Consider the following 115,343-nt stretch of genomic DNA (forward strand, 5'->3'; position numbering starts at 1 on the left):
TAACCGGGATGAATGTCTGCTAAATAGATAACCTTATTGACCTTTAACTTCACAGCCACTTTCTGCATAGCTTCCGGGCTGTATTTCTTTATTTTCTTGACATCAAAATAAAGAATATTAGATTGGTTCAGTTCTAATTTCATGTTATAGAATAGAGCAATCTTGCTTATAATACCGTCATTCAAAGGATAATCAAACTTTGAATAGGATTGTTTCAACTTATCAGCGTAACAATCCGACATCATTTGAAAGTTAAATTCATCCCAATGGTTATGAACAAGTATTTCCTTTATTGCAGTAGGTATATTCATATATAATTGTATCTAATGGTTCAGCAGGGAACGGCTTGCCGTTACCCTGCATTGTTAGTGATATTTTTACCATAATTCTTCTGCGGAGAAATCACCTAAGAAGAAATATAGCAGCATAATGATACTGAACAAAATATACATGCCTATCGAAAAGCATACTATCAATATTATTTTCTTTCCGATACTGCACTTTTTTTCCCTAAACAAGAATAACGAGAGTAAAATCGCTATGAGTATAATAGTTATTGCACATACAATCATATACCTATATTTTGAATTTGTAAATTATGCTGTTATCACTAATGGTTTGACAAGGAGTTGCGTTAGCAGCTAACTTGGCTCGTTAGTAATAATTCATTCCTCTTTCTGTTCATCCAAACATTCATTTACCCATTCTCTTAGTCCTTCATCAATATCTTTCTTCAATGTTTCTTCTAAAATCACTATACCTTCTGATTTTTCGGAAGTGTCAAGAGAGTTTAAGAATCTGTTAAGCATCCATATATTATATTCAGTAGGCACTCTACGAATAGAAGCATATAACAAAGGAGCATAAGTATTATTATCAAATTTTTCCAAATAATGGATTATACGCCCGGGATTGCCAAAGTTAAAATGTGGATACCTTTCAAGCAATCTAAATAAAGGCTCAATTAAAGCATCATCCATTTCAGTTAAAACAGATTCTACCTCTTGCAAATCTTCTTCGGATTGAAGATTCATTTTGTTGATTTTAGAAATAATCTCATTTACATTCATACTTCGTTTATGTTTATCAAGTTATTACTAATGGCTAAGCGGGGAACGCAGTTAGGCGTTATCACGCTTTGTTAGTCACATTATTATTCTTGCTTATAAATTCATAACAGTCATCCAAAGAATATTGGGCTAAAGCGCTTTCTATCCATTTTTCATAACTATCGGGAAGTTTTTCACATTCAGGATGTGTAAACCAATACGTTTCACCATATAGAGCAAGCATTGCCCAATGATAAATGTTTTCGTGAGAAAAGAAAACAATATCATCAGTAGTGTTTATAGGTTGTTGTAAAGGCTGAAAGTCTTTAACCACTTGTTGTGCATTCTCTATGGTAGTATTTCCATATATAGATATGCACTCTTTCAATAGTTCGCAAAACACTTTGAAATGAAAGATGATTTTAACATCTTCATCCTCTGCTACTATAATGTCTTTGTTCATACTGTTATCATTTATAAGTTATTGCAAGTTGTGACTAATGGGTTGTGAATAGCAGACCGTTAGGGCAGCTCATTCACTTGTTACCAACTTTTTATAAACATCCATCATTATAAGATTTCAAGAACTCATCAATCAATGATTTCGGATTACTTCTTGTAGTCCACATAATAGGTAAGTCGTAATATTCCAATTCGTGAACAATGACAGGGACTTCTTTACCTAATTGTTCTTTTATGACACCTCTTTTATGAAGTTCTTGAATAACAGAAATGATAATATCCATAAAGACCAACTGCATTTGGTCGTCTTGTTCATCCAACTTATTTTCTTCTCCATTTTTTTCGGCTCTCGAATACTCTTGTTGAGTATAGAATAAATTGGCTTCTTTAAAATACAAACGGAGATTCTTATCATTGCCGCCAATAGTACCCACTTCGTTTTGTAGCCAAAAAGCATAATTCCATTTGGCTTCCATTAAACTACTGGCATTCCTTTTTGCTACTTCCACTTGAGTTAAAGTGTTATAGCCTATTGTAATAACAGGACATCGGGGGTCGTCTTCAAGATTATCTTTCCAAAAGGAAATAGCATAGATATCTTTGATGTTTTGTTTCCCCATTTTCTTAATCGCTTTTTCTGCTTTTGTATAAAAGCTTTCAAATAATGTTTCTCTATTCATGATTTATATATTTTAGTTGGTAATGGGATGCAGCTTGCTGCCGTTAGGCGGCACAGGTGCTTGTTATCGTCATATTATACAGGTTTCATCATTATTTCAGGAATATTCCACATAGCTTTTGAATTATTCCAATCATGTTTGTATTCAATTATTTCGGGATAATTCTTTTGGCAGATTTCTGAAATAAATCGTTTGAGAATATCTTCACTGACAATAGGCTCAAATCGCCAAAACAACATAAAAGCTATACCTTTATCACATAATGGATGCCTTAAAATATGAAAGACTGTATCTATATTTCCAAGAATGGGAAGATTGCAAGCTATACCATATAAATCCATAGTTGATGAACAAGAATTTATCTGCTTATTCAGATATTCGCCAAACCAAGACTTCACGTCCTGTTCATCATAAATACTATATGGTTCTTCTCCTTTAACGTCTTTATACATAAAATTGGGAATAACAAAAATATCCTTTTTGTCGTTTGCCGGATTGTAATGTATATCTGTTTTAAGATAAAATCCATTAGTATAGTTGATGATGATAATCTTTATAAGGTGGAACACAGTGATGTCCTCTTTTATTTGGGTTTCATTCCACCTATAAACAGTAAAGTCTTGCGGTTGTGCCTGCCAAAAAATCATTAAAGCAGTGGCTTCGCTACATATAGCTTGCTTCACAATCCATTCTAATATTGGTATGTGAATATCCCAATTCACAACACTTGCGAGGTAGTGTAGTTCGTCAGGTTGTGTTAATACAGACAACTTGCTTAAGTTAATATTTGGATTTTCAACAATGTTGTTGTCTATATATTGTTGTATTTCATCTTTCATATTTTATGCATATTGACGATAATGGACAGAAAGGAGCATCGTCAGATGCTATCTTTCGTCGTTACCGGTATTTTTTCTTAATGTCTTACGAATAAAGTTATCTAATTCTTTGGACTTATAGAATTTCCATGATGAATATGCAATCATATTACCTTCTGAATTTTGAGATACACTCCAGTAATTCATACATTCTTTATCTACATAATTCTTAATTGTAATGATTTCTTCCGGCGATAAGCTGCTTAATTGAACAAAATATTCGCCGGAATAATCTTTGTTGATAACTGATGTACTATCAATAAACTTATTCATGTATGCAATACAAGCATAAAGGGCATATCCTTTTGCTTCTTCAAACCGTTCTCTATATGTAACCTTGTGCGTTGTACAACTTGCGGTTACATAAAGTATGCACACTATTGCTATTATCATTTGCATATGCTTCATGTCTATAACTTTATTCGTTGTCGGTAATGGCTTGACAAGGAGCTGCGTTCAGCAGCTATCTTGGCTTGTTAATAATAATTACAATGTTATTCGTATAAAAGATTCACATTTAGCAGAGGAATACTTTCTTTTAAGCACCCCTCGCTTCTATGAATTAGAAATGAAACTAATACTGTTTCAAATTCAGAATCTTCAAGGATATAAGGAGTTAAGTGTGCTATTTTTCCTTTGCCATTCAATGATATTTTAGTCCATTCTTTTTGTGTAAATTCCGGCCACTTCCTTAATTCGTAGCCCGGAATTAAACTCAACTCTCTTATGTCTTCCTTGATGTAAAAGCGACCCTCTTGCTTATACTCTCGCCCCAATAAAGGACGGATAGAATCAACATTTTCAGAACTGTAAATCGGATAAGAATAGGGCTGAATACCCCAAGTTATCATGATTATTTCTTGGCTGAACAGTTCATCGATTAGCTCTGTATTGGAAAATTCGTCTATTAAGTCCAACTTCCGATTGCCATATTTTCGAGTTATTATTTCTTCCATTTTTGCTAAGTCCACAAGAATGAAGCCGAGATAATCATAAGAATCAAAGTATTTGTCAGATATAGAGTAAACCAAATTTTCATTTAGTTTCATTTCTGAAAAATAGAAGTAAATAGTGATAATTTCAACAGGTATTGGAAGAACATCAATAGCGGGCAAGGTGTGAACAGGCTTGTCCTTAAAAATCTTAACACCTATATTAAATTCTCCTTGTAAGCTAAAATCTATTTTATGTTCAGACAAACCACTATTAGGAGAAAGCAATCGTATATCTGACTTGTCATTTATATAGACTTTCCCTAAATAAGTTTGATTTATTAGTTCGCCTAAAATGGAATCATTAAAGGTTAATTGGTCTTCAACCTTTTCAAACACACATCTAACATTATATTGACCTGATATACGATTCATGACATCAGGAATCGTATAACTAATCCGGTCAATACATAGCTGTAAATTGGCAATTAAATCGTTGCCACCTCTAAATGCTATTGTTTTTATTCTTTCCATTTTATGTGAATCTTTTTTACGAACTCATTTATTATTAATGGTTTGGTGAGCAACAGCGTTTAGCTGTTATCTCGACCTTGTTAACGATTTTATTTCACAATCATAAACTCATTCCCATATGGATAAAAGCCTTTATTTATCCATAGTTTGGAGTAGTCTGATAATTTGTAAATTTCAGGTTTATACAGATTCAACACCTTATCCAAAACTCTCTCTCGGAATATTATTCCATCTCCATATTCTATGCTATTCAAAACAAAGAAATTCTGTTTGATGGAATTGTCTTTCAGTTTCATATCAGGATATACTGTAAAACTAATTCCTAATTTTTTCTCTACATCATTTTGAAATGTTATGCCTTTTCCTAAATGGAAAGAATCATTGTCAAAATGATTTATACGTAAAGCATAGTATTTTTTATCCGTTAGAGATTCGTTTTTCTTGTTTACTACCTTGACGGTAGCAATATCATATTTATCAACGAACCCATTTTCTTGAAGTAAAGACAAAAACTCTTCCGATACGATTTTGAGTTTTATGCTGTATTTATCAAGAAAATCAAATTGCAGAATTCCCGGTTTTTTGTTGCATACGAGGTATAAGACAGGAGGTAAATTTTCTCTCCATCCATCCTTGTTTTTCCACATCCATTGCCCGTGGTCTTGGAATTTCTGCCTTTTACCTTCATCGTAAGTATCACAGACATCAGATTTGCCGTACTCCAATAATCCTTTAGGCAGTTTATCTTTCCCATATCGCCAAATATAAAGTTCTTCTATATTCATAATTATTATCGTTAATGGTTTGGTGAGGAACAGCGTTAAGCTGTTATCTCGACCTTGTTACAGACTATTTTATTAACTTAATTCCATTTCCAATATCGTATATACCTGACCTTTGGCATTGCGAATAAGTATGGAAATGAAATCAAAAGCATTACATTTTAGATACTCTTTGTTTACCCAGTCGCCATTGATTAGTTGCACTTGTTGGGTGGTTGGGTATTCATCATCAAAATCGGTATTACTGCATCCAAGAATGATAATTTCAAATTCAGTTTCAGCGTCTTTATCTACAAACTGAATTTCATGAGATAATGGTCGTTCTCTCTTATCCTCTATTAGTAATGCTTCATATCCATTATACCTTTCATCGAAAAGAGTAATCTTTTCTCCTGAATTTACTGAATACGCATATATTGCCAAAGGGAAATTTTGCTTGTTTGCCATGTAATTATCAGTTAATTCACCACAAAAATAAAGTCTGAATTTAGTTTCATGTTGTGGTGATATTAACCGACCTTTCCAATACACAGGATTATTAAACCATGAATCTTCTATCAACTCAGGAAAATAATCTTTGTGTATGATGAATGGTTTTAGATAATCCGGTATATATTCCATATATTTCTGTATTAAGTTGTCTGTAATGGTTTGGAAAGGAACTCCGTTCAGGGGTTATCTTTCCTTGTTAGTAGCGTCATTCCATTTTGTACATTTTTTTCTCCCAACCTTTTAATTCTTGAAGAACAGGTTTGGGATTTTGCAATATCTGATTAAGAAATTCTACAAAATTAGGTGCTAATACTTCCTTTTCAGGTGTTTCGTAATCAAAGAGTACAACTTCACCTTCTTTATTCTCATTGTCTGTCAATTTAAGAGCTATCACACCATAATCAGAATATCGACCTATCGCAAAATACCCTTTATCAAGAATTTCCTCTTGCAGTTCCTTGTTATTTTCAATCAGGATTTTATTCCATGAATGGATAGGCTTTGGATATAGACAAACATCTAAATCCCAAAATATTTCATAAAAGTGCTTGTATTTCAGATAAGTCTTATATGAAAGCGGAAGAATAATATTCAAAATACTCTCTAATTGAGAAATATCCTCGTCTGAAATTTGATTATCTATCGCTTTCCATACATGGTCTTTTTCTGTAATAATGTCCACCATATAATTTGTATGTTCCGGTTGGGTAACATATATCTTGACTGATTTTCCTTGAAGTATGGCATTATCCAGTGAATCCCGCATTTCAGACTCTATGGGTTCTTCATAAGAAGAAACATACATAAGGTATTCTCTATGCTCTTGCACAAAGCCCAAACATTCATCTACATATTTCTTTATTATTTCTTCCATATTCTTATTTTGTTTTCAGTTCGCTACTAATTTGTTTATATATACACCTGTAGGTATAGGATATTTCGATAACCGACACCTGGCAGGTGTGTTTCCTAATCTCTAATAGCCGCACCCTACGAATCATCCAGCGAATCAAGCGGATTTGGGATTTTAGCTTTGTGTGCATTCGATGTATGAAGATATATGGCTGTAGTCTTTATGTCGTTGTGTCCCAACAGTTCCTGTATCGTGTGCAAGTCTGTCCCTTGTTCCAAAAGGTGGGTGGCAAACGAGTGGCGGAGCATGTGTACATGCACTCGGTGCTTGATGCCCGCACGTTGTGCGGCTTCTTTCAGCACTTTCACCAATGCGCTTGCTGAGTATGGTTCTCCGGGCGTTTCGCCCTCAAACAGCCATTTCTTCGGTCGGTATTCACGGAAGTACCGCCGCAGCTCTTCCAGCAGCTTGGGCGAAAGCAGCGAGTAGCGGCATTTCTTGCCCTTGCCCATGATACGCACGGACATCATTTCGCTGTTGATGTCTTTTGGTGTGAGGTTCAGCAATTCACTACGCCGCAATCCGGCTGAATAAACCAAGGAAATCATGCAGTGATGCTTGATGTTAGACAGTTGGTCGAGGATGCGTTTTATCTCGTTCTTGCTCAATACTTCCGGGACGGTCTTGTATTCTTTGGCTCGTGTGATGCCGCCGTAATACTGCCGTTTCCCGCCTTTCACCTGCTCGTAGTAGAACTTGATGGCGTTGATGCGCATATTCTGCTGTGAAACAGAAATTTTCTTTTCGTTTACAAGATAAAGAATGTACCTGTTGATGTCCGCCACTTTCAGGCGGTCGATGTTGCGCCCTTTGTGGTACTCCACGAAGTCGCTGAAATAAGCCCGGTAGGTCTTTATGGTGGATGGGCTGTAGCGTTTCTGTTCCAGCAGTTCCAGATAGCCTTCCGGCAGCGTGTATTCCCTCTTGGGTCTGGGATGCCGCACATATACCTGGCTGTAATCAATGTAGGCATGGGGAGAATAGCGGTCGTAGAAATCCGACAGCTTGAAAACTGCAGCCGCCATGCAAGCGGAATCCTTGCCGGTCATTTCCACGCCTGTATCCTGGGCGAGCAGCAGGGGGATTGCCCCGTTTCCTGCATACTCTATCCGGACATAATCCACACCATCCTTTTCTTCCTTGTGAAGAACGATGCTTCCTCTTTGCCTCTGAGCCTTGTCCATGTCATCGAATTTTGCTTCATGCCCCCAAAGGTACGAAAAGAATCGAAGAAACAAACCAAACGGTTTGGAAAAGTAGCGAAAGAATTTTCGGGAGGGAGGAAAAGGATGCCGGAGGACATAAAAAAAGCCTGAACGGGTCAGGCTTTAATCAGCGAATAGATGAAACGGAGCTTGCGGGAGAGTTCCCCCGTGTCCAGCCCGGAGAGGAAAGCCTGCTCGAAAGACAAGCCGTAGAATACCTCGCGGAACATGGCGGCGGTTTCCTCCGTGTCCACCTCCGCGCGGATTTCGCCCGACGACTTCGCCCGCTCGATAATGTCGCGCCACAGCTTCCGGTCTTTCTCGAACAGGGCGGCGAACTTCGCCCCGGCATCGGGGTAATACTGCCGCACTTGCATCAGCAGGTGGAAGTAGTAGAAGTTGTAGCTGCATCCCTGCGGGTTGTTCCCGTCGTCGAGCAAGCCCACGATGCGGCGCATGGTCTTTTCCACGCTCTCCACGTGGTGGTCGATGAACTCCAGCAGCGTGCCGCCCTGAAAATTGAACTTGTTGGCAGGGTCTTGTGTGGCGAAGATGTATTTGTCCACCACCGCCACGAACAGGTCTTGCTTGAAGGAGTAGTAATAAATCAGCCCCCACTTGGACAGCCCGCAGGCTTTGGCGATAGTCACCAGACTTGCCTTCTCGTAGTTCATCTTGGCGAACACCCGCAAGGCATTCTCCAGCACTTCTTCCCGGTTTGTTATCATAAGCGTAAGGGGTTTATGTTTTTAGCCTACGAAGGTAGGGAAATATTGTGTTTATGGCAAGCATTATACCACTATTTCTATAAGCAACAGATAGAAAGTCGCGAACTGGACTATCAGAGAAACGACATAGATGCCGTAGTAGAGCAGATACTTTTTCTCCTTCTCGAACTTGGCGAAATACTTCCTGTACTTATCGTTCTTGAATACAAATAATTCATTTATATAGCATAGATAGAAAATCAAGAATATAAGCAATAATAAAAGAATGAACTTGTACTCAAAAATGGCAATTGGAACGCCTATGCCTAACATCTTTAAGACCTTACCGCCTACAATCAATACCATACAGAGCAACCAAAAACTGGTGCAACTTATGGCAAATATCGCCCTTGAATCAATGAGTATATTTACTCCTCCATGAATTTCACTAACTTCTTGTTTCTCTATTCTTGATACAATACATTTCATGTACTTGTTGTTCCATTTTGGGATGCTTATCCAATAGAAAGGATTCAAAAGTCTTTTGAATATAAAGAATAACAAATTATACTCGCAATAGTATAGTATATTGTAATATTTCTCCAATAACTTTAGCATGATTTTGATGGCTTAACTTAATACACTATAATCACAAGGTCTTTTTGCGCTTCGCTGGCTTCATCGAAAATGAAATTCAAGTCGTCCATTTCCTGCTCGTAGTCGTAATGGTTAGAAAGGAGCATCGTCAGATGCTATCTTTCGTTGTTACCGATATTTTTCCTTAATGTCTTACGGATAAAGTTATCCAAGTCTTTGGAGTTATAGAATTTCCATGATGAATATGCAATCATATTACCTTCCGGATTGTGTGATATGCTCCAATAATTCATACATTCTTTATCCACATATTCCTTAATTCCGATAATTTCTTCCAGCGATAAGCTGCTTAATTGAACAAAATATTCGCCGGAATAATCTTTGTTGATAACTGATGTACTATCAACAAACTTGTTCATGTGTGCGATGCAAGCATAAAGGGCATATCCTTTTGCTTCTTCAAACCTTTCTCTATATGCAACCTTTTGCGTTGTACAACTTGCCGTTAAACAAATCACACACATCATTGTTATCATTTGTATATGTTTCATGTCTATAACTTTAATCGTTGTTGATAATGTATTGACAATAAAACTTGTCGGGCATCGGACATTCCACCAACCCGCGCCATGCAGAGCGTATATCCTAACCTCCATGCCCCCAAAGGTACGAAAAGAATCGAAGAAACAAACCGAATGGTTTGGAAAAGTCGCGAAAGAGTTGGCGGAAGGGGAAGAAAGGCTGTAGGCATCCTGCCATTTCCCCTGCCAACCACCGGAGCCATCAGCCTTGAAACTGGCGAAAAAGGAAATGCCGCTTTCTCTTTTTCGCCGGGCACATACTTTGCTGCCGATGGAAACAGGTTTAAGCCAGTTTGGATGTATATACAAAAGGACGGACTAAACTTACGGGAATATGTGCTATCAGTTCCCATCCGCGAATAAAGCATCAGGAATCTTCTCTATATACTCATTAGTTTTGGGTACTTCCGCATCTTCATATTCAGAGGATAGCCCATGCGCAAAGCCTTGTGATAGAGTTTTTCCCTCAATGAATTTCAATACTTTGGAGTTCTTGATATTTATATCAGATTCGGGAACATGCTCAAGGTCTCCATATTGGGCATAATAGTAGTCCGGGCTCATGAGCCAATAAACCATTCTTGCGGTACGTATATCACAACATGGGTTGCTTAAACATTGCATAACAGTCCAGTTTCCATTATCATAGTTGTAACCATCCAATAGATAATGCAATTCTTCCGAATGTTGGATTGATGCTATTTGGCTTGATATTTCGTTGGCAAATTCTTCCAATCCTATTTTTCGTTGGCGGGAATATGCTTTGAAAAATTCTTCCTCCTCACAACCTTCCATATTCTTATCAAATCTGGATTGAGGCATTGAATAGTAATAAGTATCTCCGGCACATTCCGCCCATACTTTCAAAATATTCAACTCCTGCTTACGCTGCTCGCTTACATTTTCATACATAGCTCTATTATTTTTATTATTGATAATGTTTATTACCTGTAATCCCCCGCCAACTCACTTTTCCGAGTTGCCCAACTCGTTTCCGTGAGTTGCCCGACTCACCGAGCTGAGTTGCCCAACTCACGATTTCAAGTTGCCCGACTCACGGAAACGGGTCAGTCGTCCCGTCAGCTATCTGCATAGCCACTTCGTTTTCGTCCACCATCTTGGTGGTGTACTGAACGGGATACCATTTCTTAGGTTCGTCCGGTTCTGACGGGTTGATGCGTTGTACCGCTTTCAAAAAAAATGCTCATTGTCGTTTGTTTTTTAGGGGTTTATAATGGCTGGACAAGGAGCTGCATTTAGCAGCTAACTTGGCTCGTTATCAATATATTAAAACCACTTCCTATCTCTATCCTTCATTTCCTGCATCGTAGGATATGGATGTGTATCTCTAAATGTATATTCATCTACAAAATCCTTTAATTCAACCATTCTAAAGCCATTAAAACCGTTTCCATTGATTAGGTCGGCAACTGAATCTTCTGCGACCAATACATTTTTCATCCAAAAAATATGAGGATATGCCGTTTGTTCTCTAAGTCGGAAATCAAGATACAAATATGAAGTTATAACTTTATTCATTCTCTTAATCCTGTTCGAGTTCTCCAAATCGATGAATTGGTTATATGACAAATGCTTAAATCTTATAAAGTAATACTTTTTATCGCTTATAGGAGCCAACTTTCTGGAGACTGGCGTTACTTCGCATATATCATATTTATCATAACACTTAAATTGCTTCAGGAACTCGAAAAGACAGGAAGATAATATAACCCCTTTGGAATGTGAATAATAATCGGTTTCCAGCCTTTTCACATTCGAGCATATCCAATAAAAGTGGGTAGGCAATTTATAATTGTCCGTTAAGGGGACAGGCTTTCCGGCTCTCATAGGTGAATAGTTAAACCAATCGTTGCTATAAACAGGATTGTTATAAGGATTTTTAGATTTTATTTCCTCTGTAAAAGTAGAGTCAATATATGGCGGTGCTATTGGAGTACCATGCCAAGGGGTTAATAGCATTTTGAATTTTACCATATCTTCTGTCATTGTATTCTCTTTTAATTATTGATAATGGTTAGAAAGGAGCATCGTTAGATGCTATCTTTCGTTGTTACTAACTTTATTATTTATAAGACTAATCGAATTTTTCTGCCGATTTATCAAGCTATAAACAGTTTACGAAAAATTAAAATTCCTATGATTGCGATATAAATCGGAATGCAGAATATCATCCAATTAGAAATTAGCTTGTTTCTTGTGCAACCTTGATACTTCTTTTTTAATTCCAGAATTTTCTTTTTCCTGTATCGAATACAGCAATATATGATTAACAGGCATAAAGGAACGAGTAAGAAGCATAAGCTATAAAGTCCCTCTAAGAACCACGCATATTTATGTTGCATGTCATACCATTCCTTAATAGCGAAAAAGGCTATAATGAGTGATATGCCCAAGCTATAACATAAGTGGATGACAGCACTAAGGTATGGTGGGTCGCCATGCTTTTCATACATTCGATATAGTCTATAAAATATATAATCCATATTTGTTAGTAATGGTTAAGCAGGGAACGGCTTGTCCGTTATCCTGCTTCGTTAACATCATATTTAATTTCCATTCCAGTGTACCATATTAATACACCATAATCACAAGGTCCTTTTGTGCTTCAACGGCTTCATCGAAAATGAAGTTCAAATCGTCCATTTCCTGCTCATAGTCGTAATCGCCGATACCATTGCCTTCTTCCAGCGAATTGTATTCCATCCTCTTGCTCTCCAATTCAGAAACAGGTATGCTAATGATATAGGGAAAATCATCACTCAATGGAATAGGGATGAATGTGCTTTGGCTATCCAGTTGCCAAAGGTTTTCCGCACAATAGATTTGCGTTCCGAAATGATTGCAAATCTTTTCATATACATACCCGTACATGGAAGCGATTTCGGGATAACGGACTTCTCCGTTCACAATATCAGCCAATACAGCATAAGCATCCATATCCGTGTTCAGACTATCGCTGAAATAATCGTTCAAACTGTCAAGTCCCGGCTTCAGTGCAGCCTTTAATTGGTTAAGCAGCAGATTATCACGAGCTCCATAAACAGACTTTACCTTATCGGCTTCTGTCAAATATGCACAAACAGAGTAACTCATACTTATCTTTATTTTATGTTGTCGTTCCAGTGTACCATATCGTATGGATAATATGGCAACCCTTTCAGGCTGCTATCATCCAGCCCCAAAACCTTGACCAATGCACCGCTTTCAAAACACCAATAACCGTCATGGTTGATACCATATTTATGGTCGTTGTGCCAAGATAAATCAGAATGACCCCGATACCATTCTTTTTTGAGGTATTTTTCCAATCGTTTTACAGCTTCTGCCTTATCTTGTTCTGCCAACTCTGTAACAGTGATAGCAGCTTGATAGGGTGACGGATATAATACTTTGTTTGTAGTCCTTTTCCAATCTGGGAATCTGTATCTAATCAAGGTGTCATAAATATAGTCTTTTGCTTCTCTATCTTTTATCAGTTGCACCAAACTCTGTATTAGGTCATCTTCATAATCCAACATGATACCTATTGACAAAAGCCACAACATTTCAATATAAAATCCGTTATCCGTCCAAAATCTCGGCATCGTTTTGATGACTTCCACATAATTATTTTTCAGATTATCAATATCCTGTCCCATAGAATACTGTACCAATAAATAACGAAGCCTATAATTGAACAAAGAATCGTAACCTATATGTTTTCCTGAAAGATGCATTTGTTCATAATAACTAATATCTTCATCATACATTTTCAGTTGCTTCAAATACTGTTCTTCGGTAAAAAGTTTATCTCTTGTTTCCATTATGGTACACTGTTTTTGATGTTAATTTGTTTATAAATACACCTGTAGGTATAGGATATTTCGATAACCGACACCTGGCAGGTGTGTTTCCTAATCTCTAATAGCAACACCCGTCAGATGTCAGACATTCCGCTAACCCACGCCATGCGGGGCGTATATCCTGACCTCCATGCCCCAAAGGTACGAAAAGAATCCAAGAAACAAACCAAACGGTTTGGAAAAGTCGCAAAAGATTTTTCAGGAGGGAGAGAAAGGATGCCGGAGGGCATAAAAAAAGCCTGAACGGGTCAGGCTTTAATCAGCGAATAGATGAAACGGAGCTTGCGGGAGAGTTCCCCCGTGTCCAGACCGGAGAGGAAAGCCTGCTCGAAAGACAAGCCGTAGAATACCTCGCGGAACATGGCGACGGTTTCCTCCGTGTCCACCTCCGCGCGGATTTCGCCCGACGACTTCGCCCGCTCGATAATGTCGCGCCACAGCTTCCGGTCTTTCTCGAACAGGGCGGCGAACTTCGCCCCGGCATCGGGGTAATACTGCCGCACTTGCATCAACAGGTGGAAGTAGTAGAAGTTGTAGCTGCATCCCTGCGGGTTGTTCCCGTCGTCGAGCAAGCCTACGATGCGGCGCATGGTCTTTTCCACGCTTTCCACATGGTGGTCGATGAACTCCAGCAGCGTGCCGCCCCGGAAGCTGAACTTGTTGGCAGGGTCTTGCGTGGCGAAGATGTATTTGTCCACCACCGCCACGAACAGGTCTTGCTTGAAGGAGTAGTAATAAATCAGCCCCCACTTGGACAGCCCGCAGGCTTTGGCGATAGTCACCAGACTTGCCTTCTCGTAGTTCATCTTGGCGAACACCCGCAAGGCGTTCTCCAGCACTTCTTCCCGGTTTGTTATCATAAGCGTAAGGGGTTTATGTTTTTAATTCACGAAGGTAGGGAAAACTTGCGTTCGCGGCAAGCAAAAAAATGATTATATGAAATTCAGCCAATACTTGTACTTAATCATATAATAAAGCAATATGCCCCAAAGAGGATAAATCACCCAAGACATGATACAGGAGAACCTTTGACTGCCAAACAGCAATGGCTTTTCCCGCATTATTTCAATTCCCTTTTTCTTTTTGATGTAATACTTGCTCATAAAACGGTACATGATGTAATAGATTAAAATGAAAAAAATAAACGGCAAATCATAATCGAAGTTCTCTTTGACCAATGGATAAATAAACACTATTGCAGGTAAAAATAATAGTCCGCAAAATAGCATCACAGTTCTTTCATGCGGGTTTTCCAACCGAAATTTGTCCCGGTTGAATATGAAGAATTGATAATACATTGCATCGAAGAAGAATTTTATCAGTCTGATTGCTTTCATGCTTGCTTTACATTATGGAAAAAAAACGATATATTATCGTCTAACGCCCATATCGTCCTTACTATCTTTTGCCAATGAATCATTTGTCCCAATTTATAATATCCGGCAACTAATTGCTATTAGGGTGATTAAGCCGTTTGCTTCCGGCATATAGTTTTATATTCTGACAGCTAATTGAAAGAAACTCTTAAAGGAATATCATGCCATCTTTTATGGTCATGGAAATGCAGATAAATGGAATCCCCCTCAAAAAAGTTATCTATAATATATCCAAAGTTGCTGTTGAATTCTTTTAAGGGGACATGAATGGTGTCTTTATGTTCATCCATCATTTTCTTGTAATAGGCAGACATCCATTCTTTTATCGTGTCGTTCTTATCAATAATGTATAATGTATAACCATTAAACACTTTATAATAAGATGAAGTCAAAGAATTGTCTTCATCATCGGTCATTAAATAGCAGCCTGCTGTACCTGAACTAAGTCCTTCATTATGGAATAAATAAGAGTTCTCCGCATAATAAATGTCTCTATCATCATTTTTCTTTACCTTAAAAGATAAGGGATAGGATAAACTGAAAATAGAACTTTTATCTTTCTTCATTCTCAATACAACAGGGTTTGTACTCTCAATTTGTTTCACCAACAACACATTCCTGTTAGAAGCACATCCAACAAAACCACAAATTGCCAAAATCAAAATAATGCGCATCATATTTTTATCTATCATGGGGAGTAGAATTTTTAGCTATATCTCATTAATTAGTTGTTGATTCCCCAAAGGTACGAAAAGAATCGGATAAACAAACCGAATGGTTTGAAAAAGTAGCGAAAGAGTTGGCGGGAGGGGAAGAAAGGCTGTCGGCATCCTGCCATTTCCTCCGCCAATCATTAGGGTCATCTTAAAGTTCCAGTGAATTTTCCTTAAGCAAGAATTCGTAAATGCTGATGGTCGTAATCCCGGCTTCATCCCTTGTTATGGGGCTTTCCTCTCCGATAACGATAATCTTCTTGAAAGAATCGTCCACTCTCAACAGGGAAGCCCGTTCCTGCCTTATTTTCTCATCGGATTCCATCCGGTAGGCCGACTGTATGTAATACCGTCTGCTCCCCAGATTGCAAACAAAATCGACCTCAAGGCTGGAACGGTGCTGTTTCCCGTCCTCGCCTCTGCGGACGACAGGAACGACGCCTACATCCACATTGAAGCCACGTATCCGCAGTTCGTTATAAACCATGTTCTCCATCAGATGGCTTTTCTCCGACTGGCGGAAGTTAATCCGAGCGTTGCGCAGCCCCAAGTCCATGAAGTAATACTTATAGGGGGAATTGATGTAGCGTTTCCCCTTGATGTCGTAGCGGGTGGACTTCTCTATCAGGAACGAATCGCAGAGGTAGTCAATGTAATTCTTGACGGTATCGCTGGACAGGGGCGATTTCTTCTCGCTTTGGAACGTGTTTGCCAGCTTGTTCGGATTGGTCAGCGCGCCGATGCCCGATGCTATAATGTTGATGAGTTCCTCCAGGTCGTCGTCCTTGCGTATCTCGTAACGCTCTTTGATGTCCTTCAGGTAGGTCTCGTCGAACAGGGCTTTCAGGAAACGCACCTTCTGTTCTTCCGTTGGGTAGGACAGAATCTGCGGAAGCCCGCCATACAGCATGTATTCGTTAAGCCCGGCCTGCACCGTTCCGGGATAAGCGGACATGTATTCGCTGAAACTCAACGGGTACATTTTCACCTCGAAGCCACGCCCCCGAAATTCCGTAATGATGTCTTTGGACAGGAATTTCGCATTGCTACCCGTTACATAAATATCCGCATTGCGTATTCTAAGGAAGCCGTTCAGCACATCTTCAAACTGGTCGAGCATCTGTACCTCGTCCAATAGGATGTAATACATATCCCCGTCCGTGATGCGGCTTTCCACATAGGCATAAAGGTTGTCCGGATTTCTCATGGCACGGTTCCTGTAATCTTCCAAATCCACCTTTATGATATGGTCTGGGGCGATGCCGTTGCTTTCCAGATACGAGGTAAATATCTCAAAGAGCAAGTACGACTTGCCACACCTGCGCATCCCGGTTATAATCTTAATCATACCGTTGTTCCGCAAGGAAACGAGTTCATCCAAGTATTTTCTTCGTTCTATATGCTTCATGCTAATCGAAATTTATGTCACCAAGTGACAGAGTTTCCGATTACAAAGATAAGGTTTCTTTCTTCAAGTCTGGCAAGCCTACTCGAAAAAAGTGTCATTGATGACGGCTTTTCCGGGTAGAGCATCCGCCATTATCTCAATTCGACTCCAATATCCCAAAAGTTTATTGAACAGTATCATTGTAACCAAAGTGCGAAAATAATCAAAAAGACATACGGAAATAGCAAAAACAGGATAGCCCAAATGCTGGAATATTTCTCATACGATTTATCTTGCCGGATTTTCAAATACCGTCGTTTATAATGATAATAAGCGTACAGAATTATCCATACAACAGGATAGGCGAGCAGAGCAAGCAGAATAAACGGAGCCGGATTAGTGCTTGTAGTCGCCCAATAAATCGAGGCTATATCTACTCCATAAAGCAGAAATACAAGACTTAATACACTCGGAACATTCCATGAATACATACTTGTGTCCATCCATCGAGTTAAGCGTTCTGTCTTATACCATAAATATCCCAATACTCTGTGAACTATATTCATATATCGCCATTATTTATACGCTTCTTTTCCTTTCTTTGCTCATATATTCAATGGATTATGTTCTCCAGAATGCAAAATAAAACAGGATGATACCCAGTGCAATTCCACAAAAGACAAGACCTGTCAGGTAAAAGACCCAATCCGGATAATGGAAATCAATCTCCTTGTAAGGAATGGCAGTTTTCTTCACATACTTGTTCCATGCCCAAATAAGAACCCTTCCCAATCTTTTTGCTGTAATATAGCTCATAATTATTTTACTTTTCAATTTGAATTCCCTCATGCGCTGCTAAGCAACAGATAAATTTATCGAACTCGGCGAAATACTTCCTGTATTTATCCTTCTTGAATACAAATAATTCATTTATATAGCATAGATAGAAAATCAAGGATATAAGCAATAATAAAAGAATGAACTTGTACTCAAAAATGGCAATTGGAACGCCTATGCCTAACATCTTTAAGACTTTGCTGCCTACAATCAATGCCATACAAAGCAACCAAAAACTGGTGCAGCTTATGGCAAACATTGCCCGTGAAGAAATGATTACATTTGCTCCCCCATGAATTTCACTAACTTCTTGCTTTTCTATTCTTGATACAATACATTTCATGTACTTGTTGTTCCATTTTGGGAGGCTTAGCCAATAGAAAGGATTCAAAATCCTTTTCAAAATAAGGAACAACAAGTTATATTCGCAATAGTATAGAATATTGTAATATTTCTCTAATAACTTCATCATGCCTTTAATGGTTTGGTGAGGAACAGTGTTCAGCTGTTGGCTCGACTTGGTTATACACTCTATTCTTCATTTGAAATAGTTTGTTGTATGGTATTACAAATTCGTTTGTTTCATAAATAGGGGCAAACATTCGTATCATAAATACCTTGCAATAGATACTATCGCATATTATATCATCATTGGGGTGCTGTGTAATGAACAGTGCTTTATATAAAAACTTATCGTTTGTTTCTTTGACAAAATCTACATCATAAGAGGTTAGTATGGCAAAATTATCATCACCAATGCAATCATTCCAACTGAAATTACTGATATTGCTTCCTACCAAAACAAGCAGGCAATCATCGAGCTTCTTATCTGTTACAAATTCAATTACTCCATCCCATATAGGATGACTGCATGTTATATCGGTGTAGTCATTTGCAGATACGCCTCTTATTTGTACTTGCTCAACGAAAGGCATTCTTTTTAATCCCCATTGAACAGGCAACAATGTAAATAGCCATACATACATTCCAACAATGATGATAATCGGAAATGCAAACATCAAGGAGTGTCTTAAATCCTTTCGGACAAGGCATCCCAAGAAGGCTATAATTAGCATAAGAAGCAATACAATGACTACCATCCTATTTCAATTCTAATTGTTTATAATGTATTGACAACAACACCTATAAGTATTGGACATTCCACTAACCCGCGCCATGCGGGGCGTATATCCCAACCTCCATGCCCCAAAGGTACGAAAAGAATCGGAGAAACAAACCAAACGGTTTGAAAAAGTGCGCTAATCCATAAATCACAATAGACAATCCCATATAGACAAATGCCACCTTTTTTACAAAGCTACACGGTAAATCATTCTTGTTTCAGGAAATCAAGGTCGAAAAAGTAGTCCTTTTTATTTTGGGGATTGACATAAATGATTCCACTTTTATGCAAGGCAAGAAAAACGCCCAAACTGCACTTGTCCATCAGGATGGGTTCGCTGAAAAACTGCGTCCGTTTCCCCTTGTAATCCAAAGTTGCTTTTACGATGCAATAGCAGCGTTCATAAGAAAGCGGTTCATGCATCCGGTCTGGATTCATAAGTGCTTCGCTGGCATTCATTTCCTGACTGCGCCATGATTGGTAGGGCAAATCCGGTTCATCCAGTGAAGCAGGCGCATGTAAACGTGTTTTTAATGAATAAGCGGGAATGTCCATCCGGGTATAATGGACGGTTCGTTTGTTTTCGGAAATTTTGCAACTGTTCAAATCCACTTCCAGCGCAACGCCTTTGGAACGAAGCCATTCCTTGTGTTTCTTTTTGTTGTCCTCTTCCCGCCTTTGGCTTCTCCGCATATTCCAGTACATAATGGCAAACGGAATCACCGCAAGGCTTCCGGTCACCAACATATAGCCGTATTTCCCCATGTCCAAGAATATATAGGTTTGAATTATCAACAGAAACTCTATGGCTATTCCGATGTAGGAAAGGCATCCAAAAATATTGCTTTTAATGTTCATGGTCGTCTCTTGCTGTTAATGGTAAATTACCCTCCGGTATTCAGCAAACCGTCAGGCACATATCTAATCTCACTGCCCAAAGGTACGAAAAGAATCGGATAAACAAACCGGATGGTTTGGAAAAGTTCGCAAAAGAATTTTCGGGAGGGGCAGAATGACCGTCGGCATCCTGCCATTTCCTCCGCCAATCATTAGGGTCATCTTAAAGTTCCAGTGAATTTTCCTTAAGCAAGAATTCGTAAATGCTGATGGTCGTAATCCCTGCTTCATCCCTTGTTATGGGGCTTTCCTCTCCGATAACGATAATCTTCTTGAAAGAATCGTCCACTCTCAACAGGGAAGCCCGTTCCTGCCTTATTTTCTCATCGGATTCCATCCGATAGGCCGACTGTATGTAATACCGTCTGCTCCCCAGATTGCAAACAAAATCGACCTCAAGGCTGGAACGGTGCTGTTTCCCGTCCTCGCTTCTGCGGACGACAGGAACGACGCCTACATCCACATTGAAGCCACGTATCCGCAATTCGTTATAAACCATGTTCTCCATCAGATGGCTTTTCTCCGACTGGCGGAAGTTAATCCGAGCGTTGCGCAGCCCCAAGTCCAAGAAGTAATACTTATAGGGGGAATTGATGTAGCGTTTTCCCTTGATGTCGTAGCGGGTGGACTTCTCTATCAGGAACGAATCGCAGAGGTAATCAATGTAATTCTTGACGGTATCATTGGATATGGGCGATTTCTTCTCGCTTTGGAACGTATTTGCCAGTTTGTTCGGATTGGTCAGCGCACCGATGCCCGAAGCCATGATGTTGATGAGTTCCTCCAAATCATCATCCTTTCGTATCTCGTAACGATCTTTGATGTCCTTCAGGTAGGTTTCGTCGAACAGGGCTTTCAGGAAGCGCACCTTTTGTTCTTCCGTTTGATAGGACAGAATCTGCGGAAGCCCGCCATACAGCATGTATTCGTTAAATCCGGCCTGTACCGTTCCGGGATAGGCGGACATATACTCGCTGAAACTCAACGGGTACATTTTTACCTCGAAGCCACGCCCCCGAAATTCCGTAATGATGTCTTTGGACAGGAATTTCGCATTGCTACCCGTTACATAAATATCCGCATTGCGTATTCTAAGGAAGCCGTTCAGCACATCTTCGAACTGGTCGAGCATCTGTACCTCGTCCAATAGGATGTAATACATATCTCCGTCCGTGATGCGGCTCTCCACGTAGGCATAAAGGTTGTCCGGATTTCTCATGGCACGGTTCCTGTAATCTTCCAAATCCACCTTTATGATATGGTCTGGGGCGATGCCGTTGCTTTCCAGATACGAGGTAAATATCTCAAAGAGCAAGTACGACTTGCCACACCTGCGCATCCCGGTTATAATCTTAATCATACCGTTGTTCCGCAAGGAAACGAGTTCATCCAAGTATTTTCTTCGTTCTATATGCTTCATGCTAATCGAAATTTATGTCACCAAGTGACAGAGTTTCCGATTACAAAGATAAGGTTTCTTTCTTCAAGTCTGGCAAGCCTACTCGAAAAAAGTGCCATTGATGACGGCTTTTTCCGCATTATTTCAATCCCCTTTTTCTTTTTGATGTAATACCTGCTCATAAAACGGTACATGATGTAATAGATTAAAATGAAAAAAATAAACGGCAAATCATAATCGAAGTTCTCTTTGACCAATGGATAAATAAACACTATTGCAGGTAAAAATAATAGTCCGCAAAATAGCATCACAGTTCTTTCATGCGGGTTTTCCAATCGAAATTTATCCCGGTTGAATATGAAGAATTGATAATACATTGCATCGAAGAAGAATTTTATCAGTCTGATTGCTTTCATGCTTGCTTTACATTATGGCAAAAAAACGATATATTATCGTCTAACGCCCATATCGTCCTTGCTATCTTTTGCCAATGAATCATTCGTTCCAATTTATAATATCCGGCAACTAATCGCTATTGGGGTGATTAAGTCGTTTGCTACCGGCATACAGTTTCATAGCATAAGAAATAATCATTACCACCGCAAGATAAGTCATGATGATTGCACCAACAATCCAACAAAAGTAGAAGTTGTTTTCATCAGACGGTATCATATTCTCCGGCAGTACCCCTGTGCGTTCATATTCCGCCTCGTAGGTGCCAAGCGTCGGCAGTGTGCTAAACCATAATAAGCTCCAAAGGTTAAAAACAGCTTGCAGCAGAAGAGCGGACAACCGACACAACATATTGCGTATCGCTATATCATACGATATATAAATGGGGCAAATGCCAATCAGTGCCATCATGCTTGTCAAAGGTCTGCGGTCGTCATGGACAATCCATTCCCCCTCTTGCATTTCTATTGCATAATATTCAAAGTATAGAATGACAGCGAAAAGCAAGAAGTATATCGTGAACTTTATAGCATTGGCTTTTCTCATTGAATTGGTATTTCAAGTTGGCAATCCTAATCTCACCGCCTAAAGATACGGGAAAATAACGGAAAGGCAGACCGTTCTGCGAGATTTTTAATGAATTATCCTATAAAATAACTGGAAACTATTGTTAGAATCTACAACAAACGCATCAATTTTATTTTACTTGTATTGGATATGTATAAGTTACGAGTTCCTGACCACAATATACCCTAAATAAGATGCTGTCTCCACATAGAAGATTTTCTATTATACCGGGAGACTTTGCTTTAAGAATATCAACAGACTCAATGTGCAGAGAATCTTTATTCTCTCTCCTCATTTTCTTCAAATATGGCTCAAAAAAGTCGGATAATTCATCACCTTCGGCATATTGGGGACGATGAGAGGTATAGGCAACAAAAACTTTCTTGCGGAATTTTATATCCTGCAAATAGATGTTTGCTTTTAATGTATTATTTTCAACGTGAAAGGTCGTTATCCCAGCTCCCCAAGAGTTCCTCCTAAAATATTTATTATTGTACCAATAACCTTCATTGGCTAATTGGACCTTCTTTAATGACTCTTTTGATATTTCAAAAGCAAGAGGGATTTTGACCGCTGAAACCTTATCAGAGTCCCTTCCTTTTTTCAAAACTATCGGATATTCAGATGATATTTGGTTTATATTAACCTTATTGCCGGATGCACATCCATACAGACATACAATCAAGATCATGCTGAGTACAACTATTTGCTTTCCCATATAGTGATTAAAGTCTTAGAATTTAGATAATAACTTATAGCTATTAGTGTGTATCATATATTTTTCTCTTCTCTCTATAAAAAGAACCCAAATCATAAAAGGATTCTTCGATGCGGTTCATATACATATCGTCCATTCTGTCGTCATAATCCCCATTAATCCAAATTCTATAATATTTTTTCCCATTTATACCATCAAGATAGTATCTTGATTGGATTAAAATGTCTTTTGCATGGTTTCTAAAATCTTTAACATTATCCCAATTATCAAATATTGGGTTATATTCATCACCTTCTCTAAAATCCTTAGTCATATATTTCGTTTCCTTGTAGAATATACGTTCCAATGCCTTGTACTTCTTCAAGGTGTCAAGCGACCATGTTTCAAAGTTGTACTTTTCTACTACCTTGCGCAACTCGCCGGTATCGCAAGGAGCATTGCTTACCACAAAAGCTTCATATTTCACCCGTTTGGTCTGTCTTGAAAAAATCGGATAAAACTCCGTCGGTTTGTCGGGATTGTACCCACAAGCCAGCCATTTCCACATCAGCAACCCTGCTGCGAGGATGGTCAGGATAAGTATTGTTCGCTTTTTCATGGGCAACTTGGGTTTAGCATACATATCAACTTATTTATCAGTCTTTGATTGTAAGACATGCCGTAAGCCCCAACAGTATTCCGTCTTGCTGTGGCTCTGGTAGCAATTATCTTCATCTAAATAAATATCCAACTTCCAAAAGTCCAAATCCTCTTTGCGGATGACATCGCCGTAGTTATCTATGAAAACAGCCACCTCGTCCTCCTCTTTCCAACTCCAAAGGTAGGGCAACCTGTAGCGGACAGTATGATTTTCGATATACAGTTTCTCCAAATCCCCATCTGCCGTACAAACTATTTTTCCCAAATACTTGCTCTCTTGTGGAGTATGGAAGATAATGGTCGGATGAAGCTCACGATATAGCCACCCCGACAGCACAAGGGCAGCTATAACGGCTATTGTCTTTACCAATCCTTTATGTCGTTTCAATCGGACAGTCATATTCTCCATTTTTGTTGCCAATGATTCAGCAGGAAACAGTTCGCCCTTATCCTGCGTTATGGGTTATGATTCAGTCTGATACAAGCGTTATCTCGCCATCGCTTCATGCGCTACTTAGCAGCAGGTAGAAAGTCGCGAACTGTATAATCAGAGAAACGACATAGATGCTGTAATAGAGCAGATACTTTTTCTCCTTTTCGAACTCGGCGAAATACTTTCTGTACTTGTCATTCTTGAATAAGAATATACGATTGGCATAATACAAGAACAGCACGATGATTGCGAAACACAAAATACAGAGGAAGATGTTCCCAACAATCATATTCAAAACGCTCAATAATTCCACCCTAAAAATCTTGATGCAGGCAAGGCAGACAAGACAGAGCATCCAAAAGCTGATGATACATGGGGTGTTAGTCGCCCAAATTATGATAGAACTATTGATGCCTTTATACATTTCGGCTGCTTCTTGTTTCTGTGCCATCGAAATGCCCCGTTTTATATAGCGGTTGTTCCATTTCGAGAGACTTAGCCAATAGAAAGGATTTAGCAACCTCTCGAAAATGAAAAACAGCAGCTTATAAGTGCAGTAATAATTTATATTGTAATATTTCTCCAATAACTTTAGCATGATTTTGATGGCTAAGTGGGTTGGTGAAGAATAGCATTCAACTATTGTTAGTTAGTTACTTAATGACTTCAATGTCTTGAATAGGTATATAACCAAAAGGAGCATTGAAAATAGAATTTACTCTGCACCAACCATTTGTTAATGCACTTATGACAACAGACATTCCAAATCGGACTGCTACGCCATCTTCACCTTTGGTAGTTTTTTCTCCATTAGGTAAAGAATAAACGTGGGTGCTGCATAGTATGGCATTATCTCCAACTTGTGGCATAAAGTTTGTCCTTTTAGCATTTTGGGGACTCTGTAACATTATATCATATTGTGTTTCTATGCATTTAGTAGATGGGAATAAGTATGCTTCAAAACAATCCTTACATTCATTCTCTTTAGGAAAATGCTCGATATGAAAACCAGAAGCGTCAGCATACAATTTTCCGTGAGTTTCATCGCCTTTATTATATACTCCATATATTAATCGCCCATCGGAATTATAATATGCAATACTATGCAAGTCACCTCCGTCAGCCCATCGCTTAAATATTTTTCTTATTTTATTATCTCTATCGAAATACATAGTGAACAATATATTGGCATTCTTTATTTGACCATCATCTAAAATTTTATACGAATGAACTTGATTAAAATCCATATATTCATCACTTATCACTTCTCCCAGACTATCCAAAGGAACAAGGTATGCAATCCACAAAGGCATTTCGTTTATTGCATCAAGCTCTGTTTGAATAGTTACCTTATAGCTTTGTGCGAAAGTATAAGGTGAAAGCAAGAATAAAATGTATAGCATTATTATTTTCATATTGCAATTTATGTATTTATAAATGCACCTATCAAGTATCGGACATTCCGCTAACCCCCGCCATGCGGGGCGTATATCCTGACCTTCATGCCCCCAAAGGTACGAAAAGAATCGGATAAACAAACCGAATGGTTTGGAAAAGTCGCAAAAGAGTTGGCGGAAGGGGAAGAAAGGCTGTCGGCATCCTACCATTTCCTCCGCCAACCACCATAGCCACCAGCCTTGAAACTGGCGAAGAAGGAAATGCCGCTTTCTCTTTTTCGCCGGGCACATACTTCGCTGCCGATGGAAACAAGTTTAAGCCAGTTTGGATGTATATACAAAAGGACGGACTAAACTTACGGGAGAGGATAGCAAGCGGGATGTAATCCGGTGTTCCATATTTAATAATGGTTTGGCGGGAAACGGCGTTAAGCTATTGCCTTGACCTTGTTACAAGCGTTTCAATAATCAAAGAACATTCTTTTTTATTGAATATCCGAATAAAAATATCGTCCAAACATTCGCTTCTCATTTCTATGCCTATTTGTTGCCACAAGGAGATTTTCCCTAAAACGTACCATAATATTGAAAAATCCTGATAACCGACAGGTTTTGTAAAAGGTTCACGACTTCGTTGATATATACTTTGCATCCGATTGGCGTTTGTTAAATCCTGCTCAATTACCTCATATAAAATGGAATATTTCTTATCTTTTAACGCATAAAACTCCCTATCCGCCGCAAACCTTATATTAGAGCTTATGATAGCAGGGGAAGTGGTTTTACTAAAAATATCAAGTATAAGACGGAAGTATGTTACAGCAAACAGAGTAAGATTACATTCTGATTGATTGTCTACATTCCAATCGGATGCTTTTTGCAGCCAGCGGACAATGGACACATTATTATTGGCTAATGTCTGTTTAGTGCCAAACAGAAAGAAAAACGCTGTTAGGATATTCATCATATCCAGTCCATTCAATTTTTGCCTACGATTGTAGCTTTTGCATAAAGCAGACACATAATTATATGTATCTTTTTGTAACGCCACTAATGACTTACCTAAGCAGAAATCTATTTCCAATAGTTTCCGCTTTGTTTCTAACGCTGTATTTTCTTTATCTTTAACTATTCCTTCTTTGAATGAAGCCAGTACAGAGAAAGAAGAATAAAAGAAGCGAATATGTTCTTTATTATCTATCATGTAAATTGCTTATAATGTATCATCTGCCAAGCATCGGATATTCCACCAATCCCCCGCCAACTCACTTTTCCGAGTTGCCCAACTCGTTTCCGTGAGTTGCCCGACTCACCGAGCTGAGTTGCCCAACTCAGAACTTTGAGTTGCCCAACTCACGATTTCAAGTTGCCCGACTCACGGAAACGGGTCAGTCGTCTCGTCGGCTATCAGCATAGCCACTTCGCTCTCGTCCACCATCTTGGTGGTGTACTGAACGGGATACCATTTCTTCGGTTCGTCCGGTTCTGACGGGTTGATGCGTTGTACCGCTTTCAAAAAAATGCTCATTGTCGTTTGTTTTTAAGGGGTTTATAATGGTTTAGTAAGGAATATCACTCAGGGGTTATCTTTCCTTGTTAGATGTATTTTTATTTTTCCATTCCTGCATCATTAACAACAAGTCATTGGAATAGCTTACAGATATAATTTTGGGTGTTTTTTCTAATACCTCATTTTCTTCTGTACGTTCACATAAATGTAAAAAATAATCCTTTAATGAATCTGCAATCTTAATATGCGATTGTTCATTCTCAGAAAAATCATGTGAAATGAAATACACAGATTGTTCATTGATATTTAATGCGATGTAATCACCCGGAGTTGCTTCTGCAAATGGCAAAAAATCGTGTCCAAAAATGTCCTCATTATTTTCTAATATATCGAATAGATATAAAGGTGCTTTTGGGTATAAAGAAAGAAACTGACCAAAATCCAAAAATGTAGAATCACCTAAAATCGGAATTTGAACTGTTACATTATACCCTATATCCTTATTAAAACTATATCCATGATATTTTCTTAGAATATCTCTTAAAAGTTCGGGAATATCTTTTCCAAGATAATTTTCGATTAACCTGATTTCATTTTCGAGGTCAGGTAAACTTAGTGACATTTCATGATTTATATTACATAATCCACCAAGAGCCTTAAAATGCTTATTTATCGCTTTCATATATTACTAATTTATTGATAACAAAAGGCATCGGACATTCCACCAACCCACACCATGCGGGGCGTATATCCTGACCTCCATGCCCCCAAAGGTACGAAAAGAATCCAAGAAACAAACCGAATGGTTTGGAAAAGTCGCAAAAGATTTTTCGGGAGGGAGAGAAAGGATGCCGGAGGGCATAAAAAAAGCCTGAACGGGTCAGGCTTTAATCAGCGAATAGATGAAGCGGAGCTTACGGGAGAGTTCCCCCGTGTCCAGCCCGGAGAGGAAAGCCTGCTCGAAAGACAAGCCGTAGAACACCTCGCGGAACATGGCGACGGTTTCCTCCGTGTCCACCTCCGCGCGGATTTCGCCCGCCGACTTCGCCCGCTCGATGATGTCGCGCCACAACTTCCGGTCTTTCTCGAACAGGGCGGCGAACTTCGCCCCGGCATCGGGGTAATACTGCCGCACTTGCATCAGCAGGTGGAAGTAGTAGAAGTTGTAGCTGCATCCCTGCGGGTTGTTCCCGTCGTCCAATAAGCCCACGATGCGGCGCATGGTCTTTTCCACGCTCTCCACGTGGTGGTCGATGAACTCCAGCAGCGTGCCGCCCCGGAAGCTGAACTTGTTGGCAGGGTCTTGCGTGGCGAAGATGTACTTGTCCACCACCGCCACGAACAGGTCTTGCTTGAAGGAGTAGTAGTAAATCAGCCCCCACTTGGACAGCCCGCAGGCTTTGGCGATAGTCACCAGACTCGCCTTCTCGTAGTTCATCTTGGCGAACACCCGCAAGGCGTTCTCCAGCACTTCTTCCCGGTTTGTTATCATAAGCGTAAGGGGTTTATGTTTTTAGCCCACGAAGGTAGGGAAAACTTGCGTTCGCGGCAAGCATTATACCACTATTTCTATAAACAACAGATAGAAAGTCGCAAACTGGACTATCAGAGAAACGACATAGATTCCGTAGTAGAGCAGATACTTTTTCTCTTTGTCAAACTTGGCGAAATACTTCTCGTATTTGTCGTTCTTGAATAAGAATATTTCATTGATATAATATCCGCATATTCCGAAGACTATGAGCAATGGATAAAAAATGATGTCGTTTTCCAAAATAATACGCACTAATTGTACCCTTAGTATTTTGGTGCAGGCAAGGCAGACAAGACTGAATATCCAACAGATGATGATGAATGGGGTGATAAGTGCCCTACTGCTGTAAGGAAGATAGATGCCTTTATCCATTCCGGCTTCTTCTGTTTTCTTACCAATCGAAACTAACCATTTTATGTAGCGGTTGTCCCATTTCAAGAGGCTTAGCCAATACAAAGGGTTTAGCATCCTCCAACAAAGGATGAACAGCAGCTTATAAGTGCAGTAATAATTTATATTGTAATATTTCTCCAATAACTTCCTCATGCTTAATAAATAATGCTGCATCCTTTTTCCACCTTGTTTTTACGATTCCAAGCCAAATATCCAGTAACACGCCAACAGGTATAGCATGAGAAACACGATAAATCCTATCCTGAATTTGAGTTCTTTCCGGGTAGGATGAAACCATTTCTTGATGCGTTCGCCTGCTGTCTGCGGTCGTGGCATCAGTATGTCCGCCACTTCTTCAAAGGTCTTGCAGGCGAAAATCGCTTGCCGAAACTCGTCGGCACTTTCCCAACATTCTTCCTTGAACCACCGTGTCTTGGGGTATCGTTCCGCGATCAGTTCTTGCAGCTTTTGCAGCGGGAACGGTTCGGGGTTGTCCTCATACTCCCGTTCATAATTTATCATGCCTGTATGTCCGAAGGTAAATCCTCGGATGCCTTTCCAACGGGTCATGTATGACCGACGGATAACGAATTTTGTCCCGGTGGCATCCACTATGATGTCGCCTTTCCAACCTTTCTCCTTTTCCAGCTGCCGAATGGTCGTTATATTGCTTTCTTTCCAAAAGGTATATACCATGTTGCCTTTTGGGGAAAACTGGAATATCGGGTATTTTAATCGGGCTTTCATCGTAAAGCAATTAGTAATGAGTATTAGCTAATTACCATGAAAACAATTCAGCTAATGCTCATCCATATTTCTTTCCTTTTCTCTTATCCCTTCTATCTCCTTATAAGTATCGTCCACGAACTGTCGGGACACCCTGCTTGCCTCCTTCGCATGTTTCTGGACGATGGCGCCTATCTCATGATAAACCCAGAGGGCGGCTATCCCTACCGCGACTACCATCAGTATCTTCTTCATCGGTTTGTAGCGCAGCAGATAGCCCAGAAGGGCGAACAGGATATACACGATGTATATGCTGAGGGTATTGACGGTTCTGCCGGAATATTCTTCCTGATGGCGTTGCAGTGCGGAGGATGTTTCCCATGCGGTGATGGCGTGGCGGTATAGTTCCGTATGTGCGATGAACATCAGGCTGTCCTCGCCGACGGCGGGATGGGCGGCATATTGATAGGCTACTCCCATCGTTTCCAACTGGTAGCTGTCGTAGGCTGCCGATGCCAAGGTGTCCGGCAGCATGGAGAGCAACAGTCCGCACGTGTCCACATCGGCCTCAAAAGATGCCTTGAGGGAGTCTATCCGGGCGATAAGTTTCGCTTTGGGCATCACCATGGGCATATCGTACAGTATTTTTTCCGGGTCGATGCGGAACGTGTCTGCCAGCTCTTGGGGATAGGTCTGCTTTATCTCGACTGCTTTCACGGCGTATGCGGCCTTGGTTTCGGGGCGTACAAACCAGTCGTAGTAATAGGTCATGGCCGATAAGGGCAAGACAAGAACCAGTCCGATGGCCGTATTGCGGAAAAAGCCCGTCCATTTCTCGTCGCTCATTGCCCAGAAGCTCAGGAAAGCCGCGACGCTCAGACTGTATGGGATGAGGGCTGTACATGCCACCAGCTCCAGTTGCAGGCAAAGGGATAATGCCTCCGGAGTGGTCAAGTCATAAAATGTGCCCTTATCTGCTTCCTTGATGACAAGTCCTGTAAAGCCGCATACCAAAACGATGGCAAGAACGATAACAAAATATAGACTGAGTTTCTTCAAATGTTTTATATTCATTTTACTGATTAATGATTTGGTGGAAAACACCCGTTCAGGGGTTATCTTCCTTTGTTTCCAATGAATTTGCTTTTATATATGGCGTACTCTACAGTGTAAGTAGCCAGCTTCACACCTAAGAACATGCCTACAAGCAATATATATGCTACAAAACAAAAATGATTATACATGAGGTCTGTTAAGAAGACAGGTATCAATAGGGCTATGATTGTAGCGTTCTGAAACCATTTCTGTACTTTCAATAACAGGTCAATGTATAAGTGATTTTCTATGTAGCTGAAACCCCATCTATAATTATGACGTTTCAGATAAGACAACGAGAACCATAGTCCTACAAGTGAAGCGATAATAGCTACTTGCCACCATGCCCCCATGTATGGGAACATACTTTTTAAGAATGTCAGCAAAACAATGCCTACTATGCTGCATTCATATACAATTCTTACTTTTGTTGTATTATTCATATATGTACGTTATTTGTTTATTGACAACAACACCTGTCAGGCATCGGACATTCCGCTAACCCACGCCATGCGGGGCATATATCCTGACCTCCATGCCCCCAAAGGTACGAAAAGAATCGGATAAACAAACCAAACGGTTTGGAAAAGTCGCGAAAGAGTTGGCGGAAGGGGAAGAAAGGCTGTCGGCATCCCGCCATTTCCTCCGCCAACCACCATAGCCACCAGCCTTGAAACTGGCGAAAAAGGAAATGCCGCTTTCTCTTTGTCGCTGGCGCACATATTCTGAAATATCAATATATACCGCTGATACCTCTTGTCCTTAATTCTTTTGAAACCTGACGATAAGAGCTATCACCGCTACAATTAAAAATAGTCAGTCTTTTTAAGGATTTTAGCCTTAGCAGAAAATTCCAACTTCTAATATTTTTGCAAGTATTTATCCACAGTTCTTCAAGTTTAGGCAAATCTGTCAATTCATCTACATTAAACAAGTAGGGTAATGAGTTAAGATGTAAATTCTCTATTCCATTGATTTGAGAAATGCCGTTGATAGATTCTGTCTTACCGCTCAATATATCCAGCTTTCGAATAGATTTCATTAAGGATAGTTGCCCGCAGATATTCTCATTGACATTACAAAACATTATATTGTCCATTTCCTGATAGCTTAACAATGAACGCATAACAGAATCCGTGTACTTGCATATAATGCTTTTCAAACAGGGTAAGTTTTTATTGGTAAATTCTATTGTCCCTTTGTAGTTACATAAATGTACCAGATTAGGCAAATAAACATTTTCTTTTATCTTCAAATTTGCATTATCCGTTTCAAATACTTCTAAATGGTTTAACCTTGTCCAGTCGAATTGTCTTACTAAATGCGGCGGAAGTTGTAGATATTCAAGTCCTTTCAGTTCATAAACTATGGATGGAAATATTCTTTCGATTTTTAATTTATCAAAAACAACAAGAGAAATCACATTCCTCTTTTTTAAGTTTATATCATTCCAATAAAATACGTGTTTGTGACTTTGGAAAGTGGTTTCATAGTATTCATGTTTGGGAATCATTATGTACCCATCTTCAAATCTATAGTGTTTACCAATAGAATAATCATCTACTCTTATATTGTTATCCATAGCGTATAAATTTATTTAGTTTTCTTTCAAGTATCAGCCCCGCCAACTCACGATTTCAAGTTGCCCGACTCACGGAAACAGGTCAGTCGTCGGCTATCAGCATAGCCACTTCGCTCTCGTCCACCATTTTGGTGGTGTACTGAACGGGATACCATTTCTTCGGTTCGTCCGGTTCTGACGGGTTGATGCGTTGTACCGCTTTCAAAAAAATGCTCATTGGCGTTTGTTTTTTAGGGGTTTATAATGGTTTGACAAGGAGCTGCGTTCAGCAGCTATCTTGGCTCGTTAGTCACTATATTTTTATATTCCACCCATATTTTTTTGCTATCCAGCTGCAAGCTAAATCAGATTTTGCCTGAACAGAAATACGGATAGAAGGCTTTTGCTCTACACCATTCGTGACAAAACGCAATGGTTTTGTGTGCTTTTTAATAAAGTCTGTTAATTGCACAAATAATGGATATCCAGACGGCTCATGTAGTTGTATATCCTCATATGTAAAGTACTTATTATCTTCACTGGTTACGGCAATGCTTTTAGGATATGATATTTGCAAACAAAGATCTATAGTTTTTATTTTTCTATTAAATTCGCGGTTATAGATGTCATAATCAAAGGACACAAGTCTGAAACTTGAAACTGGCTTTATTTTATTCCCTGTTAAGAATGACATTGTGTATGCTGGAGCAACAATAGAATCATGGTCTGATATTTCAGTTGCCATAAGCGATTCATAAAACCGACAATATGCGTCATATACTTGTTCTATGGTATGCTTTGTTCGTTCGTAATTAGGTATTTCAAAGCAGATATTATGTTCTTTACAAAGTTCTAACCATTCTTTCATACTTTCAGGAGAAAGAAGAAATCTTAATTTCCAAAATCCACATCTTATAGTTCCCATATTTTTTTTATTTTATTGTGACTAATGGTTTAGAAAAGGAATACCACTCAGGGGTTATCTTTTCTTGTTATGAACTTCTTCCAAATATTCTTCTATGCTAAAAATGTGAGTATCATTATCACACCGCTCTAAATTCTCGTTGCTGTCGTTATCGACTTTTCGGAAAGCAAATAGATAGGCATAATTTTTATTGCAGTTTTCTCTGTCTGTTTCCGAGAAGGGGTGCTTTCGTTTTAACCCGTAAATGTCAAAGCGATAATTACCTTTGGGCATTTGTATTTCATCAGAATGGTAAAACGAATGTGGATTATCATTTATATCAAATACTTCTCCCATAAACACACATTGACTTTTAGCTATCAAATCACGGTGTTCTTCAAAAAACTCAAAGGAAGAAAAGCAAAGTTTATCATCTGTTCCGATTGTAAGAAACCAATCTTTATAAAGATAAACTTGTTCCCAATCCTCTGGAATATTCACATCTTTTTTTGTTGTGATATAGATTGAATATTGATACGTTGGTATTTGATAGATAGGCAATGCTATCCCTTTGGCAATCATTTCCAAAAACATATCCTTATGCTTATCGAGATACGATAGCATTTTCTTTGCCCGGCATTTCTTCTCTTTCATCCATTCATTGAATGTTCCGGGCGAATATATGAATAGCCCATAACCGAAAGCATAAATGCAATTTAGTTCTTTTATACTCATATTTGCGCTTTAATTGTTCATAATGGGTTGGTGCGGAACAGCGTTTAGCTGTTAGCTCAACCTTGTTAGCGATCTTTACTTTCTGAATCAGACAATCTTGTTAGCCTACAATACTGGCGGAAATCAGAAAGGTAGAACGAATATTGCGGATATTCGCGTAATACTGGCACGACCTTTTCTAAAAAGGCATTAACGTCATACAACAGAAAGTCCATATAGCAACAACAGGTTCCCATTGCACCTCCCAACAGAAGCCCCAGCCCTTCCGGATTCAGAATTTCCTTCGTAATCCTATCCTCCAATGCATACCGGAAGCCTAAAACTAATTTTCTTTGTTCAGCACTTGTATTGTCATATGGAAATGCAAGAAATACAGCTTGCGCTCCAAACCGATTGATTTTATCAAAGATAGTCGTGTCGTTTTCGTAATATTGGGAAATCAAGTGAGAAAAACAGGTAGTACCGATAGCCACATCATACCGTAACTCTTCATTTTCTTCCGGCTCCAATTGATAGGTGACAAAAACATCCTTTGGATTTTCAAACACTTCTTTGCCATGTTCTTTTAATGTTTGCGTGATATGCCTACGGAGTGCCGTAAGAGGAAACATATCGCCTTTCAATTCATCAGCACGTTCAACATCTGAAATATACCTAAAAGCAAGACCTTCGCCTAACATTATTTCCATCATAATACAAAAAGTGCCATATCCTTGTTCTTCAGGCAAAGAGCATAAACCCTTTTCATAAAACGAAACAGCAAAATCATTTTGCTTGTCATCATAATTGGCATATACATAGACTTCTTCCATATTCACTTTAATCCCATGCATTCGGAATTCGAAAGAAGTATCCATTCCTGGATTATAAGGGAAGAAATGCCATTTGTTTTCCAGCGATTCCGGCATTCGGGATATTAAATAAGGATAGAGATAAAATAGGTGCTCATTCCCTTCTATTGAAAAAGTAAATTCATAATTGCCACCTATATTGAAATGCACGTCTTTTGCTATCAAGTCAGTACCTTGCTCAATAAATCTAACAACCACATCACCATCATATTCGTTACGTTTTTCGACCATTCTCGAAAGTTCTGCTTCATTCTGCAAAAACCATGACCAAAAAGCGTCAACCCTACTCTTAAATGGTACTTCTATATTGCATTGACGAATAAAATCAATCGTGTCTTCATCTCCTGGTGTCAATTCATCGGCTTTTGTAAAATAAGACAATGCTTCCCTATTCCTGCCAAGATAATAGAGAGCATAGCCCATTCGATAATTCCAGTTGGTATCCGACTCACCAACTTCTCGAATTGATTCAAGCAAGACTAATGCCTTTTCATACTCACCATTATAATTGTAAGCTCGTGCCAATAATCCGATTTCTTCAAAATCCCTGTTTGCTGGAGAGATTCCTTCTAAGAAATCAATTACATTCTGGTGTTTATCGGCTTCTGTCCAACTATCAATTTGTCGTTTTAGTTCTATATTCATAATTATATCCTTTATTTGATTGTTAATGGGATGCAGCTTGCCGCCGTTATAGGCGGCACAGGTGCATGTTAGTCGCATATTTAGCTTTCCCAAGTAATATCTAATATTTTTCCTTTATTGTCTGTATGTACTACGACTATTTCATCGGAATTTTCACTATCAATCATGTAATCCCAAACAGCATAGTGATTATCGCCGGGATAAAAACTAATTCTCTCCACCCTCTGTAGCAACAAGGATAGAAACTGTTCTTCCCTTGTTTTTGTGGAATCAGCATTTGGCAATAAATCATCAACATTATCACCCCATTCGTCAAGATGCCAACGGACATATTCATTCGTTGTGCCACCATCTTCATAATCCTTTAATATGGATTTATCTATTTCTGTCTTGTATTTAAGAAGGTTGGAAAGATAGCCTTCCAGTTCTGCCGACCAATCCTTGGGGTTGCCTTCATAATTGCAGAAGTCCAAATCCAATTCGGCATCCTTGTTACAAATCATTACATGACCTTCAAAATAGTCCTCTTCCTTATTATCTACTTCACCGAAATAAGTAATATTCTTCTTGCTCATATTCTTTTGTTTTTAATTAATTGCGACTAATTTGTTTATAAATACACCTGTAGGTATAGGATATTTCGATAACCGACACCTGGCAGGTGTGTTTCCTAATCTCTAATAGCAACACCCGTCAGATGTCAGACATTCCGCTAACCCACGCCATGCGGGGCGTATATCCTGACCTCCATGCCCCAAAGATACGAAAAGAATCCAAGAAACAAACCAAACGGTTTGGAAAAGTCGCAAAAGATTTTTCAGGAGGGAGAGAAAGGATGCCGGAGGGCATAAAAAAAGCCTGAACGGGTCAGGCTTTAATCAGCGAATAGATGAAGCGGAGCTTGCGGGAGAGTTCCCCCGTGTCCAGCCCGGAGAGGAAAGCCTGCTCGAAAGACAAGCCGTAGAATACCTCGCGGAACATGGCGACGGTTTCCTCCGTGTCCACCTCCGCGCGGATTTCGCCCGACGACTTCGCTTGCTCAATGATGTCGCGCCACAACTTCCGGTCTTTCTCGAACAGGGCGGCGAACTTCGCCCCGGCATCGGGGTAATACTGCCGCACTTGCATCAGCAGGTGGAAGTAGTAGAAGTTGTAGCTGCATCCCTGCGGGTTGTTCCCGTCGTCCAATAAGCCCACGATGCGGCGCATGGTCTTTTCCACGCTCTCCACGTGGTGGTCGATGAACTCCAGCAGCGTGCCGCCCCGGAAGCTGAACTTGTTGGCGGGGTCTTGCGTGGCGAAGATGTACTTGTCCACCACCGCCACGAACAGGTCTTGCTTGAAGGAGTAGTAATAAATCAGCCCCGGCTTGGACAGCCCGCAGGCTTTGGCGATAGTCACCAGACTTGCCTTCTCGTAGTTCATCTTGGCGAACACCCGCAAGGCGTTCTCCAGCACTTCTTCCCGGTTTGTTATCATAAGCGTAAGGGGTTTATGTTTTTAATTCACGAAGGTAGGGAAATATTGTGTTTATGGCAAGCATTATACCACTATTTCCATAAGCAACAGATAGAAAGTCGCGAACAGGACAATCAGGGAAACGACATAGATGCCGTAATAGAGCAGATACTTTTTCTCTTTGTCAAACTTGGCGAAATACTTCTCGTATTTGTCGTTCTTGAATAAGAATATTTCATTGATATAATATCCGCATACCCCGATGACTATGAGTAATGGGAAGAAAATGATGTCGTTTTCCAAAATAATACGCACTAATTGTACCCTTAGTATCTTGGAGCAGACAAGACAGGCAAGACTGAATATCCAAAGGCTGATGATATATGGGGTGCTAAGTGCCCTACTGCTGTAAGGAAGATAGATGCCTTTATCCATTCCGGCTTCTTCTGTTTTCTTACCAATCGAAACTAACCATTTTATGTAGCGGTTGTCCCATTTCAAGAGGCTTAGCCAATACAAAGGGTTTAGCATCCTCCAACAAAGGATGAACAGCAGCTTGTAAGTGCAGTAATAATTGATATTGTAATATTTCTCCAATAATTTTATCATGCCGTTAATGGTTCAGCAGGGAACGGCTTGTCCGTTGTCCCAGTTTGTTAGAAACTTATTTTCTTCCTTTTTAGTATATCTGCCAACCAATTAGGAACAAACTCTTTCGCCCTTGGGCATATATTAAAATCATCCGCAAAATCATAGTCATCAAATGCTTTTTGTAGGACCTCCACCCTTACATCATAGTTGAACTCTTTCACAAAATCACCGTTTTTATTCACCGTCATTTTCAGTTCATAAAATCCCCCTTCTTCTTTTTTACTTTCGTACATTTCCTTTTTAATATCCCATATAAAGTTGTCAATATACATTAACACGGTAACACTCAGATTACAATCGTGTATTACACCATCTTTACAATACGAAACTTTATCATAGCTAACTTTAGAAACTCTATAAGCATCAAAAATAAAAACATCCCATTCTGCGTAGGATAATATTTTAGTGAAAATATTTTCCAACTGATTGAATAATGACATGACTTTATCATTATTCACATATTCATGTGTTTGCGTTCTTGGCTGTTCCAGAGTTTTGTATATAGGTCGCTCGATTTTATAGTCATTTGTCAGCATCTTGTCTTTATCAAATGCCGTTGATGAACATTCTGTAAGATACCAGTTCCAAAACTCTTTGTTACGCTCATTATCAATAGAATCTAAATCTACAATACCGCCATTATATACTAAACTTGCGAGGAAAGCGGTATCCCATTCGTCCGGGTCTTCTATTTCTTCTTCAGAATCATAATCACTGATAACCATATCTGCATCTGAGCCGGCATCATAAGCAGCATGAACAGCTACCTTAGCAGCAAACACGGCTGTAATATCATCTTCCATATAATTATCAGCAAACACGTCCAAATGTTCGGCATCTTCCAACAATTCCTTTTTACTCGTTTGTTCCAGCAAGTATTTCTCTGTTTTCTTTATCAGCCCGATTATTTCCGTATCATTCCTGAAAAAGTCATTCCATATCGGATATACTTTCAACGCACATAAGATACTTATTCTCCCAATAACACACGGTTTATTGATGGCTTGTAGTATCGCACGCCTTGTAGAAAGAGACAAATGCCCTTTGTCTGAATGATTGACTTCATCCAAACCTTTGCTTATCAAAGAGGTTATCGTTTCTGTATATTTCATCGCAATAATTGTTTCTAATGGTTTGACAAGGAGCTGCGTTTAACAGCTGACTTGGCTTGTTAGTAACTTCATTAATCCCACATAAATCCCCCTAAAAAAGTAAGACCGTTATAATTATCCAATTCTTCAATATAGTTTTTGGGTTTATTCCCGTTACGGAATAATTCTTTTTTGAAAATGAATATTTTTTGGTCTTTTTTCTTATCACGAAAGCCATTAGGGATATAGCAGAACGCACAATTTGCCATTCTAATTTTTTGCTTTTCCAAAGTAAAATCTACTGCATCATATAAAAATTCATCCTTAATAACGTTCCGTACTAATTCTTTGGCTTCAATTATGTTATCTGCAAATTCTATGTGCAAAAATTCTGGATAGTAAAAATTTATCCCTAAATCCTTACAAAACTGGCATCTTAACATTGGACTTGGACGTTTTTTTATTTCTCCATTATTGAATTTACGCAATTCTTCAAGATATTCATCTTGATTGAAGTATTGCATAAATTCATCTTTACTTTTATGCGTTATTCCAACCCAAGTTAAATTGCGCAACCCAGCTAAGGAAGTTGATACACCTTCTATTTCGTCTGCTTGAAAATCAAATGTTCCTAAGAAAAACATACTTTTAGCCTTTTTTGCCTGAGTACGTGTTATATCTTCTCCAGTATTATAACAGATAGCGGCATTTGCTTTTTGTATGTTTTGCTCTTTACAAAGTTGCATTACTTTTTCTGTTTTAGCTGGTATCATTTTAACCAATTCATCTATACCACATGCTGAAAATTTCGTTACCAAAAAATCTTCATCATAACTTGATATATTAAGTTCTTTGCAGAATTGACAACTTAACTCTAAATTATCTTCGTCATGTTCTGCCCACCATTGACGGAATTTTGATTGATCTATATAAGTTTCAAATTCAGCATTTGAATGAAACTGTCCAATCCAAATATAAACTTTACTCATATCTTTTATAATTTATTGGTCGTTCAATTGCTACTAATGGTTTAGCGGGAAACGCTGTTAAGCGTTATCCCGGTTTGTTAGTAAAATATTATACCCATTCTAATATTGGGTTAGGTCTATGAACAAGATACCATCTATTACCCGGAATTGAAAATATCATTCCTGAATGCAATTTCGTTCAAGTTCCTCTTTTTACAATCCACAACGCCTCCACCTGTCTGTCCGCATCTGTACTGCATCGATTTTCCATGCTTCCCCCACACGTTTCATCCAGAAACGATAGTCGAGATTGATTCTTTCATCCTGCGCATAGATGTAAAGTTTGTTGCGGGAAACCTGTTCGGCATCAACCAGGCGGAAGGCGGCATACGTTCCCTCTGGAGAAAGCGACAAAGCGAGCGGTCGATACCCCATCCGTGGCTTCTCGGATACATACTGCTGCCAGATCTGCTGCAACTTCGGTCGCACATCCGGCGCATCAAAACCTGCCTGGTCGGTATATTTTTCCCATTGAGTCATGGCGGCAAAGAAAGCATACAGCACCTGTTCCGTCTGATGAACCGCATCAGCGTCCACCTCCGGCTTCTTCTTTGCCTGGTTCCGTTGCAACGAGGCGAACAGCTCCATCTGCTCCTGGGTAAAGAGGTCGCCAGGACACAAGGAAAGGCGTTTATTGAAAGCAATGCCAAGCACCCCTTCATAGGTGATCTGAGTTTGTCGAACATGCAAATGATTCAGCTTCGGAAGCTGAGCAGCCCGATGCAACCCCTCATCGTCCAGCGACGTGGCGCTCAAGTCCAACAGAGCCACCTTACTTGCCTGCATTATGGACAACCCCTTTCCCGTAATTGCAGGATTTCCTGCCAAGAGCAGATACTCCAAAGCGGGCATGGTGGCAAATACCGCAAAGCATGCGTCGGTAAGCTCCGCATATTCGATCCCTACATTGACCATTTTCTTGGCACCAGCCAACGGTTGAACCTGTTCGTCTGTCAAAGGGTAATGCTTGACATGAAATCCCACCAAAGCAGGATAAGCGCCAATCTGTTGCATCACCTCCACAGACAGTTCGGGCATGAGCATCACCTTATCGCCATCAAAAATCAGTTTGCCGTCCTCCCAGCCTATGGTACGTGCTCGTTTGGGAAAAGAAGTAAGTTCTTTTATCATCGTTCTATCATTTTAAGGTAATCTTTGTTCATAGACTTTCTGTTTTTGCTAATGATTCAGCAGGGAACGGCTTGCCGTTATCCTGCGCTGTTAGCGAAATTATTTTATATACTCACAGAAACTAAGTCAAGTACAGCTTTCTACTTCCAACTATTTTCCTTAACCACTTAGGGGTATATTCTATACTTCGTGGAAATTTGGTGTAAAAGCTCAAAATCCAATCTAATTCCTGAAAATAACTTGGAATTTCATCCCAATTATCATAATTAAAATCCAAATTGTAAGAACTATTTGAGTTAATGACCATTTTTAGAGAGAACCAAGCTCCTTCCTTTGGATAATACATATACATTTCTTTTCGTTTCAATCTAAATTCCTTACATATATTAATGGTCGCCATCGTCCCTATTTTTATCTTATCTCCAGTAGAAGAATGTATATTTAACATACTGCTGGTGCATGATACAAATAAAACATCTATAAAACCCCATTTCATCCCAGAGGGTATTTGAAGTAAAATAGCATCTCTAATATCATCAAAAGATATTCTTTTATTTGTTTTTACTAAATCTAATTGACGACGGACAGGTATGTCAATTAAAGGAGTTGCACTTTTGCATACTGGCAATGACTGGTATTTGACATTTGGATTTTGAGAAACTTCCAATACCATTTTTACATACCACAACCAATATTCCTTACGTTTCTCTACATCCCCTGTTTCCACGAAAGGATTGCTGCCAGAGCAAGCTATCGAGCATATAAAATCCGCATTCCAGCTTTCGGGGTCGAAAGCGTCATCATCCTCGCCGTTATAATCCTCTATTGCCAATATGGAGACTGCATCGTAACGGATGGCATATCCCAAAGTAATAATAGCCCAGTTTACCATATCTTCGGGGTTTTCGATAGTTTGTTCCGCATAATTGCGCAACCGCTCTACTGAAGCTGATATATTCTCGACATCACCCTTATTTTTATACAGGTAACGGTCTATATCAAACAAAACACCATACAACAGGTTTTCCGCACCAAAATTCTCCGGGAAGCAAGAACAGGCTTTCTTGCAACACTCGCACAACACTTTTTGTACCGTCCGTGTGCTTCCTATTTGCTTCATCAAATCAACTCGATAGGGCAAAGGCAAATGCCCCATACTGTTTTGATTGATTATTTCTTTCAGTTTTTCTATTTGCTGTATCATATCGGTTTCTGTTTTCGCTAATGGTTAGCAGGGAACGGCTTGTCCGTTATCCTGCGTTGTTAGCTGTTTTTTTAGTCAAAAGTCATGTAACACAAACAGACTTTTAACAAAATAATTTTCTACTGTCCATACGGCATAATATCCACCTGCACCGTCACTGTTTTGTGTGCTGATGAACAGTGTATTTCCTTTACCCAATGCCACGCCAACATTATTCGGGCTTGGTTCATACAGATGCGCTATATATACTGTTGGAAATTTCAATATTCCGGCAGGATGCTTGACAGTAATAGACGCGTATTCTTCATGCGGCATATTATTTTCTATGCCTATCAAGTCAGAACAACCGTCAATGCTCCGAACAAAACCTGTTTCCAAATCGCAAACAATGGTGTGTCTTTGGGGATTAAAATCTTGGAAGCCTATTTCTACGGTTAATGTGTCGTTGGCATATACAAGATAATTATCCGTACTTTGCGGCTGTTTCTTCAATTGTGGTAAATCTGCCAAATAACGGATGCGGCTTTTATGAATTTCTCCTATATGGGTATTTCCATTCGGGCAAGTCTTGGTTATACCCGTTTCTGTTCCATATTCTACGCTATGCCATTCTTTATGGCTCTTTTGTGCATCCCAATCAACAAACACATGATTATCCAATAATTTGCCTATTACTGTTCCACTTGTGTCACGTACATTTGTATATCCGTCCACATCCTGAATGACACCAAAGAAACGCTGTTGTGCTTGTGTAGGCAGACAAAGCAGAAATGCCAATATATAGAAAATAATCTTTTTCATGCTTCTATTACAGCTAATGGTTTGGTGAGGAACAGCGTTTAGCTGTTATCTCGACCTTGTTATGAACTTTACTTATCACACATTATTCCAGATAATAATCAATTATAGATAGCCTCTTGTTTAACTGACAGTTAATAACATAATCAGGTAAAACATTTGGAGCCAAGAAAATGATTGTAATATATCCTTTGTCAACAATGATTTTATCAATAGACAAATCCCCACAAAGTAAGTTGGTTTGTTCCACAAGATCATGTTTGGAAACATTATCTGTTTGAGAAAACACATCTTTTGTTAGTTTCTTACTTAGTCGAATTTTCATTTTATCCAATTCTTCAGGTTTAAGAATAGATAGCCATTTATCTATTTCTGTCTGTGGACTATCTGGAGAGTATGCAAGTTCTACATTCAATTTTTTCCCTGACAAATCAACCTCAAAAACCTTATTGGAGGTTGATTTTTGCTCAGAAGATTCTTTTTTGCAATCAACAGATTGTAAGATATTATCTAACACTTCTGGGCTTGGCGCAACAAATGTTATTTTCTTATCTCCTTGTCGAATAAAAAAGGATGACAGACTTGTATTTATCCTTAATGTATATAAACAATATGTACCTCTAATCCAAATAGGGAAATAATCACGTATCTTCAAATAGTTAAATTTCCGTATTGAGTATGTATTTTTAGATTTTGTTGAAATCCATAAGGCTAATTCTATAAGTAGAAAATTAGAAGATTCTTCAAGAAAAAGATCCCCGTCATTATAGTAAACAGGAGGATCAAATAAATGTTTATCAGTATTCTTAATTAAATAAACATACTTATCATCGGCTCCAAATGAAAACATTATGCCATTCTCCCGGACAGACAAATCCATGAAACCTTCAAGCTGCAAATTATGAAGTATCATAATATTTTGCTCGCCATGCAACTTGTTAATATCCATTTGTGTGGAAATTGTTTGTAATAATGTGTGACAATGTTTTATAAAATCATTTGCTTCCATATCTTGTTTTTTAATTGTTCATAATGGTTAGAAAGGAGCATCGTCAGATGCTATCTTTCGTTGTTAGATACTAAATTTATGGTTTCAAGGACATTGCCCGATATAATATTTTGAACACCACTGAATATATCACTGCCATAATAATAAACAAGATTATCATAATCAGCCCACACTTGTTCTCGTTCATCTAACCATACAGTCAAATAACCGGGATGAATGTCTGCTAAATAGATAACCTTATTGACCTTTAACTTCACAGCCACTTTCTGCATAGCTTCCGGGCTGTATTTCTTTATTTTCTTGACATCAAAATAAAGAATATTAGATTGGTTCAGTTCTAATTTCATGTTATAGAATAGAGCAATCTTGCTTATAATACCGTCATTCAAAGGATAATCAAACTTTGAATAGGATTGTTTTAACTTATCAGCGTAACAATCCGACATCATTTGAAAGTTAAATTCATCCCAATGGTTATGAACAAGTATTTCCTTTATTGCAGTAGGTATATTCATATATAATTGTATCTAATGGGGTGGCGGGAAACGGCGTTTAGCTGTTTTCCTGATTTTGTTAGCTGTATTCTTATTGTTCCAATTTTCGTTTTACAATATCTATCAATTCCTCTTTAGTCATGAATTTATTTAGAAACTTTTCCAATGTGCCTTCGTTAGTTACTTCTGTGAAAAAAGTTTCATGGTCAGTGCCCCACACTATAGGATTTTCGGAATTAAGGTCTGATATACAGATGTAATGATAATTGGGATAACTCTCTGTACAAAGCAATCCCACAAAGTTTGGAGTGGCACAGTTTGAATGTTGGATGATTTCGTCCAAATCAGCATCATCCGAAAACCAATCATTCCAATCTTCAAAATCTTTCGTGCCTTTTTGCAACGGAGTGAAAGGCTTCGCCACCCAAAAGAATTGCCCACGAGGTTCTTTGTCCAATGTATAGTAGGTATCAACCATTTTCTTATAAAATGTTTCTCTGTCAGAACGGAACAACTCCATATTTTCATCTACCCAATCACCTAACCCCATAATTGGCTCTGTATCTTCGGCAGACAACCAAGGTGTATCTTCCGGCTTTTGGTATAAAGTGGTGTTGAAAGTTATGGAACACAAGTCTTCTTGTAAAGACACCCCTTTTACATTGGTAACATTACCACCTAACTGCTTTATTCGGTTTACGATTTCCTGTTTCATGACTTTTATTCATTTATAGCTAATGGTTTGCAGCTTGCCGCCGTTAGGTGGCACAGGTGCTTGTTAGCAACATACGTTCAAAAAATAAAGCTAAATGATTGGAGATCTTCTATCATCTTGCTTTGGATTTCATTTTCATTCCAAGGCATACCCTCAATCAAAGCTAATCTTTTAATAGCTTTAATTCCACGTTCTTTTAACTCAAATGAAATAGAGCCGGTTATTTTTATTTGCGCAAAAGCGGTAGCATAGGTAACCATATCACTTTGAATCATATCCATTTCCTTATCTGCTGCCATCTTTTTAACTTCGTCGGCATCGAGAGTAGTGATAGGAACATACTCCATATCCCAGTCTTGTTCTATCAACTTCTGTGGAAAGTTGGAAAAGTCAAGATTTGGATTTTTCCTAATGGCTTCAAATATGCAAATCAACGTATCATGTCCTTCATCACTTCCGAATGGAGTTTCTTCATCACCTTCTGAATAATATATTTCATCACTGAAATGTTCGGAAAACCTTGGATGTGATGTTTTGGGATTAAGCCCAAATTCATCGCTGTCAATATATAATCGCTTCATAAAATCAAAGTTCCCGTCTTCTATATAGCCTTTTTTCATTTTTGAGCGGATTAACTTTTCGGCTTCCTTTTGACAGTCTTCTTGTGTATCAAATTCCTTTACTTCAAATTTTCCTATGCTACCGTATTTGCCGTAATTTACAGCAAAACTACAATCACTATAATCTATCCACCAAAATTTGTGGGATTTCTCATCTTTATATACAAAGGCTCTTTTCATGCTGTTTCTATTTTTGATTGTTGCTAATGGTTTGGTGAGGAACAGCGCTCAGCTGTTGGCTCGACCTTGTTATGAACACATTTCATTGTATATTAAGTTACTATTTTTAGACAATTCGGAATTTCTAAAGAAGGTTCAATAATATATATTGCTGCCTGATATAATTGACTCCACTTCTTTGTTACTTCTGAATCAAAAACATTTTCATGATTATTTGTTTTAGAATGATAAGCAGAATAGTCTGAATTAAAAACACTTATGTATCCTTCCTTTGAAACAGATACTAATCTATTTTTTATCAGACTTATATATATGTATGTCTCTTCGCTTGAATAGATTTTTTTGCATGTATTTTGGATAATATCTATTTCTAATATATCTCCACCACTATATGGATAAAGTATCAAATGCTTATCAACAGGAAGAATATTTGCAAAAAATGAATTACCTAAAGGACTTCCAAATTCATCTTTTGGATAATCTTGATTCAGACACAATTCATTTTCATACCGGAGAGTAATATAGTCATGTATTTGGATGTTTAGCGGAGGATAACCTCCGGCTATTATCAATTTATCATATAGAACCGTTGCTGTACTTGCTTCAAAAAGTACCACTAAATCTATTATTTTGTTATCAGCCAGACTAAAGATGAGCATTTCTCCAGAATCTTCACTATCAACCCATAAAACACAAATACGTTGGTTTATTGGATCGTGGATTATTTGTTTGATATTTACGGCATCCATAAGAGGATAATCACATATTTTTTTATTTGATGTAATATCCCACACATCTATTTTAGAATGATACTTTTCGATGCAAGAAAAATAATTTGTGTCACCAAGTATCAGCTTATCTTTATTAACCGCTATTGCCGTATAATGCGTATCTTCCTCAAAAAAAACAGATTGAAAAGTTTTAGTGATAATATTAAACTGAATAATATAATTATTTCCACCAACAAAATAGATAGTTGAACCACATACACAGGCATCAGATATAAACGGAAATGATTCAATTTCAAACAGCTCATATTGTTTGTTATTTAACCCAAACAATGTAAAAGTGTTGCTTTCCTCAAAAAGAAGCAATATATATTCATCATTAACAGTATATGATTTATATATAGTTCCGTCAATTTGTTTTTTATATAGTAAATGTATCATTTTATCTATTCTATAGCACTGTTCATAATGGTTAGAAAGTAGCATCGTCAGATGCTATCTTTCGTTGTTAGATATTTATTGTCCTTTCCCACTTGGGAGCATGGAACAAAAGTTGCCTTTATAATTTGATTATTACAGTTAAATGGCACATAATCCACCTTGCTATCAATACTTAACGTATCACTTAGCTGCTTCAAATGGGAATGCTCATTTCGCAACAAGACTTCCAATTTTGAAAAGTCCACAGAACTGTATATCGGATAGAAACCGGAAAAGCAAGTAGGCGTTATGTAAGCAATTTGGCTTTCATAATCAAAGAATAAAAAACGATTCCCATCCGCTACATTATCATACACGGCAAAGCAAGCAAACTTTCCCACTCCATTGATTGTATAGCTTTGCATGAAGTCAATACTGCTATCATCTACCGCTTCTAACTCAAAAACAACACGCTTTTTACCTTGTTGATTAAAACACAGCCTATATAGAATTTCAAATTCTGTTTCTTCTGTTTCTATATAAAGGGTATCTTGTTCAGTCAAAGAACTATACTTGGCTGGATTTTGTTCCACATAGCCGTTTTTCGCTATAACACAGCAAAGTGGGAAAAGGAGCAAACTATATAATACAAATATTCTCATGTCTTTATATCTAATGGTTTAGCGGGGAACGCTGTAAGGCGTTATCACGCTTCGTTAACATCATATTTAATTTCATTCCAGTGTACCATATCGTATGGATAGTATGGTAACCCTTTCAGGCTGCTATCATCCAGCCCCAAAACCTTGACCAATGCACCGCTCTCAAAACACCAATATCCGTCATGTATTAGACCATATTTGTGGTCGTCGTGCCAAGCGCAATCGGAATGTCCACGATACCATTCCCTTTTGAGATACTTTTCCAATCGCTTTGTCGCCTGTGTCTTGTTTGTTTTAGCCAAATCCGACACTTCCAAGATTGCCCGATAAGGCACAGCGTCAAACACGCAATCCGCCATTTCCTTCCGTTCCGGGAAACGGTAATTCAGCAATACATCATAAACACGGTCTTTAACTTCTTTCATGTCTATAAGTACACGGAGTTTGTGAATGACATTATTATCATACTCCAACATGATACCTATTGAAAGCAGCCATAACATCTGAACATAATAGCCATACGGAGTCCAACATTTTTCTAAAACATTGATTGTCGAAATATAATTGGATTTTATAAATTCTAAATTCTCCCCCATAGAATACATAGTTACGATAGTATAAACTCTACAATCAAATAAACGTCCATACAAATCAGGACTAATCTCATCTCCATCTTTTTCTGATTGTTCTATCATACTATTAAGTTTTTCTATTCGACAATAATACTTAGCCAATTGCTTTATATACTGTTCTTCCGTAAAAAGTTTATCTCTTGTTTCCATTATGGTACACTGTTTTTGATGTTAATGGGTTGCAGCTAATCGCCGTTTAGGGCGATTAAGATGCATGTTATCCGCATACTTCAATTATACTTTTATCGTTGCAGACGATTGAGAGCATCTTCATACACAGAAACACTTTTAGGCACATTTACTATCTGTGAACGTTCTTTGAAATAATAATAAAGAAGCTCTTTCAATTCCTTGTTTTCAACTGTCTCAGGAAGTAATCCCAATAACATTTCATCATAGTTTTCGAAAGAAACACCTCCTTTTCTTCGGTTGTAAGCTTGCCAATGTACTTTTGGTTTTTTACTTTTAGCATCTTTGGCGAGCGCAAACAACCATCTCTCATCTATATCGACAAAAGTATCAACTGTAAATTGAGTATCATAAGCACCATATTTATAATTACCCCAGAAAACAAGAGCACGATAGCCTACAGGTTTCTCTCGTTTAAAGCTCCAATCCTCTGGATAATCATTATAATCAAGCCATCCAAACACATTAAGCAAATAAATTGCTGTAGATTCTTCTGACAGATACTTTACAAATCCATCATATACCTTTTCTTTAGGTTCTGTGAGGATTGCTTTCATAAACACAGGAATGAGCCAAGCCCCTCCATAAGTCGCATACAGTTCATCTGCAAGTGCCATTAGGCGTACATCTTGGCTTTTTATTAGTGAAGCCGTCATTACTAACGGAAAAACCTTTTCCTTTTCATAACGATTATCCTCACTTATACGAAGGGTATCAGAATTAAAATTCCAAGTTGTAGTTTCATCGTTAGAATTCTTTTTTGCTCGTTTTAGCGAAGTAAAGCGGGACAAATTTTCGGGCTTTGCCATAAAACGATATACCTCCAACATATTTTGAGATGCTTTTCCTAACATTATTGACAGGCAAAACCTCAGTTGTTCCATCTGATTGACATCAATAGGCTCATCTTTTTGTCGATTAAGTAGATTTGTCAAAAAGCACAGGATAACAGGTGCTATTTCTTCTGAAACACAATCAGAACAAGTGTTAGCAAAGATGTTCTCACCCATACATTTACCTTTGACAAGCTTCTTCCATAAAGGACGAGCTTCTTGACATTCTATACAAGCAAGTGCTTTCAGAGCCGCATTTTTGCATTTACCTTTTTCAGTGTTCACCAAAAACATTAATGTTTCTGCATTTTCAGGATTACGTCCAAGTTCTAATATTGCGGCTTCCCGTTTTAATCCCTTTTCGGGTAAGGAGTCTAAATTAATCATATCTTCTCTTTTTATATATTTATTATGCGAATAATGGTTTGGTGAGCAACAGCGTTTAGCTGTTGTCTCGACCTCGTTATAAACTCTATTTGCCATTTGAAATAGTTGGTATTGCAAACTCGTTCGTTTTATAAATAGGAGCAAACATTCGTATCATAAAAATCTTGCAATATATACTATCACATAGTATGTTATCATTGGGTTGATTCGAAATAAACAATGCTTTATAAAAAAACTTATCGTTCATTTCTTTGACAAAAACCACATCATAAGAGATTAATATGGCAAGACTATCATTAGTTATAAAATCATTGTAGCTTAAATTCCTTTTATAGCTGCCTCGTAAAATATTTTGACAACCATCAAGTTCTTTATCTGTTATAAATTCTATCACACCATCGTATTTGAGGTGCCTGTAATTTATGTTACTGTAATCACTTGCCGATATTTCTCTTATACATGCTTGTTCAACGAAAGGTAGTTTTTTTAATCCCCATTGAACTGGATATAATGTAAATAGCCATACATACATTCTAATAATGATGATAATCGGAAATGCAAATATCAAGGAATGTCTAAAATCCTTTCGAACGATGCATCCAAAGAAGGCTATAATTAGCATAAGAAGCAATACAATGACTACCATCCTATTTCAATTCTAATTGTTTATAATGGGATGCAGCTTGCCGCCGTTAGGCGGTATAGGTGCTTGTTAGCTACGTTCTTTATTGTTCCATTTTCCGTTTTACAATATCAACAAATTCATCTTTAGTCATGAACTTATTTAGGAAATCTTCCAATGTTCCTTCGTTAGTAACCTCTGTAAAAAACACTTCATGGTCTGTACTCCACACTATTGGATTGTCTGGATTAAGGTCTGATAAACAGATGTAATGATAATTGGGATAACTTTCTGTACAAAGCAATCCAACAAAGTCAGGAGTAGTACAGTTTGAATGTTGAATGATTTCGTCCAAATCTGTATCATCATCTGAAAACCAATCATTCCAATCTTCAAAATCTTTCGTGCCTTTTTGAAATGGAGTAAATGGTTTTGCTACCCAAAAAAATTGTCCACGAGGTTCTTCATTTAATGTATAGTAGGTATCTACCATTTTCTTATAAAATGCCTCTTTATCAGAATTGAACAATTCCATATTTTCATCTACCCAATTACCTAAACCCATTATAGGCTCTGTATCTTCGGCAGATAGCCAAGGTGTATCTTCCGGCTTTTGATACAAAGCAGTATTAAAAGTTATGGCACACAAGTCGTCTTGTAAAGACATTCCTTTTACATTGGCGATATTACCGCCTAATTGCTTTATTCGGTTTATGATTTCCTGTTTCATGACTCTTATTCATTTGTAGCTAATTTGTTTATAAATACACCTGTAGGTATAGGATATTTCGATAACCGACACCTGGCAGGTGTGTTTCCTGATCTCTATTAGTAACTTTAATCACCCGTAATTCTTATCTTAGATATATTGGTGGTATTTATACAATTTACTATGTGCTCAATCTCCTTACCATAAGGAGATTTTTTTCCAATTTCTTTTAACTCATTAATGAAAGATACTAATTCTGTTCCCGAAAGTTCTACATCAGTTAAATAATAGTCTTGTACACGGAATATAGTTCGAAATCGCCCTTTATCTAAATGTGCAAGATTAAACAGCCAATAATGTAAGTTTTCACTAATTTCAGACACATCCGTGCTTGTTCCGTCTTTATTATAAATTGAAATATCTAAGCCCATATAAGAATTATTAAATTGTTACTAATGTATTGATAACAACACCTGTCAGGCATCGGACATTCCGCTAACCCACACCATGCAGGGCGTATATCTGACCTCCATGCCCCCAAAGGTACGAAAAGAATCGAAGAAACAAACCGAATGGTTTGGAAAAGTCGCAAAATTTAATGAAGAAATTAAAAAGAAGTTGTTCGCATTTATTTGCCAAGTTTACATTCACGTAATTACAGAATAAGCTAAAATATAACACCGTTCATCAAACGGTGAAAAAACAAAGTAGAAACACACACCACATTACGTGCCGATACTTGTTAGGATTGAACTGATAGCTTCATAAAAGGAATTAAATAGGCTATCCGACTTGGGACATTCAAATAATTGCAGTTACCCCTTCCATCAAAGGTAAATCCCAATCCTGTTTGCCAGCCGCATTTATTTCTTTTTTCAGGAGAATTTTCTTTATGGCTGACGCCATGAAAATTCACCTGAAAAAAATGCGGCGGCAAACGGATTGGAATTAAGTGAAAGATTACAGGGATTAACTGCGACCGACGTGACGCATAGCCGTAAATTAATAAAGGCGGCTATCCTTTTATTTCATAATGTGGCCCATAGGTACTGCGAAAATCCACATTTCACACAGCTAAACATTGTTTGCTTAATCCAATCCCCAAATAAGACAGGGATTTCAACTCCCTCCGATCTGCATAGTTCCGTAGCCTCGTTATGCGTCACACTACATCTTTATCCGCTTCTTTTCTTCCCATTCTCTTAGAATTTCCTATTCCTTCGTCCCCTTCGGTCTGACATTTGATGACATCTGATGACATATAATGACACCTGATTGCAAATCAGCCATTTATCAAAATTATCGCTTTACATTTGGACTGTGAAACAAATCAAGTAGTCACCCAAAACAAAAGATTATGGCACAAGAAAACAGTCCAAACAAGGAAAAAAAGCAAGGCCGGACAAAGAAACCGGAAAAGCCTTATGTAGAACAAATCAACGAGCTTCTGTTGGTACACAACAAGAACGACCCCAAGGAAGGCTTGGGAGTGGTCAGCGAAGTGGATGAGAAAGGCAATTACCAGACGGTTGCACCGGAAGAGAAGAATGAAAACTCATTCCTGAAATTTGACAAGAATTCGAGCATCCTCGAAAACTTTATCAAGAACTTCTGGAGCCAACTGAAGGAACCTACCCATTTCAGGCTGCTCCGCATGACCTTCAATGATTACAAACAGAACAAACAGGCGCTTAAAGACCTGGCCGAAGGTAAGAAAACAGATGCGGTAAAGGAATTCCTGAAACGCTACGAAATCGTACCGAAGGCAAACAATCAGAAAAACAGTCAAACAAAAGAGGAAGAAATAACAATGGCAAAGGAACAGGAACAGACAACACAGGCGCAGCCTGAACAGGTATCACAGGTGGAAGCAGCCGCACAGGGACGTGAACAGCAGGAACCGCAACGCCAGCAGACACCCACGTACCGTTACAACGAGAATATGATCAACTGGGAAGAACTGGACAAATTCGGTATATCCAAGGAAATGCTGGAACAGTCCGGACAGCTTGATGGCATGTTGAAAGGATACAAGACTAATAAGACCATGCCACTGACACTCAACATACCCGGAGTGCTGACAGCCAAACTGGACGCACGTCTTTCATTTATATCCAACGGAGGCCAGGTCATGCTGGGTATTCATGGTATCAGAAAGGAGCCGGAGTTGGACCGTCCTTATTTCGGGCATATCTTCACGGATGAGGACAAAAAGAACCTGCGAGAGTGCGGAAACATGGGACGCGTGGCTGACCTTAACCTCCGCGGCGACATTACAGAACCGTGTCTGATTTCCATTGACAAGAATACCAATGAACTGGTAGCCGTCCGACAGGAACATGTCTATATCCCGAATGAAATCAAAGGTGTAACTCTGACTCCGGATGAAATCCAAAAACTGAAAAACGGTGAACAAGTATTCGTGGACGGTATGAAATCCAATCAAGGCAAGGAATTCAACGCAACTCTGCAATACAGCGCGGAAAGGAGAGGAATCGAATTTATTTTTCCCAAAAATCAGGAATTCAACCAACAGACTCTGGGTGGTGTCCCACTTTCGCCCATGCAGATTAAAGCCTTGAACGAAGGTCATACTATCCTTGTGGAGGATATGAAACGAAAGAATGGTGAACTGTTCTCATCTTTCGTTACTTTGGACAAGGTAACAAGCGGTCTTCAATATACGCGCCACAATCCGGAAACGGGAGAAATCTACATTCCGAAGGAAATATGTTCCGTACAGCTAACTCCGGAGGATAAGGAGGCGTTGCGTAAAGGCCAGCCAATCTATCTTAAGGATATGATCAACCGCAAAGGTGAGGAATTCTCGTCATTCGTAAGGCTGGACCTGGCAAGCGGAAGACCGCAATATTCAAGAACCCCGGACGGTTTCAACGAGCGACAGGCACCTACCATTCCGGCAGAAGTTTACGGACATCTGTTTTCGGCGCAGGAAAGGGCAAACCTACAAGACGGCAAGACCATTCTCGTAACGGGTATGAAAGGTCCCAACGGAAAGCAGTTCGACTCATATCTGAAAGTCAATGCCAATACCGGTCAATTGCAATATTTCCAGGAAAATCCGGATGTCCGCCGCAACACCTCACAGCGCGCTTCCCAGACAGACAATACCCAGCAGCAAGAGCAGAAGAAAGGAACAAAACAGGCTGTCTGACCTGAACAGAGTTCAAATCAATCATATATCAACTACTAAAAGAAAAGAACATGAACAAGAACAATCTTCATATCTACAAAGCTGAACAAATCAATTGGAAGAATTTGGAATCGGTAGGTATCAGCAAAACCCAAATAGAAAAGGACGGAAACCTGGACCTACTCCTCCAAGGGAAGGAAACCCGTGTCATGCCCATTAAGATCAAGACGCCCGTATTCTCACTGACCATGGATGCTACTCTCAGTCTGACAAAAGGCGAGAACGGAAATCCGATCATTTGCATAAACGGTATCAGTCCTTCAGGTGAATAAGAAGTCATAATGTATCATTTTCTCTTTCCATACGGTAAGCCTGTATGGGAAGAGATTAAAAAAACAGAATTTATCATGATTGCCATATTAACAGACAAACCAAGTGTAGGAAAAGAAATCGGACGAATCATCGGTGCGACCAAAGTTAAAAACGGATATGTGGAAGGAAACGGCTACATGGTAACATGGACTTTCGGAAACATGCTGTCACTGGCCATGCCGAAGGACTACGGAATCCAAAGGCTGGAACGGGATGACTTCCCGTTCATACCTTCGGAATTCGGACTGATGGTACGGCATATACGCACCAATAACGGATGGATACCGGACATTGATGCCGTACTTCAACTTAAAGTGATTGAAAAGGTATTCCAAAACTGCGACACCATCATTGCGGCTACAGATGCCAGCCGTGACGGGGAAATGACATTCCGCTATGTATATCAGTACCTGAACTGCACACAACCATGTTTCCGCCTTTGGATTTCCTCCCTGACAGACGAGTCTGTCCGCAAAGGCATGGAAGAACTGAAACCTGACAGTTTCTATGACAGTCTGTTCCTGGCTGCCGACAGCCGCAACAAGGCGGACTGGATTCTCGGAGTCAACGCCTGCTACGCCATGTGCAAAGCAACGGGACTTGGCAACAATTCTCTCGGACGGGTACAGACACCGGTACTGGCAGCCATCTGCCGACGTTACCGTGAAAGAGAGAACCATATTTCCTCTGACAGCTGGCCCATCTATATCAGTCTGCAAAAGGAGGGTATCCTCTTCAAGATGCGCCGTACGCAGGATATTTTGAACAAGGAATCTGCGGTAATGTTCTTTCAAGACTGCAAGCTGGCGCAGAAGGCGCAGATAACCAATGTCAGTCATAGTATCAGGGAAGTACTATCGCCGGAACTGCTTGACCTGACGCAACTGCAAAAGGAAGCCAGCATCCGTTACGGTCTTACCGCTCCTGAAGTGTACGACATTGCCCAGTCCCTTTATGAGAAGAAACTGATTTCCTATCCCAGGACTTCCAGCCGTTATCTGACAGAAGATGTATTCGACTCTCTTCCACCGATTATGACGCGTCTACTTTCATGGGAGCTGTTCCCTGTCTCTGAGAAAACTTCAAGTATTGACATTTATACGTTACCCCGCCATGTAATAAACGCAAAAAAAGTCAATGTGCATCATGCCATTATCATTACAGGTATCCACCCCGGGAATTTGTCCGAGAAGGAAATGCTGGTTTATAGACTTATAGCCGGAAGAATGCTCGAAGCATTCATGCCTCCATGTCGTATAGAAACGACAAGCGTAGAAGCCATATGCGCGGCACAGAAATTCAAGGCCGAACATACACGGGTCATCGAAGCCGGCTGGCATGACGTGTTCATGCGTTCCGATACAGTTTCACAATCGGGTTTCTCCGTCAATGAGCTTCCCTGGCTGGATAAAGGTGATACCCTGAAAGTATGCGGATGCAATCTGGTCCACAAAAAACAACTGCCGGTAAGTCCGTTCATGGATGCGGAACTGGTGGAATATATGGAACAAAACGGGTTAGGCACGGTATCTTCACGTACCAATATCATACGTACACTGATCAATCGCAAGTATATCCGCTATTCCGGAAAATATATTATACCGACGCCGAAGGGCATGTTCACCTATGAAACCATCCGTGGAAAGAAAATAGCAGACACTTCACTCACCACTGACTGGGAAAAGCAATTTGCTGAACTTGAAAACGGAATGACAACCGGACAGGAATTTCTGGATAGGATCAAAGTTCTCGCCAAGGAAATGACCGATGACATTTTCAACACTTATTCCCAAAGGAAAGAGTAACATTCATACTGAAACAACCAACAGAATGCAAGCCGGAAGGTCTGCATTTTTTGTATTTGTACAGGAAAGATCTGTTTTTCCGCTTTTAGGCGGCAAAGGTCTTGGATTGCCTGCCTTTTGCTGCAAGGCTGCCCTTTCGGGCTTGGCTGGCCAGGAAAAAATCATCCTCGCTTCGCTCCGGTATTTTTTCCTGCCAGGCCTTGCGCAAAAAGGCAATCCAAGAGGTCGGAGGCCTATAAAATCGGGAAAACATATCCCGATGGGATTATTCATTCATAAAATTAAAGATTATGAAATTACTGAACATTGAAAAAATTGGCAGATATGCAATGGCGATATTCCTGATTACGGGAACATGTCTGCTGACAAGCAAAGGGATTGGCCTCATGGGAATGATTATGCTGTTGTTGCTCACGGGAGAGTTCATCGGTTTCCTGTTCAAGACACTGGCTTCCATTATCAGGATGCTCCTCTTGTCCATTGTGATATTACTCGTCGCATAACCATCAAACAGAATAATATATGGAAACAGTTTTTTTCACTCCACAAGCACCAGTCATGCCGGTGGCATGGCCACAGAGCGAACGCATCAGACCGGTCAAAAGACGGTTGCCCAATACGGTTGATGAACCCAAAAACATCGGATATTATCTGGAACCGCTGCGTGGTATAGCTGGCAGACCGGACAGAGAGAATGTTCTGAAAGAATTCTTCAAGGAAACTTATGTATAACCATAAAACTTTTCAATTATGTTTTTTCAATCAATTTATCAGATGATTACAGCAGGTACGGATCTGAATATCAATATCCGTAAAGTGGACAACAGCCTGAGCGTGGCAGTCATGCCCCGGCGGAACAATCTGAAAGAGGACATACGGCAGAACATGGTACCGCTGGTAGTAAACGGAACGCCTGTAGAACTGGATACGGGATTTCTACAAGCCATCATACAACCGTTACAAAAAGTACAGGGATTGCTTGCCAATGTGGAAAATTTCGAGAAACAGGCAGAAAAGGCAACGGTACAAACCAAGCCATCCAAGGCTTCAACGGTTCCGTCCGAATCAAAGGAAGTCAGGGAGAGACGGGAGAAGATGGAAAAACTCCTCAAGAAGGCCGATGATGCCGTTACCGCCAAAAGATTCTCCGAAGCGATGACCTGGCTGAAACAAGCACGGATTTTGGCTTCCACTGAAAAGCAGAAGGAGATTGATACGAAAATGCAGGAGGTGCAGAAATTGGCCTGCGAAGGCAGCCTGTTCGGTATGACAGAAGAACCGGTACCAGCCATGCCTCAGCCACAAGGCAACATGAACGTACAACCACAACCTGTTACCCGCCCGGGCATATTCCCGGAACAACAAACCCATACTATGAATCCTGAACCTGTCATGCAGCCTGCTCCACAACATATTCCACAGGAAATGCCTCAACCGGTATATGGAACGAACGGAGCATATATCCAACCTGCTCCAAACCGCCCCGTGATGCAAGGAACAGGTATGCCGCAAGGAGCTACAATGCAGCCATATTCGCAGCAGTCGGCTTACCAGCCTGAGGCGGCTCCTTATCCACAACAACAGGTACGGCAGCCGACAAACGACCATATACCGAACGGAACAGCACAGGTACAGAACGGAAACGGACGGGAATACCAGACTGCACCGGCAGCCCATGATACATTCTGCTTCGATCCGGAAGACGAAAATGACAGGGAGCTTCTAAGAGAGGACCCGTATGCGGAATATCCGGATTTTCCGGCTGAGTACCGGATGAAGGACGAGGCACAGGTAGAAATGATATACTGCTGATATGCACAATAAACGATTTGTAAAACCAATAAACTATAAACAATATGGCACTGGAAATTAAAGGAATGAAAAGAGTATTCAAGATGAAGAAGAACAGTCAGGAAATCGTACTGGACGATCCGAACGTAAACATGTCTCCGGCTGAAGTAATGGATTTCTATTCAATGAACTATCCGGAACTGACCACCGCAACCGTACACGGACCGGAAATCGAAGACGACCGGGCAGTATATGAATTCAAGACAACCATCGGAGTGAAAGGGTAAGGACATGAAAAAAGGACAACGTAAAAATAAAAAAACATGTACACAACTTACGGAACGGGCTTTGGAAAATTTAGCCAGACTTATCATATCGGAACTCGAAAATACGGACATAAGCCGGGGCATCAGAAGCAGGAAGAAAAGAAAACTCCCTCCAGCAGAAAGCCTCATGGTTTTCTGAACACGAGAATACCTTCCATCGCTCCCGACCTGTATGTGGAGAATGACAGGGATGTAACGGTAAATGTCACCACTAAAGAGAATCTTGATTTCCTGTACCGTTCAGCCATGAAGTATGCGCAGCTCCTGGATGTGGAGCTGCCATACCATCCTACAGGAAGGACTTCCATAAGAGAAAAAATATGCCTGCTATATAATGCGCTGGATTCCATAGTATCTCATCATGTAAATCTGGAACTTGTCGGTGACAGGCTCCAGTTCTGTATCTATCATTTCCATGAATGGCCTGATTACACCCTGTTCCTGATACCGATAGATTTTACGGAAAGACTGAAAGGTGAAATCAAAAGGATCACACTGGAGTTCATCAGACGGTTCATCAAATATCACAGGATGATGGATATAACCGATACCCCATATTTTGAGATGTCGGAATCTTATATTGACTGTGTGGACTTTGAACAACTTGATAACGAAGAGAAAAAGGATTTGTATAGAAAGGAAAAGCTCTTCAGATCATACGAGAAAGGAAGAATCCACAGGAAACTGTGCCGAATGTACACCAAAGCATTTTGCAGGAATTTGGAAGAGCATATCCGAAACTGTAATCCTTCCAACGCCAAGGAAAGAAAACTACTGGAGCTGATTAATGAAGGAATGTCACTGATTTCAAATGACAGTCCGCATATCATGAATTATGACTATGATTTTGCAAGCGAAAGGGAAAAGGACTTTGAACCACCGCCGCTCAATTACCAGATACTGCTCGTATATTCCATCACGGATATGGTTACAAAAGATGTTGAAAGCTGCTTCAGTGCCGACTGTCAGGAGACATATAACCAGACTCCAGTGTCATTTATCTTCATCACACCGGAAACAGAGGAGCTTTTCAAGCCGAACAACTATCCGGAACGGTTTGAGAAATGGTTTGAGAAATGGTTTGAGAAATTTGTAGAACATGTTACCTATAATTTATAAACATAATGAATGAACTGACAAAAAACATACAGAAAATGATGGTGCCGAAGGCTGCTATCATAGCCTACAAGTATGAAGACAGAAGAAATTCTGACACCAGATACTTCATAGAATTGCGTCCCATCGGGAAAAGCGGACAGATGGGGGCAGGTATCCCCGTCACATACGAATTCATGAATACCCTGCTGGAATCCTACACGGAAGAAATGAGCGGAATACCGGCAGGCAGAGTCCCCGAAAACATGCTGGCCTGCAATCCGAGGAAAGGACAGGAAGAATATATCTGGTACAATCCGCCAGGAAAAAGACAAATGTTTTTTCACAAGGACCTCAATATACAGGATGGCATGTTCAATCTGCCGGGAATTGTCTACCATGTAAAAAACGGAAGCATGGACGTGTTCGCCTTCAAGGGGAAACGTCCGGTGGAAACGACTCCGCTGTTCCGTGCCCCGTTCTTCAACGTGACCGGATCAAGTGTCTGCCTTGGCAGCAGTTCTCTGGAAATGCCACAGAACCCGACTTTCCTTTCCCTGCTGGAATACTGGGAAAAACGGTTCTGGCTGACTGAATTCTCCCATCTGGGAGGAAATGTCAATCCTACCGTTTCAAATCTTGTCATCGTCACCGAAAACATAAGAAACAATCCGTTCGACATGAACGAACTCAAGCCCATGAATAAAAAACTTAAAGACATACTTCCATGAAAAAGATACATTTTACCGACCGCTACCTGCTCAATCCGCGTCATCCGGTAACAGTATTCGTCATCGGAGCCGGAGGTACCGGCTCACAAGTGATAACCAATCTGGCACGCATGAGCATGGCACTTCAGGCATTGGGCCATCCCGGACTACATGTCACCGTATTCGATCCCGACACAGTAAGCCAGACCAATATAGGACGCCAGCTTTTCAGTGAGACGGAACTTGGACTGAACAAGGCAGTATCACTTGTCACACGTATCAACCGTTTCTTCGGATACGCATGGACTGCCGAACCGCAATGCTTCCCCACTAGGAACTTTTCTGACAATAGCACAGCCAATATCATCATAACTTGTACGGACAATATACGTTCACGTCTTACGCTTTGGAAGTTCCTGAAGAAAGTCCGCAAAGAAAACTTCAGTGACCATTCGGTTCCCATATACTGGATGGATTTCGGGAACAGCCAGACAAAAGGACAGGTCATTATCGGGACGGTACGTGAGAAAGTTCTTCAACCTTCTTCACAGGAATATATTCCCATGCCTAAAATGAATGTCATCACTGAGGAAGTGGACTATGCGAAAATCAAGGAAAAAGAATCAGGACCAAGCTGTTCTCTGGCGGAAGCCCTGGAAAAACAGGATTTGTTCATTAACTCCACACTGGCACATATCGGATGTGACATATTATGGAGAATGTTCAAGGAAGGAAAGACACTGTATCGCGGTGCCTATGTCAATCTGGATACATTGAAAATGACCGCAATCCCGGTGTAATGACAGAAGTGACCGTATCATCTTTCCATCAGAATACGGTCACTTATTCTATTTGCTACTTATTATTTACTACGTTCTTACCACGCTGGAGCAGGAAACTCTGTATCTCTGAGGCGAGATAGAATGATTTCCCGTTCTTTTCCACCGAGTAATATTTAATCTTGCCCTCTTGCCTGTAACGTGCCAAAGTTCTTTGTGACACACCAAGGAGTTCTGCCAGATCCACATTATCAAGCAGTCTGTCTCCATTCATACATTCTTTCAGACGATTCATCTGATCCAGTTTCTTTTCAATGCGGGCAAATCCCTCTACCATGGTTCCTATCAGTCTTTCGAGTATCTCATTATCTATATATGACATAATTCCAATGTTATTAAGTGAATAAATCGATACTCTCTTCGTGCGCACTCTAAGAGTATGTACTTATAGTAGTGAAAATAGTATGCCTGAATCTAAGACAAAGATCAACAAGCTTATTAGGCGCTGATAATCAGGCGTATAATTTTTTCTACTTAATATTTAGTGTAAACCAAAAGTGTAAACTATGTAATACAGAATTGGGAACGGGTTAACACAGCCACCAACAATGACATCTGATGCTACCTGACGACACCTAATGACAACATTTTGTATCATATACATATTCAAAATACATTTGTACAAACTCAACTTTTTTGGATATGGAAATCATTGGAATTGAAACAGCTACATATGAAAAGACTTTAAAGGAAATTGAAAACTTCCTTGATACCATTGATAAATTGATAACAGCTTCTTCACAGAAAACAATAGGGGAATGGTTGGATAATCAAGAAGTTTGCCTGATTCTCAAAATTTCTCCCAGAACATTACAGAATCTTAGAGATACAGACCAAATCTCTTATTCTCAAATTGGAAAAAAGATTTATTATAAAAAAGAAGATATTCAGAAGTTCATTGAAAAACACAACAGAAAATTATGAGCAAAGTAATTACCCAAGATAATGAGCAAGTTATTCAGATATACAATAGGTTAAAAGATACGCTAACAAGACTCGAAGATATTCTGAAGAACAACAACCCAACATTTAATGGGCATAGATATATGAATGATGCAGAGTTGGCAAATTACCTTAAAGTATCAAGACGCACTTTACAAGAATATAGAAATAATGGAATCTTATCCTATTATCAGATTGGAGGTAAAATTTTATATCGGGAATCTGATATAGAAGAACTTCTTGAGAAAAATAGACAGGAAGCATTCCGTTAAATATTTCTTGGAATTTTCGTTGATTTTCAAAGCAAAAATCAGTATCTTTGCAATACTGACAAAGAGTTGTATATCAGTGCAGAACAAAGAAGTTCAATCGAGGTGAAATAGGTGGACTAAATGATAAACAGCAAGATAAGTAACTGATTATTAGCGATAAAAAATATAAGGTTCCGCCCCCAAGCGGATCACCAATATAAACTAAAAGCTACTGATTATCAGTAGCTTTTCTTTTTATATGCAACTTTGTTCCCCCATTTCACTCCCCCTAACTTTTATGCTCATTTAACGGGCTTGCCTTAATAATTGTAAACTCTCGCCTGTTTTCTTTCCGTCCCTATAATCCCCTGAAAGCCTTATTGATGAAGAAAAAGAAGCCGATAGCGCATTACCTTGAAGTAGAGCGCACGGTTTCAACTGGGAATAAAATTATATGCTGGGTTGAGCCTGAATTTCAGAAGATGGTCAGGAATCAATTCGAGGGCTGGAAAATCAGGAGTAGCCATAGCAGCTTTCGTCTCTATGGTTGAAACGGATGAAACAGTGAGGAGCTAAGTCAGAGCGAGGAATTCTGATGACGGCTCTTCTTTTTGTTTTCCCCTGTTTCTTTCAGAAACTGTTTTGAATTTATCGTGCGATGATTTGGGATGAGTTTTTGAGGCATTTTCGCTTCTGTGATGAGGAAGATAGCGGGCTATCTGACGAAGAACAGGAGCGGAAAGGACCAAAAAATCGCCCAAAGCACACACGAAAACGGATACATCAAGCCAAGAAAAACTTTTTGGAGAAATTCAAAACAGCTTCTTAAGATTCCTCTAATCATAGAAGCTTTTCATTCAAGCCATTTCCGGTTCTTGTATTATTTACAGATTCAGTACATTCTCTATCTTACATAATGTTTCAAGCGATAAGTTCTCCCTGCCACGAAGTACTTTGGAAACATATTCCTGGCTGTACCCCATACGCTCCGCAAGCATTTTCTAGGGCAGTACAAGTTCCTTCATCCTGTCCAGCACTTTGCTCCGTGAACTCTGTTCTCTCAAATAAATAAAACTCTGTGCCTTTGTGTTTCTGTGTTCCAATCCATTTTTCGCAAACCAATTCTGTTCTACTAGATAGATCATTCATTTATAAGCAAAGAAGAGTCTCCATAGCTCAGGAAGCGGAAATCATGAGACAGGGCATAATCGTAAATGCGTTTCCAGTCCCCTTTTACGAATGCCGAAACCAAGAGCAGCAGGGTGCTTTGGGGTTGGTGGAAGTTGGTTATCATGCGTTTCACCACCTTATATTCATATCCCGGCGCGATGATAATCTGCGTACTGGTATGCAGGGCGTCCAGCCGGTGGCGCTCCATGTAGTGCAGGATGTGTTTCAAGGCTTCCGTCGTGCTGAGGGTAGGGTGGGTTTCGTATGGTTGCCATTGCCTTACGTGCAGGTCCGCTTCTTGGGCGTCGGGATGTTGGCTCAGGGTAACACCTATATAATACAGGCTCTCTAAGGTGCGTACCGAAGTGGTCCCTACTGCCAATGCCTTTCCCTCGTGGGCAATCAGCTTTTCGATGCTTCCTTTCGATACCGAGATGTATTCGGTATGCATTTCGTGCCCTTCTATCTCCTCGCTCTTGACAGGCTTGAAAGTGCCGGCACCCACATGGAGGGTCACTTCTTCCAAGTCGGCTCCTTTGGCACGCAGGGCATCCAAGACCCGCTGGGTAAAATGAAGTCCGGCGGTAGGGGCGGCAACCGAGCCTTTTATTTTCGAATAAACCGTCTGATAGGTTTCCTTGTCGCTTTCCTGCGTTTCCCTATTCAGATAAGGAGGAATGGGCAGTTCGCCGAACATTTCCAGAATGTCGGCAAAAGTCACGCCGGGATTATCCCATGTAAAGTCTACCCAATGGCTGGTGCCTCGTGCTTCGCCTCGTGTAGCGGCCAGCGTAATATCCTGTCCCTTTACCGTCATCCGGCGGGTCAGCGTCCCCTCTTTCCATTTCTTCAGGTTGCCAATCATGCAGAGCCATGCCGCATGTTCGGTCTGCTGGAAGTTCAGGGCATAGTCGTTGGGCTGGATGGGCTCCAGGCAGAAGATTTCAATCAAGGCTCCGGTTTCCTTGCGGAAATGAAGCCGTGCCTGTATCACTTTGGTATTGTTGAATATCATGAGTGTGCCCGGCTCGACATAGTCGGGCAGGGAGGTGAAGCGTGTTTCGCTGATATCGCCGTTCCGGTAAACCAGCAGCTTCGATTGGTCGCGCACCGGAAGCGGAAACTTGGCGATACGTTCATCGGGCAGGTTGTAATTATAATCGCTTATATGGATATGTTTGGTATCTTCCATGTTGGATGCATGTTTAAAATGAACGGGCAAAGATACGGTTTTCCGGTCAGACAGCCAAACATTCGTTTGTCATATTAGGGAGTTTTGCCCTCTTTGTCCGGCTTATAAAATCTCCCTCCGGAAATGAATATATACTGCATCTGCCAAGTAAGATATCTTCATCGGCAGTTTCAGTGCACTGAAACTGCCGATGAAGTATATATTCGTTTCCGGTGGCATATAGTTGCGTAAAACGGCGGAAATATATTCATAGTCTTTTATATATAAATAAGGTGTATCTACCATTTGGCTGGACTTTCTTTGCAGGTTTCTGAACACATTATTTCATTTTTTTTGAAAAAAACTGATAAATACATTTGTTATTGTAAAATTTTATACCTATGTTTGCTGTGGATTACAGATGAAAAACACCGTGCAATCCGCTTCAGACATGCGTATGTATGAACTGGCTATTACAGTACAAAAATAAGGAATTTGAGGGAATCTTTTTTTCAGATTGAAATAAAATAAACGAAATACGCTATGAAACGTTTACTAACTATCCTTTTAGTGTTTATGGCACTTTCGGCTTCGGCACAGAAAGTGGCGGTGAAGACGAATGTGCTTTATGATGTGACCACGACCCTTAATTTAGGGGTTGAATTTCGTGTAGCTCCGAAATGGACGATTGATGTTTCGGGAAACTATAATCCATTTGAGTTCAGTGATGATAAGAAGATGAAGCACTGGCTGGTACAGCCGGAAGCACGCTATTGGCTTTGCGAAGCTTTCAACGGGCATTTCTTTGCGCTCCATGCGTTGGGCGGCCAGTTTAATGTGGGGAATATGGATTTAGGCTTGTTCCCTTCGTTTGAGGATGCACGCTATGAGGGAAACATGTACGGTGCGGGTATCGGCTATGGCTATCAGTTCGTGTTGGGCAAGCGGTGGAACTTAGGGTTGGAAATCGGTGCCGGATGGATTCATGCCGATTGGGACAAGTACGAATGTCCGCAGTGCGGCGAGTGGCAAGGGAAAGGCAAGAAAGACTACTTCGGACTGACGAAGGCTGCCATATCATTAATCTATATTATTAAGTAAGGAGGATTTGTCATGAAGAAACAGGTTTTATCGTTGGCTTTCTTGTTGGCATCCGCATGTGCCTATAGCCAGACTTCCTATTTAAGCGAATTGCTTATCAATAACCGTCAGGTGGAAAAGACGGCAGACCGCCAGGTGAAGGTCAGTTTTGATGCCGACTTGTCGGGACTGGACATGAAGCGCCAGCAGTCTTTGCGGGTCGTTCCGGTGATTGTATCGGCAGATGGAAGCCAGGAAGTGGAATTGCCGGCTTTTGTGATTAATGGTACGGTGCGCGATAAGGTAAATGCCCGCGAGGCGGCATTGGGGAATACAAGTGCCGAAGACGGTGCGTTGTTGACGGTACGGCGCAAGAACGGCACTTCGCAATCGGTTAACTACGAGGCTTCTGTTCCGTTCAAGCGTTGGATGATAGGCGGCAATCTCCAGTTGCGAGGTTATGCCACCGGGTGCGCCCAGTGCAACGAGGGGAACGAAACAAACTATACAGGCGATATTCTTCCGCCCCTGAATCCGCAATACGGCTCGCCTTTCGTACAGCCGAAGGAGGAAGAGGTGAAGCGCCGTTCCGAGACCCGCACGGCACGCTTGCAGTTCCGTCAGGGCAGTTCGGTGATTCAGAAGGACTATCAGCAGAATGCCAAAGAACTGGATGCCGTCCACCGTTCGATGCAACTGGTGAAAGACAATTCCGACCTTACGATTACAGGCATTTACGTAACGGGGTATGCATCGCCCGAAGGCGGTTTCGACTTCAACATGAAGCTTTCCGAACGCCGTGCGAAAGCGTTTGCCGAATACATGAAAGACGACCTTTCTTCTATCGACCCGAAGCTGTATCATGTGGACTGGAAAGGCGAGGACTGGGAAGGGCTGCGTGCCGAAATCGACCGCCAGCCGCAATTGCAGGAGCGTTCCATTATCCTGGACGTGCTGAACGGATGCGGTGACGATAAGGACGCTTGCGAGCAGAAGATACGCCAGACGGTATCGCCTGCGGCTTACAACCAGTTGCTTACAGAGGTCTATCCGCCTATCCGGCGCAACGAATACCGCATCGAATACAACGTGCGCCATTTTGAGGTAGAAGAAGGAAAGCAGATGATTAAGTCGCGCCCCGACCTGATGAGCGTGAACGAGATACAGCAGGTGGCAGACGCTTACGGCAAAGGCACTCCCCAATACATCGATTGCCTGCTCGCCGGAGCCAAGGCTTATCCGCAGGACATCACGGCGCAAAACAATGCGGCATTGGCTCTGATAGAGGCAGGACGCACCGAAGAAGCCGTTGCCTTGCTTCAGAAAGCACCGCAAGACGCAGCGTTGCAGAACATGTTGGGAGTAGCCTACCTGAAACAAGGCAATACCGAAGATGCCCGCAGCATGTTCCGCCGGGCGGCATCGGCAGGAAACGCACAGGCGCAAGCCAACTTGAAGATGCTGGAAGACTACATCGAATATTATGCGGAATAAATACGATTACAACAACTTTTTAAATTTATAACCTTATGAAAAAGTTTTATTATTTGGTTGCGGGTGTGCTGAGTATGGGTATGCTCGCATCATGCAGCAACGAAGATGAAATTGCTGCAGGGAATGAGAATGGACAGCAAGCCAATGCTTATCTGCAATTAACTCTTACGGGTGCGGATAATATGGGTTCGAGAACACAAGTTCCGGAACAGCCGGGAAGTGAAGGTGAAAGCCAAATTGTAAATGCACGAGTTTTGGCATATAATGCAGCTGGCACACAAGTAATCAATCAACTTGTTTCTAATTTGGAAAGTGCAGATAATGGTACATTGCAAACTCAACCGATTGAAATTGATCCGGGTACATATACTGTATATGTTATTGCTAATCCCGGTACTTATAATCCGGGGACAGATGCTATGGCTACATCTATTACCAATGCACAAATAATCGGTCTAACAGAAGCAGCAATGACAGAAGGAACGGGATATGCTACAGATACACACTTCATTATGTTTAATGCGTGTAACGGTACAGATGATACGGCAGGTGCGACAATAACCGTAACTGAAACAAATGATTATGATAATCCGGCAACTTCTGCGGCTCCTATTAAATTGGATCGTTTAGCTGCAAAGATTACTTATGCAGTAAGTCCTGATCTTGATATAGATGGTGCTACAGCTCAATTAGAGGGGTTGACTGCAGTTAATTTTGAAGGATTTAAATTATTGAATGCTAATACAGCTACTTATTTGCAACAACATTGGACTGAAAATGCTCCTGTAAGCCCAACAACAAGTACAAATATTGACAATATGTTGATTACTCCTTCTCCTGCTACATTCTATCATCAATGGAATGAATATAACACGATAACAAAAGATGGTAGTGAAGAATATACAGAGGTAACGGATGAAGTGCAAGGCGAAACCTTTACTCAAGATGCACTTTTCTGTATGGAAAACAATACAGGTGCAGGTACAGATGGTACAAGTACGAATTATTTACAGGGAAATACGACAGGAGTACTCTATAAAGCAAATGCTACAGTAACAAGTAGCGATGAATTAGCTGGTGAAAATTGTTTCTATGGCTATAATGGCGAATACTTTGCTACACTTGCAGCTATACAAACAAAATATCCGGGCGTATTTAATGCTGCTACAGGAGAAGATAAGCTGGCTGCAGCACAAGCTGAATTGCAAGCATGTGTAGCAGGAACAGATGGTGCATCTGTATCTGATTTCCGTGTTAAGTATTTGATTCGTGTATATCAGAATGGTGTAATGTATTATACTCATTACATTACAGATCAGAACTATATAAATAATGAAAGTGAGCATTATCATGCTGTAATGCGTAATACGATTTATGGTCTGACTGTACAGAGCGTGAAGAATATCGGTGACGATGTTCCGGGCGGATGGAATCCGGACGTAGATCCTGAAGATCCTATCGAAGTACCGACTTATTTGGCTGTAGAATGCGAAGTTAATCCGTGGGTACTGAGCAACTACAACGTTGATTTGCAATAAAATACTTTTTGATCTTACTAACAAACGAGTACAAACAAACCTCCTATATAAAGCCCCTCCTTCGGGAGGGGTTTGGGGAGGTTCCTCTTCTGCAAAAGAAGGAAACACCTGCATCCCCTGGATGCCACCGGAATAGAAAACAAAGAAGGAAAGGACGGAAACCCTCTGTGGTAAACCCTTTCCCACACCATATATCGGAAGAAAGAACAAACAAAAACATAAGGACCATGAAAAAGAGTCGAAAACTTGGTATGTATTGGGCGCTTCTTTGCACGTTTGCGACATTGGCTATGACCTCGTGCATCAAAGAAGACCGAGACGATTGTGTGACGGAGCAAGCCGGAGTGACGCTTCGCTTCCGCTATACGTACAATGTGACAGAAGGCGATGCGTTCGGCAGGGAAGCCGACCGCGTGCTGGTATGGATATTCGATGAAGGAGGAAGGCTGCTCTCCCAGTTGAACGAAGAAGGCGAGTATATCGACAACGGTTTCGAAATGGAGATACCCGACTTGGGTGTAGGGAAATACACCTTCGTGGCATGGGCGCAGGAAACCGACAGCAACGATGCCCTTGCCAACTTCACTTTCCCCGAACTGCAGGCAGGAACGTCTACACTGACCGACCTTCATGCACGCCTGAACCGGGAAGACGACGTTTGCCGTACTGAACTGAACGGTTTGCTTTGCGGGACAGTAGAGGGCGAAGTGACCGGTGGTGAAGACGTGTTTACGGTAGACATGATGAAATGCACCAACAAGCTGCGTATCATCCTGATGCCTTACCGTGCCGGACAGCAGTTGCAAGCCGAAGATTACCGTTTCGTAATTGACGGGCACAACGGCTGGCTGGACTATAAAGGAGATACTTACGAGGAAGACCCGTTGACATACGAGCCTTACTTGCAGGAACTTTCTACGGCAAGTGATGCGGAGGCTGCGGAAGGCGAAGTAAACCATGCCGTAGTGGCGGAATTGAACACCTCGCGAATGATGTACGAACAGAAACCCCGCCTGCGCATCTTGAATAACGATACGGGCGAAACCTTGCTCGACTTGAACTTGACATGGTTCCTCTCGTTGCAGGCTATCGGCGAACACCGGAGCGAATGGAGCGACCAGGAATACCTCGACCGCCAAGATGAGTTTGCGATGACATTCTTCGTAGACGGCGACACCTTCCTGATGAGCCGCATCATCGTAAACGACTGGGTATTGTCTTTGGAAAACGTTGACTTAGAAGGAGGAAAGGACGTATTATGAAACGGAACAGATTCATCAACTTAAAGGCTGCAGGCTGGATGCTGCTCTTGGTAGCGCTCCTTTCAGCTTGCCGGGAAGATGATGCAGGCACGCCTCAGACGAAGGTGCGTACCATCAGCCTGAACTTCCCAGCTATCCAGCCTTATACCGCCTCGCGTGCAGACGATGTAAATGCGGTAACGAATGAAAGTACTTTCCATACCGCCGACATCTGGGTATTCGATAGTAATACGGATGATAATGCCACTGCAGCCGCCTACAAGCATATCGAGGATGCCGAACGCTATACCACAGCTGGAGGAGAATTGCGCATCGAACTGACCATCCCCGAAGAGATAACTACGGTAGATATCTATGTGATAACGAATAGTTCGGCAACAGGTTTGGATGCCAATTCCACCCGAAGCGAATTGCAAGCCGCTACATTCAATAGCAAGCCTGACAATGAAACTTCGAGTGATTTGGAAAACAAAGGTTTGCTGATGAGCCGTATCATTACAGGCATTCCAGTGGAAGACCTTTCCGGCGGTTACGATGCAAACACGCAACTTCCCTTAGAAAGAGGTGTAGCCAAAATCGCCTGCTTCTTTGCCAAGGAAAGCGAAAGTACGCAAGCCGAAATCACCAACATCACCGTATCGGGTGCGACCAATATGGGAAGCGTATTCCCGGCGGCTGTAACGTATAATGCAAGGACTTCTCGGCCTGATGCAGCCAATGTGCCGACAGAAGCAGAAACAATGTCTGGCTTTTCTATATTGCCAACACCGCTCTCTGTTTCTGCCGTATTGGATGAAGGGGAAAGTTTGGCGCGTGGAGATGATGAAGATGCACAAGAGTATGTGGATAGATTAGAGAATACGATTCATGCAGACCATACGAATGATTACTATCTGTTTGAAGCAAAATCTGATGCAATAACTGTTACAATTAGTTATACTGTCAATGGAGAATATAGAGAGTCTATACCTGTTACTTTAAATCAAATAGATGTTATTCGTAATCATTATGTTGTAATAACAGGTTATATACCCGATCAATTGCAATCAATGGAAACTGATTTAAATATATTGGTTATTCCTTGGGGAATAAAAGGTAATGAAGAAGGTATTATTGAAGTTCCACCATTTATTTGATCAATTCAGTTATGAAAAAGATAAGATATATAATATTATTGGCATTATGTGCTATCAGTATGTCAGCCTGTCAAGACGATTTGGTTGAAAACGCATCGGTTGGTGGAGCAGACGTAAACAAGCCCGTTAAGGTGGATTTGAAAATTGGTATTCCCAAGTCAATGGAAGTGGAAGTGACAAGGGCGGATAATAGCTATTCAGGAATGTACGGTGTTCGCCTTTATGTATTTTCTGGAAATAATCTGTTAGGTGATCCGCAGCAAATACTAGAAGATAACAATTTGATAAAAGGTAGTATAAGTGATCAAGGGCAATATTATACAGCTACTGATATAACATTATATGAAGGTACTCAAACAGTTTATGCAATAGGAAATATTACCAGGACCGGATATTGGTCAACTAATACATTATCCGAGTTAGATCAAGCTGCATATGAAGGGAAGAATAAGCTAGATGAGTATTTGTATTCGCTATTAAGCGCAACTGTTACCGGTAAAACTTTTCCTTCTATTGCTACTGACTACATGCCATTATCTGGAGTTAGTGAGATAACTGTAGAAAATGGTCAAACTGACGATATTATAAGGTTAAAACGTTTGGTTGCTCAAATCAAGTTTAAAATAGATACAGAATATTCAGGAAATGACGCGATAGTGACGTTTACTCCGAGCAGTTATTCTTTTTACAACCTTGCAACAAAAGGTTATGTTTTAGGAGGTGAAAATAAAGCTATCTTAGCTGAAGATGTGTACAATACTAATCCTCAATTTAATTTTGAGATAACAGAAGATGAAACAGAAGGAACTACTCAAGCTGGTTTTTCTGTGTTTATTCCGGAAAATATACAGCGAGTGAAAGAGGTTGTTGGAAGTATCTGCGAAAGTTATGACGACCGTGAAAGTTTTAATGGACAAGGACAAAACAAAAATTGGATATTCGCACCAGATAAGGCTACTTATGTTGTATTGAAAGGCATTTGTAAAGAAACGGATCAGTCTACGGGAAGGTTACGCCGTTATGGGAATGTTGAATATACAATTCATTTAGGAGATTTTAGCGAAAATGGAAGTATGACCGATTTTTCTGTAGAACGTAACTATATCTATACTTATACCGTATCTATACAAGGTATGGAAAAAATTAAAGTAGAAGCGGAAAAAACTCCAAATGAAGATTATCAAAATGGTGCGGAAGGCAGTGTGATAGAATTAGGAGAAGCATCGAAAGTCTTTAGTTTAGACGCTCATTATGAACAAGTCTTTGTTGAATATAACTTGTCAAATATTCTGCGTGAAGTACAAACAACTAATCCAAATGCGGATTTAACCAATGAAGATGATGTTAATGCAGTAAAGGAAGATATCGCGGATCATTTCCAATTATCTATTCACACTCCAATGAATACAGTGGATACAAGTGATGAATTACGTCTTCCGTATAGTCCTTTGCGAAGTAGCGGAGATGAAAGTATAGATATGGCAGGGATTGATTATGATTGGATTGAATTTTATCCTCAAGAAGGAAACGATGTAATATCACTTTATCCAGGTGAAGAAAGTGAGAATCTTTATTCCCCCTATCAAATCTGTAGAATGATGGGAGAGGCAATTTACCAAATGTTTGAGCATTCGGATAATTTGTCTTTTACCCCTTCAGTTACTGGTCTGATAATTGAGCAAGAAGGGGAAGACTTTGTAGCGCGTTTTACCATATTTGTAAATGAATATTTCTATAAAACCAAATTGGATGGAACAACAGTAGCATGGGGAGATTTTACAGGTAAGGAACCAAGAACTATGTTGATAGCAAGTAATATGGCAATCAGCGATGATTTAAACAGTACATATTCTACGGCACAAACTTATATAACTCAGCGTGCTATAGAGACATTTTATAGACCAGAATCTGATTATAACACCAATGCTTTAGGATTGGAAACATATAATGAAAATGGAGTAATACAAGGTTTTGGTAACGCAGATAATAGTACGAATGATTGGTCTAATGGACGTACAAATATGTTGGTTAATGTCGGCATCTTAAGAAACTCAAACTCTACTAACTGGCAAACGGTTGAATGGTATGATTATGAAAGAAACAGTGGTTACATAGATTTTACACAAGTTGGGTATTTGGATGATAATTCATTGGCGAATCATCAGTGGGAGTATGAGTTGAATAGTAATAGTGCGTTTTATGCTTGTTTATCGCGTAACCGCGATTTAAATGGGAATGGTAATATAGATAGAGATGAAGTACGTTGGTATCTGCCAGCTTTATCACAATATTTACGTATGGGGATCGGTACCAAAGCATTATCTAATGAAACCCAATTATACACAGGTATCAAATCTCAAATGCAAGCAGATGGATATCCTGGTAGTTATTTAAAAGACGGTGCTTTATATTTTGTAAATACAAGCGACCCTAGAGACGGAGGAGATTTCACTTTATATTGGGCTGTAGAAGTCGGTTCTTATGGTTCCCCAGGCATGGGAGGTGGAGGTGCTATGATACGTTGCGTGCGTAATCTTCCTAATGAAAGTGTTGTACAAAATGCACATGATGACGAAACTTTAGTAAATGACAAGGCTTTGGCTGTTCCTGTTTACGGAACATTAAAAGCGATTAATTATGGTGATGATAAAAATGCAGTGTTTGATTTTGGAGACCGGTTGGTAGAATCAATTTTCCGAAATAGTGCTCAAGCACAATGGGGTCCTTATCTTCCTCATACAGAAGAAGATGATGATGAAATGATGTTGCCAGGGGCATTCGTTGTTGCAGCAACTGATACTAATGTGTCAAATGCGCAAATTGCATTTGGAATATATACAAATGGCAATTATGATTATGGTGACGATCCTTGTTCTACATATTCAGAAGCAAATGATAGAAGTGATAGAGGATATTGGCGTACGCCTAATCTTAATGAACTGATGGTTATGTCTACAGTAAATGATCAGATTCAAATGGCAACCAATTCATTTTCAAGGACTCGATTTTCAAATTCAAGAGTTCGACCTGGCTTCTATTTTAACACTTCAGGAATGATAACCGTTAATGGGTCAGGAGATGACCATACAGGTAACATCAATGGTGGTGGTTACGTTCGTTGTGTACGTGATGCTACAGTTGATGATTTGAATGAGGCTAGAGATTGGTAATATTTTTATATCTCTATCAATAAAGGGGGGAAGCGTCCCCCGCACATTTTACTTAAATTAGTAATCTATGTTTAGGGAATCGGCTCGCAGGGATGCGCGCCGATTTTATTTTTACCTCCTCATCCGCATAGTTGGTCATACCTGTGCAAGTTAAGGCGAAAGACACATTCTGTTATTGAATTCCGCAAACATTCCATGTAGGGGCGTATCGCATACGCCCGAATGCGTCAACTAATCCACATGGATGTTTTCAGGGCGTATGCGATACGCCCCTACATGGCAATTGGGTGGAAGGCGGATATTCAATTCCACTATTTCACGAACGGCCAATAATTTTCCGGTGTAATGACCTCGTAAGTTGAGTTTGGGTAAGAGTTGGCAAAAGCTTTGGGTAAACTGCTCTTGGCTTTCCCATTCCATTTAAATTCAAATGTATGTAGTATTCCGTCTTGTTCCTCTATTAAGTCAATCTCTTGCTGTTCGTGTGTACGCCAAAAGAACAATTGGGCATAATTGCAGTAATAAGCGTTCCGCTTTATCCGTTCGCTTACCATTAAGTTTTCCCACAAGGCACCGGCATCGTTTCTTAATGCCAATGGCGCAAAGTTTGACAGGACAGCGTTTCTTATCCCGTTGTCATAGAAATAAACCTTTTTCCCTTTCTTTATTTCATTCCGCAGATTGCGGCTAAACGAATCCAGCCTGAACACGACAAAACATTTCTCCAACAGATTGATATAGGTTTCTACCGTGCCTCTGTCTACACCCAACAGGCTGCTAAGCTCGTTGTATGAAACCTCGCTGCCCAATTGTAGAGCCAGTGCCCTTACCAACTTTTGAATCAGGTCTGGTTTCTTTATGCCTCTATAAGTGAACAGGTCTTTATACAGATAATTGTTCGTGAGCGAGATTAAGGTGCGTTTGGCATCGCCCGGCTCTGTTACCACTTCCGGATAAAGCCCATAAACCATTCTGTTTTCCAACAATCTGCCCTCCTCTCTCTCCGAACTGTTCATTGCCAGTTCAGCCAAAGAAAGCGGGAACAAGTTGTATTCAATCAGCCTTCCGGTGGCAGGTTCGTTTACTTCGCTGGCTATGTCAAGCGATGAAGAGCCTGTAACGACTACTTGGGTATCCAGCTTCAGGTCCCCAATCATTTTCAGTGTCAGTCCAATATTTTTCACCCGTTGGGCTTCGTCTATGAATACAAGATCGTAAGGCAGCAAGAGCTGTTTCAATTCGGTTGAGGTCTTACCTTCTAAAGCCAAGGTGTCATCTACATTGTCACAATTCAATAAAAGCACCTTTTCTTTTCCCTCGCGTAGCTCGGAAAGCAAAGTAGTCTTGCCGACTTGTCTTGCCCCCAACAGGACAATCACCTTTTTACGCTTGTAATCGGATAAAATAGAATTCTTTATTATACGGCTTATCATAGTTCTATTTTTTCTTACAAAGTTAAGAAAAAGGAGCGAAATCGCAAAATTAAGCCGAATTTGTAGAATAGAATCGCAAAATTAAGCCGAATTTATAGATTTGGCAGGGTCACAGACCCGCTTCTTATTCGAATGTACCAAAGAATTATGTGCGTATGGATTTGTGCATTTAATGGAACACAGAATACATCCGAAGAGGCTTCGTAAACGAACATAAGTGAAATAGCCGAGTCACTTATGTAAAGTGCCCGATCTACTTATGTTAAACGGTCAAGTTACTTATGTTCGTCAAAATGCATGCTTGACCGTTTTATCTACATAGACATAACCGTCTGTTATAAGAGCCTGTTTAAATTTTCCAATAAAGTAATATTCTATCAGGTTCTTTTGTGTTTGTTTCCGGTCTGTTTTCCCGATTTTATTCGTCAGATAGCCCGCTATCCTCCTCATAAAATCAGAAAAACATCCTCGAAAACAATTCGCAAAATTAACCTGAGCAAAATTTAAACAGGCTCTAATTTTGTCGAAACTCTGGATACCTATCGGATATTTCATCATGGCACGTGCATTTTTTTGAATACAATTACAAAGAAACGAATTAATTTCGGGAAAGACAAGGGGCTTCTTTATTCAAACGCAGTGACGCAGAAGCGCAGAGCTTATTTTTGAGAGAGCAAAGAGCACAGAGGGTATGTTTGGCTCCGTGTTCTTTGCTCTCTCTAAATTATTCTTCTGCGTCTTTGCGTCTCTGCGTTCCATATTCTGATTTCGCAGGCTTATTTCTTCTTTTTAAACAAGTTGAGCGCCTTGTCGATAACGGATTCTTTTTCCTCGGATTCACCTTCTTTCGAATCGTTACCAACGATGCCCTTTAGGGCTTGTTCGGCGGCGTTCTTGGCAAGGCTTGCCATGTCGATGCCTACTTGGGGCGAGGTGAATGTTCCTCCGATGGTCATGTCTACCGTGCCAAAAGCCGAGCCGATTCCTCCCGAAGGCAACGTGATTTTACCCGTATAGTCGATGGTTTGGTCCAGGCCGGTAGAGCCGGAAAGGTTCATGGTGTAATCGCCCAGCTTTAAGTCGAACGGTTCGGTATTTACCCGTCCGTCTTTTATCTCGAAACTGAGGTCAAGGTCCTTTACTGGAATGTCTTTCATCGAAGGTTTCTTTACGATGTCAGCCACTTGATTGATGAATTTCACATCGCTTAAGCTCAAGTCTTGGGTCGATAAGTTCCCGCTTCCTTGTACCTTTTGCATTACGGGGCTCATGTTTTCGTCGAGCGGAGCGTCTATCTGGAGCTTGCCTGAGAAGTTTCCTTTCAGCCCGCTGAAGATAGGAGCCAGTTGCTGTACCAGCCCTAACTCTTGGTAAGCTTGGGCGAAGCCGATGTCCTTCATGTCAAACCCTGCGTTCAGGCGTGGCTGGCTGGCTTTCGGAGCCGAATAAGCGCCGTTGGCGGTGATGCTTCCTCCCATGGTGTTGAAGGAAAGGTTGCGCATGTCTATGGTGCCGTTTTTGACCAATAGCGTACCGTTTACGTTCTCCAGCTTCATTTTGTCGAACAATACTTCTTTCAGGTTTGCCTGCATGTTGAAGTCGATGTTTTCGGGGATGCGGATGACTCCGGAAGAAGAACTTGCCGCGGTCGTGTCGGTTGGGGCTTGGGTTTGTACTGCCGTGGTGTCTGAACTGATGAAGTCGTTCAGGTTCAGGTGATTGCTGCTCACGTTGAGGTTCCCTTTCAGGGTGGAGCCTTTCAAGACGTAGCCTAAATAGTTCTCGAAACGGCTATCCAAGGTTACATCGTTATTGCCTATGTTGACCGTAGTTTCGCTCAGTTGCAGGTAACGGGGCGAGAACGTGAAGGTAGAACGTTGGATGTCTACGGCAGGTATGTCTTTCATATTCAGCTTCATGCCGTTCAGGCGGATGCTTCCTTCGGCTTTCATCTGCCCGTATTGTTCTTTCTCGATATACGATAACCTTCCGGCAAGGCTCATGTCTGCTTGGATGGTTCCGTTAAGCGACATGTCTTCCAGCGGATAGACATCTTTAATCTTGCCTAAGTCGAGTGTCCCTTTCGCCGTAGCCTGCAGGTCGGGGTCGCTGGTGGGAGTCTTTACAATGGCTTTCAGGCTGAACGGATTACCTGCCAAGGTGAAGTCGAAGGGGCTGATAGTCACTTCGGTCGCATCGATATTCCCGCCCGGATTCTTGACCGTAGCCGAGATATTGATGCCGTCTACGCCGGCGGGCAGAGACGGATAGCGGAACATGGCGTTCTCTACATTGAGCGCCACTTCAAACTGGGGCATCTGGTCTTGCGTCAACGTTCCTTTGGCAAATGCCGTAAGTGAAGCCTTTCCGTCAGTTTTCAGGTCTTGGAAGTCTTTCGCATAGATAGCGGGGATGAGCGAAAGCAGCTCCTTGAATCCTACTTCGTTCGTATTCAGCTTGATGTCCATTCCCATGCCGTCTTTTTGCATGGCTGCCCATCCGTCAATATTCAGCTTGATGGCATTCAGGCTGATGGAATTGTCCTGTAAGGTGAATTTCTTGTTTACAAGGTCGGCAGCCACGTTCATGTCGGCTTTCAATGCGGCATGATTTAAGAAGGGTACACCGCCTGTGCGGTACGTGAGCGAGGGAGTTTCCAGTTCCAAGTCGACAAGGGTCCGTTCGCTTCCGAAGTCTCCCGAGCAAGTTGCTTTCAGGTTTTCGATAGCGGCATACATGCCTGCCTGACGGTCATCGTAGCTTACCGACAAATCCTTGACAGACAGCTTTTTCAGTTTGATGCGGATAGGCGAGCTTTCGGCAGGGCTTTCCTGTACGGTATCGGTTTCGGCGGAAGCCTTCATGACATCCCAGTTGGGTTGTCCGTTTTCCAGTACAATCGCCTTTACCTTGGTGTCTTCGATGATAATCTTGGAAATGTCGTATCCGCTATCTCCGAAAAGCGAAAGAAGGTTGACCGCCGCGGTCAGTTCCCCGGCTTGGATGAGCGTATCGTTTTCGAATGCTCCCGCACCTTTCAGATAGAAGTCTTCCAGTGTGACCGAAGCGGACGGGAAGTTGCGCAACAAGCTGATGTTGAGCGCACCGAAATCAAACTGAGCATTGAGCATCTTGTTTCCTTCTTGCTTGACAAGCTGTTCTATTTTCCCTTGAAAAGCAAAAGGAAGAACCAAAAGCAGGATAAGAATCACGCCTACCGTGATGCCTGCGATTTTTAAAGCCTTTTTCATAATTTGCCTCCTATTATATATTAGTTAGAAGAAATCGCTGGCAAGTTATCAAGAAAATGCGGGATAAACAAGTAAAGAAAGTGTAAAAGTGAGGGTTGTAACACACGTTTTGTTAATTGAATGGATAATTTTTCTACCTTTGTCTTCCAATAGACCATATAATAAAAGGAGAACGAATATGAAAATAGGAGATAAAGTGCGCTTCCTGAGTGAAGTGGGAGGCGGAATCGTGAAAGGATTCCAAGGGAAAGACATTGCGCTGGTAGAGGGAGAAGACGGATTCGAGATACCGATGCTGGTGAAAGAATGCGTGGTTATCGAGACCGATGATTACAACATCCCGTTGAAATCAAACAAGAAAACGAATGTGCCGGAAACGGTGGACGAAGAGCCGGAAGAAGAAGAGGAGAAGCCCGTCACTTACCGTGCCCCGGAAATAAAAGGGAACGATGTGCTGAACGTGTATCTGGCATACGTGCCGCAAGACGTTAAGGCGATTTCTACAACGGCTTTCGATGCCTATTTGGTGAACGATAGCAATTATTTCATTGATTATCTGTATCTCTCGGCGGAAGGAAAGAACTGGACTTTGCGTAGCAGAGGGACGGTCGCTCCCAATATGAAGCAGCTTTTGGAGGAATTTGAGAAGAGCGAGTTAAGCAATATGGAACATGTTGCCGTGCAGTTGCTGGCATACAAAGACGACCGTACTTTCCTGATGAAACCGGTGGTCGGCACGGAATTGCGCATTGATACGGTGAAGTTTTATAAGCTCCATACGTTCCAGCAAACCGATTTCTTCGCAGAACCGGCATTGTTGTACGACATTGTGCGTGATGATGAGGAGGCGAAGCAAGTTTTTGTTTCGGCGGACGACATCAAGGAAGCGTTGTTGCAGAAGAGCGTATCGGACAAGCCTAAAATGCCGAAGAACCGCCAGCCGAAAGTGAAGAACGACATTGTGGAAATAGATTTGCACATTCACGAGCTGCTGGATGACACCGGCGGCATGAGCAATGCCGAAATGCTTCATTACCAGTTGGACGTATTCCGGAAAACGCTGGACGAATACAAGAACAAGAAAGGGCAACGGATTGTATTTATTCACGGGAAAGGCGACGGCGTATTGCGCCGGGCGATTCTGGACGAGTTGAAGCGTAAATACAAGAACTATTCCAGCCAGGACGCATCCTTCCGCGAGTATGGTTTCGGAGCGACGATGGTCACGATTCATTAGTATGTGTAAGTCTTTAAAAATGATTGCCATAAACGGAGAGACGGAGTTTCATGTTAGTTTATATAGGGTGAAACTTTAGTTTTGGCAAGGTGAAACTTGTTATGAAACCGGATAGCTTTTCCAGGCAAGGCTGCTTTGTTTCCCGGAGCAGCCTTTTTCTCTTCCCTTTTTTGTTTATTTTAATGGAAAAGATGCAGCGTTTCGGGAAATATTTCGTTTCTTTATAAAACCAAATTGAATGGATATGAAGACGAAACAACGATTGCCCTGGCTGATGATGATGTTCATCGGTCTGTTTCCTTTACTGGGGGTGGCACAGAGCTATGACCAGCTATGGAAAGAAGTGGAAATGTATCAGAAGAAAGACCTGCCTAAATCGGTCATCGCTACGACAGGGAAGATTTATGCAAAAGCGAAGGCAGAACGCAACCTGCCTCAGCTGATGAAAGCGCACTTGGTGCGGGCTTCCCAGCAGGTTTCGCTTACGCCCGATAGCGCAGAAGTGGAATATGCGGCGTTGAGGCAATGGGCGGAGGAGGAAAAAGATACCGTAGGGCGTGCCGTGTTGCATAGCATTGTGGGATCTTGGATGATGGCAAACGAACCGGACAGCATGGAGGCGGCTATCGCTTATTTCCGTGCTTCGGTGGCTCCCAAGGAGGTGCTGGGACGCACTTCAGCCAAAGAGTTCCGCCCGATGACCGAATCGGGCAAGCAAAGCGAGCGGTATTTCGGCGACAATATGCTGGACTTGCTCACCCGTACGGCTATCCAGCAGATGTCCACCCTGTATAGTCCGGCGCACTTGCCCAAGGCGAAAGCGTGCATGGAACTGTATGACGGGCTGATAGATTATTATAAGCAAGCACAGAACCGGGAGGCTGCCCTGCTCACTGAAGTGGCGAAACTCTGGTTCCAGAAACGGAGGATGGACAATTTTAAACCGTACCGCCTCACGGATGATGAGCTTATTGCCCGCCTGCACGGGTTGATTGACACGTATGCCGGTCAGCCTGCATGTGCGGATGCATACGTGAAGCTGGTGGTGGCTTACCGCGATGCCAACCGCTTGAAAGAAGCCGTGGAGATGGCTCGCGAAGGGCTGGCGAAGTACTCCAAGGGCGAATGGGCAAAGGACTTGCAGGGGCAGATAGACTACATCACCCGTCCGATGCTGAACGTGGATATCCCTTTCCTTTATCCGAACTACGAAACCGATGCGAACGTGACGTATGCCAATATCGAAGGCGTTACGCTCGAACTCTATCGCCTGAACCTTGCACCCACGGCGGCACAGCTCCAGTTCCGCGAAGAGACCGACCGCGATGCCTTGCTCAAGCAATACGGTACGAAGGTTTCCACCCGCTTCTATGCCCTCCGCGCCACGGAGGATTACCAGCGGCGCGATACCGTGTTGCGCTATACATTGCCCGGCGAGGGCATCTATATGCTGAAGCAAATCCCGAAGGGAGCGGAAAAGGGCATCGCTTCGGCGGTGATGTTTGTCTCGCCCTACCAAGCCATCGAGCTTCCAGTACAGGGCAGGCAACATGAGTTTATAGCCGTAGACCGCCTGACAGGGCGTCCTGTTCCGGGTGCGGAGATAGTGACCTACCAGCTGAATATCTACGATGCGAAGGCAGGCTATGCCTTGTGGAACGTGCACCGGACGGATGCGCAGGGACGGACGGCGTTTGAAGTACCGAAACGGACCGGCGCTTATTACAATGTGCGTACGCCCGGGCACGACTTTATGGCTATCACCCGGTTGAGTGCAATCGATAGTGTCGTGGGAGTGGCTTCGGAAGGGTGGAAGAAACAAGCCGACCTCTTTACCGACCGTTCGTTGTACCGTCCCGGACAGACGGTGCATGTATCGGGTGTGGTGTACGAGCAGGAGGGAGACTCCACCCGTGCGGCTTCGTATGCCAAGGATAAGCTGAGGCTTTACCGGGGCTCTCAAAATGTAGGCGAAGCCGATGTGTGGACCGATGAGTTCGGTGTCTTCTCGCACGAGTTTGCCTTGCCCGATAACCTGCTTCCGGGTCAGTATTACCTGTCAGGTTATGACCGGTCGGTGGTGATTCAGGTAGACGAGTACAAGCGTCCTACTTTCGAGGTGCGGTTCGACCCTTACAAGGAAGCCTATACGATGGGCGATTCGGTGCGGGTATCGGCTGAGGCAAAGACGTATGCCGGTGCTCCGGTGCGCAATGCCCGGGTGAAATACCGTATTGTCCGTACCGAAATGTCGTGGTTCCGCTGGCAAGGGGCAACGGAAGAATTGCTTTCGGGCGAAACGCAGACCGATGCCGATGGCAAGTTTTATATCTGTGCCAGGCTGACAGAACCCGATTACGAGGCGGAGCATACCTATTATATCTATAAGGTATCGGCGGATGTGACCGATGGTGCCGGAGAGACCCGTCAGGGCGAACTGGCTTTGCCTGCCGGCGAGCAGACCCTCGGCTTGCAACTGAAGGGATTGAACGCAAATGTGATGCGCGAAAAGCAGGAACGCATCCAGGTGCAGGCGATGAACCTGAACGGACAGCCCGTGCAGGTGGAAGTGGCATACAAGGTATATGCCTTGGATAAGGAGGGCAAGAAAGGTGCTTTGCGCTACGAGGGCAAGGCTGAGTCGATGCAATCGTTTGTGCCTTCGGGCGTGTGGGCATTGCCTTCGGGCAGGTACCGCATGGAAGTCTCGGCACAAGATGAAAAGGGCCGTCCTTGTACGGCAGAGCAGGATTTCGTGCTCTTCTCTAAGACAGACCGCACCTCGCCGGTAGAAGAAACCGCCTGGTTTTATCAAGACGGCGATAGCTTCGGAAGCCAGGAGCCGCCCACGTTCTATATCGGAACGAACGAGGAAGGGGTATGCCTTTTCATTGATGTATACGATGGACAACGGCGTATCGAATCCCGGCAAGTGACGCTGGATAAGGAACTCAAGGCGTTCAGCTTCCCTTATCGTGAGGCGTATGGCGATGCGGTGACCGTAGCATTCACCTTTATGCGCAAAGGAAACCTGTATACCAACCAGTCGCTCCTGACTCGTCCCGTGCCCGATAAGCGGTTGATGATGAAATGGGAAACATTCCGCGACCGCCTGCAACCGGGCGGACAAGAGACTTGGACGCTGCACATCGCCCGTCCTTCGGGGATGCCGGCGGAAGCCAACCTGATGGCTACGCTTTACGATGCTTCTTTGGACGTGTTGCGCAAGCACGACTGGCGTTTCGGGCTTTCGTTCCCACGCCGGGCGATGTACGTGCGTGCCGATTTCGCTTCGGCATTCCAGCGGGTACGGATGTACGGTGATTTCCCGATAACCTATCCCGGCGAGGGTTTCGACTTGCTTTATGGAGACTATAGCAGGCTATATACTACGTGGTTGGGAGGTTTCCGGAGAGGATTTACATTCTTGAGTCGTGCCAATGCGGTTCAGGAAGAAATGATGGAAGTAATGCCATTGAGTGCATTGGAAGGAGCGGATATAGCTGATTTGCGTGAAGTAAGATATGATGCTACGGCTGCACCGGCTCCCGCTTTCCAAATGAAGAAAGGGGATGTAGGTGGAGGTGAAATACAAATCAGCATCGCCGATGTGAAGAGTGGAAGCAGTGCGGGCGCGGAACAAGTGCCGATGCCTGCCTTGCGCGAGAATTTTGCCGAGACGGCTTTCTTCTATCCCAACCTGCGCACCGATTCGTTGGGCAATGTGAGCATCTCCTTTACCGTGCCCGATGCCCTGACCCAATGGCGTTTCTTGGGCTTTGCCCATACGCGGGCTATGGATTATGGCTTGTTGGTTGATACGGTTCAGACCTCGAAACCCTTTATGGTGCAGCCCAACTTGCCGCGCTTTATCCGTAGGGGAGACCGTGCGGTGATAGCGGCTTCGCTGGTTAACTTATCAATGGAAACCGTATCCGGAATCGCCCGCATTGAATGGTCGGATCCGGTTACAGGGAAGGTCGTGGCACACGATAAGCAATCGTTCTCGGTAAGTGAAGGCGAGACGGGAACGGTGCATTTCACTTTCGAAGTGCCCGAAACCTATGATGTGCTGGTTTGCAAAATCGTAGCGGAAGCCGGTGAATATAGCGACGGGGAACAACATTATTTGCCTATACTGACCGATAAGCAATGGATGACCGAAACCGTACCTGTACAACTGGACGGAACCGAAACAAAATCGGTAGCTGCCGAGGAATTGTTCAACAAGCGGAGCAAAACCGCTACAGAGAAACGCCTGACGGTAGAGATGACCGCCAATCCGGACTGGTATGCCGTACAGGCACTTCCGGTGATTGGAAATCCTTCGGAAGAAGACGCCTTGTCGTGGGCTTCGGCATATTATGCCAATGCATTGGCTGCGCACATCGTCCGTTCGAATCCGCGCATCGAAGAAGTGTTCCGTACGTGGAAAGCTGAAGGAGCAGGGAAGGAAACCTTGCTCAGCAACCTGGAACGTAACCAGGACCTGAAGAACCTTTTGCTTGCCGAGACACCGTGGGTTGCCGAGGCGACCGATGAAGCGGAACAGAAACGCCGTATTGCCTTGCTTTTCGACCTGAATACGATGTCAAACCGCCAGCAGACAGCTATCGGTAAACTGGAAGCCTTGCAACTGCCTGACGGTTCGTGGAGCTGGTACAAGGGAATGACAGGAAGCCGTTATATTACCACCCAAATCGTCGAGATGCTGGCACGCCTGCAAGCCATGCAGGTGAAGCTGGACCAAGGCGTGGGCAACATGTATGTGCGTGCTGTCGACTACTTGAAAAAAGAGGCGCAACAGGAATACGAACAGATGAAACGCCGGGAAGCGGAGAATGAGCTGACCGTATGGCCTGACGGGCAGATTGTACATTATCTGTATATATGTGCTATTGACAAGCTGGCGGCAAATCATGCCGACGGACAGGTGAATGATTATTTCATTGCGAAACTGGAAAACCGTTCGGCAGACTATTCCATCTGTGAGAAAGCAATGATTGCCCTGGTGATGCAGGGGGCAGGCAAGTCTGGTCAGGCATCCGAATTGGTACAGTCCATTAAGGAATATCTGGTAGGCACCGAAGAAATGGGCCTGTATTTCGATACGCCGAAAGCTGCCTATTCGTGGCGAAGCTATAAGATTCCGGCTCAGGTGGCGGCAATGGAAGCCATCTACCGCATTGCGCCGGACACCAGTATGCTGAACGGCATGAAGCAATGGCTCTTGAAGCAGAAGCAGGTACAGGCTTGGGAAAGCTCCGTATCGACCGCCGATGCCGTATATGCTTTCTTGTGTATGGGAAGCGATACGCTGGGCGAAGGCGGAAGCATGGAAGCTACGGTAGGCAAGACTACCTGGCAGACTCCGCAGGATGCTTTGGGCTATGCCCGGAAGACCTTTACCGGAACCGATGCCGAGGCAGATGACATCCGTATCAGCCGTACCGGTGAAGGACTGGGATGGGGAGCCGTTTACGCCCAATACCTGGAGGATATGGACAAGGTATTGCCTTCGAAAGGAACCGGTCTGCAAATCGAGCGCACGCTCTATCGTGACGGAAAAGCCCTTTCGCGCAATGCCGAGTTGCATGTAGGCGATAAGGTGACGGTGCGTCTGACTGTTTCGGCAGACCGCGATATGGACTTCGTGCAAGTGAAAGACGAGCGTGCCGCTTGTATGGAACCCGAACAGCAGCTTTCCGGATATAGCTGGAGCGGAGGTATCGGTTATTATTTGGTAAGCCGTGATGCTTCTACCTCGTTCTTTATCGACCGGATGCAGAAGGGAACCTACCAGTTGGAATATACCGTCTATATCGACCGTGCCGGAACGTATCAGGCAGGAAGTGCTACGGTGCAGTCGGCATACGCTCCCGAGTATAGCGGCTATACCGCAGGCGAGACCTTGACGGTGAAGTAAAAGGATGAGATAAAGGAAACGCAGAACAACGCGGATTTTCGCAGATTGATAAATTCAAAACAGTTTCTATAATTTGCGTGAATCCGCGTTAATCTGCGTTTCAAATTTATTTCGATGCTTGGTTTTTTGTCTGTCTTTGATTTTCTCTTTATCTTTGTTCTCTCGAAATTAGTACATGCAAAAGATGAAGAAACGGATTCTATTTTTATTCAGCATAATGCTTGGTGTGGCGCTTACGGCATACGCCCAGCCGAAAATTACATTCGACCGCGAGAAGCAAGACTTGGGGTATATACTTTGGCGCAATCCCACTACAGTTACTTACCAGTTTACCAATACCGGTGACAAACCGTTGGTCATTTCGAATGTAACCGCTTCGTGCGGATGTATTGAGGTGGATTGGACCAAACATCCCATACCTGCAGGCGGTAAGGGAACCGTTAGCGCAGTGTTCGATGCCGAAGCCATCGGACATTTCTATAAGGAAGTAGGCGTATATTGCAATGCCAGTGCTGTTCCCGTTTATTTGGAGTTCAACGGAGAGGTGACAGCCGATGCCAAGAACTATTCGTTTACGCATCCTTACGGATTCGGTTCGGTGCGCCTGAATCAGGAAGAAATCGAGTTTGAGAATGTCAACAAGGGGGAACGTCCGGAGTTTACGATTCTGGTGGCGAATACATCCAGTAAGACCTATACGCCGGTATTGATGCATTTGCCTCCTTATCTGTCGGCAAAAGCGACACCGGAAGTGTTGGGACGTGGCAAGAACGGAAAGATTGTGGTGACGCTGGACACCGATAAATTGCCGAAATTGGGCATTACACGCACTTCGGTCTATTTGTCGCGTTTCCCCGGTGACAAGGTTGGTTCAGATAATGAGATACCTGTATCAATCGCTTTGCTTCCCGATTTTTCCAAGATGACCGCACAGCAGAAGAACAACCCTCCGCAACTTTCGCTTTCGGCTACTCAATTGGAGTTTGCGGGCTTGAAGCCTACGCAAAAGAAATCGCAGCACATTGTCATTACCAATACCGGTAAATCGAATCTGGAGATTCAGGATATGCAGGTAAACAGCATTGCTCTTGCCGTAAGCCTGAAAAAAACGGTCTTGAAACCTGGTGAATCAACAAAGATGAAGATTACGGTCTTGGCAGAGAACTTGTCGCGGGTAAAAGGCACACCGCGTGTGTTGATGATAACGAACGACCCGGCAAAGTCTTCGGTCACTATTCGTGTGAAGGCGAAATTGCTATGATATAATCAGGAGTTAAGGAGTTAGAGAAGTTAAGGAGTTAAGCCGATACTTTTGCTGACATTTACGGCTCTATTGGCTTAACTCCTTTAACTTCTTAACTCCTTTAACTTCTTAACTCCTTTAACTTCTTAACTCCTTTAACTTCTTAACTTCTTAAATAAAAAAACTATGGAACACCCCGAAAACAATGAAGCATACAAAGGGTTGACGGTAAACAAGGGCATTGACCAGCCTGCTACGATAAACCCGTATCTGAAAGCAAGAAAACGTCCGAAACGCCGCCAGTTTACGGCAGGCGAGTATGTAGAAGGTATTCTCAAGGGAGACATTACGGTATTGAGCCAGGCGGTTACCCTGATAGAGAGTGTCAAGCACGAGCATCAGGCATTGGCGCAGGAAGTGGTAGAGAAATGCCTGCCATTTTCGGGCAACTCCGTACGGATAGGTATCAGCGGTGTGCCCGGTGCTGGCAAGAGTACTTCGATAGATGTTTTCGGATTGCATGTCCTGGAGAAAGGAGGCAAGCTTGCCGTGCTTGCCATCGACCCCAGCAGCGAGCGTTCGAAAGGAAGTATCTTGGGTGATAAGACCCGCATGGAGAAACTTTCGGTGCATCCCGATTCGTTTATCCGTCCCAGTCCTACGGCAGGTTCGTTGGGGGGTGTGGCACGCAAGACGCGCGAGACCATTATCCTTTGCGAAGCCGCAGGCTTCGATAAAATCTTTGTAGAAACTGTCGGAGTAGGGCAGAGCGAGACGGCAGTGCATTCGATGGTGGATTTCTTCTTGCTTATCCAGCTTGCCGGAACGGGAGATGAACTGCAGGGCATTAAGCGTGGAATCATGGAGATGGCAGATGCGATTGTCATCAATAAGGCAGACGGAAACAACATTGAAAAGGCGAAGTTGGCTGCAGCCCATTTCCGCAATGCCTTGCATCTGTTTCCGGCTCCCGAATCCGGCTGGATACCCAAAGTGCTGACTTATTCCGGTTTTTATGGCATTGGCATCAAGGAAATCTGGGACATGATATACGAATACTTTGCATTTGTGAAGGCGAACGGATATTTCGAACACCGTCGTAACGAGCAGGCAAAATACTGGATGTACGAATCCATCAACGAGCAGCTGCGCGATAGCTTCTACAATAATCCCGCCGTATCTTCGCTTTTGGCATACGAAGAAGAGCAGGTGCTTTCGGGCAAGACCTCCTCGTTTTCGGCTGCACGGCGTTTGCTGGATACTTATTTTGGGAAGTAAGTGTGATATTATCAGAAACACAGATTTTCGCAGATTAGCGCAGATTTTTTTGATTTACTATTTTTCGATTTACGAAGTACGATTTAATGCTCAAATAGCAGATAGTAAATTGTCAAATCGTAAATTAAAATAATCCGCGTTTCTGAACTGACACATTATATATACCATGTACGGTATGAATTTGTGCATTTCCTTGAACATTTCGCACCGTTTCTGTAGAGACGATGTGCACATCGTCTCTACTACATGGCATATACAAAATGCACAAATTAATGTTGCGAGAAGTATAAACTAATTCTCAACATCTACTAAAATAAATAGTTTGCAAGGTGTGGTGTGAATAAAAAATCGTATCTTTGCCTCCACATTTTATTAAAAGAAATAAGAAAGCCGTATGAACTGGATTATTCTGATTGTTGCCGGATTCTTCGAGTCCGGCTTTGCTTTTTGTTTGGGTAAGATGAAAGAAGCATCGGGCACCGACTGGTATCTTTGGGGCGCCGGTTTCTTGCTGAGTCTTACATTAAGTATGGTATTGTTGGCAAAGGCAGTGCAGACGTTGCCTATCGGTACCGCCTATCCGGTGTGGACAGGTATTGGTGCGGTAGGTACAGTGGTGCTTGGCATCGTGTTCTTTCACGAGCCGGTATCCTTTCTCCGTCTTTTCTTCATCTCTACTTTGATAGCCTCCATTATCGGATTGAAGCTGGTCTCACATTGATGAGTCGTTCTCTTTCAAGTTACCGTTCAATAAAAATTGAATACCGCAAACATCCCCTGTAGGGGCGTATCGCATACGCCCTGAAAACATCTTCGTGGATGAGTTGGCTCATTCGGGCGTATGCGATACGCCCCTACACAGGCTATTTTGCGGATTCGTTATCTTTTTTGTAGAACTCTGTGTCCGCTGCGGTGAAATGTTCCTAATCTATGATTTTAAAACGCACGAGCATGGAATAGTTTTTCTTGATGGTGCGGAAACTGTCGAATGATGCCGCATCGGAAGAAAGCACATTGCTTTGTGCAAATGGAAAAGCCGTGTTGCTGCTTTCTTCTACGATGCGTATGACATTGCCTAATTTCTTGCCCAATGCTTCTACCAGGTAAGCGGCTTTCTGTTGTGCAGCCTTTAACGCTTCGATTTTTCCTTTTTGGTGATATGCCGGCATGTCTTTGTTTTCCAACTCGCCTATGCGCATGGTGTGTATGCTTTTTGTATCTATTCGCCTGACTATTTCATTTATCTGATTGAAGTCGGTCAGCGTAATGTCAAAGCTCTTGGAAACTAAGAAGTCCTGTCCTTGCTGGCGCCAATAATCGCCGATTTCTTGTGTACGGACGGCGTTGGGCGAGATGCCAGCTTGGGTAAGTGCATCCCTCAATCCTTGTTCTATTTCCGATAAAGGCACTTTGGTACGGTATTCTTCGGGCTTCGATTTCCCGTCAAACTCTTCTTCGAAGTATTCGCGGATTTCGATGAGGTAATGGATTTTGTCGGGGACAATCTCGATTTCGGATGTACCTGTCACTTCGATGTAACGTTCGTTTGTCTGCGCTTGCAGCGAAAAGGTCGCCCACAGGCTGATAACTAATGCTAACACGTTTGTTTTCATAAAAAGACTATTTGATTTCAAATTCTGTATTCAACTCTATACTCTTTCCTGCCAAGCCGAAGGGTTTGCTTATCCGGTATTTCCCTTTGGACAGATGATAATATTTGCCAACAGGAAAACGGAAACAATGCAACAACATGCCTTTATGCATTACAAATTCGTCATCAGGCCATATTATGCAGGAAACTTTCATTTCCGGGGAAACCCATTTCTCTTCCTTCCAAACATCTATGTCCCAATACCTCCCGAATGATAGTTGTGCGTTCGTTGGATTTGATACAAATATATTGACGGCGTGCACATTCTCCCAATATACACTATGTTCCGCCCACATGGAAACAGGCTTATCCTTGTATTCATCCGGCAAGTCTTTGGCGTACCAAAGGCAGCATTCCGGTATGTCGTAGACAATGGTATTCTTGTCTGGCAATGTATCTTGACTGCTTATTTGAATGTTTGTAGCCGTATCGTTTCCACCGGTTATAGCCGGCTCTTTGTCCGGTGCCATTTGTTGTTGCTTATTCGCACAACTTAGACAGACTGCGCTTGATAATGCCGCAAATAGAATCCTTGTTTTCATTGTGTATGTTCATTTTTTTGTTTGGTAAATACAAAGTTACAAAATATTATTCAGAAACGGTTTTGAATTTATCGCCCGAAGCACACACGAAAACGAATGCATCAAGGCGGGAAAAACTTTTTGTAGAAATTCAAAACAGTTTCTTTATACTGCAAATCACAGAATTTCTGTAAATCTGGTACAATCATCTGTGATTTGGTTAGGCGGTATATCGGGGAAAGGGGGTATTTTTGTATCAAGTAATAATCATAAAAATCTTGACTCCTATGAAATCTATTCAACTGAACATCAGGAAATTCATCCTTTTGGGGATGCTTGTATCAACAACTAATATTCAAATGACTATGGCACAAGAAAAGATTACACAGACTGCCGGACGTGTGCAGTTGGGAGAATTTGCTCCCGAATTTGCAAAGGTGAACGATGACGTCCTTTTCGGCGAAGTATGGAACCGTCCCGGGCTGAGTCCGCACGACCGCAGCATGATTACAATTGCTACACTGGTAGGAAAAGGCATTATCGACTCTTCACTTACGCATCATTTGCAGTTTGCCAAGAGCAACGGCGTGACCCGTACCGAGATTTCCGAACTGTTGACCCACGTAGCTTTCTATGCCGGATGGCCCAATGCATGGGGAGCTTTCCGTCTGGCGAAAGACGTATGGGCGGAAGATGTGGCGGACGATAACGGAAAGGCAGCTTTCCAGCGCGAAATGATTTTCCCTATCGGCGAGCCCAATACGGCATACGCACAGTATTTTATCGGAAACAGTTATCTTGCCCGTGTATCGGGTGAACAAGTTCCTTTCTCGAATGTGACCTTCGAGCCGCGCTGCCGTAACAACTGGCACATTCATCATGCCACGAAGGGCGGTGGTCAGATGTTGGTTTGTGTAGCTGGACGCGGCTGGTATCAGGAAGAAGGAAAGCCTGCCGTACAGATGCTTCCGGGCGATGTGATACACATCCCGGCGAATGTAAAACACTGGCATGGAGCGGCAGCCGACAGTTGGTTTGCACACCTCGCTTTCGAAGTTTCCGGAGAAAACACTTCCAACGAATGGCTGGAACCTGTTACGGACGAGGAATACGATAAGCTGAAATAAAAAACGCCGTAGATTCTCATTTTTCACCACAGATTACGCAGATTAAGAAGCTGTTTTGAATTTCTCCAAAAAGTTTTTCTTGGCTTGATGTGTTCGTTTTCGTGTGTGCTTTGGGCGATTTTTTGGTCCTTTCCGCTTCTGTTCTTCGTCAGATAGCCCGCTATCTTCCTCATCACAGAAGCGAAAATGCCTCAAAAACTCATCCCAAATCATCGCACGATAAATTCAAAACAGCTTCTAAAAAAAATAATTATTCCATTATACGGAGGAAATGATTTTATCAATCTGTGTAATCTGTGGTGAAAATTCTTCATTACCTTGTTTCTATCACGCAATCGGCTGGAGCTTTGATGTTTTCATCCAGTGTGATGGAGCCGATACTGTCTGCTATGATGCGTCCTGACATCGGGTTCTTGATGTTGGTGATAGCCCCGCGGATGTCGGCGTTCAGGGTAGAATATTCGAAGGCACGGTCGCAGGACGGGTCGAAAGTACAGTTCTCCAGCACCAGGTCTTCGGCATAACACAAAGGCTGTTCGCCGGAGATGTGGCAATTAACCAGGCGCAGGTTCTTCGAGTGCCAGCCCAGATACTCACCGTTCAGTTCCGAATCGTAAATCGTTACGTTCTCCACTTCCCAGAAAGCGTCCTTCGTCGTAATCTTCGCGTTATGGATTTCCACGTTCTTCACGTATTGGAATACATACTTGCTGTCGCTTTCCAGCCCGTCCACATAAATATCGTTGCTGAACATGAACGGATAGGTACCGTCGTGCAGGCGGAGGTTCTTCACGCGGATGCGGTTGCACCGCCAGAACACTTCGTCGGCATCGTTCATCTGTACGTTTTCTATCTCGATGTCGTTCATTTCACGGAACATCTTCGGGGCGTCGATTACGGTATCTTTCATGATTAAATGGTCGGAATACCACAATGCCGAGCGTCCGCCTACGGCAAAGTAACAATTGTCAATGGTAAAACCGTGTACATGCCAGAACGGATAATTCCCCTCGAAACGGCAATTGGTTGCTACGATGTTGCTGCACTCTTTGATGCCCGATTCTCCTTCGCGGATGGTCACGTTATCCAAGTGAAGGTCGTGCGAGGCGAACAGCGGGCGTTCGCCCCCGAATTCTTTGTCTTTAATCAGTTGCATAGTATATTTCTTGTTTTAGCATTGTTTTCTACGGTGCAAAAATAAACAATTCTCCGCATACATATTGTAAATGAATTACAGATGATGCTACCTCGATTACAGATAGGTGCGTTTGTCGATGCAGCTATATTCGTTGCTCAAGTCAAATGATTGGCAATGGGTATGAGAAGCTGTTTTGAATTTCTCCAAAAGTTTTTCTTGGCTTGATGTATCCGTTTTCGTGTGTGCTTTGGGCGATAAATTCAAAACAGCTTCTGAATGTAGTTGCAGTTATGTCGAATGCCTATTGGAATGGCTGAGCCATGCCTTTTGCCCCTGCGTTTATAGAATTTGTCCTCTTGTTCGATAAAAATCTTCCATATCTCTTTTGCATTTTGCCGTCAGATAGTGATTTTATAATTTCGCTGGCATGATGAAAGATATGAAGATAAAAAAGGTACAGACAAGGCAAGAGATGAAGGATTTCATACGATTCCCTCATGACCTTTATGCAGGGTGTCCTTATTATGTTCCGGATTTGGATTCGGATATTCAGGATACCTTTGACAAGAAAAAGAACGCCGGACTTGACTTTTCAGACATCCAGCCTTTTATTGCATACGATGCGGAGGGGCGTGTCGTGGGCAGAATTGCCGGCATTATCAATCACCGTGCCAATGAGAAGTGGCATACGCGCAATGTCCGTTTTAGCTTTATTGAGTTTATAGATGACCGGGAAGTATCCGCGGCTTTGCTTCGTGCGGTAGAGCAGTGGGGGAAAGAACGGGGAATGGATACGATTCAAGGTCCGATGGGCATTTTCGATTTCGATAAAGAGGGGATGCTGGTGGAGGATTTTGACCAGACCAGTTCCATGATAACCATCTATAATTATCCGTATTATCCGCAACATCTGGAGGCATTGGGATATGAGAAGGCTGTAGACTGGGTGCAGATTCGGATTGATGTGCCGGCTGAAGTGCCGGCTAAGTATGCCCGTGTGGCGAAGTTATCGAAAGAAATGTTCGGGCTTCGGGTTCGGAAACTGACCGATGAAGATATCTCAAAACGCGGGTATGGCAGGAAGGTGTTCCAGCTATTGAATGCCGCTTATTCTCCCTTGTTCGGTTATACGGAGTTGTCGGACAGGCAGATTGATGATTACTTGAAGCGTTATTTGCCGTTGATAGACAAGAACCTGCTTCCGATAATAGAGAACGAGCAAGGTGAATTGATTGGTGTAGCGATTACGATGCCCAGTTTGTCGGAAGCTTTGTGCCAGACGCACGGGAAGCTATTTCCTTTGGGTTGGCTTCGCTTGCTTCGGGCGTTGAAATGGAAGCATGAGGAGAAGGTCGAGCTTTTCCTCATCGCTGTGCGTCCCGATTATCAGGGCTTGGGGGTGAATGCTTTGTTCTTTGATGATTTGATTCCGATTTATAATCAATACCATTTTACATGGGCGGAAACGGGTCCGCAATTGGAGACCAATGTGAGGGAGCTTTCTCAATGGAAGCCTTTGCATCCGTCGCTTGTGAAACGGCGTCGTTGTTATACGAAAAAAATAGAATAGTAAGAGGATTAATAAGAAATGGAAAAAAGAGTTGTAATTACCGGCATGGGCATTTGGTCATGCTTGGGAAATACGTTAGACGAAGTGCGCGATGCTTTGTACAAGGGAAAAAGCGGCATCGTTTTTAGCGAGGAACGTAAAGGACTGGGATTCCGTTCGGCACTGTGCGCTAAGCTCGAACACCCCGACTTGAAGCCTTTTGTGTCGCGCAATTTGCGTCAGTTCATGCCCGAAGAGGCTCAATATGCTTACATGGCTACACGTGCCGCATTGGCGGATGCGAAGTTGGAACAGGATTATATTGACCAGCATGAGGTGGGCATTATCTATGGGAATGATTCGGTAGCGGAAGCGACCATGCATGCCTTGGATAAGTTTCGTGAGTTTCATGATACGTCGGCATGCGGGAGCGGTGCCATATTCCAGTCGATGAATTCTACGGTGACCATGAACCTTGCCTGCCTGTTCCGTTTGAAAGGCATCAATCTGACGGCTTCGGCGGCTTGTGCCTCAGGCTCTCATGCGGTAGGTTTGGCTTATCTGCTGATACGGAACGGGCTTCAGGATTGCATTGTATGCGGAGGAGCGCAGGAAGCTAATTTGTATAGTGTGGCGGCTTTCGACGGCATCCAGTCGTTCTCGGTTCGTGAAGATATGCCGGAAAAGGCAAGCCGTCCGTTCGACCGTGACCGTGACGGATTAGTTCCGGGAGGCGGAGCGGCTACGGTGGTGGTAGAGAGTTATGAACATGCCGTAAAGCGTGGTGCGCCTATTCTTGCCGAAATAGTCAGCTGGGGATTCTCGGGAAACGGGAATCATATTTCCACTCCTAATATAGAAGGACCGGCACGTTCTTTGGAACTTTGCTTGAAGAATGGCAATGTGCAGCCTGAACAGATTGGCTATATCAATGCGCATGCCACTTCTACCCGTATTGGCGATGCGCGGGAAGCGCAGGCAATCGCACAAGTGTTCGGCGGGTTATCCGTTCCGGTGACATCTACCAAGAGCCAGACCGGGCATGAAATGTGGATGGCAGGAGCAAGCGAACTGATTTATTCCATTCTGATGATGAAAAATGATTTCATTGCAGGCAATATCAATTTTGAGAATCCCGATGAGGATACGGCTTGCATTCATGTATTGCCCGAAACCAAGGAAACACATTTCGATATGTTCTTGTCTAACTCGTTCGGGTTTGGCGGGACGAACTCTACTTTGATAGTGAAGAATTTATAATTTGAAGAACAATAAATAAAAACATTTAGTATGACACGTAATGAAATTATAGAAAAGGTCAACGCTTTGTTGGCAGAAGAATTTGAAGTAAATGCCGAAGCGTTTACTCCGGATGCAAATGTAAAGGATACGCTTTCATTGGATAGTTTGAGCTTGGTGGATTTGGTAGCGCTTATCCAGCAGAATTATAGAGTGAAGATACCGGTATCCGATTTGCGTCAGATACAGACGTTTTCTGATTTATACGATTATATCGAATCGCATCAGCCTGCCGCATGATACCTGTTGAAATCACAAGGCTGATTCCCCAAAGGGAACCGATATTGATGGTAGACCGTCTGGAAAGGGTGGAAGGCGATAGTGCCGGAACCCTTTTCCTGATACGGGATGATAATTTCTTCTTAGAGGGCAAACGGCTTGCCGAAGTAGGGATAGTGGAACATATTGCCCAGTCGGCTTCTGCTTTATTTGGTTATAAGGCACTTCAGGCAGGGGTATCGGAACCTGAAGTGAGGTATATCGGCGAGGTGAAAAAGTTCCGGTGTTACCGTTGCCCTGTCGTGGGGGAAACTTTGTCTACGACGATTAAGGTTGAAATGGAAGTGGAAGGCATTACTTTAGTGCGTGGAGAAGTCCGGATTGGAGACGAACTTATAGCGGAAACACAAATGAAACTATCTGATAAAACATAGTGCCATGCGGTTGAGAGATACATATTATAGAGTATGGAGTGCCCATTATGTCTCGGATACACCTTCGTTTCATGTCGAGTTGTTGCCGGGATGCGATGTGTACCGGGGGCATTTTCCCGGTCATCCGGTATGTCCCGGCGTATGCAATATCGGGATGTTGAAAGAATGCATGGAGGAAGCGGTTGGCGTAAAATTGGCTATTGAAACCATCAAGCAATGCCGGATGACGGCGGTGGCTTCTCCTGAGATTTGTTCCGAACTTGATATCCGTATGCATATTCAAAGCCTCGGAGAGGCGCGTTGGGCAGTGCAGGCTAAATTGTATGATGCCGAGCGTACTTATATGGAATATAAAGGAGAAATGAAGCGGGAGGATGGGGGCGCATCGGAGCCATGAAGTATGATGTAATTGTGATAGGAGGCGGGCTTGGCGGGCTGGAGTGCGGATATATCTTGGCTCGTGCGGGCAAGTCGGTGTTGGTATTGGAACAGGGAAGGCAAATTGGAGGATGCCTTCAGAGTTATCGGAGGAATGGATTAGAATTTGACACCGGATTCCATTATGTGGGAGGATTGGGCGAAGGGCAGCCTTTGCATCGTGTGTTCCGCTATTTGGGATTGGATTCGCTTCCTTGGTTCCGGATGGATGAGGAGTTCGACCGCATTACCGTGTCCGGATGCGAGTACGCTTTGGCGCAAGGTTATGATAATTTTGCTATCCGGTTGGCAGAGGACTTCCCGAAAGAAAAGAATGCTTTAAAACAATACGCCTCGTTGTTACATGAAACCGAATGCCGTCAATTGGACGGATTAAATCCGGAATGTCAGGAAGATGATTTTGCCTCGTCTTTATGTGAGGCCAACGCTTACCAATATTTATGCCAATCGTTTCGGGATACCGGTTTGATTGATGCCGTAAGCGGCGCTTCGCTTAAAATGGAGTTGCGGAAAGCCTCATTGCCCTTGTTTACTTTTTTGCATGGCAATAGCGGGTATATAGGGAGCAGTTGGCGGCTGAAAGGAAGCGGCTCAATGTTGCCCGATACGCTGGCGGAAGGCATTCGCAAGCAGGGAGGAGAGATAAAATGTCGTGCCGAGGCGGAAGAATTGATTGGAAAAGGAGGACGGATTGTCCGTGTCCGGTGCGCGGACGGCGATGAATATGAAGGAGATGTCTTTATCGGTGCGGTTCATCCTGCCTCTGTATGCCGGATGATAAGGCAAGAAGGAGGAATGAAGCCGTCTTACCGGAACCGTATCTTCAGGCAAATGAATACGTTCGGAGCATTCACCGTTTCTTTGGTGTTGAAACCCGGTAAAATCCCGTATTTTAATTACAACCGTTATGTGTATCGGAATGCGGATGTTTGGTCTTCAGTCTCTACGGGTGGAATAGACCGGGTCATGATTAGTTGTAAAGTGCCCGAAAGCGGCTCTTATGCACAGCAGATTGATTTGCTTGCCCCGTTTTTGTGGGAAGAATGCCTGCCTTGGGCACAAACGGAAGTAGGAAGACGAGGTGAGGATTATTTGCTTTGGAAAGAAAGAATTGCCGATGCATGTTTGGCATTGGCTGAAACGGTTATGCCGGGATTGAGAGATGCGGTGGTGCGGCGTTATATAAGCACGCCGCTTACGTATGCCGGTTACCTGCACGCTCCGGAAGGTTCGGCGTATGGCATTCGTAAGGATGCCGAAGCTACATTGGAAGTGCTGTTGTCTCCGCATACACCGATATCTAACCTGTATCTGACGGGACAAAGCTTGATGATGCATGGTGTGCAGGGGGTAACTCAAACCGCATTGTTTACGTGTGCCGGAATTTTAGGAAGAGACTGGATATGGAAACATATTGTAGAAGAAAAGTGATTATATAATATATGGAGTAAAGTTGTATGGAGAAAGAAAAGAGAATGTATGCATTGGTGACCGGAGGAAGCCGGGGTATCGGAAGGGCTGTTTGTATCCGGTTGGCACAGATGGGCTTTCGCGTGTTGGTTAATTGCGTAAGCCGTGTCTCCGAAGCGGAAGAAACGCTCCGCTTGATCCGGGAAGCCGGGTCGGACGGTGAAATTTTGCAGTTTGATGTAAGTGACAGGGCTCAGACGGCTAAGATACTGGATGCATGGAAAGACAATCATCCGGAGGATTATATTCAGGTGCTGGTGAACAATGCGGGCATTCGTCGTGATAATATCTTGGCTTTGATGCCCGCCGAAGATTGGGATAAAGTGTTGGAAATTGCTTTAGGCGGCTTCTATAATGTGACCCAGCCTTTGCTCCAGCCGATGATGTTCCATAGATGGGGACGGATTATCACCTTGGCGAGCGTGAGCGGACTGAAAGGAATGCCCGGTCAGGCTAACTATTCGGCGGCAAAAGGCGGAGTGATAGCCGCTACAAAGGCTTTGGCGCAAGAGGTGGCACGGAAAGGTGTGACCGTGAATGCGGTAGCGCCCGGTTTTATCCGTACGGACATGACGGACGGTTTGAACGAAGCGGAGTTGGTAAAAGACATTCCGGCTCGCCGTTTTGGAACTCCCGAAGAAGTGGCGGCTTTGGTCGGCTTTCTGGTATCTCCCGAAGCCGGATACATTACAGGTGAGGTTATATCAGTAAATGGAGGGCTTTATACCTGACTTTCGGCTCATGTTATCATTTTAATTAGGTATGGAAAAGGGAAATGTAAAATCCACTTATAAGTCGAATGATACGGAGGAGTGGCTTGACAAAGTTTGGACACGCCCCATCGGTTATTGTTGGGCGTTGTTCTTTAAGCGTTTGCATATTCATCCGAACACGGTGACAATCTTGTCTATGATTATAGGCGCCGGTTCCGCTTTCTTTTTTGCGCATGGCTCATACCGGACGGAAGGGACGGAAGGATTGCTGCTCAACATTGTGGCTGTTCTGATGTTGGCGTGGGCGAATTTTTATGATAGTGCAGACGGGCAGTTGGCTCGGATGACAGGGCAAAAGACACGCTTGGGACGCATACTTGACGGGGCTGCCAGCGAAGTATGGTTTATTCCCATTTACTTGGCATTGGTGTATCGGTTTTATATGCACCATGCGTTGGAATTCCAATGGTTGGGTATTGAAGACACTACGCGGAATACTTGGATAGCGGTTTCTGTATTATTGATAGCGGTATTGTATTCGGGTTTCGGATGCCATAGCCGCCAGTGTGGAATTGCCGACTATTACCGCCAGATTCATCTCTTCTTTTTGAAGGGAGAAGCCGGGAGCGAGCTTGACAATTCCGCGCAACAACGGAAACTTTATGAGGAAACTCCATGGAAAGGGAACTTTCTATGGAAGGCGTTTTTGAAGACATACGTTAACTATACGGCAACGCAAGAAAAGCAGACTCCGGAGTTCCAGCGGCTGATGAGGGTGTTGCGTGAGAAATACGGCGCAACGGAAAATATCCCTCAGCCGTTTCGTGACAAGTTCCGAAGTTTGTCTTTGCCCTTGATGAAATGGACGAACATCCTTACATTCAATACGCGTGCCATCGTGCTTTATGCCGTTTGCTTGCTGGATTTGCCTTGGCTTTATTTTGTATTCGAAATTGTCATTATGTCTGGAATCTGCAGCTACATGAAACGGAAGCATGAGGGCTTTTGCAGGGAGTTGATATCAAGTATTCAATAGATATAGAGTTGCTGACATGAAGTTTGGAATAAGAAAGAGAATGGTTTGTTTTATGCTTGCCTGTTGCATGGCAATGGCCGTTTGCGGGCAGGTCTCACACATAAAAGGTATGGTGATTGATTCCATTGACGGAGGGCCTTTGCCATACGCTTCCGTATTGTGGAAAGGTTCCGATAAGGGGACCATAACGGATGAAAACGGTAAATTCTCTTTATCTGTTTCAGGAAAGAATGTCGTGTTGGAAATCTCATTTTTAGGCTACGAGCCCAAGCAGGTGAAGGTCGCTTCTGGAAAGACGGAAAACCTGCGCATTGCTCTTGCTCCTTCTAATATCGTGTTGAATGAGATTGTTGTCAAGCCCGGACGGGAAAGATACCGTAGGAGAGACAATCCGGCGGTGCGTTTCGTGAAGCAGGTCATTGAGCGGAGGGAAGGCAATGCCCCGCGTAATCACGATTATTATAGTTATGACCAATATGAGAAGGTGGTTTTTGCGATGAACGAATTTCAGCCGAAGGAGAAGAAGAACGGTAAGTTCAACTTTGTGAAGGATTTTATCGATACGCTGGAGATAGGGACTACCATTTTGCCTGTATCAGAGAAGGAACGGGTGGAAAAGGTCTATTACCGTAATTCACCCCGCTCGGAGAAACGGTTGGTGAAGGGAAGCAAGTCGTCGGGGGTGGATGAGATTTTCTCACGCGACGGGATTCAGCAGTTTCTGGATGAGGCTTTTCAGGAGGTTGATATTTTCCAGAATAACATTCCTTTGTTCTTGCAACGCTTTGTAAGTCCGCTTTCTGCCATAGGTCCGGGTTTTTATAAATATTACTTGCTTGATACGCTTGAGGTGGCGGGCAAGCCTTGTGTCGATTTAGGCTTCGTGCCTTTCAATTCCGAATCGTTCGGATTTACCGGACATTTGTTCGTTGCGCTGGATTCCACTTATTTTGTGAAACGGGTCATTCTGAATGTGGCGAAAGACATTAATCTGAACTTTGTGTCGGGCATGACGATTGAACAGACCTTTGAGCGCACTCCCGATAATACCCGTTTGTTGACAAAGGATGATATACGGGTGAATTTTAAGTTGAGTGAAAAGTCGAAAGGCATGTATGCCCAGCGGTTGATTTTGTATGATAATCATTCTTTTCTTCCTCCCTCCGGACAAGAAGCCCGTATCTTTGAGGAAAGCGCGCCGGTTATCACCCAACAGGAGGCTTATAACCGGAAAGAAGATTTCTGGGAAGCCAACCGACCGGAACTTGCCCGGAAGAAGAATCCCAATTCGGTAGAAAAATTGATGGCACGTTTCCGTTCTGTCCCTCTGTTTTATATAACGGAGAAAGTCGTGACGACATTGGTCTCGGGGTATATCCCTACGAATAAAGACCCGCGTAAGAATAAGTTCGACTTAGGTCCGATGAACAGTACCATTAACGGAAATGCAATTGAAGGAGCGCGCTTCCGGGTAGGGGGAGGTACTACGCCGGTGCTCAACAAGCATTGGTTCTTGGAGGGATATATGGCATACGGTACACGCGACCATAAGTTGAAGTATGACGGCTTGGTGGAATATTCTTTCACTCCACGTTCCACTTATCGGCTGGAGTATCCCATTCATTCGCTTCGTTTCGAATATATGTACGACATCAATAAGCTGGGGCAGAATTACATGTATACCAGTAAGGATAATGTGATGCTGGCTATCCGGCGGAAGAAAGATACGCGTGCTACGTATTTGCGGCGTGCCGAACTTACTTATACCCGTGAGCATTACAACGGCTTTTCTTATGGATTGGTCTTGCGTAATTTCCGGGAATATGCTACCCCATACGCTCCATTCAACCGTTTCGGGGCAGATGGCAATGTGGTTCCGGTGAGCCATTATGACATGACAGAGCTTGAGGTTAAGTTGCGCTACGGAAAGGACGAGAAATTCTACCAGACCCGTACGCAGCGTGTGCCGATAACCTATGATGCATTGATTTTCAACCTGAGCCATGTCATGGCAAAGAAAGGCTTGCTGGGCTCTTCTTATACTTACCAGCGCACGGATATCGGCATGCAGAAGCGCTTTTGGTTTTCGGCGTTCGGCTATCTGGATGTTATATTGAAGGCTGGGAAAATATGGAACAAGGTGCCTTATCCTTTGTTGATTTTGCCCAATGCCAATCTTACTTATACCATTCAGGCGGAGACTTACACCAATATGAATGCCATGGAGTTTATCAACGATGAATATGCTTCGTGGGATATTACCTATTATATGAACGGGAACTTATTCAACCGCATTCCGCTGATAAAGAAATTAAAGTGGCGTGAAGTGTTTTGCTTCCGCGGCTTATGGGGACATCTGACCGACAAGAACAATCCGGCTTATGGTGGCGAAGGGCTGTATCAATTCCCGTCGGAGACTTCGGCGTTGGGGCGCACGCCTTATATGGAGGCAAGTGTAGGCATTGAGAATATCTTCAAGTTTTTGCGCATCGATTATGTCTGGCGTCTGAATTATCGTAGCAATCCGGATATCCAGAAGAGCGGAATCCGGTGTACCATGCGTTTGTCTTTTTGACGTTTTCTTTATTCGAAGAAATTACCGGATTGTAATTTTGGGGGCAGACATCTTCTTTTTACGTCTTTCGTACCGGGGATATATGTCGTACTGTTTCCCTATCATAAATAGGGAAGTCCCTATTGGCGTTTGGGGACATTCTGTTGCGAGGGGATTTTTACTCTTCTATTTTTGTATCAGGAAACTTAAACCGCAACGATTATGAGAACAAACAGATTTTTGATGGGAATGATGTTAGCCCTTTGCCTGCAGGCGGTTCCGGCTATGGCTTCCGCTTTGGGTGACATCCGGGTGAATGCCCGCTTCCTTACCGACCGCATGGCGTTTGAACTGAACTTGACGCAGACCCAATACAATGATTTGTATGAGGTCAACTATGATTTTTTCCATGGGATTGACCCGTATGTAGCGGCTATGGCACGGCAGGAGGCGTATGCGTTGGATGCATATTATCGCTATTTGGACGAACGGAACGATGACTTGCGCTGGATTCTTTCGAATGCCGAGTATGTGCGCTTTATGGCGTTGGAGTATTTCTTCCGTCCGGTGTATGCATTAAACCGTGTGTGTTATCTTCGTATTTATAAGGTGTATCCCAACCGGACTTTCTTCTATTTCGGGCGTCCGGTGCATTACCTTACGTATTGTGGCGGGCATAGCCGGCACCATTGTGGCGGACGGAGCTTTTATCGGGCGCGTCATCCGAAAGTGTACCGGCATCCGGTCTATCAGGGGAACTTCCATAGCCGGCCGGATTTCCGGAGGCATGATTTTACGCCGGGACATTCCCCGAAAAAGCCAGGCGGTTATCACTCAGCCTCGGCACGTCCTCCGCGTCCGCAAGCAAGACCGGGAAAGCCCGGACATAAGCCGGATAAGCATCCGGTGGCAAAACCTTCCCGCCCGAACAGGAAACCGCAGGTGCATCCTTCCCGTTCGGACAAGAAGCCGCAAGCCCGTCCGCGCCCGAACCGAAGTGCCTCGAAAGAAAGGGGGGAAAGAAATTTGCGTAGAATGTGAAGATGATGTATCTTTGGCGCAGGTGTTTTTAGGGCACACAGGATTTCTAAGAACTCGTGCAGGTCTTGGCATCCTGTGTGCGATGTGAGAAGTAGAATGATGAAGCGTAGACTAAAACAATTCGGAATATGGATAGCTTTGTTCACGGTGCTTTCGGGGGCAGGGCTTTTTCTGTTGCGTGGTCCTCTGTTGCGGCATATCGCCGATAGGCGGATAGAGGCTTTGTCTGCCCGTTACGGCATTAGGATAGCCTATGTTTCGCTGAAAATGCCTTCGCTTACTTCCGTGCGTGTGGAGGGCTTGAGCATGGTGCCTTTCGGTAGAGATACCCTGCTCAGGCTGGCTTCGGCGGAAGTGAAACTCGATTTCTTGCCTTTGTTGCGGGGGAATCTGTCTATACGCAAAGTCGATACCGAGGGATTGGCGTGCACTTTTGTCAAGCAAGGTATGGTGTCGAATTATGATTTTCTATTCCGCTCTTCCGGCAAGTCCTTATCTGTCCCGGATGCGGATGGAGGGACTTCTATCGGGTATGCCGGGCGGATAGAGCGTGCGTTGGGAGTATTGTTCCGTTTGCTTCCCGAGGATGCCGTGATGCGCCGTACCGTGCTGACAGGCAGGCGTGATTCGGTCTGCACCCGTTTTTATATGCCGGAGTTTGTGTTGGATAACCGGGTTTATGATTCAGATATAGAGGTGGTTGAGGGAGATATGCGGGGCAAGTGGCACATCGGGGGTACGCTGGATTGTGGTACACGTCTGATTAAAGGGCATTTGCACTCTTCCGAAAAAGGACAGCGCATTGTGATGCCTTATATCCGTCCGCATTATGGAGCGGCGGTAGCATTTGACTCCATTGCTTTCAGCTTGGCGCAGGAAGATCCGGAAGCGGATGAGCAACTTCTGAAAGGCAATGCCGAAATAAACGGGCTGGAAGTGCATCATGCGGCTTTGTCGCCCGACACCATCGGTTTGAATCGGTGGAAGATTGATTACTTGCTTCGTGCGGGAGAGCGTTTCATAGAGCTGGATAGTGCGACGGAGGTACATTTCAACCGGCTTTCGTTTCATCCGTTTGTGCGTGCGGAAAAGAAAGGACGTTGGCATTTTACGGCATCCGTTCATCGTCCGCCTTTTCCTGCACAAGACTTGTTTTCGTCACTTCCGGCGGGCTTGTTCCGGCATGTGCAAGGGCTTCAGGCGAGCGGAGAGTTGAGTTATGACCTTTGCATGGATATTGATTTCAATCGGTTGGACAGCTTGAAGTTCTCTTCCGACTTGCGCGGGCACGGTTTTTCCATTATCCGTATGGGGGCGGCCGACCTTGCCCGGATGAGTGAGGAGTTCGAATATACGGCATACGAGCATGACCAGCCTGTGCGCACTTTCCTTGTCGGGCCGTCCAATCCGGATTTCCGTCCGCTTTCGTGCATTTCCCCTTTGCTTCAGATGGCGGTTATGCAATCGGAAGACGGGAGTTTCTTCTATCATGACGGCTTTTATCCGGGAGCCATTCAGGAGGCATTGGCATACGATTTGCAAAAGGGGCGTTTTGCCCGGGGCGGGAGTTCCATCACCATGCAGCTGGTGAAAAATGTTTTCCTGAACCGGCATAAGAACATTGCCCGTAAGCTGGAAGAGGCACTTATTGTATGGCTCATCGAATCGCAGCATCTTACTTCGAAAAAGCGCATGTATGAAGTTTATTTGAACATCATCGAGTGGGGACCGCTTGTGTATGGTGCGGCAGAGGCAAGCCGTTTCTATTTCGGGAAAGAACCGTCGGACCTCAGCGTGAGCGAAGCCATATTTCTGGCATCTATTATTCCCAAACCCAAGCATTTCCGTTCGGTATTTAATTCCGATGCAACCTTGCGCGAGAATCAATTAGAGTATTACCGCGTCATTGCCCGCCGGCTTGCAGCCAAGGGCTTGATGACCGAAGAAGAAGCGGAAACGTTTTGTCCGGATGTGCAGATAAAGGGAGAAGCGAGAAAGGTTTTAAATGAAGAATTAATAGTTAATAATTAATAGTTAATAATGAAGAGTTAAGTATTGGGCATAGCGTCCACAAATTCTTCATTGTCAACTATTAATTATTAATTGTTAATTGTTAATTCAGCCGTGCCAATGTTTCTTTGATGCGTCGCATTGCTTCGGTGATGTTTTCATCAGAAGTAGCGTAACTCATGCGGATACACTCGGGAGCACCGAATGAAGTTCCACCTACACAAGCCACGTGACCTACTTCGAGCAAATACATTGCTAGGTCTTCGGCATTGTTGATGACACGCTCTCCGTCTTTTTTGCCGAAGAAAGAGTCGCATTTCGGGAAGAGGTAGAAAGCGCCTTCGGGAACATTCACTTCGAATCCCGGAATCTCTTTTGCCAGTTTTACGATAAGGTCGCGGCGGCGTTCGAACGCTTTACGCATTTCTTCTACCGGAGCTTGCGTGCCTGTATAGGCGGCTTCTGCGGCTTTCTGGGATACCGAGCAAGGACCTGACGTATATTGCCCTTGAAGTTTGTTGACACCTTTCACAATCCATTCGGGTGCGGCGATAAATCCGATACGCCAGCCGGTCATGGCGTATGCCTTTGATACACCGTTGACGATAACTACACGGTCTTTGATTTCGCTGAATTGGGCAATGCTTTCATGCTTGCCGATATAGTTGATGTGTTCGTAGATTTCATCGGCGATGGTGATAATCCGTTCGTGTTTAGCCAAGACAGAAGCCAGACCTGCCAGTTCTTCCTTGCTATATACCGAGCCGGTCGGGTTTGAAGGAGAACAAAGAATCAAGGCGCGGGTCTTAGGGGTGATGGCTGCTTCCAATTGTTCGGGTGTAATCTTGAAGTCTTGCTCGATGCCTGCACGTACAATGACGGGGGTACCTTCGGCCAGCTTCACCATTTCAGGATAGCTTACCCAATACGGAGCGGGTACAATCACTTCATCTCCTTTGTTTACCAAAGCCATAATCGTGTTGCATACCGATTGTTTGGCACCGTTGGCACAACTGATTTGGGCTGCTGTATATTCCAGTCCGTTTTCTTTTTTCAGTTTTTCTACAATGGCGTTGCGCAATGCGGGATAACCGGCTACAGGAGAATAGCGCGAATAGTTTTCGTCAATCGCTTTTTTAGCGGCTTCTTTGATATGATCGGGGGTGTTGAAGTCGGGTTCGCCGACACTCATGTTGATTACATCTACGCCCTGAGCCTTGAGTTCGCTGCTCTTTTGTGACATGGCAAGCGTAGCCGAGGGGGATAAACTGTTTAAACGTTCTGAAAGTTGGTTCATATTCTTATTTTAATTTTAGTTCAAAATTGGTGCAAAGTAAAACAATATTTTTGATATATAAAAGCATTTCTTACTTTCTGTCACCTAAGAAGCGGAGTAAATACAGGAAAAGATTGATAAAGTCGAGGTAAAGCGTCATGGCACCCATTAGGGCAATCTTCTGGGTGGTATCGTTCACTTCCATGTCTTCTCCGGTAAGCAGATGCTTGATTTTTTGCGAATCGTATGCGGTCAGCCCCGTAAAAATCAGTACGCCGATACCCGAAATGATAAGGTCCATCATCGAATTGTGCAAGAATAAATTGACCAGCGATGCGATGATGAGCCCGATGAGTGCCATAATGCAAATATTCCCTATACGGGTCAGGTCTCGTTTGGTTACATATCCGTAAAGCGCCATAACCCCGAAGGTGCCCGCCGTTACAAAGAAAGTGGTAGCAATGGAACTCATGGTATAGACCATGAAGATAAAGGCGAGTGTGATTCCGTTCAGGATAGAGTAGGCGATAAAGAGCAGGGTAGCAGTGCTGAAGGCAATCCGGTGGATGCGTGCGGAAAGGTAGATAACCAGTCCTATTTCAGCAATCAGAAGCCCCCAGAAGAGCATTTGGTTCTGTACAATCATTGAGAGCAGCGTGTATGATTTTGCCACATATAGAGATACCAGTCCGGTAATGACCAGCGCCAATGTCATCCATGTATAGACATTGCGCATCAGGGTAGCTTGTACGGTCTTTGCTTTAGACGCGTAGGCTTTTGCCAAATCGTTTGTTTCCATATCTGTCAATTATTAATTGTTAATTCTTAAAGTGCAGCGTATGTCCCATGCGGTCTTTCTTTGTATGCAGGTAACGTTCGTTATAGGGATTGGGAGTCACTTCAATCGGTACGTTTTCTACGATTTCCAGACCGTAGGCTTCCAGCCCTACACGTTTCACGGGATTGTTGGTGAGCAGGCGCATCTTGTGGATGCCTATTTCGCGCAGGATTTGTGCGCCTACGCCATAATCGCGCTCATCGGCTTGATGTCCGAGGCAGATGTTGGCGTCTACGGTATCCATGCCTTCTTCCTGAAGCTTATAGGCTTTCATCTTTTCCATCAGCCCGATGCCGCGCCCTTCCTGAATGAGGTAGATGACGGCGCCTTTACCTTCTTTTTCTATCATTTGCATGGCTTTATGAAGCTGGTCTCCGCAATCGCACCGCAGCGAACCGAAGATGTCGCCCGTAGCACACGATGAATGTACACGCACCAGTACCGGCTCGTCCGGTCCGAACTCTCCTTTTATTAATGCCACGTGTTCCAGTCCGTTGCTTTTTTGGCGGAAAGGAATCAGCCGGAAGTGCCCGTATTCGGTAGGCATGTCTACCTCTACGCCTTTCTCTACTAACGATTCCTGTTTCAGGCGGTATGCGATGAGGTCGGCGATGGAGATGAGCTTGAAGCCGTACAGGTCTGCCATTTGGCGTAATTCGGGAAGGCGCGCCATGGTGCCGTCTTCGTTCATCACTTCCATGAGGGCGGCGGCAGGGTAAAGGCCGGCAAGCTTGGCAAGGTCGATGCTGGCTTCTGTATGTCCGGCACGGCGGAGCACACCTTTATCTTGTGCGTAAAGCGGGTTGATATGTCCGGGACGTCCAAAGGTTTCCGGGGTCGATGAAGGGTCGGCAAGGGCGCGGATGGTGGCGGCACGGTCGGCTGCAGAAACGCCTGTGCTGCATCCTTCCAGCTTGTCGATGGTCACCGTAAACGGGGTTCCTAAGACTGAAGTATTGTTTGCCACTTGATGGGGCAAATCCAGTTCTTTGCAGCGGGAGAGCGTAATCGGCGCGCAAAGCACTCCGCGTGCGTGCTTCAGCATAAAGTTTACTTTTTCGGGCGTAATCAGCTCTGCGGCAATAATCAGGTCGCCTTCATTCTCGCGGTCTTCATCGTCTACGACGATAACAAACTCGCCTTTGCGGAAGTCTTCTATCGCTTCCTCTACCGTATTTAGCTTTATCTTGTCCATATTATTATGATTGTAAATGATAGTATTGTTGGTCTTTTATTCGTTCTACGATTTGTCCGTTTGTCTTTATAATCGTTTTCAAGTCTTTTTCCAGCCGTATCCGGAAACGCCAGATGTTCAGGTATACCAGCACGCCGGCAGGTAGCACGATGCCCAGCAGGGCATTGAGCCAACGGTTTTCGAACGGGCTTTTATGAGACTTAACCCACAAGAACGGGTAATTGTTCATCAGGTTCAGCAAGACGGGGTCTTTGGTGTTCGAAAGTTCCTCGATGACCGTTTCCATCTGTTGGCTGAGGTCGGCTATGGCGTCATCATGCTTGTTGCTTGTGAATATCTTGATGTAGTTGGGCAATCCTTTCAGGCGGTGCGTGCGCAGGTATTCCTCACATGCGGCACTGATTTGTTCCAGTGTTTCCGCATTGTCCCGGTAAGCAGGGGTGTGGATAATCACTTCTTTTTTGAACATGTGTCTGGAAAGGCGTATGCCGAACACTTTCCGGAAGAAGGCTGCATACGTGTCGATGTTGAATACCACGGAGTCTTTGTTCGACTTGTACGTGAAAAACGCGCCTAACGGAGCCAGGACGAGGGTACTCATCCACGTGCCTAACGCTACATTCATTTCGCCGCTCTTCCCGACGCGGGTCGCGCCTGAATCGATGATGTAATAAATAACGAAAATCACTACCGATATCACTACCGGCATGCCCAGCCCGCCTTTACGGATAATGGCTCCCAGCGGTGCGCCGATAAAGAAGAAGATAAGGCAGGCAAGCGAGAGGGTAATCTTCTTGTGCCAGTCCGACCGGTGAGAGAGGATGTTCCGGTCTGTGTCTTTGGTCAGAAAGCTTTTCATCTCGCACTCGGATAATAGCGAGGATACCCGGTTTTCCGTCTTGCTCAGGGTGCTCGATTTCTCTTGCGAGGTCATCGAGTTGAAGATGCTGTCGGTATTGATATATGCCACGTTCAGCTTTTCCAGTTTGGTTGAGTCGGATTTGGTGAGCACCGGAGTTTTATAGGCGGTATGGATAACATCGTTGAAATAAGCGCGTCCGATGCTGTCTGCGTGTGTTTCCAGCGAGTCGATGGTCTGGGAGATTTCACGCATGTTCTTGATGTCCGAACGGCGGTCGAGGAAATCGCCGTCCACCATATTGAAGCCCGAGTCGAACTGGATGAGCGTATGCTTTTCCTTGAATGATTCGCGCCGGTAGGGCACGTTCCGCGAGATGACCGACTGGGATTTCAGGTTCTCGAATTGCTCTCCGTTGTACAGGTGCAGGTACAAATGCTTTTTGTCGGCGGTCATTTCCAGCTTTCCTTCTTCCGCCCAGATGATGTGCGCGTTTTCGAAGCCGTCCGAGAAATTATAGATGAGCACGTCTTTCAGCATGCCCGTTTCGCGGTCTTTATGTTTTACGTAGATGTTGTATCCGTCGATTTCGCTATAGAATACGCCTTCCGGAATGTCCACTTCAGGCGATTTCTGTTTCATCGAGACCAATAACGTCCACAATTTCTTTTGTGCACGCGGACCGATTTCGTTTTGGAAGATGAAAGACATGAGCCCCAGGAATGCGCAGAACAAGATGACGGGGCACATGATGCGGAGCAGGGGAATGCCTGCGGCTTTCATCGAAAGCAATTCATACCGCTCTCCGAAGTTCCCGAAAGTCATGAGGGCCGCCAGCAGGATGGCAAGCGGAAGCGATATCGGAATCAGTGTCAGGCCCGAATAGAAAAAGAATTGGGCAAGTATGTTAATCTCCAAGCCCTTTCCTACCAGCTCGTCTACATATCTCCATAAGAACTGCATCATGAAGATGAAAAGGCAGATAAAGAAAGTTCCGGCAAAGAGCAGCAAGAAGCTCTTTAAAATGAATATATCCAGTTTTTTTATGCGTAGCATTCCTTATAATGTTGTCAGCTTGCAAAAGTAGCATAAAAAATGATGCGGAGCACGATGTTTTGCATAATTTTAAGAATTATATGCCGCATGCCCGCCGCAACGTCTCGATTTGAGAGTCCCATAAGTTGATGACATCTTCTTCTTCGCCGGCATCGGCAAAGTCGGTCACTTCCAGCGAGAGGTCGCTCGTCAGTTCGTTGTAATGGATTTTCAGCTCGAAGTACGTGCGGGGCTCTTCGTCGCTCCAATGGAAGCGGACAAACGATTCGGTGCGCAGGTTGATGATTTCGGCATTGCGCGTTTCGGTTTTCCCCCATTGGAAGGTAAAGGTCTTTTCGTGTTTCAGTACTTTGTCTGCAAACCAGTGTTCCAGTCCCGATGGCGTACTGATTGCGTTCCAAAGGACGGTACTCGAAGCGGGAGGCAGGGTATATTCTATGTGTATTTTCTTTTTCATGGATATTCAGGTTTTTCCGTTATTGATTTGTACGGGGCGCAAATTAAAGTAATTTTTTGTATATTACATAGCGAATCGCGGATTTTTTGTTTATCCCTGCCGGATAAACGAGCTGACAGATATAGGCACTATCCGTTACAATTGTTACAATTACAATTACAGTTAATTGTAAGTTGAAAATCAGATAATGGGGAAAATCACACTTATAAATTATATATTATATATATTTATATAAATATATATAATATATAATTTTAATATGAGGCTTTCTTTTTTGACCGGGATTGAAAAAAAGCATTTTACGTTAATTGTAATTGTAACAATTGTAACGCCTGTTTGGTAAATGCGGATTCGTTAAATTGAAACAGAATCTGAATAAAATTAGAAGAAAATGCACGAAGGTATTGCGTAATTCAAAAAAACGTTTTACCTTTGCACCCGCAATCGCCAAAATGGCGGGATAGCTCAGCTGGTTAGAGCGCATGATTCATAATCATGAGGTCCCCGGTTCAATCCCGGGTCCCGCTACTACGGACAAGATAGAGCCGTTGGATGGCTTCCACATCTGGCGGTTTCTTACACGGCGGGATAGCTCAGCTGGTTAGAGCGCATGATTCATAATCATGAGGTCCCCGGTTCAATCCCGGGTCCCGCTACGATTTTGAAAATTTGTAGATAATCTCGAAGGAGAATTAGAAACGAACGGAACCGTTTGTTTTTAGTTCTCCTTTTTTGTTTTTATAGTAAGTTATTGCAATCAAAAATGAATTGCGGAAAATCCGTTAATCCTTTCTATTGAAAAACAGAGAGGCAGAAGATTTGTCAGTTAATAAAACTCTGTGGCTTTGTGCCTTTGTGTTCCGTTTTATTTTTCGCAAACCAATTTCGTTCTGCTACATGATTTCATATACTTGCCTATGCCTTTGCACATACGTGCGTAGCCCTGCGCAAGTATATGCGTTTTCGGGTGCGGCTATCTCCGTCGTTCGTGCCAAAGGTGGAGCAGGGCGGACCAGGGATGGTGAAACAACATGCGCGGGCCGGCGTAGCGCATGACGGTTCGCATCTGTCCGCGCATCCGGGGACTGTAACAATGGATGGGGCATTGCTTGCAGGTGGGTTTCTGTTCGCCGTAGCGGCAATGCGAGAGGCGGGCATGGGCATATTCCAAAAGTGCCTGGCAGGCGGGGCAGAGCGTGGCGTTTCCTTCTTTATGGCGGCAATAGAGCCTGATCATTTGCGTTACTACGCGCTTCTCTCGTTCGATGTGTGAGGGGGTACGGCTCATGGTTTTAATGATGGTTTCTTTGATTAAGTATCCGGAAAAGTGTGAATTTTGAAAAGCGAAGATAACGAAAAGCCCGGAAAGCTCAAAATGCTTTTGGGAAAGAGATGTGATTTTACGGCATTTTAAATATTTTATACTTACAGATTGCGCGTTTCGTTATGAATGTCTTACATTTGGGGTGCATTTCCGTAAGGGAAGGCATCAGATTTAACTAACTAACAGATAAGACGGTATGAAACAAATTAAATGTATTGGAATCTTGACTTCGGGAGGTGATGCTTCGGGCATGAATGCGGCTATCCGTGCGGTGACACGCAGCGCTATTTTCAACGGGTATACGGTGAAAGGAATTTACCGAGGTTATGAAGGTTTGATTCGGAATGAAATCAAGGAGTTTACCACGCAAGATGTGAGCAGCATTATCCAGCGTGGAGGTACGATATTGAAAACGGCACGTTCGAAGGACTTCATGACTCCGGAAGGCCGTAAGGTGGCGTATGATAACATGGTGGCGGCAGGCATCGATGCGTTGATTGTCATCGGCGGGAACGGTTCGTTGACGGGTGCGCTGACTTTTGCGCAAGAGTTTAATGTGCCGTGTATCGGTTTGCCCGGAACGATTGACAATGACTTGTACGGAACCGACTCGACCATCGGCTATGATACGGCACTGAATACCATCGTGGAATGTGTGGACAAGATACGTGACACCGCGACTTCGCACGACCGCATCTTCTTTGTGGAAGTAATGGGGCGTGACGCCGGATTCCTTGCCCAGAACAGTGCGATAGCTTCGGGAGCCGAAGCTGCCATTATCCCGGAAGACCAGACCGACGTAGACCAGCTGGAGCAGTTTATCGGGCGCGGCTTCCGCAAGTCGAAGAACAGCAGTATCGTGATTGTGTCCGAATCGCCTAAGGACGGAGGAGCTATGCACTATGCCGAGCGTGTGAAGAAAGAATATCCGCAATACGACGTGCGTGTCACCATTTTGGGGCACTTGCAGCGGGGAGGTTCTCCGAGTGCGTACGACCGTATTTTGGCAAGCCGCCTGGGGGTAGGTGCTATCGAGGCGCTGAAAGAAGACCAGCGGAACGTGATGATAGGTATCCGTAATGATAAGGTGGTGTATGTGCCTTTCTCGGAAGCCATCAAGAAAGACAAGCCGCTCGACAAGTCGCTTATTCAGGTGCTTGACGAGTTATCGATTTGATATTTTTAAATGAAGAATGAAGAATTAAGAATGAAGAATTCCTCATTCTTCATTCTTTATAAGCTACTTCATCAGAAAATCAAGCAATTCTTCGGGTGTATCGGCGATGAATGCGGGATGGTAGGCTTCCAGTTCGGTGCGCGGACGGAATCCCCAGGCGGCGCCGATGGTTTCTGTTCCGGCATTGATGCCCGTCTGCATGTCTACGCCTGAATCTCCGATGTAAGCTGTGTCTTGGGGGGATGCTCCTGCGGCCTGCATGATTTCCACTATCACGCTGGGGTCGGGCTTGACGGGCACATTCTCCCGCTGGCCGAAGATGCGGAGGAAATGGATTTGCGGGAAATAGTGCTTGATGAGCTTTTCGGTGGCTTCCTGATATTTGTTCGAGGCTACGGCGAGGGCCATTCCTTTTTCCTGAAGCGTTTCAAGCACATGCGGTATCGCCGGATAGGGGCGGCTTAAGTCGGCATTGTGCATATTATAATAAGGAACGAAGAGCGAGCGTATTTTCCGGATGTTCGTTTCGTTCCGCTCTGCTTCGGGCAGGGCTCGCTCGAAGAGCTTGTTGATTCCGTTTCCGACAAAGAAACGGTATTCGTCGGTATCGTGCTGAGGGTATCCGCAAGCCTTGAGGGCATAGTTGGTGGCTCCGGCAAGGTCGGCGATGGTGTTGAGCAGGGTTCCGTCTAAGTCGAATATAACCAGTTTTTTCATTTGTGTGTCAATTTTTGTGTTTTACGGCGGTAAAGATACGGATTTTAGCTTGAATAACGGAGTGAACGGGGCTGAATAAACAGAAAAGTAATACATTATACATCATATTGTAATATGAAAAGCGGACTTTTGGGAAGTTTTAAAAAGTAAAAGATATGAATGCAAGTGTACCTTTTCCTGAAAATTACGTGTTAGAATGTACGGCAGACGGTGGCTATTACGCCTATTTGTCAGACTATGACCAATGCTGTGCTTACGGTGAGACAGAAGATGACGCTCTGGCAAATCTTCAGGATGTAGCCGAAGAGTATTTCAACGAAATCGCCCTGTTATACCGGATAGAGGATGCAAGCTGAAAAAAAATATGGCTTTTGTATTGCATAATAATAAAATAGTCCTTTTCTTTGCAAGGAATTAATTATCAGATTATAAATGAGCATA

124 protein-coding genes, 2 tRNA genes and 2 pseudogenes (2 of these 128 cut by a window edge) are annotated in these 115,343 nt (G+C 42.8%); 44 read left to right on the top strand and 84 right to left on the bottom strand.

Features of this window, described 5'->3' with window-relative positions:
• The 15 genes and pseudogenes from BACSA_RS16000 to BACSA_RS16070 form a co-directional block, all read right to left on the bottom strand.
• Positions 1–311: the 5' portion of a hypothetical protein gene (locus tag BACSA_RS16000; protein WP_041584086.1), read on the bottom strand. The gene continues 154 nt to the left of window position 1, outside the view; only the first 311 of its 465 coding nucleotides appear in the window; the start codon lies at positions 309–311; the stop codon falls past the left edge of the window.
• Between the two features lie 354 nt (positions 312–665).
• Positions 666–1,070 carry a hypothetical protein gene (locus BACSA_RS16010; RefSeq protein ID WP_013619066.1) on the bottom strand — a complete coding sequence of 135 codons (405 nt, stop codon included), beginning with the start codon at positions 1,068–1,070 and terminating at the stop codon, positions 666–668.
• 61 nt (positions 1,071–1,131) lie between these two features.
• Positions 1,132–1,512, bottom strand: coding sequence for a hypothetical protein (locus BACSA_RS16015; protein ID WP_013619067.1), 381 nt, complete (start codon positions 1,510–1,512; stop codon positions 1,132–1,134).
• Between the two features lie 91 nt (positions 1,513–1,603).
• Positions 1,604–2,191 carry a hypothetical protein gene (locus tag BACSA_RS16020; protein WP_013619068.1) on the bottom strand — a complete coding sequence of 196 codons (588 nt, stop codon included), beginning with the start codon at positions 2,189–2,191 and terminating at the stop codon, positions 1,604–1,606.
• A gap of 74 nt (positions 2,192–2,265) precedes the next feature.
• The gene (locus BACSA_RS16025) at positions 2,266–3,030 is read right to left on the bottom strand and encodes a DUF4274 domain-containing protein (RefSeq protein WP_013619069.1); all 765 of its coding nucleotides are present in this window, start codon (positions 3,028–3,030) and stop codon (positions 2,266–2,268) included.
• A 48-nt stretch (positions 3,031–3,078) separates the two neighbouring features.
• Positions 3,079–3,462: a hypothetical protein gene (locus BACSA_RS16030; RefSeq protein ID WP_245546555.1), complete on the bottom strand. Its 384-nt coding sequence runs from the start codon at positions 3,460–3,462 to the stop codon at positions 3,079–3,081.
• Between the two features lie 101 nt (positions 3,463–3,563).
• The gene (locus BACSA_RS16035) at positions 3,564–4,535 is read right to left on the bottom strand and encodes a hypothetical protein (RefSeq protein ID WP_013619071.1); all 972 of its coding nucleotides are present in this window, start codon (positions 4,533–4,535) and stop codon (positions 3,564–3,566) included.
• 89 nt (positions 4,536–4,624) lie between these two features.
• On the bottom strand, positions 4,625–5,320 hold the full coding sequence (locus BACSA_RS16040; protein ID WP_013619072.1) for an Imm43 family immunity protein: 696 nt from the start codon (positions 5,318–5,320) through the stop codon (positions 4,625–4,627).
• A gap of 72 nt (positions 5,321–5,392) precedes the next feature.
• Positions 5,393–5,938 (bottom strand): hypothetical protein, encoded by a 546-nt coding sequence (locus BACSA_RS16045; RefSeq protein WP_013619073.1) that lies wholly within the window; start codon positions 5,936–5,938, stop codon positions 5,393–5,395.
• Between the two features lie 76 nt (positions 5,939–6,014).
• The gene (locus tag BACSA_RS16050; RefSeq protein ID WP_013619074.1) at positions 6,015–6,683 is read right to left on the bottom strand and encodes an SMI1/KNR4 family protein; all 669 of its coding nucleotides are present in this window, start codon (positions 6,681–6,683) and stop codon (positions 6,015–6,017) included.
• 116 nt (positions 6,684–6,799) lie between these two features.
• Positions 6,800–7,906 (bottom strand): tyrosine-type recombinase/integrase, encoded by a 1,107-nt coding sequence (locus BACSA_RS16055; protein ID WP_013619075.1) that lies wholly within the window; start codon positions 7,904–7,906, stop codon positions 6,800–6,802.
• A 137-nt stretch (positions 7,907–8,043) separates the two neighbouring features.
• On the bottom strand, positions 8,044–8,655 hold the full coding sequence (locus BACSA_RS16060; RefSeq protein WP_013619076.1) for a TetR/AcrR family transcriptional regulator: 612 nt from the start codon (positions 8,653–8,655) through the stop codon (positions 8,044–8,046).
• A 63-nt stretch (positions 8,656–8,718) separates the two neighbouring features.
• Entirely contained in the window at positions 8,719–9,252 is a 534-nt protein-coding gene (locus BACSA_RS20880) for a hypothetical protein (protein WP_013619077.1), read from the bottom strand.
• Between the two features lie 17 nt (positions 9,253–9,269).
• A pseudogene (locus BACSA_RS20935) lies at positions 9,270–9,359 on the bottom strand (DUF7691 family protein); the annotation flags it as partial.
• Between the two features lie 27 nt (positions 9,360–9,386).
• A complete protein-coding gene (locus BACSA_RS16070) occupies positions 9,387–9,782 on the bottom strand; it encodes a hypothetical protein (RefSeq protein WP_013619078.1) in 396 nt (131 codons plus the stop codon).
• Between the two features lie 144 nt (positions 9,783–9,926).
• Here BACSA_RS16070 and BACSA_RS16075 point away from each other — a divergent pair, with 144 nt between their 5' ends.
• Positions 9,927–10,175 (top strand): hypothetical protein, encoded by a 249-nt coding sequence (locus tag BACSA_RS16075; RefSeq protein ID WP_083802660.1) that lies wholly within the window; start codon positions 9,927–9,929, stop codon positions 10,173–10,175.
• On the opposite strand, the gene BACSA_RS16080 is transcribed toward BACSA_RS16075, so the two are convergent.
• The 20 genes from BACSA_RS16080 to BACSA_RS16185 all read right to left on the bottom strand — a co-directional run bounded on the left by BACSA_RS16080 (position 10,155) and on the right by BACSA_RS16185 (position 25,632).
• Positions 10,155–10,724, bottom strand: coding sequence for a DUF4274 domain-containing protein (locus BACSA_RS16080; RefSeq protein ID WP_013619079.1), 570 nt, complete (start codon positions 10,722–10,724; stop codon positions 10,155–10,157). The genes BACSA_RS16075 and BACSA_RS16080 overlap by 21 nt on opposite strands.
• 142 nt (positions 10,725–10,866) lie before the next feature.
• Complete coding sequence (locus tag BACSA_RS19530) at positions 10,867–11,007, bottom strand: DNA-binding protein (protein ID WP_083802621.1); 141 nt, start codon at positions 11,005–11,007, stop codon at positions 10,867–10,869.
• 92 nt (positions 11,008–11,099) lie between these two features.
• The gene (locus tag BACSA_RS16085) at positions 11,100–11,819 is read right to left on the bottom strand and encodes an Imm43 family immunity protein (protein WP_013619080.1); all 720 of its coding nucleotides are present in this window, start codon (positions 11,817–11,819) and stop codon (positions 11,100–11,102) included.
• A 585-nt stretch (positions 11,820–12,404) separates the two neighbouring features.
• Positions 12,405–12,926, bottom strand: coding sequence for a DUF7691 family protein (locus BACSA_RS16095; protein ID WP_013619081.1), 522 nt, complete (start codon positions 12,924–12,926; stop codon positions 12,405–12,407).
• A gap of 8 nt (positions 12,927–12,934) precedes the next feature.
• Entirely contained in the window at positions 12,935–13,636 is a 702-nt protein-coding gene (locus BACSA_RS16100; RefSeq protein ID WP_013619082.1) for a PoNe immunity protein domain-containing protein, read from the bottom strand.
• Between the two features lie 287 nt (positions 13,637–13,923).
• Positions 13,924–14,535, bottom strand: a complete 612-nt coding sequence (locus BACSA_RS16105; protein ID WP_013619083.1) for a TetR/AcrR family transcriptional regulator — start codon at positions 14,533–14,535, stop codon at positions 13,924–13,926.
• A 647-nt stretch (positions 14,536–15,182) separates the two neighbouring features.
• Positions 15,183–15,743 carry a hypothetical protein gene (locus BACSA_RS16115; RefSeq protein WP_013619085.1) on the bottom strand — a complete coding sequence of 187 codons (561 nt, stop codon included), beginning with the start codon at positions 15,741–15,743 and terminating at the stop codon, positions 15,183–15,185.
• A 172-nt stretch (positions 15,744–15,915) separates the two neighbouring features.
• Positions 15,916–17,172 (bottom strand): ATP-binding protein, encoded by a 1,257-nt coding sequence (locus BACSA_RS16120; protein WP_013619086.1) that lies wholly within the window; start codon positions 17,170–17,172, stop codon positions 15,916–15,918.
• A 600-nt stretch (positions 17,173–17,772) separates the two neighbouring features.
• Positions 17,773–17,967 (bottom strand): hypothetical protein, encoded by a 195-nt coding sequence (locus BACSA_RS16130; protein WP_013619089.1) that lies wholly within the window; start codon positions 17,965–17,967, stop codon positions 17,773–17,775.
• 7 nt (positions 17,968–17,974) lie between these two features.
• A complete protein-coding gene (locus BACSA_RS16135) occupies positions 17,975–18,460 on the bottom strand; it encodes a hypothetical protein (protein WP_013619090.1) in 486 nt (161 codons plus the stop codon).
• Between the two features lie 4 nt (positions 18,461–18,464).
• Positions 18,465–19,088 (bottom strand): hypothetical protein, encoded by a 624-nt coding sequence (locus tag BACSA_RS16140; RefSeq protein WP_013619091.1) that lies wholly within the window; start codon positions 19,086–19,088, stop codon positions 18,465–18,467.
• A 230-nt stretch (positions 19,089–19,318) separates the two neighbouring features.
• A complete protein-coding gene (locus BACSA_RS16145) occupies positions 19,319–19,969 on the bottom strand; it encodes a hypothetical protein (protein ID WP_013619092.1) in 651 nt (216 codons plus the stop codon).
• A gap of 202 nt (positions 19,970–20,171) precedes the next feature.
• On the bottom strand, positions 20,172–21,428 hold the full coding sequence (locus BACSA_RS16150) for an ATP-binding protein (protein ID WP_013619093.1): 1,257 nt from the start codon (positions 21,426–21,428) through the stop codon (positions 20,172–20,174).
• Between the two features lie 17 nt (positions 21,429–21,445).
• Positions 21,446–21,823 carry a hypothetical protein gene (locus tag BACSA_RS16155; RefSeq protein WP_013619094.1) on the bottom strand — a complete coding sequence of 126 codons (378 nt, stop codon included), beginning with the start codon at positions 21,821–21,823 and terminating at the stop codon, positions 21,446–21,448.
• Between the two features lie 109 nt (positions 21,824–21,932).
• The gene (locus tag BACSA_RS16160) at positions 21,933–22,406 is read right to left on the bottom strand and encodes a hypothetical protein (protein WP_013619095.1); all 474 of its coding nucleotides are present in this window, start codon (positions 22,404–22,406) and stop codon (positions 21,933–21,935) included.
• Positions 22,407–22,557: 151 nt separating this feature from the next.
• Positions 22,558–23,145: a hypothetical protein gene (locus BACSA_RS16165; protein WP_013619096.1), complete on the bottom strand. Its 588-nt coding sequence runs from the start codon at positions 23,143–23,145 to the stop codon at positions 22,558–22,560.
• A gap of 43 nt (positions 23,146–23,188) precedes the next feature.
• A complete protein-coding gene (locus tag BACSA_RS18975) occupies positions 23,189–23,743 on the bottom strand; it encodes a hypothetical protein (protein ID WP_013619097.1) in 555 nt (184 codons plus the stop codon).
• 30 nt (positions 23,744–23,773) lie between these two features.
• A complete protein-coding gene (locus BACSA_RS16175) occupies positions 23,774–24,184 on the bottom strand; it encodes a hypothetical protein (protein WP_013616510.1) in 411 nt (136 codons plus the stop codon).
• A gap of 103 nt (positions 24,185–24,287) precedes the next feature.
• Complete coding sequence (locus BACSA_RS16180; RefSeq protein WP_013619098.1) at positions 24,288–24,815, bottom strand: hypothetical protein; 528 nt, start codon at positions 24,813–24,815, stop codon at positions 24,288–24,290.
• A gap of 55 nt (positions 24,816–24,870) precedes the next feature.
• Positions 24,871–25,632 carry a hypothetical protein gene (locus BACSA_RS16185; protein WP_013619099.1) on the bottom strand — a complete coding sequence of 254 codons (762 nt, stop codon included), beginning with the start codon at positions 25,630–25,632 and terminating at the stop codon, positions 24,871–24,873.
• Between the two features lie 128 nt (positions 25,633–25,760).
• Here BACSA_RS16185 and BACSA_RS16190 point away from each other — a divergent pair, with 128 nt between their 5' ends.
• Positions 25,761–26,000 (top strand): hypothetical protein, encoded by a 240-nt coding sequence (locus BACSA_RS16190; protein WP_041584089.1) that lies wholly within the window; start codon positions 25,761–25,763, stop codon positions 25,998–26,000.
• 47 nt (positions 26,001–26,047) lie between these two features.
• Here BACSA_RS16190 and BACSA_RS16195 read toward each other — a convergent pair whose 3' ends face one another.
• The 32 genes from BACSA_RS16195 to BACSA_RS16350 form a co-directional block, all read right to left on the bottom strand.
• On the bottom strand, positions 26,048–26,818 hold the full coding sequence (locus BACSA_RS16195) for a hypothetical protein (RefSeq protein WP_013619100.1): 771 nt from the start codon (positions 26,816–26,818) through the stop codon (positions 26,048–26,050).
• Between the two features lie 171 nt (positions 26,819–26,989).
• Positions 26,990–27,142 (bottom strand): hypothetical protein, encoded by a 153-nt coding sequence (locus tag BACSA_RS19535; protein WP_013619101.1) that lies wholly within the window; start codon positions 27,140–27,142, stop codon positions 26,990–26,992.
• A gap of 55 nt (positions 27,143–27,197) precedes the next feature.
• Complete coding sequence (locus BACSA_RS16200; protein WP_013619102.1) at positions 27,198–27,806, bottom strand: SMI1/KNR4 family protein; 609 nt, start codon at positions 27,804–27,806, stop codon at positions 27,198–27,200.
• A 198-nt stretch (positions 27,807–28,004) separates the two neighbouring features.
• Entirely contained in the window at positions 28,005–28,616 is a 612-nt protein-coding gene (locus BACSA_RS16205; protein ID WP_013619103.1) for a TetR/AcrR family transcriptional regulator, read from the bottom strand.
• A 63-nt stretch (positions 28,617–28,679) separates the two neighbouring features.
• Positions 28,680–29,204 carry a hypothetical protein gene (locus tag BACSA_RS16210; RefSeq protein ID WP_041584470.1) on the bottom strand — a complete coding sequence of 175 codons (525 nt, stop codon included), beginning with the start codon at positions 29,202–29,204 and terminating at the stop codon, positions 28,680–28,682.
• A 39-nt stretch (positions 29,205–29,243) separates the two neighbouring features.
• Positions 29,244–29,798 (bottom strand): hypothetical protein, encoded by a 555-nt coding sequence (locus BACSA_RS16215; RefSeq protein ID WP_013619105.1) that lies wholly within the window; start codon positions 29,796–29,798, stop codon positions 29,244–29,246.
• Between the two features lie 51 nt (positions 29,799–29,849).
• Positions 29,850–30,851 (bottom strand): hypothetical protein, encoded by a 1,002-nt coding sequence (locus BACSA_RS16220; protein ID WP_245546556.1) that lies wholly within the window; start codon positions 30,849–30,851, stop codon positions 29,850–29,852.
• 41 nt (positions 30,852–30,892) lie between these two features.
• Positions 30,893–31,315 carry a hypothetical protein gene (locus BACSA_RS16225; RefSeq protein ID WP_013619107.1) on the bottom strand — a complete coding sequence of 141 codons (423 nt, stop codon included), beginning with the start codon at positions 31,313–31,315 and terminating at the stop codon, positions 30,893–30,895.
• A gap of 290 nt (positions 31,316–31,605) precedes the next feature.
• A complete protein-coding gene (locus BACSA_RS16235) occupies positions 31,606–32,454 on the bottom strand; it encodes a hypothetical protein (RefSeq protein WP_013619108.1) in 849 nt (282 codons plus the stop codon).
• An 82-nt stretch (positions 32,455–32,536) separates the two neighbouring features.
• The gene (locus tag BACSA_RS19540; RefSeq protein ID WP_013619109.1) at positions 32,537–32,671 is read right to left on the bottom strand and encodes a hypothetical protein; all 135 of its coding nucleotides are present in this window, start codon (positions 32,669–32,671) and stop codon (positions 32,537–32,539) included.
• A 75-nt stretch (positions 32,672–32,746) separates the two neighbouring features.
• Complete coding sequence (locus BACSA_RS18980; protein ID WP_013619110.1) at positions 32,747–33,358, bottom strand: hypothetical protein; 612 nt, start codon at positions 33,356–33,358, stop codon at positions 32,747–32,749.
• Positions 33,359–33,412: 54 nt separating this feature from the next.
• Positions 33,413–34,072 (bottom strand): hypothetical protein, encoded by a 660-nt coding sequence (locus BACSA_RS16250; RefSeq protein ID WP_013619111.1) that lies wholly within the window; start codon positions 34,070–34,072, stop codon positions 33,413–33,415.
• 65 nt (positions 34,073–34,137) lie between these two features.
• Positions 34,138–35,568 (bottom strand): tetratricopeptide repeat protein, encoded by a 1,431-nt coding sequence (locus BACSA_RS16255; protein ID WP_041584473.1) that lies wholly within the window; start codon positions 35,566–35,568, stop codon positions 34,138–34,140.
• An 80-nt stretch (positions 35,569–35,648) separates the two neighbouring features.
• Complete coding sequence (locus tag BACSA_RS16260; protein ID WP_013619113.1) at positions 35,649–36,143, bottom strand: DUF2004 domain-containing protein; 495 nt, start codon at positions 36,141–36,143, stop codon at positions 35,649–35,651.
• A 292-nt stretch (positions 36,144–36,435) separates the two neighbouring features.
• Positions 36,436–37,047: a TetR/AcrR family transcriptional regulator gene (locus BACSA_RS16265; protein WP_013619114.1), complete on the bottom strand. Its 612-nt coding sequence runs from the start codon at positions 37,045–37,047 to the stop codon at positions 36,436–36,438.
• A gap of 63 nt (positions 37,048–37,110) precedes the next feature.
• On the bottom strand, positions 37,111–37,635 hold the full coding sequence (locus BACSA_RS16270; RefSeq protein WP_013619115.1) for a hypothetical protein: 525 nt from the start codon (positions 37,633–37,635) through the stop codon (positions 37,111–37,113).
• Positions 37,636–37,682: 47 nt separating this feature from the next.
• On the bottom strand, positions 37,683–38,789 hold the full coding sequence (locus tag BACSA_RS16275) for an Imm5 family immunity protein (RefSeq protein ID WP_013619116.1): 1,107 nt from the start codon (positions 38,787–38,789) through the stop codon (positions 37,683–37,685).
• 71 nt (positions 38,790–38,860) lie between these two features.
• The gene (locus BACSA_RS16280; protein ID WP_013619117.1) at positions 38,861–39,757 is read right to left on the bottom strand and encodes an immunity 22 family protein; all 897 of its coding nucleotides are present in this window, start codon (positions 39,755–39,757) and stop codon (positions 38,861–38,863) included.
• A 192-nt stretch (positions 39,758–39,949) separates the two neighbouring features.
• Positions 39,950–40,927, bottom strand: a complete 978-nt coding sequence (locus BACSA_RS16285; RefSeq protein WP_013619118.1) for an NTF2 fold immunity protein — start codon at positions 40,925–40,927, stop codon at positions 39,950–39,952.
• Positions 40,928–41,048: 121 nt separating this feature from the next.
• Complete coding sequence (locus tag BACSA_RS16290) at positions 41,049–42,131, bottom strand: Imm5 family immunity protein (RefSeq protein ID WP_013619119.1); 1,083 nt, start codon at positions 42,129–42,131, stop codon at positions 41,049–41,051.
• 75 nt (positions 42,132–42,206) lie between these two features.
• A complete protein-coding gene (locus BACSA_RS16295; RefSeq protein WP_013619120.1) occupies positions 42,207–42,932 on the bottom strand; it encodes a hypothetical protein in 726 nt (241 codons plus the stop codon).
• Between the two features lie 82 nt (positions 42,933–43,014).
• Positions 43,015–43,938 (bottom strand): hypothetical protein, encoded by a 924-nt coding sequence (locus BACSA_RS16300; protein WP_013619121.1) that lies wholly within the window; start codon positions 43,936–43,938, stop codon positions 43,015–43,017.
• A 50-nt stretch (positions 43,939–43,988) separates the two neighbouring features.
• A complete protein-coding gene (locus BACSA_RS16305) occupies positions 43,989–44,453 on the bottom strand; it encodes a hypothetical protein (RefSeq protein WP_041584086.1) in 465 nt (154 codons plus the stop codon).
• A 70-nt stretch (positions 44,454–44,523) separates the two neighbouring features.
• Complete coding sequence (locus BACSA_RS16310) at positions 44,524–45,147, bottom strand: hypothetical protein (protein ID WP_013619122.1); 624 nt, start codon at positions 45,145–45,147, stop codon at positions 44,524–44,526.
• A gap of 77 nt (positions 45,148–45,224) precedes the next feature.
• Positions 45,225–45,947, bottom strand: a complete 723-nt coding sequence (locus BACSA_RS16315) for a WGR domain-containing protein (protein WP_013619123.1) — start codon at positions 45,945–45,947, stop codon at positions 45,225–45,227.
• A gap of 92 nt (positions 45,948–46,039) precedes the next feature.
• Positions 46,040–47,116, bottom strand: coding sequence for a hypothetical protein (locus tag BACSA_RS16320; protein ID WP_144005236.1), 1,077 nt, complete (start codon positions 47,114–47,116; stop codon positions 46,040–46,042).
• Between the two features lie 47 nt (positions 47,117–47,163).
• Positions 47,164–47,757, bottom strand: a complete 594-nt coding sequence (locus BACSA_RS16325; RefSeq protein WP_013619125.1) for a hypothetical protein — start codon at positions 47,755–47,757, stop codon at positions 47,164–47,166.
• Between the two features lie 44 nt (positions 47,758–47,801).
• Positions 47,802–48,539, bottom strand: a complete 738-nt coding sequence (locus tag BACSA_RS16330; RefSeq protein WP_013619126.1) for a PoNe immunity protein domain-containing protein — start codon at positions 48,537–48,539, stop codon at positions 47,802–47,804.
• A gap of 92 nt (positions 48,540–48,631) precedes the next feature.
• Positions 48,632–49,798: a hypothetical protein gene (locus tag BACSA_RS16335; RefSeq protein WP_013619127.1), complete on the bottom strand. Its 1,167-nt coding sequence runs from the start codon at positions 49,796–49,798 to the stop codon at positions 48,632–48,634.
• 85 nt (positions 49,799–49,883) lie between these two features.
• Positions 49,884–50,444 carry a hypothetical protein gene (locus tag BACSA_RS16340; protein ID WP_013619128.1) on the bottom strand — a complete coding sequence of 187 codons (561 nt, stop codon included), beginning with the start codon at positions 50,442–50,444 and terminating at the stop codon, positions 49,884–49,886.
• A 79-nt stretch (positions 50,445–50,523) separates the two neighbouring features.
• Positions 50,524–51,150, bottom strand: coding sequence for a hypothetical protein (locus tag BACSA_RS16345; protein ID WP_013619129.1), 627 nt, complete (start codon positions 51,148–51,150; stop codon positions 50,524–50,526).
• 107 nt (positions 51,151–51,257) lie between these two features.
• Positions 51,258–51,560, bottom strand: coding sequence for a hypothetical protein (locus BACSA_RS16350; protein ID WP_013619130.1), 303 nt, complete (start codon positions 51,558–51,560; stop codon positions 51,258–51,260).
• A 926-nt stretch (positions 51,561–52,486) separates the two neighbouring features.
• Here BACSA_RS16350 and BACSA_RS16355 point away from each other — a divergent pair.
• From BACSA_RS16355 to BACSA_RS16400, 11 genes are all read left to right on the top strand, one after another.
• Positions 52,487–54,304, top strand: a complete 1,818-nt coding sequence (locus tag BACSA_RS16355; RefSeq protein WP_013619131.1) for a DUF3945 domain-containing protein — start codon at positions 52,487–52,489, stop codon at positions 54,302–54,304.
• Positions 54,305–54,354: 50 nt separating this feature from the next.
• Complete coding sequence (locus BACSA_RS16360) at positions 54,355–54,615, top strand: DUF4099 domain-containing protein (RefSeq protein ID WP_013619132.1); 261 nt, start codon at positions 54,355–54,357, stop codon at positions 54,613–54,615.
• 75 nt (positions 54,616–54,690) lie between these two features.
• Positions 54,691–56,460: a DNA topoisomerase gene (locus tag BACSA_RS16365; protein WP_041584091.1), complete on the top strand. Its 1,770-nt coding sequence runs from the start codon at positions 54,691–54,693 to the stop codon at positions 56,458–56,460.
• Positions 56,423–56,770 carry a hypothetical protein gene (locus BACSA_RS20315; protein ID WP_169311427.1) on the top strand — a complete coding sequence of 116 codons (348 nt, stop codon included), beginning with the start codon at positions 56,423–56,425 and terminating at the stop codon, positions 56,768–56,770. The genes BACSA_RS16365 and BACSA_RS20315 overlap by 38 nt, the downstream gene beginning before the upstream one ends.
• The gene (locus tag BACSA_RS16375; protein ID WP_013619135.1) at positions 56,751–56,963 is read left to right on the top strand and encodes a hypothetical protein; all 213 of its coding nucleotides are present in this window, start codon (positions 56,751–56,753) and stop codon (positions 56,961–56,963) included. Before BACSA_RS20315 ends, BACSA_RS16375 begins: the two co-directional genes overlap by 20 nt.
• Positions 56,964–56,982: 19 nt before the next feature.
• Positions 56,983–57,192 (top strand): hypothetical protein, encoded by a 210-nt coding sequence (locus tag BACSA_RS19965; RefSeq protein ID WP_013619136.1) that lies wholly within the window; start codon positions 56,983–56,985, stop codon positions 57,190–57,192.
• Between the two features lie 18 nt (positions 57,193–57,210).
• Positions 57,211–58,272 (top strand): PRTRC system protein E, encoded by a 1,062-nt coding sequence (locus BACSA_RS16380; RefSeq protein WP_013619137.1) that lies wholly within the window; start codon positions 57,211–57,213, stop codon positions 58,270–58,272.
• Positions 58,273–58,316: 44 nt separating this feature from the next.
• Positions 58,317–58,538, top strand: a complete 222-nt coding sequence (locus BACSA_RS16385) for a PRTRC system protein C (protein WP_004326366.1) — start codon at positions 58,317–58,319, stop codon at positions 58,536–58,538.
• Between the two features lie 36 nt (positions 58,539–58,574).
• Positions 58,575–59,696, top strand: coding sequence for a hypothetical protein (locus tag BACSA_RS16390; RefSeq protein ID WP_013619138.1), 1,122 nt, complete (start codon positions 58,575–58,577; stop codon positions 59,694–59,696).
• A gap of 5 nt (positions 59,697–59,701) precedes the next feature.
• Positions 59,702–60,403: a prokaryotic E2 ligase family D protein gene (locus BACSA_RS16395; protein WP_013619139.1), complete on the top strand. Its 702-nt coding sequence runs from the start codon at positions 59,702–59,704 to the stop codon at positions 60,401–60,403.
• Positions 60,400–61,182 carry a PRTRC system ThiF family protein gene (locus BACSA_RS16400; protein ID WP_013619140.1) on the top strand — a complete coding sequence of 261 codons (783 nt, stop codon included), beginning with the start codon at positions 60,400–60,402 and terminating at the stop codon, positions 61,180–61,182. Before BACSA_RS16395 ends, BACSA_RS16400 begins: the two co-directional genes overlap by 4 nt.
• 55 nt (positions 61,183–61,237) lie before the next feature.
• Here BACSA_RS16400 and BACSA_RS16405 read toward each other — a convergent pair whose 3' ends face one another.
• A complete protein-coding gene (locus tag BACSA_RS16405; protein ID WP_004294141.1) occupies positions 61,238–61,543 on the bottom strand; it encodes a helix-turn-helix transcriptional regulator in 306 nt (101 codons plus the stop codon).
• A gap of 320 nt (positions 61,544–61,863) precedes the next feature.
• Here BACSA_RS16405 and BACSA_RS16410 point away from each other — a divergent pair, with 320 nt between their 5' ends.
• From BACSA_RS16410 to BACSA_RS20320, 3 genes are all read left to right on the top strand, one after another.
• Entirely contained in the window at positions 61,864–62,145 is a 282-nt protein-coding gene (locus BACSA_RS16410) for a helix-turn-helix domain-containing protein (protein ID WP_004326371.1), read from the top strand.
• A complete protein-coding gene (locus tag BACSA_RS16415) occupies positions 62,142–62,435 on the top strand; it encodes a helix-turn-helix domain-containing protein (protein WP_013619141.1) in 294 nt (97 codons plus the stop codon). The genes BACSA_RS16410 and BACSA_RS16415 overlap by 4 nt, the downstream gene beginning before the upstream one ends.
• A 637-nt stretch (positions 62,436–63,072) precedes the next feature.
• A complete protein-coding gene (locus BACSA_RS20320; RefSeq protein WP_158098033.1) occupies positions 63,073–63,243 on the top strand; it encodes a hypothetical protein in 171 nt (56 codons plus the stop codon).
• 55 nt (positions 63,244–63,298) lie between these two features.
• Here BACSA_RS20320 and BACSA_RS20885 read toward each other — a convergent pair.
• Positions 63,299–63,409, bottom strand: a pseudogene (locus tag BACSA_RS20885) (helix-turn-helix domain-containing protein); the annotation flags it as partial.
• 146 nt (positions 63,410–63,555) lie between these two features.
• Positions 63,556–64,776: an S-adenosylmethionine:tRNA ribosyltransferase-isomerase gene (locus tag BACSA_RS16420; RefSeq protein WP_013619142.1), complete on the bottom strand. Its 1,221-nt coding sequence runs from the start codon at positions 64,774–64,776 to the stop codon at positions 63,556–63,558.
• A 522-nt stretch (positions 64,777–65,298) separates the two neighbouring features.
• Here BACSA_RS16420 and BACSA_RS16430 point away from each other — a divergent pair.
• The 6 genes from BACSA_RS16430 to BACSA_RS16455 all read left to right on the top strand — a co-directional run bounded on the left by BACSA_RS16430 (position 65,299) and on the right by BACSA_RS16455 (position 74,435).
• Positions 65,299–65,856: a DUF3575 domain-containing protein gene (locus BACSA_RS16430; protein WP_013619144.1), complete on the top strand. Its 558-nt coding sequence runs from the start codon at positions 65,299–65,301 to the stop codon at positions 65,854–65,856.
• A 12-nt stretch (positions 65,857–65,868) separates the two neighbouring features.
• Positions 65,869–67,329, top strand: coding sequence for a DUF3868 domain-containing protein (locus BACSA_RS16435; RefSeq protein WP_013619145.1), 1,461 nt, complete (start codon positions 65,869–65,871; stop codon positions 67,327–67,329).
• Positions 67,330–67,364: 35 nt separating this feature from the next.
• Complete coding sequence (locus BACSA_RS16440; protein ID WP_013619146.1) at positions 67,365–68,867, top strand: Mfa1 family fimbria major subunit; 1,503 nt, start codon at positions 67,365–67,367, stop codon at positions 68,865–68,867.
• A 227-nt stretch (positions 68,868–69,094) separates the two neighbouring features.
• A complete protein-coding gene (locus BACSA_RS16445) occupies positions 69,095–70,129 on the top strand; it encodes a FimB/Mfa2 family fimbrial subunit (protein WP_013619147.1) in 1,035 nt (344 codons plus the stop codon).
• Entirely contained in the window at positions 70,126–71,265 is a 1,140-nt protein-coding gene (locus BACSA_RS16450; RefSeq protein WP_041584094.1) for a hypothetical protein, read from the top strand. Before BACSA_RS16445 ends, BACSA_RS16450 begins: the two co-directional genes overlap by 4 nt.
• Positions 71,266–71,276: 11 nt before the next feature.
• Positions 71,277–74,435, top strand: coding sequence for a DUF4906 domain-containing protein (locus tag BACSA_RS16455; RefSeq protein ID WP_013619149.1), 3,159 nt, complete (start codon positions 71,277–71,279; stop codon positions 74,433–74,435).
• A 311-nt stretch (positions 74,436–74,746) separates the two neighbouring features.
• Here the strand turns inward: BACSA_RS16455 and BACSA_RS16460 are convergent, their stop codons facing one another.
• From BACSA_RS16460 to BACSA_RS16470, 3 genes are all read right to left on the bottom strand, one after another.
• Positions 74,747–75,868 carry an ATP-binding protein gene (locus BACSA_RS16460; protein WP_013619150.1) on the bottom strand — a complete coding sequence of 374 codons (1,122 nt, stop codon included), beginning with the start codon at positions 75,866–75,868 and terminating at the stop codon, positions 74,747–74,749.
• Positions 75,869–76,156: 288 nt separating this feature from the next.
• Positions 76,157–76,426 (bottom strand): hypothetical protein, encoded by a 270-nt coding sequence (locus BACSA_RS20325; RefSeq protein WP_013619151.1) that lies wholly within the window; start codon positions 76,424–76,426, stop codon positions 76,157–76,159.
• Between the two features lie 218 nt (positions 76,427–76,644).
• Positions 76,645–79,119, bottom strand: coding sequence for an AsmA family protein (locus BACSA_RS16470; protein WP_013619152.1), 2,475 nt, complete (start codon positions 79,117–79,119; stop codon positions 76,645–76,647).
• A 178-nt stretch (positions 79,120–79,297) separates the two neighbouring features.
• Between BACSA_RS16470 and BACSA_RS16475 the strand changes: the two genes are divergently transcribed.
• The 5 genes from BACSA_RS16475 (at position 79,298) to BACSA_RS16495 (ending at position 89,524) form a co-directional block, all read left to right on the top strand.
• The gene (locus tag BACSA_RS16475) at positions 79,298–80,356 is read left to right on the top strand and encodes a DUF2027 domain-containing protein (protein ID WP_013619153.1); all 1,059 of its coding nucleotides are present in this window, start codon (positions 79,298–79,300) and stop codon (positions 80,354–80,356) included.
• 244 nt (positions 80,357–80,600) lie between these two features.
• The gene (locus BACSA_RS16480; protein ID WP_065757468.1) at positions 80,601–86,282 is read left to right on the top strand and encodes an alpha-2-macroglobulin family protein; all 5,682 of its coding nucleotides are present in this window, start codon (positions 80,601–80,603) and stop codon (positions 86,280–86,282) included.
• Positions 86,283–86,466: 184 nt separating this feature from the next.
• Positions 86,467–87,543 carry a DUF1573 domain-containing protein gene (locus BACSA_RS16485; protein ID WP_041584096.1) on the top strand — a complete coding sequence of 359 codons (1,077 nt, stop codon included), beginning with the start codon at positions 86,467–86,469 and terminating at the stop codon, positions 87,541–87,543.
• Positions 87,544–87,711: 168 nt separating this feature from the next.
• A complete protein-coding gene (meaB, locus tag BACSA_RS16490) occupies positions 87,712–88,803 on the top strand; it encodes a methylmalonyl Co-A mutase-associated GTPase MeaB (protein WP_013619156.1) in 1,092 nt (363 codons plus the stop codon).
• A gap of 394 nt (positions 88,804–89,197) precedes the next feature.
• Positions 89,198–89,524, top strand: a complete 327-nt coding sequence (locus BACSA_RS16495; protein ID WP_013619157.1) for a DMT family transporter — start codon at positions 89,198–89,200, stop codon at positions 89,522–89,524.
• 202 nt (positions 89,525–89,726) lie between these two features.
• Here BACSA_RS16495 and BACSA_RS16500 read toward each other — a convergent pair whose 3' ends face one another.
• Together BACSA_RS16500 and BACSA_RS16505 are read right to left on the bottom strand one after the other, a co-directional pair.
• Complete coding sequence (locus BACSA_RS16500; protein ID WP_013619158.1) at positions 89,727–90,416, bottom strand: SIMPL domain-containing protein; 690 nt, start codon at positions 90,414–90,416, stop codon at positions 89,727–89,729.
• A 7-nt stretch (positions 90,417–90,423) separates the two neighbouring features.
• Entirely contained in the window at positions 90,424–90,924 is a 501-nt protein-coding gene (locus BACSA_RS16505) for an immunoglobulin-like domain-containing protein (protein WP_052306003.1), read from the bottom strand.
• Positions 90,925–91,307: 383 nt separating this feature from the next.
• On the opposite strand from BACSA_RS16505, the gene BACSA_RS16510 reads away from it, so the two are divergent.
• Positions 91,308–92,102 carry a carboxymuconolactone decarboxylase family protein gene (locus BACSA_RS16510; protein WP_394358871.1) on the top strand — a complete coding sequence of 265 codons (795 nt, stop codon included), beginning with the start codon at positions 91,308–91,310 and terminating at the stop codon, positions 92,100–92,102.
• 42 nt (positions 92,103–92,144) lie between these two features.
• Here the strand turns inward: BACSA_RS16510 and BACSA_RS20330 are convergent, their stop codons facing one another.
• Together BACSA_RS20330 and BACSA_RS16515 are read right to left on the bottom strand one after the other, a co-directional pair.
• Positions 92,145–92,315 carry a hypothetical protein gene (locus BACSA_RS20330; RefSeq protein WP_162614385.1) on the bottom strand — a complete coding sequence of 57 codons (171 nt, stop codon included), beginning with the start codon at positions 92,313–92,315 and terminating at the stop codon, positions 92,145–92,147.
• 100 nt (positions 92,316–92,415) lie between these two features.
• On the bottom strand, positions 92,416–93,258 hold the full coding sequence (locus BACSA_RS16515; protein ID WP_013619161.1) for a DUF3737 family protein: 843 nt from the start codon (positions 93,256–93,258) through the stop codon (positions 92,416–92,418).
• A 412-nt stretch (positions 93,259–93,670) separates the two neighbouring features.
• Between BACSA_RS16515 and BACSA_RS16520 the strand changes: the two genes are divergently transcribed.
• From BACSA_RS16520 to BACSA_RS16570, 11 genes are all read left to right on the top strand, one after another.
• A complete protein-coding gene (locus tag BACSA_RS16520) occupies positions 93,671–94,810 on the top strand; it encodes a hypothetical protein (protein ID WP_013619162.1) in 1,140 nt (379 codons plus the stop codon).
• An 18-nt stretch (positions 94,811–94,828) separates the two neighbouring features.
• Positions 94,829–96,049: a beta-ketoacyl-[acyl-carrier-protein] synthase family protein gene (locus BACSA_RS16525; RefSeq protein WP_013619163.1), complete on the top strand. Its 1,221-nt coding sequence runs from the start codon at positions 94,829–94,831 to the stop codon at positions 96,047–96,049.
• Between the two features lie 30 nt (positions 96,050–96,079).
• On the top strand, positions 96,080–96,328 hold the full coding sequence (locus BACSA_RS16530) for an acyl carrier protein (protein ID WP_013619164.1): 249 nt from the start codon (positions 96,080–96,082) through the stop codon (positions 96,326–96,328).
• Positions 96,325–96,741: a beta-hydroxyacyl-ACP dehydratase gene (locus tag BACSA_RS16535; RefSeq protein ID WP_013619165.1), complete on the top strand. Its 417-nt coding sequence runs from the start codon at positions 96,325–96,327 to the stop codon at positions 96,739–96,741. The genes BACSA_RS16530 and BACSA_RS16535 overlap by 4 nt, the downstream gene beginning before the upstream one ends.
• A gap of 4 nt (positions 96,742–96,745) precedes the next feature.
• Positions 96,746–97,138: a hotdog family protein gene (locus BACSA_RS16540; protein ID WP_013619166.1), complete on the top strand. Its 393-nt coding sequence runs from the start codon at positions 96,746–96,748 to the stop codon at positions 97,136–97,138.
• Positions 97,135–98,610 carry a phytoene desaturase family protein gene (locus tag BACSA_RS16545; protein ID WP_013619167.1) on the top strand — a complete coding sequence of 492 codons (1,476 nt, stop codon included), beginning with the start codon at positions 97,135–97,137 and terminating at the stop codon, positions 98,608–98,610. The genes BACSA_RS16540 and BACSA_RS16545 overlap by 4 nt, the downstream gene beginning before the upstream one ends.
• A gap of 26 nt (positions 98,611–98,636) precedes the next feature.
• The gene (gene fabG, locus BACSA_RS16550; protein ID WP_013619168.1) at positions 98,637–99,380 is read left to right on the top strand and encodes a 3-oxoacyl-ACP reductase FabG; all 744 of its coding nucleotides are present in this window, start codon (positions 98,637–98,639) and stop codon (positions 99,378–99,380) included.
• 31 nt (positions 99,381–99,411) lie between these two features.
• Positions 99,412–100,398, top strand: a complete 987-nt coding sequence (locus BACSA_RS16555) for a CDP-alcohol phosphatidyltransferase family protein (RefSeq protein ID WP_013619169.1) — start codon at positions 99,412–99,414, stop codon at positions 100,396–100,398.
• A 40-nt stretch (positions 100,399–100,438) separates the two neighbouring features.
• Positions 100,439–102,973 carry a DUF5686 and carboxypeptidase-like regulatory domain-containing protein gene (locus BACSA_RS16560; RefSeq protein WP_013619170.1) on the top strand — a complete coding sequence of 845 codons (2,535 nt, stop codon included), beginning with the start codon at positions 100,439–100,441 and terminating at the stop codon, positions 102,971–102,973.
• 201 nt (positions 102,974–103,174) lie between these two features.
• Positions 103,175–103,993 carry a hypothetical protein gene (locus tag BACSA_RS16565; RefSeq protein ID WP_013619171.1) on the top strand — a complete coding sequence of 273 codons (819 nt, stop codon included), beginning with the start codon at positions 103,175–103,177 and terminating at the stop codon, positions 103,991–103,993.
• 99 nt (positions 103,994–104,092) lie between these two features.
• A complete protein-coding gene (locus tag BACSA_RS16570; protein WP_013619172.1) occupies positions 104,093–106,024 on the top strand; it encodes a transglycosylase domain-containing protein in 1,932 nt (643 codons plus the stop codon).
• A gap of 82 nt (positions 106,025–106,106) precedes the next feature.
• Here BACSA_RS16570 and BACSA_RS16575 read toward each other — a convergent pair whose 3' ends face one another.
• The 5 genes from BACSA_RS16575 to BACSA_RS16595 all read right to left on the bottom strand — a co-directional run bounded on the left by BACSA_RS16575 (position 106,107) and on the right by BACSA_RS16595 (position 111,684).
• The gene (locus tag BACSA_RS16575; RefSeq protein ID WP_013619173.1) at positions 106,107–107,300 is read right to left on the bottom strand and encodes a pyridoxal phosphate-dependent aminotransferase; all 1,194 of its coding nucleotides are present in this window, start codon (positions 107,298–107,300) and stop codon (positions 106,107–106,109) included.
• A gap of 70 nt (positions 107,301–107,370) precedes the next feature.
• Complete coding sequence (locus BACSA_RS16580; RefSeq protein ID WP_013619174.1) at positions 107,371–108,078, bottom strand: Bax inhibitor-1/YccA family protein; 708 nt, start codon at positions 108,076–108,078, stop codon at positions 107,371–107,373.
• A 19-nt stretch (positions 108,079–108,097) separates the two neighbouring features.
• On the bottom strand, positions 108,098–109,312 hold the full coding sequence (locus BACSA_RS16585) for a bifunctional 3,4-dihydroxy-2-butanone-4-phosphate synthase/GTP cyclohydrolase II (RefSeq protein WP_013619175.1): 1,215 nt from the start codon (positions 109,310–109,312) through the stop codon (positions 108,098–108,100).
• 4 nt (positions 109,313–109,316) lie between these two features.
• Positions 109,317–111,227 (bottom strand): LptF/LptG family permease, encoded by a 1,911-nt coding sequence (locus BACSA_RS16590; protein WP_013619176.1) that lies wholly within the window; start codon positions 111,225–111,227, stop codon positions 109,317–109,319.
• A gap of 76 nt (positions 111,228–111,303) precedes the next feature.
• A complete protein-coding gene (locus BACSA_RS16595; protein WP_013619177.1) occupies positions 111,304–111,684 on the bottom strand; it encodes an START-like domain-containing protein in 381 nt (126 codons plus the stop codon).
• A 454-nt stretch (positions 111,685–112,138) separates the two neighbouring features.
• On the opposite strand from BACSA_RS16595, the gene BACSA_RS16600 reads away from it, so the two are divergent.
• Both BACSA_RS16600 and BACSA_RS16605 read left to right on the top strand, forming a co-directional pair.
• A tRNA-Met gene (locus BACSA_RS16600) sits at positions 112,139–112,212 on the top strand.
• A 54-nt stretch (positions 112,213–112,266) separates the two neighbouring features.
• A tRNA-Met gene (locus BACSA_RS16605) sits at positions 112,267–112,340 on the top strand.
• Positions 112,341–112,657: 317 nt separating this feature from the next.
• Here BACSA_RS16605 and BACSA_RS19565 read toward each other — a convergent pair.
• Positions 112,658–112,972: a nitrous oxide-stimulated promoter family protein gene (locus BACSA_RS19565; protein ID WP_013619178.1), complete on the bottom strand. Its 315-nt coding sequence runs from the start codon at positions 112,970–112,972 to the stop codon at positions 112,658–112,660.
• Between the two features lie 232 nt (positions 112,973–113,204).
• Between BACSA_RS19565 and pfkA the strand changes: the two genes are divergently transcribed.
• Complete coding sequence (pfkA, locus tag BACSA_RS16615) at positions 113,205–114,185, top strand: 6-phosphofructokinase (RefSeq protein WP_013619179.1); 981 nt, start codon at positions 113,205–113,207, stop codon at positions 114,183–114,185.
• 63 nt (positions 114,186–114,248) lie between these two features.
• Here the strand turns inward: pfkA and BACSA_RS16620 are convergent, their stop codons facing one another.
• Entirely contained in the window at positions 114,249–114,902 is a 654-nt protein-coding gene (locus BACSA_RS16620) for an HAD family hydrolase (RefSeq protein WP_013619180.1), read from the bottom strand.
• 155 nt (positions 114,903–115,057) lie between these two features.
• On the opposite strand from BACSA_RS16620, the gene BACSA_RS16625 reads away from it, so the two are divergent.
• Positions 115,058–115,258 carry a type II toxin-antitoxin system HicB family antitoxin gene (locus BACSA_RS16625; protein WP_013619181.1) on the top strand — a complete coding sequence of 67 codons (201 nt, stop codon included), beginning with the start codon at positions 115,058–115,060 and terminating at the stop codon, positions 115,256–115,258.
• A 76-nt stretch (positions 115,259–115,334) separates the two neighbouring features.
• Positions 115,335–115,343, top strand: partial view of a UDP-2,3-diacylglucosamine diphosphatase gene (locus BACSA_RS16630; protein WP_013619182.1) — the beginning only. Its footprint extends 807 nt past the window's final position; 9 of the gene's 816 nt are visible here — the first part of the coding sequence; it begins with the start codon at positions 115,335–115,337; the stop codon falls past the right edge of the window.

The sequence above is a fragment of the Phocaeicola salanitronis DSM 18170 genome, assembly GCF_000190575.1.
Classification (GTDB): Bacteria; Bacteroidota; Bacteroidia; order Bacteroidales; family Bacteroidaceae; genus Phocaeicola; species Phocaeicola salanitronis.

Bases quoted from the DNA above. Each gene is read 5' to 3' on its own strand.
- BACSA_RS20880 (WP_013619077.1), bottom strand. From the start codon at position 9,252: ATGCTAAAGTTATTGGAGAAATATTACAATATACTATACTATTGCGAG.
- BACSA_RS16010 (WP_013619066.1), bottom strand. From the start codon at position 1,070: ATGAATGTAAATGAGATTATTTCTAAAATCAACAAAATGAATCTTCAA.
- BACSA_RS16365 (WP_041584091.1), top strand. From the start codon at position 54,691: ATGATTGCCATATTAACAGACAAACCAAGTGTAGGAAAAGAAATCGGA.
- BACSA_RS16580 (WP_013619174.1), bottom strand. From the start codon at position 108,078: ATGGAAACAAACGATTTGGCAAAAGCCTACGCGTCTAAAGCAAAGACC.
- BACSA_RS16385 (WP_004326366.1), top strand. From the start codon at position 58,317: ATGGCACTGGAAATTAAAGGAATGAAAAGAGTATTCAAGATGAAGAAG.
- BACSA_RS16495 (WP_013619157.1), top strand. From the start codon at position 89,198: ATGAACTGGATTATTCTGATTGTTGCCGGATTCTTCGAGTCCGGCTTT.
- BACSA_RS16135 (WP_013619090.1), bottom strand. From the start codon at position 18,460: ATGATGAAGTTATTAGAGAAATATTACAATATTCTATACTATTGCGAA.
- BACSA_RS16440 (WP_013619146.1), top strand. From the start codon at position 67,365: ATGAAAAAGTTTTATTATTTGGTTGCGGGTGTGCTGAGTATGGGTATG.
- BACSA_RS16250 (WP_013619111.1), bottom strand. From the start codon at position 34,072: ATGAGTATAAAAGAACTAAATTGCATTTATGCTTTCGGTTATGGGCTA.
- BACSA_RS16475 (WP_013619153.1), top strand. From the start codon at position 79,298: ATGAAAATAGGAGATAAAGTGCGCTTCCTGAGTGAAGTGGGAGGCGGA.
- BACSA_RS16390 (WP_013619138.1), top strand. From the start codon at position 58,575: ATGTACACAACTTACGGAACGGGCTTTGGAAAATTTAGCCAGACTTAT.
- BACSA_RS16485 (WP_041584096.1), top strand. From the start codon at position 86,467: ATGAAGAAACGGATTCTATTTTTATTCAGCATAATGCTTGGTGTGGCG.
- BACSA_RS16290 (WP_013619119.1), bottom strand. From the start codon at position 42,131: ATGATACAGCAAATAGAAAAACTGAAAGAAATAATCAATCAAAACAGT.
- BACSA_RS16530 (WP_013619164.1), top strand. From the start codon at position 96,080: ATGACACGTAATGAAATTATAGAAAAGGTCAACGCTTTGTTGGCAGAA.
- BACSA_RS16095 (WP_013619081.1), bottom strand. From the start codon at position 12,926: ATGAGTTACTCTGTTTGTGCATATTTGACAGAAGCCGATAAGGTAAAG.
- BACSA_RS16235 (WP_013619108.1), bottom strand. From the start codon at position 32,454: ATGGATAACAATATAAGAGTAGATGATTATTCTATTGGTAAACACTAT.
- BACSA_RS16620 (WP_013619180.1), bottom strand. From the start codon at position 114,902: ATGAAAAAACTGGTTATATTCGACTTAGACGGAACCCTGCTCAACACC.
- BACSA_RS16525 (WP_013619163.1), top strand. From the start codon at position 94,829: ATGGAAAAAAGAGTTGTAATTACCGGCATGGGCATTTGGTCATGCTTG.
- BACSA_RS16295 (WP_013619120.1), bottom strand. From the start codon at position 42,932: ATGAAAAAGATTATTTTCTATATATTGGCATTTCTGCTTTGTCTGCCT.
- BACSA_RS16200 (WP_013619102.1), bottom strand. From the start codon at position 27,806: ATGAAAGCGATAAATAAGCATTTTAAGGCTCTTGGTGGATTATGTAAT.
- BACSA_RS16405 (WP_004294141.1), bottom strand. From the start codon at position 61,543: ATGTCATATATAGATAATGAGATACTCGAAAGACTGATAGGAACCATG.
- BACSA_RS16470 (WP_013619152.1), bottom strand. From the start codon at position 79,119: ATGAAAAAGGCTTTAAAAATCGCAGGCATCACGGTAGGCGTGATTCTT.
- BACSA_RS16285 (WP_013619118.1), bottom strand. From the start codon at position 40,927: ATGATAAAAGAACTTACTTCTTTTCCCAAACGAGCACGTACCATAGGC.
- BACSA_RS16575 (WP_013619173.1), bottom strand. From the start codon at position 107,300: ATGAACCAACTTTCAGAACGTTTAAACAGTTTATCCCCCTCGGCTACG.
- BACSA_RS19965 (WP_013619136.1), top strand. From the start codon at position 56,983: ATGGAAACAGTTTTTTTCACTCCACAAGCACCAGTCATGCCGGTGGCA.
- BACSA_RS16255 (WP_041584473.1), bottom strand. From the start codon at position 35,568: ATGAATATAGAACTAAAACGACAAATTGATAGTTGGACAGAAGCCGAT.
- BACSA_RS16045 (WP_013619073.1), bottom strand. From the start codon at position 5,938: ATGGAATATATACCGGATTATCTAAAACCATTCATCATACACAAAGAT.
- BACSA_RS16040 (WP_013619072.1), bottom strand. From the start codon at position 5,320: ATGAATATAGAAGAACTTTATATTTGGCGATATGGGAAAGATAAACTG.
- BACSA_RS20320 (WP_158098033.1), top strand. From the start codon at position 63,073: ATGATTTGGGATGAGTTTTTGAGGCATTTTCGCTTCTGTGATGAGGAA.
- BACSA_RS16515 (WP_013619161.1), bottom strand. From the start codon at position 93,258: ATGCAACTGATTAAAGACAAAGAATTCGGGGGCGAACGCCCGCTGTTC.
- BACSA_RS16175 (WP_013616510.1), bottom strand. From the start codon at position 24,184: ATGACTGTCCGATTGAAACGACATAAAGGATTGGTAAAGACAATAGCC.
- BACSA_RS16450 (WP_041584094.1), top strand. From the start codon at position 70,126: ATGAAACGGAACAGATTCATCAACTTAAAGGCTGCAGGCTGGATGCTG.
- BACSA_RS16280 (WP_013619117.1), bottom strand. From the start codon at position 39,757: ATGAGTAAAGTTTATATTTGGATTGGACAGTTTCATTCAAATGCTGAA.
- BACSA_RS16205 (WP_013619103.1), bottom strand. From the start codon at position 28,616: ATGATAACAAACCGGGAAGAAGTGCTGGAGAACGCCTTGCGGGTGTTC.
- BACSA_RS16430 (WP_013619144.1), top strand. From the start codon at position 65,299: ATGAAACGTTTACTAACTATCCTTTTAGTGTTTATGGCACTTTCGGCT.
- BACSA_RS16030 (WP_245546555.1), bottom strand. From the start codon at position 3,462: ATGATAATAGCAATAGTGTGCATACTTTATGTAACCGCAAGTTGTACA.
- BACSA_RS16480 (WP_065757468.1), top strand. From the start codon at position 80,601: ATGAAGACGAAACAACGATTGCCCTGGCTGATGATGATGTTCATCGGT.
- BACSA_RS16145 (WP_013619092.1), bottom strand. From the start codon at position 19,969: ATGAACATTAAAAGCAATATTTTTGGATGCCTTTCCTACATCGGAATA.
- BACSA_RS16380 (WP_013619137.1), top strand. From the start codon at position 57,211: ATGTTTTTTCAATCAATTTATCAGATGATTACAGCAGGTACGGATCTG.
- BACSA_RS16350 (WP_013619130.1), bottom strand. From the start codon at position 51,560: ATGGGCTTAGATATTTCAATTTATAATAAAGACGGAACAAGCACGGAT.
- BACSA_RS16225 (WP_013619107.1), bottom strand. From the start codon at position 31,315: ATGAATAATACAACAAAAGTAAGAATTGTATATGAATGCAGCATAGTA.
- BACSA_RS16155 (WP_013619094.1), bottom strand. From the start codon at position 21,823: ATGAAAGCAATCAGACTGATAAAATTCTTCTTCGATGCAATGTATTAT.
- BACSA_RS16355 (WP_013619131.1), top strand. From the start codon at position 52,487: ATGGCACAAGAAAACAGTCCAAACAAGGAAAAAAAGCAAGGCCGGACA.
- fabG (WP_013619168.1), top strand. From the start codon at position 98,637: ATGGAGAAAGAAAAGAGAATGTATGCATTGGTGACCGGAGGAAGCCGG.
- BACSA_RS20315 (WP_169311427.1), top strand. From the start codon at position 56,423: ATGACATTTTCAACACTTATTCCCAAAGGAAAGAGTAACATTCATACT.
- meaB (WP_013619156.1), top strand. From the start codon at position 87,712: ATGGAACACCCCGAAAACAATGAAGCATACAAAGGGTTGACGGTAAAC.
- BACSA_RS16265 (WP_013619114.1), bottom strand. From the start codon at position 37,047: ATGATAACAAACCGGGAAGAAGTGCTGGAGAACGCCTTGCGGGTGTTC.
- BACSA_RS16555 (WP_013619169.1), top strand. From the start codon at position 99,412: ATGGAAAAGGGAAATGTAAAATCCACTTATAAGTCGAATGATACGGAG.
- BACSA_RS16335 (WP_013619127.1), bottom strand. From the start codon at position 49,798: ATGATTAATTTAGACTCCTTACCCGAAAAGGGATTAAAACGGGAAGCC.
- BACSA_RS16460 (WP_013619150.1), bottom strand. From the start codon at position 75,868: ATGATAAGCCGTATAATAAAGAATTCTATTTTATCCGATTACAAGCGT.
- BACSA_RS16115 (WP_013619085.1), bottom strand. From the start codon at position 15,743: ATGATAGATAAAAATATGATGCGCATTATTTTGATTTTGGCAATTTGT.
- BACSA_RS16275 (WP_013619116.1), bottom strand. From the start codon at position 38,789: ATGAAATATACAGAAACGATAACCTCTTTGATAAGCAAAGGTTTGGAT.
- BACSA_RS16150 (WP_013619093.1), bottom strand. From the start codon at position 21,428: ATGAAGCATATAGAACGAAGAAAATACTTGGATGAACTCGTTTCCTTG.
- BACSA_RS16080 (WP_013619079.1), bottom strand. From the start codon at position 10,724: ATGTATGAAAATGTAAGCGAGCAGCGTAAGCAGGAGTTGAATATTTTG.
- BACSA_RS16020 (WP_013619068.1), bottom strand. From the start codon at position 2,191: ATGAATAGAGAAACATTATTTGAAAGCTTTTATACAAAAGCAGAAAAA.
- BACSA_RS16410 (WP_004326371.1), top strand. From the start codon at position 61,864: ATGGAAATCATTGGAATTGAAACAGCTACATATGAAAAGACTTTAAAG.
- BACSA_RS16050 (WP_013619074.1), bottom strand. From the start codon at position 6,683: ATGGAAGAAATAATAAAGAAATATGTAGATGAATGTTTGGGCTTTGTG.
- BACSA_RS18975 (WP_013619097.1), bottom strand. From the start codon at position 23,743: ATGAAAAAGCGAACAATACTTATCCTGACCATCCTCGCAGCAGGGTTG.
- BACSA_RS16185 (WP_013619099.1), bottom strand. From the start codon at position 25,632: ATGAAAATAATAATGCTATACATTTTATTCTTGCTTTCACCTTATACT.
- BACSA_RS16060 (WP_013619076.1), bottom strand. From the start codon at position 8,655: ATGATAACAAACCGGGAAGAAGTGCTGGAGAATGCCTTGCGGGTGTTC.
- BACSA_RS20330 (WP_162614385.1), bottom strand. From the start codon at position 92,315: ATGATTTGGGATGAGTTTTTGAGGCATTTTCGCTTCTGTGATGAGGAA.
- BACSA_RS19540 (WP_013619109.1), bottom strand. From the start codon at position 32,671: ATGAGCATTTTTTTGAAAGCGGTACAACGCATCAACCCGTCAGAACCG.
- BACSA_RS16540 (WP_013619166.1), top strand. From the start codon at position 96,746: ATGCGGTTGAGAGATACATATTATAGAGTATGGAGTGCCCATTATGTC.
- BACSA_RS19535 (WP_013619101.1), bottom strand. From the start codon at position 27,142: ATGAGCATTTTTTTGAAAGCGGTACAACGCATCAACCCGTCAGAACCG.
- BACSA_RS16070 (WP_013619078.1), bottom strand. From the start codon at position 9,782: ATGAAACATATACAAATGATAACAATGATGTGTGTGATTTGTTTAACG.
- BACSA_RS16395 (WP_013619139.1), top strand. From the start codon at position 59,702: ATGAATGAACTGACAAAAAACATACAGAAAATGATGGTGCCGAAGGCT.
- BACSA_RS16375 (WP_013619135.1), top strand. From the start codon at position 56,751: ATGAAATTACTGAACATTGAAAAAATTGGCAGATATGCAATGGCGATA.
- BACSA_RS16510 (WP_394358871.1), top strand. From the start codon at position 91,308: ATGCTTGTATCAACAACTAATATTCAAATGACTATGGCACAAGAAAAG.
- BACSA_RS16015 (WP_013619067.1), bottom strand. From the start codon at position 1,512: ATGAACAAAGACATTATAGTAGCAGAGGATGAAGATGTTAAAATCATC.
- BACSA_RS16165 (WP_013619096.1), bottom strand. From the start codon at position 23,145: ATGGGAAAGCAAATAGTTGTACTCAGCATGATCTTGATTGTATGTCTG.
- BACSA_RS16075 (WP_083802660.1), top strand. From the start codon at position 9,927: ATGGTTTGGAAAAGTCGCGAAAGAGTTGGCGGAAGGGGAAGAAAGGCT.
- BACSA_RS16325 (WP_013619125.1), bottom strand. From the start codon at position 47,757: ATGAGAATATTTGTATTATATAGTTTGCTCCTTTTCCCACTTTGCTGT.
- BACSA_RS16560 (WP_013619170.1), top strand. From the start codon at position 100,439: ATGGTTTGTTTTATGCTTGCCTGTTGCATGGCAATGGCCGTTTGCGGG.
- BACSA_RS16035 (WP_013619071.1), bottom strand. From the start codon at position 4,535: ATGGAAAGAATAAAAACAATAGCATTTAGAGGTGGCAACGATTTAATT.
- BACSA_RS16330 (WP_013619126.1), bottom strand. From the start codon at position 48,539: ATGGAAACAAGAGATAAACTTTTTACGGAAGAACAGTATATAAAGCAA.
- BACSA_RS16190 (WP_041584089.1), top strand. From the start codon at position 25,761: ATGGTTTGGAAAAGTCGCAAAAGAGTTGGCGGAAGGGGAAGAAAGGCT.
- BACSA_RS20325 (WP_013619151.1), bottom strand. From the start codon at position 76,426: ATGATGAAATATCCGATAGGTATCCAGAGTTTCGACAAAATTAGAGCC.
- BACSA_RS16180 (WP_013619098.1), bottom strand. From the start codon at position 24,815: ATGCTAAAGTTATTGGAGAAATATTACAATATAAATTATTACTGCACT.
- BACSA_RS16025 (WP_013619069.1), bottom strand. From the start codon at position 3,030: ATGAAAGATGAAATACAACAATATATAGACAACAACATTGTTGAAAAT.
- BACSA_RS16105 (WP_013619083.1), bottom strand. From the start codon at position 14,535: ATGATAACAAACCGGGAAGAAGTGCTGGAGAACGCCTTGCGGGTGTTC.
- BACSA_RS16300 (WP_013619121.1), bottom strand. From the start codon at position 43,938: ATGGAAGCAAATGATTTTATAAAACATTGTCACACATTATTACAAACA.
- BACSA_RS16160 (WP_013619095.1), bottom strand. From the start codon at position 22,406: ATGAGAAAAGCCAATGCTATAAAGTTCACGATATACTTCTTGCTTTTC.
- BACSA_RS16210 (WP_041584470.1), bottom strand. From the start codon at position 29,204: ATGAGGAAGTTATTGGAGAAATATTACAATATAAATTATTACTGCACT.
- BACSA_RS16270 (WP_013619115.1), bottom strand. From the start codon at position 37,635: ATGATAAAATTATTGGAGAAATATTACAATATCAATTATTACTGCACT.
- BACSA_RS16120 (WP_013619086.1), bottom strand. From the start codon at position 17,172: ATGAAGCATATAGAACGAAGAAAATACTTGGATGAACTCGTTTCCTTG.
- BACSA_RS16360 (WP_013619132.1), top strand. From the start codon at position 54,355: ATGAACAAGAACAATCTTCATATCTACAAAGCTGAACAAATCAATTGG.
- BACSA_RS16545 (WP_013619167.1), top strand. From the start codon at position 97,135: ATGAAGTATGATGTAATTGTGATAGGAGGCGGGCTTGGCGGGCTGGAG.
- BACSA_RS16140 (WP_013619091.1), bottom strand. From the start codon at position 19,088: ATGGTAGTCATTGTATTGCTTCTTATGCTAATTATAGCCTTCTTGGGA.
- BACSA_RS16420 (WP_013619142.1), bottom strand. From the start codon at position 64,776: ATGGAAGATACCAAACATATCCATATAAGCGATTATAATTACAACCTG.
- BACSA_RS16315 (WP_013619123.1), bottom strand. From the start codon at position 45,947: ATGAAAAGAGCCTTTGTATATAAAGATGAGAAATCCCACAAATTTTGG.
- BACSA_RS18980 (WP_013619110.1), bottom strand. From the start codon at position 33,358: ATGGGAACTATAAGATGTGGATTTTGGAAATTAAGATTTCTTCTTTCT.
- BACSA_RS16455 (WP_013619149.1), top strand. From the start codon at position 71,277: ATGAAAAAGATAAGATATATAATATTATTGGCATTATGTGCTATCAGT.
- BACSA_RS16590 (WP_013619176.1), bottom strand. From the start codon at position 111,227: ATGCTACGCATAAAAAAACTGGATATATTCATTTTAAAGAGCTTCTTG.
- BACSA_RS16220 (WP_245546556.1), bottom strand. From the start codon at position 30,851: ATGAATATAAAACATTTGAAGAAACTCAGTCTATATTTTGTTATCGTT.
- BACSA_RS16260 (WP_013619113.1), bottom strand. From the start codon at position 36,143: ATGAGCAAGAAGAATATTACTTATTTCGGTGAAGTAGATAATAAGGAA.
- BACSA_RS16195 (WP_013619100.1), bottom strand. From the start codon at position 26,818: ATGATAGATAATAAAGAACATATTCGCTTCTTTTATTCTTCTTTCTCT.
- BACSA_RS16340 (WP_013619128.1), bottom strand. From the start codon at position 50,444: ATGGTAGTCATTGTATTGCTTCTTATGCTAATTATAGCCTTCTTTGGA.
- BACSA_RS16100 (WP_013619082.1), bottom strand. From the start codon at position 13,636: ATGGAAACAAGAGATAAACTTTTTACCGAAGAACAGTATTTGAAGCAA.
- BACSA_RS16215 (WP_013619105.1), bottom strand. From the start codon at position 29,798: ATGAAAGCCCGATTAAAATACCCGATATTCCAGTTTTCCCCAAAAGGC.
- BACSA_RS16625 (WP_013619181.1), top strand. From the start codon at position 115,058: ATGAATGCAAGTGTACCTTTTCCTGAAAATTACGTGTTAGAATGTACG.
- BACSA_RS16305 (WP_041584086.1), bottom strand. From the start codon at position 44,453: ATGAATATACCTACTGCAATAAAGGAAATACTTGTTCATAACCATTGG.
- BACSA_RS19565 (WP_013619178.1), bottom strand. From the start codon at position 112,972: ATGAGCCGTACCCCCTCACACATCGAACGAGAGAAGCGCGTAGTAACG.
- BACSA_RS16435 (WP_013619145.1), top strand. From the start codon at position 65,869: ATGAAGAAACAGGTTTTATCGTTGGCTTTCTTGTTGGCATCCGCATGT.
- BACSA_RS16585 (WP_013619175.1), bottom strand. From the start codon at position 109,312: ATGGACAAGATAAAGCTAAATACGGTAGAGGAAGCGATAGAAGACTTC.
- BACSA_RS16415 (WP_013619141.1), top strand. From the start codon at position 62,142: ATGAGCAAAGTAATTACCCAAGATAATGAGCAAGTTATTCAGATATAC.
- BACSA_RS16320 (WP_144005236.1), bottom strand. From the start codon at position 47,116: ATGATACATTTACTATATAAAAAACAAATTGACGGAACTATATATAAA.
- BACSA_RS16570 (WP_013619172.1), top strand. From the start codon at position 104,093: ATGAAGCGTAGACTAAAACAATTCGGAATATGGATAGCTTTGTTCACG.
- BACSA_RS16505 (WP_052306003.1), bottom strand. From the start codon at position 90,924: ATGGCACCGGACAAAGAGCCGGCTATAACCGGTGGAAACGATACGGCT.
- BACSA_RS16400 (WP_013619140.1), top strand. From the start codon at position 60,400: ATGAAAAAGATACATTTTACCGACCGCTACCTGCTCAATCCGCGTCAT.
- BACSA_RS16345 (WP_013619129.1), bottom strand. From the start codon at position 51,150: ATGAAACAGGAAATCATAAACCGAATAAAGCAATTAGGCGGTAATATC.
- BACSA_RS16520 (WP_013619162.1), top strand. From the start codon at position 93,671: ATGAAAGATATGAAGATAAAAAAGGTACAGACAAGGCAAGAGATGAAG.
- BACSA_RS16310 (WP_013619122.1), bottom strand. From the start codon at position 45,147: ATGAAACAGGAAATCGTAAACCGAATAAAGCAGTTAGGTGGTAATGTT.
- BACSA_RS16500 (WP_013619158.1), bottom strand. From the start codon at position 90,416: ATGAAAACAAACGTGTTAGCATTAGTTATCAGCCTGTGGGCGACCTTT.
- BACSA_RS16085 (WP_013619080.1), bottom strand. From the start codon at position 11,819: ATGACAGAAGATATGGTAAAATTCAAAATGCTATTAACCCCTTGGCAT.
- BACSA_RS16565 (WP_013619171.1), top strand. From the start codon at position 103,175: ATGAGAACAAACAGATTTTTGATGGGAATGATGTTAGCCCTTTGCCTG.
- BACSA_RS16130 (WP_013619089.1), bottom strand. From the start codon at position 17,967: ATGAGCTATATTACAGCAAAAAGATTGGGAAGGGTTCTTATTTGGGCA.
- pfkA (WP_013619179.1), top strand. From the start codon at position 113,205: ATGAAACAAATTAAATGTATTGGAATCTTGACTTCGGGAGGTGATGCT.
- BACSA_RS16055 (WP_013619075.1), bottom strand. From the start codon at position 7,906: ATGGACAAGGCTCAGAGGCAAAGAGGAAGCATCGTTCTTCACAAGGAA.
- BACSA_RS16445 (WP_013619147.1), top strand. From the start codon at position 69,095: ATGAAAAAGAGTCGAAAACTTGGTATGTATTGGGCGCTTCTTTGCACG.
- BACSA_RS16535 (WP_013619165.1), top strand. From the start codon at position 96,325: ATGATACCTGTTGAAATCACAAGGCTGATTCCCCAAAGGGAACCGATA.
- BACSA_RS16595 (WP_013619177.1), bottom strand. From the start codon at position 111,684: ATGAAAAAGAAAATACACATAGAATATACCCTGCCTCCCGCTTCGAGT.